This is a genomic window from Paenibacillus sp. GCM10023252 (genome assembly GCF_042653305.1).
GTDB lineage: Bacteria > Bacillota > Bacilli > Paenibacillales > Paenibacillaceae > Pristimantibacillus.
On sequence record NZ_JBHSHW010000010.1, the window covers coordinates 287,267 to 384,495 of the forward strand.

The 97,229-nt window shown below is 53.1% G+C and carries 76 protein-coding genes, 2 pseudogenes and 1 riboswitch (1 of these 79 cut by a window edge); of the genes and pseudogenes, 64 read left to right on the top strand and 14 right to left on the bottom strand.

Annotated elements, in window-relative coordinates:
- The 4 genes and pseudogenes from ACFO9Q_RS09445 to ACFO9Q_RS09460 all read left to right on the top strand — a co-directional run.
- Nucleotides 1-1,024, top strand: the 3' portion of a protein-coding gene (locus ACFO9Q_RS09445) for an aminotransferase class I/II-fold pyridoxal phosphate-dependent enzyme (RefSeq protein WP_379181136.1). It extends 206 nt beyond the left edge of the window; only the last 1,024 of its 1,230 coding nucleotides appear in the window; the start codon falls outside the window, past its left edge; the stop codon is at nucleotides 1,022-1,024.
- A 166-nt stretch (nucleotides 1,025-1,190) separates the two neighbouring features.
- Nucleotides 1,191-2,600 (top strand): threonine synthase, encoded by a 1,410-nt coding sequence (gene thrC / locus ACFO9Q_RS09450; RefSeq protein WP_379181138.1) that lies wholly within the window; start codon nucleotides 1,191-1,193, stop codon nucleotides 2,598-2,600.
- Between the two features lie 624 nt (nucleotides 2,601-3,224).
- Nucleotides 3,225-4,097 (top strand): annotated as a pseudogene (locus tag ACFO9Q_RS09455) (5'-3' exonuclease); the annotation flags it as partial.
- A 268-nt stretch (nucleotides 4,098-4,365) separates the two neighbouring features.
- Nucleotides 4,366-5,145 (top strand): alpha/beta hydrolase, encoded by a 780-nt coding sequence (locus ACFO9Q_RS09460; RefSeq protein WP_379181140.1) that lies wholly within the window; start codon nucleotides 4,366-4,368, stop codon nucleotides 5,143-5,145.
- 44 nt (nucleotides 5,146-5,189) lie between these two features.
- On the opposite strand, the gene ACFO9Q_RS09465 is transcribed toward ACFO9Q_RS09460, so the two are convergent.
- Together ACFO9Q_RS09465 and ACFO9Q_RS09470 are read right to left on the bottom strand one after the other, a co-directional pair.
- Nucleotides 5,190-6,092, bottom strand: coding sequence for an AraC family transcriptional regulator (locus tag ACFO9Q_RS09465; RefSeq protein ID WP_379181142.1), 903 nt, complete (start codon nucleotides 6,090-6,092; stop codon nucleotides 5,190-5,192).
- Between the two features lie 159 nt (nucleotides 6,093-6,251).
- Nucleotides 6,252-7,061, bottom strand: a complete 810-nt coding sequence (locus ACFO9Q_RS09470) for a sugar phosphate isomerase/epimerase family protein (protein WP_379181143.1) — start codon at nucleotides 7,059-7,061, stop codon at nucleotides 6,252-6,254.
- Between the two features lie 239 nt (nucleotides 7,062-7,300).
- Between ACFO9Q_RS09470 and ACFO9Q_RS09475 the strand changes: the two genes are divergently transcribed.
- From ACFO9Q_RS09475 to abc-f, 5 genes are all read left to right on the top strand, one after another.
- The gene (locus ACFO9Q_RS09475; RefSeq protein WP_379181144.1) at nucleotides 7,301-8,485 is read left to right on the top strand and encodes a Gfo/Idh/MocA family protein; all 1,185 of its coding nucleotides are present in this window, start codon (nucleotides 7,301-7,303) and stop codon (nucleotides 8,483-8,485) included.
- A 207-nt stretch (nucleotides 8,486-8,692) separates the two neighbouring features.
- A complete protein-coding gene (locus ACFO9Q_RS09480) occupies nucleotides 8,693-9,526 on the top strand; it encodes a helix-turn-helix domain-containing protein (protein WP_379181146.1) in 834 nt (277 codons plus the stop codon).
- A 57-nt stretch (nucleotides 9,527-9,583) separates the two neighbouring features.
- Nucleotides 9,584-10,429, top strand: a complete 846-nt coding sequence (locus ACFO9Q_RS09485; protein WP_379181148.1) for an FAD-dependent oxidoreductase — start codon at nucleotides 9,584-9,586, stop codon at nucleotides 10,427-10,429.
- The gene (locus ACFO9Q_RS09490; protein WP_379181150.1) at nucleotides 10,416-12,272 is read left to right on the top strand and encodes an FAD-dependent oxidoreductase; all 1,857 of its coding nucleotides are present in this window, start codon (nucleotides 10,416-10,418) and stop codon (nucleotides 12,270-12,272) included. The genes ACFO9Q_RS09485 and ACFO9Q_RS09490 overlap by 14 nt, the downstream gene beginning before the upstream one ends.
- A gap of 270 nt (nucleotides 12,273-12,542) precedes the next feature.
- A complete protein-coding gene (gene abc-f / locus ACFO9Q_RS09495; protein WP_379181152.1) occupies nucleotides 12,543-14,021 on the top strand; it encodes a ribosomal protection-like ABC-F family protein in 1,479 nt (492 codons plus the stop codon).
- Nucleotides 14,022-14,125: 104 nt separating this feature from the next.
- On the opposite strand, the gene ACFO9Q_RS09500 is transcribed toward abc-f, so the two are convergent.
- Nucleotides 14,126-14,914 (bottom strand): sugar phosphate isomerase/epimerase family protein, encoded by a 789-nt coding sequence (locus tag ACFO9Q_RS09500; RefSeq protein ID WP_379181154.1) that lies wholly within the window; start codon nucleotides 14,912-14,914, stop codon nucleotides 14,126-14,128.
- A 198-nt stretch (nucleotides 14,915-15,112) separates the two neighbouring features.
- Here ACFO9Q_RS09500 and ACFO9Q_RS09505 point away from each other — a divergent pair, with 198 nt between their 5' ends.
- The 5 genes from ACFO9Q_RS09505 (at nucleotide 15,113) to ACFO9Q_RS09525 (ending at nucleotide 20,081) form a co-directional block, all read left to right on the top strand.
- A complete protein-coding gene (locus tag ACFO9Q_RS09505) occupies nucleotides 15,113-15,892 on the top strand; it encodes a phytanoyl-CoA dioxygenase family protein (RefSeq protein ID WP_379181156.1) in 780 nt (259 codons plus the stop codon).
- 13 nt (nucleotides 15,893-15,905) lie between these two features.
- The gene (locus ACFO9Q_RS09510) at nucleotides 15,906-16,178 is read left to right on the top strand and encodes a hypothetical protein (protein ID WP_379181158.1); all 273 of its coding nucleotides are present in this window, start codon (nucleotides 15,906-15,908) and stop codon (nucleotides 16,176-16,178) included.
- Complete coding sequence (locus ACFO9Q_RS09515) at nucleotides 16,135-17,001, top strand: helix-turn-helix transcriptional regulator (protein ID WP_379181160.1); 867 nt, start codon at nucleotides 16,135-16,137, stop codon at nucleotides 16,999-17,001. The genes ACFO9Q_RS09510 and ACFO9Q_RS09515 overlap by 44 nt, the downstream gene beginning before the upstream one ends.
- A 225-nt stretch (nucleotides 17,002-17,226) precedes the next feature.
- Complete coding sequence (locus tag ACFO9Q_RS09520; RefSeq protein ID WP_379181162.1) at nucleotides 17,227-17,361, top strand: hypothetical protein; 135 nt, start codon at nucleotides 17,227-17,229, stop codon at nucleotides 17,359-17,361.
- A 182-nt stretch (nucleotides 17,362-17,543) separates the two neighbouring features.
- Nucleotides 17,544-20,081 carry a phosphodiester glycosidase family protein gene (locus ACFO9Q_RS09525; protein ID WP_379181164.1) on the top strand — a complete coding sequence of 846 codons (2,538 nt, stop codon included), beginning with the start codon at nucleotides 17,544-17,546 and terminating at the stop codon, nucleotides 20,079-20,081.
- Between the two features lie 904 nt (nucleotides 20,082-20,985).
- On the opposite strand, the gene ACFO9Q_RS09530 is transcribed toward ACFO9Q_RS09525, so the two are convergent.
- Together ACFO9Q_RS09530 and ACFO9Q_RS09535 are read right to left on the bottom strand one after the other, a co-directional pair.
- The gene (locus ACFO9Q_RS09530; RefSeq protein ID WP_379181166.1) at nucleotides 20,986-21,264 is read right to left on the bottom strand and encodes a hypothetical protein; all 279 of its coding nucleotides are present in this window, start codon (nucleotides 21,262-21,264) and stop codon (nucleotides 20,986-20,988) included.
- Between the two features lie 55 nt (nucleotides 21,265-21,319).
- Nucleotides 21,320-21,616 (bottom strand): DUF3055 domain-containing protein, encoded by a 297-nt coding sequence (locus ACFO9Q_RS09535; protein ID WP_379181168.1) that lies wholly within the window; start codon nucleotides 21,614-21,616, stop codon nucleotides 21,320-21,322.
- A gap of 205 nt (nucleotides 21,617-21,821) precedes the next feature.
- Here ACFO9Q_RS09535 and ACFO9Q_RS09540 point away from each other — a divergent pair, with 205 nt between their 5' ends.
- The 7 genes from ACFO9Q_RS09540 (at nucleotide 21,822) to ACFO9Q_RS09570 (ending at nucleotide 29,494) form a co-directional block, all read left to right on the top strand.
- Entirely contained in the window at nucleotides 21,822-22,811 is a 990-nt protein-coding gene (locus ACFO9Q_RS09540; RefSeq protein ID WP_379181170.1) for an HRDC domain-containing protein, read from the top strand.
- 294 nt (nucleotides 22,812-23,105) lie between these two features.
- The gene (locus tag ACFO9Q_RS09545; protein ID WP_379181172.1) at nucleotides 23,106-23,564 is read left to right on the top strand and encodes a chemotaxis protein CheX; all 459 of its coding nucleotides are present in this window, start codon (nucleotides 23,106-23,108) and stop codon (nucleotides 23,562-23,564) included.
- 137 nt (nucleotides 23,565-23,701) lie between these two features.
- Nucleotides 23,702-24,478 carry an SDR family NAD(P)-dependent oxidoreductase gene (locus ACFO9Q_RS09550; protein ID WP_379181297.1) on the top strand — a complete coding sequence of 259 codons (777 nt, stop codon included), beginning with the start codon at nucleotides 23,702-23,704 and terminating at the stop codon, nucleotides 24,476-24,478.
- 33 nt (nucleotides 24,479-24,511) lie between these two features.
- On the top strand, nucleotides 24,512-25,963 hold the full coding sequence (locus tag ACFO9Q_RS09555; protein WP_379181174.1) for a DEAD/DEAH box helicase: 1,452 nt from the start codon (nucleotides 24,512-24,514) through the stop codon (nucleotides 25,961-25,963).
- A gap of 114 nt (nucleotides 25,964-26,077) precedes the next feature.
- Nucleotides 26,078-27,247: an S-layer homology domain-containing protein gene (locus ACFO9Q_RS09560; protein WP_379181176.1), complete on the top strand. Its 1,170-nt coding sequence runs from the start codon at nucleotides 26,078-26,080 to the stop codon at nucleotides 27,245-27,247.
- A 137-nt stretch (nucleotides 27,248-27,384) separates the two neighbouring features.
- A complete protein-coding gene (locus ACFO9Q_RS09565) occupies nucleotides 27,385-28,257 on the top strand; it encodes an ABC transporter ATP-binding protein (protein ID WP_379181178.1) in 873 nt (290 codons plus the stop codon).
- A complete protein-coding gene (locus tag ACFO9Q_RS09570) occupies nucleotides 28,247-29,494 on the top strand; it encodes an ABC transporter permease (protein ID WP_379181180.1) in 1,248 nt (415 codons plus the stop codon). The genes ACFO9Q_RS09565 and ACFO9Q_RS09570 overlap by 11 nt, the downstream gene beginning before the upstream one ends.
- A 263-nt stretch (nucleotides 29,495-29,757) precedes the next feature.
- On the opposite strand, the gene ACFO9Q_RS09575 is transcribed toward ACFO9Q_RS09570, so the two are convergent.
- Nucleotides 29,758-30,048, bottom strand: a complete 291-nt coding sequence (locus ACFO9Q_RS09575; protein WP_379181182.1) for a DUF6509 family protein — start codon at nucleotides 30,046-30,048, stop codon at nucleotides 29,758-29,760.
- A 156-nt stretch (nucleotides 30,049-30,204) separates the two neighbouring features.
- Here ACFO9Q_RS09575 and ACFO9Q_RS09580 point away from each other — a divergent pair, with 156 nt between their 5' ends.
- The 6 genes from ACFO9Q_RS09580 to ACFO9Q_RS09605 all read left to right on the top strand — a co-directional run bounded on the left by ACFO9Q_RS09580 (nucleotide 30,205) and on the right by ACFO9Q_RS09605 (nucleotide 35,137).
- A complete protein-coding gene (locus ACFO9Q_RS09580) occupies nucleotides 30,205-30,858 on the top strand; it encodes an MOSC domain-containing protein (RefSeq protein WP_379181184.1) in 654 nt (217 codons plus the stop codon).
- A gap of 1 nt (nucleotide 30,859) precedes the next feature.
- Nucleotides 30,860-32,398, top strand: coding sequence for a sensor histidine kinase (locus ACFO9Q_RS09585; RefSeq protein WP_379181186.1), 1,539 nt, complete (start codon nucleotides 30,860-30,862; stop codon nucleotides 32,396-32,398).
- Complete coding sequence (locus ACFO9Q_RS09590; protein ID WP_379181188.1) at nucleotides 32,395-33,030, top strand: response regulator; 636 nt, start codon at nucleotides 32,395-32,397, stop codon at nucleotides 33,028-33,030. The genes ACFO9Q_RS09585 and ACFO9Q_RS09590 overlap by 4 nt, the downstream gene beginning before the upstream one ends.
- 110 nt (nucleotides 33,031-33,140) lie before the next feature.
- Nucleotides 33,141-33,566 (top strand): thiol-disulfide oxidoreductase DCC family protein, encoded by a 426-nt coding sequence (locus ACFO9Q_RS09595; protein ID WP_379181191.1) that lies wholly within the window; start codon nucleotides 33,141-33,143, stop codon nucleotides 33,564-33,566.
- Nucleotides 33,532-34,458: a DoxX-like family protein gene (locus ACFO9Q_RS09600; RefSeq protein WP_379181193.1), complete on the top strand. Its 927-nt coding sequence runs from the start codon at nucleotides 33,532-33,534 to the stop codon at nucleotides 34,456-34,458. The genes ACFO9Q_RS09595 and ACFO9Q_RS09600 overlap by 35 nt, the downstream gene beginning before the upstream one ends.
- A 1-nt stretch (nucleotide 34,459) precedes the next feature.
- Complete coding sequence (locus ACFO9Q_RS09605) at nucleotides 34,460-35,137, top strand: DUF4166 domain-containing protein (protein ID WP_379181195.1); 678 nt, start codon at nucleotides 34,460-34,462, stop codon at nucleotides 35,135-35,137.
- A 273-nt stretch (nucleotides 35,138-35,410) separates the two neighbouring features.
- Here the strand turns inward: ACFO9Q_RS09605 and ACFO9Q_RS09610 are convergent, their stop codons facing one another.
- Both ACFO9Q_RS09610 and ACFO9Q_RS09615 read right to left on the bottom strand, forming a co-directional pair.
- Entirely contained in the window at nucleotides 35,411-36,235 is an 825-nt protein-coding gene (locus ACFO9Q_RS09610) for a sugar phosphate isomerase/epimerase family protein (protein ID WP_379181197.1), read from the bottom strand.
- 14 nt (nucleotides 36,236-36,249) lie between these two features.
- A complete protein-coding gene (locus ACFO9Q_RS09615; protein WP_379181199.1) occupies nucleotides 36,250-37,443 on the bottom strand; it encodes a Gfo/Idh/MocA family protein in 1,194 nt (397 codons plus the stop codon).
- 147 nt (nucleotides 37,444-37,590) lie between these two features.
- Here ACFO9Q_RS09615 and ACFO9Q_RS09620 point away from each other — a divergent pair, with 147 nt between their 5' ends.
- The 3 genes from ACFO9Q_RS09620 (at nucleotide 37,591) to ACFO9Q_RS09630 (ending at nucleotide 41,157) form a co-directional block, all read left to right on the top strand.
- Complete coding sequence (locus tag ACFO9Q_RS09620) at nucleotides 37,591-38,430, top strand: AraC family transcriptional regulator (RefSeq protein ID WP_379181201.1); 840 nt, start codon at nucleotides 37,591-37,593, stop codon at nucleotides 38,428-38,430.
- A gap of 182 nt (nucleotides 38,431-38,612) precedes the next feature.
- Nucleotides 38,613-40,001 (top strand): heparin lyase I family protein, encoded by a 1,389-nt coding sequence (locus ACFO9Q_RS09625; RefSeq protein ID WP_379181203.1) that lies wholly within the window; start codon nucleotides 38,613-38,615, stop codon nucleotides 39,999-40,001.
- 79 nt (nucleotides 40,002-40,080) lie between these two features.
- Nucleotides 40,081-41,157, top strand: a complete 1,077-nt coding sequence (locus tag ACFO9Q_RS09630; RefSeq protein WP_379181299.1) for a lactonase family protein — start codon at nucleotides 40,081-40,083, stop codon at nucleotides 41,155-41,157.
- 130 nt (nucleotides 41,158-41,287) lie between these two features.
- Here the strand turns inward: ACFO9Q_RS09630 and ACFO9Q_RS09635 are convergent, their stop codons facing one another.
- Nucleotides 41,288-42,055 (bottom strand): AraC family transcriptional regulator, encoded by a 768-nt coding sequence (locus tag ACFO9Q_RS09635; RefSeq protein ID WP_379181205.1) that lies wholly within the window; start codon nucleotides 42,053-42,055, stop codon nucleotides 41,288-41,290.
- Between the two features lie 139 nt (nucleotides 42,056-42,194).
- Here ACFO9Q_RS09635 and ACFO9Q_RS09640 point away from each other — a divergent pair, with 139 nt between their 5' ends.
- Complete coding sequence (locus tag ACFO9Q_RS09640) at nucleotides 42,195-44,705, top strand: beta-mannosidase (RefSeq protein WP_379181207.1); 2,511 nt, start codon at nucleotides 42,195-42,197, stop codon at nucleotides 44,703-44,705.
- A 212-nt stretch (nucleotides 44,706-44,917) separates the two neighbouring features.
- Here the strand turns inward: ACFO9Q_RS09640 and ACFO9Q_RS09645 are convergent, their stop codons facing one another.
- On the bottom strand, nucleotides 44,918-46,222 hold the full coding sequence (locus ACFO9Q_RS09645) for an aminotransferase class I/II-fold pyridoxal phosphate-dependent enzyme (protein ID WP_379181209.1): 1,305 nt from the start codon (nucleotides 46,220-46,222) through the stop codon (nucleotides 44,918-44,920).
- A 205-nt stretch (nucleotides 46,223-46,427) separates the two neighbouring features.
- On the opposite strand from ACFO9Q_RS09645, the gene ACFO9Q_RS09650 reads away from it, so the two are divergent.
- Both ACFO9Q_RS09650 and ACFO9Q_RS09655 read left to right on the top strand, forming a co-directional pair.
- Nucleotides 46,428-47,213, top strand: coding sequence for a helix-turn-helix domain-containing protein (locus ACFO9Q_RS09650; protein WP_379181211.1), 786 nt, complete (start codon nucleotides 46,428-46,430; stop codon nucleotides 47,211-47,213).
- Between the two features lie 148 nt (nucleotides 47,214-47,361).
- Nucleotides 47,362-48,813: a CoA-acylating methylmalonate-semialdehyde dehydrogenase gene (locus ACFO9Q_RS09655; protein WP_379181213.1), complete on the top strand. Its 1,452-nt coding sequence runs from the start codon at nucleotides 47,362-47,364 to the stop codon at nucleotides 48,811-48,813.
- Nucleotides 48,814-49,762: 949 nt separating this feature from the next.
- On the opposite strand, the gene ACFO9Q_RS09660 is transcribed toward ACFO9Q_RS09655, so the two are convergent.
- On the bottom strand, nucleotides 49,763-50,380 hold the full coding sequence (locus ACFO9Q_RS09660; protein WP_379181301.1) for a pyridoxamine 5'-phosphate oxidase family protein: 618 nt from the start codon (nucleotides 50,378-50,380) through the stop codon (nucleotides 49,763-49,765).
- 197 nt (nucleotides 50,381-50,577) lie between these two features.
- Between ACFO9Q_RS09660 and ACFO9Q_RS09665 the strand changes: the two genes are divergently transcribed.
- Entirely contained in the window at nucleotides 50,578-52,071 is a 1,494-nt protein-coding gene (locus ACFO9Q_RS09665) for a PLP-dependent aminotransferase family protein (protein ID WP_379181215.1), read from the top strand.
- Nucleotides 52,072-52,279: 208 nt separating this feature from the next.
- Here the strand turns inward: ACFO9Q_RS09665 and asd are convergent, their stop codons facing one another.
- Together asd and ACFO9Q_RS09675 are read right to left on the bottom strand one after the other, a co-directional pair.
- The gene (asd, locus tag ACFO9Q_RS09670) at nucleotides 52,280-53,071 is read right to left on the bottom strand and encodes an archaetidylserine decarboxylase (RefSeq protein ID WP_379181303.1); all 792 of its coding nucleotides are present in this window, start codon (nucleotides 53,069-53,071) and stop codon (nucleotides 52,280-52,282) included.
- Between the two features lie 133 nt (nucleotides 53,072-53,204).
- The gene (locus ACFO9Q_RS09675; RefSeq protein WP_379181217.1) at nucleotides 53,205-53,987 is read right to left on the bottom strand and encodes a TspO/MBR family protein; all 783 of its coding nucleotides are present in this window, start codon (nucleotides 53,985-53,987) and stop codon (nucleotides 53,205-53,207) included.
- Nucleotides 53,988-54,133: 146 nt separating this feature from the next.
- On the opposite strand from ACFO9Q_RS09675, the gene ACFO9Q_RS09680 reads away from it, so the two are divergent.
- The 22 genes from ACFO9Q_RS09680 (at nucleotide 54,134) to ACFO9Q_RS09785 (ending at nucleotide 84,340) form a co-directional block, all read left to right on the top strand.
- Nucleotides 54,134-54,424, top strand: coding sequence for a transposase (locus tag ACFO9Q_RS09680; protein WP_379181219.1), 291 nt, complete (start codon nucleotides 54,134-54,136; stop codon nucleotides 54,422-54,424).
- 81 nt (nucleotides 54,425-54,505) lie between these two features.
- On the top strand, nucleotides 54,506-55,699 hold the full coding sequence (locus ACFO9Q_RS09685; protein WP_379181222.1) for a glycosyltransferase family 4 protein: 1,194 nt from the start codon (nucleotides 54,506-54,508) through the stop codon (nucleotides 55,697-55,699).
- Nucleotides 55,700-55,773: 74 nt separating this feature from the next.
- The gene (locus tag ACFO9Q_RS09690) at nucleotides 55,774-57,411 is read left to right on the top strand and encodes a response regulator (RefSeq protein ID WP_379181224.1); all 1,638 of its coding nucleotides are present in this window, start codon (nucleotides 55,774-55,776) and stop codon (nucleotides 57,409-57,411) included.
- A complete protein-coding gene (locus ACFO9Q_RS09695) occupies nucleotides 57,404-59,203 on the top strand; it encodes a cache domain-containing sensor histidine kinase (protein ID WP_379181226.1) in 1,800 nt (599 codons plus the stop codon). Before ACFO9Q_RS09690 ends, ACFO9Q_RS09695 begins: the two co-directional genes overlap by 8 nt.
- Nucleotides 59,204-59,429: 226 nt before the next feature.
- On the top strand, nucleotides 59,430-60,371 hold the full coding sequence (locus tag ACFO9Q_RS09700) for an ABC transporter permease (protein ID WP_379181228.1): 942 nt from the start codon (nucleotides 59,430-59,432) through the stop codon (nucleotides 60,369-60,371).
- A gap of 17 nt (nucleotides 60,372-60,388) precedes the next feature.
- Nucleotides 60,389-61,279: a carbohydrate ABC transporter permease gene (locus tag ACFO9Q_RS09705; protein ID WP_379181230.1), complete on the top strand. Its 891-nt coding sequence runs from the start codon at nucleotides 60,389-60,391 to the stop codon at nucleotides 61,277-61,279.
- Nucleotides 61,280-61,388: 109 nt separating this feature from the next.
- The gene (locus ACFO9Q_RS09710; protein WP_379181232.1) at nucleotides 61,389-62,957 is read left to right on the top strand and encodes an extracellular solute-binding protein; all 1,569 of its coding nucleotides are present in this window, start codon (nucleotides 61,389-61,391) and stop codon (nucleotides 62,955-62,957) included.
- Nucleotides 62,958-63,058: 101 nt separating this feature from the next.
- Nucleotides 63,059-65,779 (top strand): glycosyl hydrolase family 28-related protein, encoded by a 2,721-nt coding sequence (locus ACFO9Q_RS09715; RefSeq protein ID WP_379181234.1) that lies wholly within the window; start codon nucleotides 63,059-63,061, stop codon nucleotides 65,777-65,779.
- 937 nt (nucleotides 65,780-66,716) lie between these two features.
- Nucleotides 66,717-68,036 (top strand): ABC transporter substrate-binding protein, encoded by a 1,320-nt coding sequence (locus ACFO9Q_RS09720; protein ID WP_379181236.1) that lies wholly within the window; start codon nucleotides 66,717-66,719, stop codon nucleotides 68,034-68,036.
- Between the two features lie 98 nt (nucleotides 68,037-68,134).
- Complete coding sequence (locus tag ACFO9Q_RS09725) at nucleotides 68,135-68,869, top strand: N-acetylmannosamine-6-phosphate 2-epimerase (RefSeq protein WP_379181239.1); 735 nt, start codon at nucleotides 68,135-68,137, stop codon at nucleotides 68,867-68,869.
- Nucleotides 68,826-69,671, top strand: coding sequence for a MurR/RpiR family transcriptional regulator (locus tag ACFO9Q_RS09730; protein WP_379181241.1), 846 nt, complete (start codon nucleotides 68,826-68,828; stop codon nucleotides 69,669-69,671). Before ACFO9Q_RS09725 ends, ACFO9Q_RS09730 begins: the two co-directional genes overlap by 44 nt.
- A gap of 19 nt (nucleotides 69,672-69,690) precedes the next feature.
- Nucleotides 69,691-70,611, top strand: a complete 921-nt coding sequence (locus ACFO9Q_RS09735) for an ROK family protein (protein WP_379181243.1) — start codon at nucleotides 69,691-69,693, stop codon at nucleotides 70,609-70,611.
- Nucleotides 70,601-71,473 (top strand): carbohydrate ABC transporter permease, encoded by an 873-nt coding sequence (locus ACFO9Q_RS09740; RefSeq protein ID WP_379181245.1) that lies wholly within the window; start codon nucleotides 70,601-70,603, stop codon nucleotides 71,471-71,473. Before ACFO9Q_RS09735 ends, ACFO9Q_RS09740 begins: the two co-directional genes overlap by 11 nt.
- A gap of 14 nt (nucleotides 71,474-71,487) precedes the next feature.
- Nucleotides 71,488-72,378 carry a carbohydrate ABC transporter permease gene (locus ACFO9Q_RS09745; protein WP_379181247.1) on the top strand — a complete coding sequence of 297 codons (891 nt, stop codon included), beginning with the start codon at nucleotides 71,488-71,490 and terminating at the stop codon, nucleotides 72,376-72,378.
- On the top strand, nucleotides 72,375-75,140 hold the full coding sequence (locus ACFO9Q_RS09750; protein WP_379181249.1) for a glycoside hydrolase family 38 C-terminal domain-containing protein: 2,766 nt from the start codon (nucleotides 72,375-72,377) through the stop codon (nucleotides 75,138-75,140). The genes ACFO9Q_RS09745 and ACFO9Q_RS09750 overlap by 4 nt, the downstream gene beginning before the upstream one ends.
- A gap of 3 nt (nucleotides 75,141-75,143) precedes the next feature.
- Nucleotides 75,144-76,676, top strand: a complete 1,533-nt coding sequence (locus ACFO9Q_RS09755) for a DUF4127 family protein (RefSeq protein WP_379181251.1) — start codon at nucleotides 75,144-75,146, stop codon at nucleotides 76,674-76,676.
- An 11-nt stretch (nucleotides 76,677-76,687) separates the two neighbouring features.
- Nucleotides 76,688-78,262, top strand: a complete 1,575-nt coding sequence (locus ACFO9Q_RS09760) for an FAD-dependent oxidoreductase (RefSeq protein WP_379181253.1) — start codon at nucleotides 76,688-76,690, stop codon at nucleotides 78,260-78,262.
- Between the two features lie 153 nt (nucleotides 78,263-78,415).
- Nucleotides 78,416-80,812, top strand: a complete 2,397-nt coding sequence (locus ACFO9Q_RS09765; RefSeq protein ID WP_379181255.1) for a glycoside hydrolase family 10 protein — start codon at nucleotides 78,416-78,418, stop codon at nucleotides 80,810-80,812.
- Nucleotides 80,813-81,238: 426 nt separating this feature from the next.
- Nucleotides 81,239-81,529 (top strand): hypothetical protein, encoded by a 291-nt coding sequence (locus ACFO9Q_RS09770; protein WP_379181257.1) that lies wholly within the window; start codon nucleotides 81,239-81,241, stop codon nucleotides 81,527-81,529.
- Nucleotides 81,530-81,802: 273 nt separating this feature from the next.
- A complete protein-coding gene (locus ACFO9Q_RS09775; RefSeq protein ID WP_379181259.1) occupies nucleotides 81,803-82,744 on the top strand; it encodes a hypothetical protein in 942 nt (313 codons plus the stop codon).
- A 293-nt stretch (nucleotides 82,745-83,037) separates the two neighbouring features.
- On the top strand, nucleotides 83,038-83,421 hold the full coding sequence (locus ACFO9Q_RS09780) for a hypothetical protein (RefSeq protein ID WP_379181261.1): 384 nt from the start codon (nucleotides 83,038-83,040) through the stop codon (nucleotides 83,419-83,421).
- An 85-nt stretch (nucleotides 83,422-83,506) separates the two neighbouring features.
- Nucleotides 83,507-84,340, top strand: coding sequence for a hypothetical protein (locus ACFO9Q_RS09785; protein ID WP_379181263.1), 834 nt, complete (start codon nucleotides 83,507-83,509; stop codon nucleotides 84,338-84,340).
- Nucleotides 84,341-84,515: 175 nt separating this feature from the next.
- On the opposite strand, the gene ACFO9Q_RS09790 is transcribed toward ACFO9Q_RS09785, so the two are convergent.
- Nucleotides 84,516-85,265, bottom strand: coding sequence for an EcsC family protein (locus ACFO9Q_RS09790; protein ID WP_379181265.1), 750 nt, complete (start codon nucleotides 85,263-85,265; stop codon nucleotides 84,516-84,518).
- A gap of 385 nt (nucleotides 85,266-85,650) precedes the next feature.
- Nucleotides 85,651-85,756, top strand: a riboswitch (TPP riboswitch).
- 296 nt (nucleotides 85,757-86,052) lie between these two features.
- Between ACFO9Q_RS09790 and thiC the strand changes: the two genes are divergently transcribed.
- From thiC to ACFO9Q_RS09830, 8 genes and pseudogenes are all read left to right on the top strand, one after another.
- A complete protein-coding gene (thiC, locus tag ACFO9Q_RS09795) occupies nucleotides 86,053-87,819 on the top strand; it encodes a phosphomethylpyrimidine synthase ThiC (protein WP_379181267.1) in 1,767 nt (588 codons plus the stop codon).
- Nucleotides 87,812-89,059, top strand: coding sequence for a ThiF family adenylyltransferase (locus ACFO9Q_RS09800; RefSeq protein WP_379181269.1), 1,248 nt, complete (start codon nucleotides 87,812-87,814; stop codon nucleotides 89,057-89,059). Before thiC ends, ACFO9Q_RS09800 begins: the two co-directional genes overlap by 8 nt.
- A complete protein-coding gene (thiE, locus tag ACFO9Q_RS09805) occupies nucleotides 89,016-89,951 on the top strand; it encodes a thiamine phosphate synthase (protein WP_379181271.1) in 936 nt (311 codons plus the stop codon). The genes ACFO9Q_RS09800 and thiE overlap by 44 nt, the downstream gene beginning before the upstream one ends.
- 3 nt (nucleotides 89,952-89,954) lie before the next feature.
- Complete coding sequence (locus tag ACFO9Q_RS09810) at nucleotides 89,955-90,740, top strand: thiazole synthase (protein WP_379181273.1); 786 nt, start codon at nucleotides 89,955-89,957, stop codon at nucleotides 90,738-90,740.
- Nucleotides 90,730-90,855, top strand: coding sequence for a hypothetical protein (locus ACFO9Q_RS09815; RefSeq protein ID WP_379181275.1), 126 nt, complete (start codon nucleotides 90,730-90,732; stop codon nucleotides 90,853-90,855). The genes ACFO9Q_RS09810 and ACFO9Q_RS09815 overlap by 11 nt, the downstream gene beginning before the upstream one ends.
- Nucleotides 90,852-92,009, top strand: a complete 1,158-nt coding sequence (gene thiO / locus ACFO9Q_RS09820) for a glycine oxidase ThiO (RefSeq protein WP_379181277.1) — start codon at nucleotides 90,852-90,854, stop codon at nucleotides 92,007-92,009. The genes ACFO9Q_RS09815 and thiO overlap by 4 nt, the downstream gene beginning before the upstream one ends.
- Nucleotides 92,010-92,897 (top strand): bifunctional hydroxymethylpyrimidine kinase/phosphomethylpyrimidine kinase, encoded by an 888-nt coding sequence (gene thiD, locus ACFO9Q_RS09825; protein ID WP_379181279.1) that lies wholly within the window; start codon nucleotides 92,010-92,012, stop codon nucleotides 92,895-92,897.
- Between the two features lie 92 nt (nucleotides 92,898-92,989).
- Nucleotides 92,990-97,229, top strand: a pseudogene (locus ACFO9Q_RS09830) (hypothetical protein); the annotation flags it as partial.

The window sequence follows — 97,229 nt, forward strand, 5'->3', positions numbered from 1 at the left end:
GACAGACAAGTATGCCTATCCTGGTTCAAGAGGGAGCAGTGCGTTCCGGCAGACAGCAGCGGAATGGATGGCCTTCCGATTCGGCGTTCAGGTGGACCCAGAGCTCGAGATGTTATCGCTGATGGGCTCGCAGGACGGTCTCGCCCATCTCGCTATGGCCATCTGCAATCCTGGAGATGTGGCGCTCATTCCTGATCCCGGCTACCCTATCTATGCCGCCTCTCTGGCCTTGGCCGGAGTGGAGCCGTACTTGCTGCCTCTCACGGAGGGCAATGGCTACCTCCCCGATCTAGCAGCTGTGCCGGATTCGGTATGGCAGCGGGCGAAGTTCTTGCTGCTCAACTATCCGAGCAATCCGTTGTCTGCCACAGCTGATCTGCCCTTCTTCCAGAGCGCGGTGAACCTGGCACGGGAGCATGGTGTGCTGATAGTGAGCGATCTAGCCTATTCCGAGATGAGCTTCGACGGATATGAGCCGCCAAGCATTCTAAGTGTGCCCGGAGCGGTTGATACGGCTGTGGAATTCCATTCCTTATCGAAGAGCTTCAACATGGCGGGCTGCCGAATCGGCTTCTTGGCCGGTAACCGAGCAGCAATTGCCTCCCTGCGTGAGCTTAAGGCATCCATCGACTTCGGCGTGTTCAACGCAGTTCAGGATGCTGGTGTCGTTGCTCTTAAGGAAGCGATGTCGAGCACTGAACGGCCGAAGGTTGGACGATTATACGAAGAGAGGCGTAATATCTTCGTAGAGGCGCTGAGGGCTGAGGGCTGGAACGTGCCGCTTCCGAAGGCGACGATGTTCATCTGGGCACCGCTGCCGCCACTGCAGAGCAAGGAGTCTCGTTCGTGGAGCTCCAGACAGATTGCCCGGGCAATACTCGCAGCAACTGGCGTTGTCGTCATTCCTGGCAGCGCCTTCGGAGCACTTGGTGAAGGATATGTCCGAATAGCTATGGTTGAAGAGGCTGAACGTCTGGTAGAGGCTGCTAAGCGAATTGGTCGTTGGATGAGAGCGCTGCATTAGATAGCAAGATGAGCGGGCTGAACTAGAGTAATGCATAATAGCAATATATAAGGACTCTGAAGTCTAGGGATAGATTGTTCGAAAAAGTTGCTCAATTATAATCGCATCGATGTTATAATTCATATAGCTGTCATCAGATTATTCGCAAGCAGGAGGCTGTTGGATCATGAAATACATCAGTACAAGAGGGAATGTCGAGGGCATAGGATTCATTGATGCCTTCATGATGGGTCTTGGCAATGATGGTGGACTGCTCGTACCGCAGGAGATACCTGTCGTATCCGAGGAGATGTTGAAGGAGTGGCAGGAGCTTAGCTATCAAGAGCTTGTCCTAGCTATCTTCTCTCTCTATACGAATGGGGAGATTCCTGAGGGAGATCTGAAGGATCTCGTCTACGCAAGCTATTCTACCTTCCGTCATCCGGAAGTAACACCTGTACGCAAGCTGAAGGACGACCTGTATCTGCTCGAGTTGTTCCATGGTCCGACCTTCGCCTTCAAGGATATCGCCCTGCAGTTCATGGGCCAGCTGTACAGCTATGTAGCGTCCAAGCAGAATCGGAAGATTAACATACTAGGGGCAACCTCAGGCGACACCGGTGCTTCAGCCATTGAAGGCGTGAAGGGCAAGGAAGGCATTAAGATCTGTATTCTTCACCCGCATGGCAAGGTAAGCAAGGTGCAGGAGCTTCAGATGACGACAGTTGCGGAAGACAATGTGCTTAACCTGTCTGTGGACGGCAACTTCGATGATTGCCAGCGCATGATTAAGGACCTGTTCGCGGATCTTGACTTCAAGTCGACGAACCATCTAGCAGCTATTAATTCGATTAACTTCGTTCGAATTATGGCTCAGACGGTCTACTATTTCTACGCTTACTTCCAATTGGTTAAGCAGGCAGATGGGAAGCAAGCGGAGTTGAAGCAAGTGAACTTCAGCGTGCCAACGGGCAACTTCGGTGATATATTCGCAGGTTACTTGGCTAAGCGTATGGGATTGCCAGTCGGCAAGCTTATTCTAGCTACGAATGAGAACAATATTCTCGAGCGCTTCATCCTAGAAGGGGTATACAAGCCTGGTGACTTCCGGATTACGTACAGCCCATCGATGGACATCCAGGTGGCGAGCAACTTCGAGCGTTACTTGTATTATGTGCTGGGTGAGGATGCTGGGCAGATTCGTGTGCTGATGGAACAGTTCAAGCAAGAGGGTCAGATTGTGCTGACAGGTGACGCGTTAAGCCGTATTCAGGCGGAGTTCGGCGCGCATGGCGTGCAAGGACAGGAGTGCTTGAATACGATTAAGGAGTATGATGAGTCTGCCGGGTATCTGCTTGATCCTCACTCCGCATGCGGGGTAGCGGCTGCAGACAAGTATGCACAACGGGACGAGATTACGGTATCGCTCGCTACAGCTCATCCGGCTAAGTTCAACGAAGCGATTGAGCTGTGCGGCATTGAGCAGTCATTCCCGGAGCAGATCGAAGCTCTGTTCGACAAGCCGCAGCGCCAGACACGGGCAGACGGCTCAATCGAAGGAATCGTTCGCGAGCTAACGGCCTTCTATAACGGGTAGGCTGCGCTAGGCGCTGCAAGGGCGGCTCCCTCAGCGAAGCGCCGGCCAGCTCGGAGCGAAATAGAGGTAAAAAGTACCTCTAATCGAGCCGAGTTGCTGGTTTGGAGCGAAATAGAGGTAAAAAGTACCTCTAATTGAGCCGAGTTGGTGGTTTGGAGAGAAATAGAGGTAAAAAGTACCTCTAATTGAGCCGAGTTGGTGGTTCGGAGAGAAATAGAGGTAAAAAGTACCTCTAATCGAGCCGAGTTGGTGGTTCGGAGCGAAATAGAGGTAAAAAGTACCTCTAATTGAGCCGAGTTGGTGGTTTGGAGAGAAATAGAGGTAAAAAGTACCTCTAATCGAGCCGAGTTGGTGGTTCGGAGCGAAATAGAGGTAAAAAGTACCTCTAATCGAGCCGAGTTGGTGGTTCGGAGTGAAATAGAGGAAGGTTAGTCAGGAGGGAGCGAGCCGGATGCATCGGCTTAGCTCCCTTTTATTGATACTTCACAGTTACTAGTGCTGGAATAATCTGCAACACACCCGCCGCCGATTCATTTTGACAAATTTAAGAGTTGGAGACTGTGAGAGGATCATGATACGATGAATATCTAAGAAATTTTTAGTGTGAGAGTGGAGTGATTGCTAGTGAGTGAACGCAATAACCGGGTATTGCTGGTAGACGGAATGGCGCTGCTGTTCCGAGCCTTCTACGCAACTTCCTATTCGGGCTATATTCGCAAGACAAGTCAAGGCTTGCCTACTAACGCGGTCTATGGATTTATTCAATATTTTTTCGATGCGGTTAATGTGTTCAAGCCAACCCATGTGATCTGCTGCTGGGATATGGGAAGCAGTACATTCCGAACCGAGAGCTACGCGCTCTACAAGCAGAATCGGGCAGAAGCTCCGCTGGAGCTCATTCCTCAGTTCGACCTGGTGAAGGATGTCGTAGCTTCCATGGGGATTCCGAACGTCGGTCTTGCCGGTTACGAAGCAGATGATTGCATCGGCACCTTGTCCCACAAGCATCAGAGTGAATCTGAAGTGTACATTCTAACCGGTGACCATGACATGCTGCAGCTCATTACCGAGCAAGTCAAGGTCGTCATCATGAACAAGGGACGGTCCAACTATACGGTGTATGATCTCGATACTCTGCTGGCAGCGAAGCAGCTGACCCCCTTGCAGATTATTGATCTGAAGGCGTTCATGGGAGATACGTCCGATAATTATCCCGGTGTCAAAGGAATCGGCGAGAAGACCGCGCAGAAGCTGCTTGCCGAGTATGGTTCGATAGAAGGCTGTCTAGACGCAATTGAACAGCTTCCGAAGAGTGTGCGCAGCAAGATTGAGGCGAATCTGGATATGCTGCATCTGTCTAGAGACCTAGCGCGAATTCGGCTGGATGTGCCAATTGCGTGTGAGCTTGATCATAGTCTGTGGAACCTGCAGCGTGAATTAGCAAGGAATAAGTTCAATGAACTTGAATTCGGCGGTCTTGCTAAGCTGCTAGGGGAAGAAGAGACTGTGCAGCTAGAAATGCAGCCGTCCGTGCGGTCAGCGGCGCACCCAGGAGCGCAGCCGCCGGAACAGCCAGGAATAAAGCCGCCCTTGCAGCCAGCCGCACAGTCAGCTGTGCAGCAGGAGGAGTCGTTCTGGCTGCCTATGGCGGAGATTGCTGCGTCGGAGGAATAAGGTCCGAGCTATAGCAAGCAATAACAAGCAATAGCAATAGCCTGTGCTCCCTAGGAGCGCAGGCTGTTCATTCAGATAGGAGATGGCGCTCATGAAGAAGCTATTGAACCAACCCTACTCAAGCTATGACATGGCTGCTAGACTAGTCGACTTGTACATACCAGACTCTAATCCATCGCGTACCGCTCTGTTCTTCATTCACGGAGGAGGCTGGAGCAAGGGGAGCAAGGAGCAGTTCCGCGAGGTTGCAGAGTGGTTCTGTGAGAGAGGCTACTTCTGCACCTCGATGAGCTACCACTTCAGCCAAGACCGCCTATATCCGGGGGCACTTGAGGATGCTAGATTAGCTTACTCCTATGTACAGGGCCTTGCCGAGCAATATGGCTTCGATCCAGCCCGGATGGTCGTGTTAGGCTCATCGGCTGGAGGCTACTTGGCTGCGATGCTGGCTATGCTGAAGTCGGATGATTCAAAAGGCTATACTGATGAGCTTCAGGATGGCTATATTCTCCCCCTAGCCGCAGCGCTATATTGTCCGGTCACAACGCTTAGAACGGGCTCAAGCTTCGTCACCGCCTTCATGGGCGGGTCAGCTGAAGAGCTTCCCGAGCGGTATAGAGGGGCATCCCCAATTGAAGCGGTTCAAGGCGGCGAGCCGCCCTTCCTTATCATTAATGGAGGTGAGGATTCAATTACCCCGCTGTCCCAGATTGAGGCGTTCAGTAACAAGCTGAAGGAAGCAGGCGGACACGCTGAGCTGAAGGTGCTTCCTGGTGTCGGACATGGCTTCTGTTATGGCATAGCGACGCCTGCGCAGCAGCAATCATGCGAGATGGTCCTGCAGTTCATTGCTCAACTGAACGAGGTATAACACAGCAACGGGAGCAGCAATAATTGCTTCCGCCCCTATTCATTCTATTCCAGCTCAGATGCTGAGCATTGCTTGCGATACTCGGATGGGGTAATCCCTATTATTTTGCGGAACATGCGGTGGAAGTGGGTTAATTGATTGTAGCCCACCTGATACGCGATGTTCTCAATTCGCTCATCGGTCTCCTTGAGCAGTCGAAGCGCCTCCTGCAGCCTTGTATCGTTGACGAATTCGATGAAGGACTTGCCGACGATCAGCTTGAACATCGTACTGAAGTAGGAAGGTGACATGGCGGCGACTGCAGCTGCATCCTGCAGCTTGATCTCTTGATGGTAATTCTCTCTCACATAGTCAACCGCCTGGTCGAAGTATCGGCGATTCGTCTGGGCACGATGCCCCTCTGCCTTATGATCAAGGAAGTCGGCATATTCACGACCCGCTATTACGAGCAGCTTCTGCATGCTCGCCTTCACAATCAACGTATAACCATCTGCCTGACGCTTCAGCTCCTCCAGCATCTCAGTAATTAAGACTTCGACGGCGGCTTGTCCCGAGTGGGAGAGATTAAGCTTCGGGAGCATTCGATCATTCATCGCTGCGAAGGGCTGGATGAAGGCGAAGTTAATGAAGCTGTCCATGTTGGTCAGGCCATGCAGGCTGTGATCGAGCAAGTGGGGCATGAAGTCCATATGGACGATCTGAATCTCAGCCTCCTCCAGCAGCTCAACCCGATGCACATAGCCAGGCGGAATAGAGAAGAGGTCACCCTTCACTAATGTAACTGTGCTGTCGCTCACATGGTGGAGGCAGGTGCCGCGAAGCACATAGCAGATCTGGAAGTATTCATGAGCATGAGGTTCATTGCTCCTCAGCTTAGCCTGATCCTTCACCTCAACCTTGAAGGGGAATTCATCCTTCATGAACTCCTGATAACGATAGTAAGTCAAGTTGAGTCATCTCCTCGAGAGGGCTTGGCGGCCTATAGTCCTATTGTATAGTTCATTATAGCAGGATTCGTTCATACGTGACTCGTGCTCAAAGAGCCTGCCTCGCTGAATTTCTTCAGAGGCAGGCTCTTGCTCATGCGATCAATTACTACTTCATACCTACAGCAGACTTCTCATATAAGCGATGTATGCAGGCAGCGACACCTCTGGCTCTTCCAGATTATCAGGGAACCACTTCTTCTCGTATTCCAGGGACAACCAGCCGTCATAGCCTCCCTGCTTCATGAATTGCACAATAGCTGACACCGGAACACTCCCCTCTCCAATCAGAGTGAGCTGCTTGCTGCCTTGATCATCGATGCGAGCATCCTTCACATGGGTGTGCTTAATATAGGGGGATAGCTCTCTGTACGTTACCGCAGGGTCCTCCCCATGCGTGAAGGGATGCTCGAAGTCCCACAGCAAGCCAATTGAGGAGCTGCTCGTCAAGCTCAATATCTCCTGGATGACGCTATAATTGCTAATGTCCCCATGCGTCTCCAATAATACAGTGACCCCAGTTCCTTCAGCATATTGGCCAAGTTCGGTCAACCCAGCGGCGATCCGCCTTATAGTAGCGGCTGCTTCAGCGGGATCAGGAATAGCATCCCCGAATACACGAATATAAGGAACACCGAGCTTGCCAGCCAGGTCGATATAGGCCCTTCCCTCTGCAATAGCTGCATCATAGCGATCGGCATCGTGGAAGGCGGACGAAGTATCCAGGCAGCAGAGCTCCAGCTTCATCTGTCGAAGCTGCTGTATCGTACCCTCTATATGCTCAGGCAGGAAGGGCCGCGCCCGCGGCAGGAACATCTCACCCTCCACGCCCCTCAGCTCAATACCGTCATAGCCCATAGCTGCCGCCTGCTGGAGCGTCGTATCCCAATCCCAATTCGGACAAGCCAGTGTTTGAAAAGCAATCTTCATCTTCGTTCTCTCCCATCTCACTCGTTGTAAGCGTTTATGCCAACAAGCTTACCAACGGATAAGCTTGTTTCCCATCCATTATTTTTGGAACTATAGGCTCTATTTTTGGAAGAGAGCCAAGGTACGCAAAGATCATTAAATAGTCACTAATGATCAAAAAATAGTGCCTTGGGAATGACCGGAAGGACAAGTACAATCTAGATATGAATAATTATCAAAAGCTGAGGGGATGAGCTGAAGTGAGTGAGCAGCGCAAAATTAAAATTGGATTAATCGGACTTGGGGCCATTGGAGCGGGAACCTATATCCCTATTCTGAAGGATGCAGCGGGCGTGGAGGTCGTTGGGGTATGTGATGAAGTGAAGGAGAAGGCAGATACTCATGCGGCCGCTCTAGGTACAACCGCGTATTATCATTATAATGAATTACTGGATGGGTCCGGTCTGGAGGCGGTCATCATTGGCGTACCTCATTATGACCATCCGGCCATGGCCATCGAGGCGTTCGAGAGGGGAATTCATGTGCTGTGCGAGAAGCCGGTGGCCGTGCATGTCAATGATGCCATCGCGATGAATACCGCCTATGAGAAGGCTCGTGCCATCTATCCGGGCTTAATCTTCGGTCTTATGTTCCAAGAGAGAACACTCCCGTTCCATCGTAAGCTGAAGGAGATTGTCGAAGGAGGATCACTAGGCAAGCTAGTTCGAGCAACCTGGGTCAATACGAAGTGGTTCCGTTCACAGCTCTATTATGACAGTGGAGATTGGCGTGCGACGTGGGCAGGGGAGGGTGGCGGCATCCTGACGAATCAGTGTCCGCACAATATGGACCTGTATCAATGGCTGTTCGGAATGCCTGATCAGATAACGGGCTTCGCAAGCATCGGCAAGTACCATCACATTGAGGTGGAGGATGAAGTGACGGCGTACTTCCACCACAAGAACGGCATGATTGGCCACTTCATCGCTACGACGGCGGAGACGCCGGGCACGAATCGGATGGAGATTGTAGGTGAGCACGGCAAGCTCGTGTTCGAGAATAATAGCATTCAACTGCATCGTAACGCAGAGTCCATGCTGTCCTTCATTCATACCTCTCCTACAAAGTTCGGCAATGTAGAGTGTACGCTTGAAGAGATTGCCGTTGACACAGAAGCTCCGCATAATCATCCTTATGTATTCAATCAGTTCATTGAAGCTATTCATAGCGGAGAGGAGCATCTGGTGGCCCATGGCCTTGAGGGGATTAACGGACTGACTCTGGCGAATGCCATCATGCACTCCTCCTTCACGAAGAAGACCGTAGAGCTCCCGCTGGACGGAGACGCCTACGAGCAGGAGCTCCGTGAACGGATTAAGCAATCCAAGTATGTGAAGAACAAGACGGTGCAAGTGGAAGAGGATATGTCGAGTTCATTCAGTTAACGGTAACAGATGAGATGGAGCTGTCCATGGGGTGTGACCACACCTTATGGGCAGTTTTTATTTGTCCACCTGATGCAGGCAGACGATATTGAACAATTCACCATATATTCAGATCAATCATCCATTTACGAGAGATTCTATAAGGATATAATTAGGTGTAAGGGAAGATCAATTCTCCATATTCTGCAGAATAAGTGAGGGGATTATATGAATCAGGAATTCATGAACCGGTTCATCCCTAGAATTAACGGCATCTTCCTGCGAGATGAGCAGTTCTGGAACTGGAATGGTCATGAGGTGATTAGAGAGGTTACCCAGCTGTGCAATATAGGGTATGTCCTAAGCGGGGAAGGGACGATGGAGTTGAATGACACAAGCTATCCGCTGCGGAGTGGCTGCTGCTATCAATTCTCCCCTGCGGGCGTTCGTCTCCGGATGACGAGCAACCCCGCATCGCCTCTCGTCTATATGGCTATTCACTTCGACTATAAGCTGGCCACTTGGGAAGGAAGCTCGCTCTTCACCTCTGAGCCTCATGCCTCCATTCCGCTGCCGCACTGGCTAGAGCTGGACAATACGGCAAGGGCGGAGGAGCTGTTCCGCGGTCTCTATCAGATGTGGAATGAGCAGCAGCAAGGGTATGAGTGGCGTGCCAGACTTGGCCTCATTGCGCTGCTTGGCGAATTGGAGGAGCTGCAAGGGCGGCCTTCCCTATCTGAACGGCAGCTGGAGGAAGCTATTCGCGGTGCGATGCTGCATGTTCATCAGCACTATCGGAATCCAGCTCATCGTGAGGATATGGCGCGTCAGTGCTCGGTGTCGCTCAGCTACTTCTCTACCCTGTTCAAGCAGTATACAGGCTATAGCTATCTGCAATACATTCATAAGATTCGGCTGGAGAAGGCGAAGACGATGCTCCTCAGCAGCAGCTTGCCCATATCAGCTATTGCTGCGGAGGTTGGATACGAGGATCCGTTATACTTCTCCAAGCTATTCTCGCGTGAGGCTGGACTGTCTCCTCGGGAATATCGCAAGGAATAGCTTCATCACATCATAACAGGCAAGCAGATCATCGTTGAGAGGGTGAGAGGAACAGACATGACCAATAACCTAAGCCATTATCCCGTCGTTGTCATTGGAGCTACCTATACCGGATTAGGTCTGGCTAGTGCAGATCCAGAGCGGGTGCTAGTCATTGAACGTTCAGCCAGCATCGGCTACGAATATACAGCAGCATACCAGGCCAGACCGCTCAATGCTGATGCGAATTGGAGTGAGCCAGCCCAGCAATTAATCGCTTCATTCCGAGAGAGAGATACGATAAGTCCGGATGGACGCCTGCATCTGCCGGGAATGTCTCCCATTACCTTCAAGTGGGCGAAGGAGAGAGCGCTTCACCTGAACTTAATGACGGAGGTACTGGCCATTACACCGCAGTCAGGCGGGTTCAAGCTGGTCATCTATAACGCATCAGGCAGACAGGAGCTTACGGCTGAACAGGTCATTGATACGACGTCTACCTGCAGCAGCCGGCCCAGCTATGCTAAGGATTCAGGCTGCATAAGAGCGAAGTGGCTGCATGCCATGCTTCACCCGGGCAGCAGTGAAGCTCCCATTCCTGAGCTTGGTCAGGAGGATGCCAGCAGCATCATTAGGGGAAGGTTCGACAACGAGATGATATACAGATGTCAGCTTGAACTTCATGACAGCTGGCCTGCCGCTCGACAGAAGCTGTACGAAGCTTGGTCACAGCGCTCTGAGCAGTGGAGGGATTGGGGAATAGTCGCTATGGCCGATACATTCGTCTATGAAGTCGAACCAGGAAGATATCAGCTGGAGGATGGCTTGGTGTGGGTCCCGTCCTGTGGATATGATAATCTGCTGACGGCATTCGATACAGGGATTCGATATGGAGAGGAGCTGAAGCAGCATGCCATCCGCTAATCAATATGATGTCATCGTCGCAGGACTTGGAACAGCCGGAGCGATCGCAGCTATTATGGCAGCACGCAAGGGAATGCGTGTACTGGGCATTGACCGCATGCATGGGCTTGGTGGAACAGGGACGCTCGGAGGCGTGCTTGGGTATTATTTTGGCCAGAGGGGCGGATTGTTCGAAGAGGTAGACGATGAAGTGAAGCGCATGTTAGGGGAAGAGCACTTCCTGCCATGTACTTGGCTGCACGGAGACGTGAAGATGATGGTGCTTGAGAAGTATGCTCTGGAGACTGGTGTGGAGCTCGCGCTGGAGAGTACCGTCTTCGAAGTGTTGAGGGAAGGATCTCAAGTGGAAGGGATTCGCTATATTGGGCCAGATGGCATTCATACCGCGTATGCTAAGCTGGTCATTGATTGCACTGGTGATGCTGAGGTTAGCGTGATGGCAGGCAGCGCAGTAGAGAGAGGGCGGGCATCGGATGGGCAAGCGCAGCCGTTCTCCAATGTGGCGCTGACGCTGAAGGGTGGACGTGTCGAGTTCACTTATACCGACTGCGGCTATATCCAGCAAGAGAGCGGAGCGGATTACACAAGAGCAGTCGTTGACTCCTCTCTGATGCCCTTCCATCTGTGGGATACTTATACGGACCAGCCAAGACTGCTTAAGACGGCTCCGCTGCTCGGCATACGGGAAGGAAGATTCGTTCAGGGCGAAGAGAAGGTGACCTTCTCCAGTTATCTGAACGACGAATATACGAACCGGCCGTTATTCTACGCCTACTCGAACCTTGATAATCATAGCAAGGATGTTGCCTTCGAGAGCAGACTGCAGATTGAATGGTCGGTAGCGGCTAGTCTGTGGGGACTTAACTTCGCTGTCCCCATTCCAGCAGGTGCGCTCATTCCGAAGGGAGTAGATGGTCTGCTAGTTGCAGGCCGATGCTTATCCATTGATCATGATATGTCCCCTTGTGTTCGGATGAAGCGGGATATGCAGAAGTCCGGAGAGGCTGCGGGGCTGCTGGCTGCGGAGTCTATCCTTAGAGGTATTCATCCGCGTGAAGTGCCTTATGAAGTGCTGGAGCAGCAGCTGACCGAGAGCGGCTGTCTGGACCGCAACATCGCACAGTTCAAGGAAGCGGTCGGCCATGATGACAGCAAGAATACACCGAAGCAGTGGCTCACACATGCAGCTGAGATTAGGGCAGGGCTCAGTGGCGACAAGCCGGGGATTGCTATCTGGTCGGCGAGGAGGCTGGCAGCGCGGACTGAAGGCAATGGGCAGTCCGAGAGCATGTTGAACCGGTTGAAGGAGTGGGTGAATCAGCAGGAGGATGAACAGCTTAGACGCAATAGTGCCTTAGCGCTGGGGCTAGCGGGCAGCGAGGCTGCACTGCCGGTTCTGCGGCAGATGGTTCGAGAGCGGGATCCTTATATGCCGCGCACTTCGCGCAAGTACAACTCGGTCAGAGGATACGCGGCCTTGTACCTCCTGGGCAGCTTGAAGGACAAGGAGAGTGCAGCCATGATTATCGAGCTGCTGCAGGACCCGGCTTCCTTCGTGTTCGATTCGAAGGATGTGGAGTTCATCGCGAACAATGAGGAATATTACTTCCAATATGTATCAATGGGGGTTATCGCCCTTGAACAGATCGGCGATGCTCATCCGGACATTCGCCCTGTTATTACAGAGGGGCTGCGTCAATTGATAGGGCATCCTGAGTTCGAAGTGTCTGTTACGATGAAGGGCGGGAACAATCTCAAGTACTCCTTGACGGAGCGGGTTCAGAGCTATACGGGGCGTATATTGGAGGGCTGGGAGCATGAAGGGGCATGCGTCGTTAACTGACTAATTCGTTGATAAGGGACATCACTTATGTTATGATACCTGTACTTTAAGAAGAGGAGTTGAAAAGAATAATGTAATTTTTCTTGCTCAGTCGTAAAACAATAAAACGTACCTGTTTTATTTTTTATGGGCAAGAAGGTTACTATTCTTTTCTACTCAATGAATAGATTCCGTTCCAGCTTCAATAGGGAGCTGGATGAACTGTATTTATTTGAGCTGCGGGAAAGTAACTTTCTTGCAGCTCTTATTTGTGTACAGGGAGGACCTATCATGTCACTAATCAGTGTAAGCAATCTGACATTTGCCTATGAGGGCAGTTACGATAATATTTTCGAGAATGTCAGCTTTCAGATGGATACGGATTGGAAGCTCGGATTTACAGGAAGGAACGGCAGAGGGAAAACAACCTTTATGCAGCTGCTGCAAGGCAAACATGAATACAGCGGACATATTTTTGCTAATGTTACGTTTGATTATTTTCCGTATCACGTAGAGAACAAAGAGAATCACACCTTAGATGTCATCAGCAGCCTTCTTCCGGATCTGGTGCAGTGGGAATTGATGCGAGAGCTCTCTCTGCTTCAGGTGGCAGAGGATGTATTAGACCGTCCCTTCGCTTCTCTCTCCAATGGAGAGCAGACGAAGGTGCTGCTGGCCGCCTTGTTCCTGAAGGAAAATGCCTTCCTGTTGATCGATGAACCAACCAATCATCTCGACTTAGAGGCTAGAAAGCTGGTAAGCAGCTATCTGAGATCGAAGCGCGGGTTCATCCTCGTGTCGCATGACAGAGCATTCCTGGATCATTGTGTGGATCATATTCTATCTATCAACAAGACTAATATAGAGATTCAGCAAGGCAACTTCTCCAGCTGGTGGGAGAATAAGCATCGGCAGGACCAATATGAGCTGGCAGAGAATGAGAAGCTTAAGAAGGACATGAAGCGGCTCTCAGAGGCTGCCAGACGGACGGGCCGCTGGTCAGATGAAGTGGAGAGTACCAAGAACGGGACTAGGAATTCAGGCTCCAAGGTAGATAAGGGCTATATCGGTCACAAGGCTGCTAAAATGATGAAACGCTCGAAAGCCATTGAGCAGAGGCAGCAGACAGCAATGAGGGAGAAGTCCAAGCTTCTCAAAAATATCGAGAACAGCAGTCCCCTGGCCATCACTCAGTTAGACTATCATAAAAGCCACTTAGCGGAGCTGCATCATGTATCGATATACTACGGCGAGAAGATGGTGTGCAAGGATCTGAACATGACCATTGAGCGGGGCGATCGTATTGCCTTATCTGGACGCAACGGGTCTGGCAAATCAAGCCTCATGAAGCTGATCTGCGGTGAGGATATCCCTTACAAGGGAACCTTCATTAAGGATATCCAGCTGAGAATCTCCTATGTGCCCCAAGACACCTCCCATCTGCGAGGAGATTTATCCGACTATGCTGCGGAACAAGGCATTGATGAGAGCCTGTTCAAGGCTATACTAAGGAAACTTGATTTTTCCAGAACCCAATTGGATAAAGATATGTCCTCTTATAGCGGAGGGCAGAAGAAGAAGGTGCTCCTTGCCAAAAGTCTAAGTGAGAAAGCACATTTGCATGTATGGGATGAACCGCTTAATTTCATTGATATTATCTCTCGCATGCAGATTGAGGAGCTGCTGCTAGAGCATGAGCCAACCATCCTCTTCGTAGAGCATGACCGTGAATTCCGCACGAACATCGCTACCAAGATTATTGAACTGTAAGATAGAATGATTGTGTCATTCATTGAGGGACACCATAGAGGCTGCCATTCTGAACATCGAGGTTGACGTTCAGGCTGGCAACCTTGCTTCAAGCTGCTCGATTATTAAGACAATAGGAACGGCTTCATATACCCAATCGTATACTGAATGCCCTTCTGTCCGAGCTCGCCCTTCCACACCTGCGAGTGAGGCTCAATACTTAGACCGCCCTCATAGCCCGATCCATACAGGACGGCGATGAACGTTGGCCAATCCGTCTGATCAAGCCCGGCAGGGGGATCATCGAACCGCTTGCCGTCAATGATGACGGAGCCCTTGAGATGGACATGCAAGAAGCGGCTTCCCCAATCTCTTGCTTCCTTCAAGTAATCCTGACCGGCATAACGTGCATGCGAAGGATCATACTTGATGCCAAGCTTAGGCAGATGACCGTGAATGAGCGACCAGGCTTGATTGTCGACGACGAAGCTGTTCCAATGACAGTTATACGTTGCGATACGGACACCCTTCTGCTCCCCGTAAGCGATTAACAGGTTGAAAAAATGAATGGCGGAGGTTACGTTCTCATAATACGACCGTTCCTCCACATAATTGCAACCGCATACAAAAACCGGGCACTGCAGCTCCACGGCAGCATCAATTAATGCATAAGACATCTGAAGTTCCTCTTCAATAACCGTTCCATCCGCGGCGATCCGATCCGGCCCCCAACGGCCAATCGACCCTACAGCTACGCCAGTACGCTCGCTAGCCGCTCTGAGCTCCGGGATGCTGCTGAAGAATGGAGTTAGGTCATCGCTGACATTGCAGGTGAACTCTACGAACTGCAGACCTAGCTCCCGTGCTTCGTCGAAGCTCTCCGTCTGACGGGCGGCAATGATTCCAAGCTTCATAGTAATAAATAACCTCCTATGGGACGAGTCCCTATGGTATATTCTCAATAACTAGTAAACCATAGCTGAAGCTCAGCTGTATAGACAGCTCGGCAAATAGTGGAAATAACACAACAAACAAGTGTACTCTGCGGATCGTCTGTTCACTCTCCTTAATGCACAATGATTATAAGACATATGACTAAGGAGAGATGACAGATGTTGAACGGAGAGCAGCTGAAGCAGTATGAGGAGCAAGGATATATCGTATTCGAGAATCTGTTCAGCACAGAGGAGATTGATCAGGTAAGAGCTCGGATAGATGAGCTGGATAAGGAATCGGAGGAGCGGCTGAAGGCTTCAGGGGGGCACTCCTTCAACTCGCTGGCTAATCAGATCAACTTCACGTCGGGACTAAACTTCGCCCATCCAGAGATCCAGAAGTTCATTGCGGATGAGCGGTTCGTCGATATAACGACATCCATACTCGGCTCGGATATACGGCTGTACTGGGACCAATCGGTCTACAAGCGTCCGGAAGCGAGCAGGGACTTCCCTTGGCATCAGGACAATGGCTATGTGCCCACCGATCCGGTTCATTACTTGACCTGCTGGCTTGCCCTCGAGGACTCGACGATCGCGAACGGATGCATCTGGATTCAGCCTGGGACTCATCTGAAGGGGTATGTGGAGCATATTAAGACGGACATTGGCTGGATCTGCTACTATGGAGACATCGAAGGCATTCCTGTCGAGCTGAAGAAGGGGAGCATGGTCGCCTTCCACTCCTTGTTGTTCCATCGCAGCACGCCGAACAATAGCGATACGACCCGGAAGGGATATGTCATTCAATATTCGGTTGAAAATGCGAAAAACCCGCAGACGGGGCAGCTTTTCCGCAATGGGCCATTGATTGCTAAGGATGGCAAGCCAGCGTATACCGGCTTCGTAAGCCGAGAACAATGTGCAGCCGATGGGATAGCGTTAGCTGACAAGTAGAGGGGATGTAGTCATGGGAGTAACCTTGGACTGCTGTCTTCGTAATCTTCAGCAATTCCAATATGGGGAGCTGCTGGATAAGCTGGTGATGGACGGGTACTCGGTGAAGGCGTCCCCCTGCCTTAATCAGTGTATCGGCTGCAGGAAGCAGCATACGGCTGTCGTTGACGGATTGTGGACGGCATTCGATACAGAAGCAGCGATGGAACAATTCATAATAGACGTTGGTAAGAAGGGTGATCATGCGGAGGGATATGATGCATGCAGGCTCCCCGTTAAGGGATGACAGTTGGAGGGTCAAGACGTATGTCGCCAATGAAGCCGTCTATGATCAGATTAATCTGCAGAATGTTGTCTATACCAACTGGGTCTTCAGCTTCATAGCTGAAGGCCAAGTTGACGTATTGGATGGAAGTAAGGCCAGTCAAGCTTGTGCAGGCCAAGTGATGATCCATGCTCCTCATCTTCCGTTCGGCGAGCGAGCGAGTATCCCTGGCCGTCATCTATGGCTGCTTGCTGACATTCGGAACGGCATGGATGTCGAATTAATGAGGCTGTATCCAGTTGCTGAGGTTGTAACCTTAGCTGATGCTTCCAAGTATGAATATCTGTTCAGAGAGCTTGCTGCAGAGCTGAATTCGGGCAGGTCGGAGTTCGGTGAGATCAAGGTGACGGGCTTAGTCATGCAGCTTATGTTCGAGATTATGCGAAGCTGGGAGCTGGAGGGCCGAGTTCAGAGAAGCGAGACTGGCAAGCGAAGAGATATTCGTCTGGAACAGGTTATTGCTTACTTGAACTCCAGCCTGCATGAGAAGGTTACACGAGATCAACTGGCAGAGCTCGTTCATCTGAATGCGAATTATCTGGATCGAATCTTCGAGGAGACTTATGCCATGAAGCCGATGCAGCTGCTCAGAGAGCTGCGCATGAAGCGGGTGAAGCATGAGCTGGAGTATCATTCAGGGTCTCTGCAGGACATCGCGGAGAGATGCGGACTAGGCGATGCTTCTTACCTGACTCATCAGTTCATTAAGCGGTATGGAGTTAGCCCGGGCAAGTATCGGGAGCAAGCCAGGCTGGCTCGGCAATCCTATTACGAAGGAACTTAGTTAGTGCCTTAATCATTGACAGGGAGTGCAGGCGGGCCAGGATATTGTATCAATGGAGCTAGTCTATATAATGGACACATCTGATGGCGCAAGCTAGGTTGACGTTCCTCTTAGGCAGAGTATAATGGACGTTAACAGCCGTGGCGGAGCTAAGCTGACTGTTGCATGAGCACGTTTTTTTGCACAGGAAATGGTACATAGCCAGCATCTTGAGGAGGTCGACAGGTGGGAGTGCCAGTTGGGGTATGGATAGCGGCAGCCCTTATTATTGCCATCATCGTATGGATGACGATCTGGGTAACGAATAAGGCGTATTCCAAGCGTTGGGAAGACGAGGAAGATGAGCTGCACAAGAGGTAGTACAAGAGTTGGTTATTTGAGGATACAGGAGACCTGGTTAGAGCGTCGCTGCGGAGCGGTTCTTGGCTAGGTTTTTTTGGGGTTGGTTAGAAGAGGGGATGGGGCCATCCTTCAGCATTGTAACCTCGAGGTCGATATAAGTAAGATGACTAGAGATTACAAGATCTGGGGAGGGCTTATTGTTGTTGCCGTTACGTAGGAAATATCGAATTACCGCTGCTATGCTTGCAGTTATTCTTGCAGCAGGAGGAACGCCAGCTCTGCAGGACGCGCTCCTGCCGGCTGCTGCTGCAGCCGCTAAGGTACAGGCTGAGTCAGCTCAGCTGAAGATTACAAGTTACCCGTCGTTCCTGCCAGCAGCTGCTGAAGCCCATCAAGGGCCGAGGGGAGAGAAGGGGGCATACCCGTACATGGCTGCCGCTGTGGCAGCAGAAGTAGTTCGTAAGGTCGAAGTAGAGTATGCCCGGTTCACAGCTGACGGTAAGCTGCATGCACCTGTTCCTCTGCCGAATGGCAAGCTGATGGCGGTCACGGACAATGGCTGGGCGAACGTGATTGACGGAGACGGCAAGGCCGTCTGGAAGCAGAACCTGTATACGAAGCTGTCTGCGCCTGCTGTTGATGCAGCGGGTAATGTATGGTTCGGTGGAGAGAGTGCCAGGCTGTACCGCTTCAACGGAGCGGGTGTCGGCAGTATGCTTAAGATGTATCACTTCAGCGGTAAGAAGGATGGATTCTTAACGTCCGGTGTCGTCATTGATGAACTCGGAACGGCGTATATGGCGTATGAGCATGGCTTGGTGTCCATGGCGAAGGACGCCAAGACGAGCGCAGCCGCTGTCCTGCCAGCAGGAGTGAAGACGGCTGGTCTTGTTGCCGGCAAGCGCGGTGTGTATGCGCTAGGCAGCAATGCGACGCTATACGCGGCAGAGGGCGGAGCGATACGCTGGCAGGCGCGTCTGGATGACTCGCTTCGCGGAGCGAAGCTGGCGCCGGACGGACGCGGCGGGGTACTGCTGCTTGCGGGCAAGGCGCTCGCCGCCTACGATGCGGACGGCACGCTCCGCTATATGCGCGAGCTGTCCGCCGCCGCTCCCGCAGGCGGCTGGACGGCCCCGGCGGTTCTGCCCGGGGCCGGCGGGGTACTGGCTGCCGCGGAGCAGGGCGGCAGCCGCATTGCCGGGTTCCGCCTCGAGGACGGGGCGGAACTATGGCGCGTGAGCGCAGCGGGGGCGGGCGGCGGATTCGCCCCCGCGGCGCTGGCGCCGGACCGTGCTGCCGGCCTGTTCGTGGCCGGCTCCCGTTCCGGCGCCTTGTACGCGATCGCCCCGGGAGATGGGGCGACCGAGTATGTGTACGGCGGCGCCGCCGGCGGTGCGTTGCCCGCGTCCGGCGTTACGCCGCTCGGAGGCGGACGGATCGCGTACGCGTCCGCAGGCGTGCTTGCGCTTGCGGGGCCTAACCGGCCCGCAGCGATTACTTATGCGGCAGCAACGGTCAAGCTGCCGGTAGGCAGCCGGCTCCTGCTCTCGGACAAGCTGAAGCTGTCCGTTCCCGTCGCTGTCAGCTATCGCTCCGACAAGCCTGCCGTCGCGACAGTGAATGACATCGGCGTCTTGACGCCCATCGCCGCCGGCACAGCCACCATCACCATCGAGGCAGTGACCCCTGGATACAAGGGGCAGCTGAAGCTCCCGGTTCAGGTTACCCCTCCATCCTCAGCCCTCAAGGCGAGGACTGAGACGAAGAAGCTGCAGCTGAGCGGACGTACTTACACGGTGCAGACGATCACGATACCGAAGGGGCTTCCGGTCACAGCTGCCCTTGCCGGCCGCCGGATCGGAGCAGTTCAGCTGCTGCAGGACATCGCTAAGGGATATCGTGCGGAGGCAGCGATTAATGGAACCTTCTTCGAATCCTATGGCGGTATTCCTGAACCGTGGGGGACCGTAATTAGCGATGGCAGACTAGAGCATATCGGTAATCTCGGGACAGCTGCAGGCTTCACTTGGGACGGGACGGTGCTGATGGATACGCTCCGGGTCAGCATTCAAGGCGGAACCAATGGCTCCTACAGCTATCCGAATAATTGGTATGCTTACTTCGTCAATCGTACTCCTGCGGCGGGCGCTTCGGCAGCGATTCTATACACGCCTAAGCGAGGAGCGAAGCTTGGCTTCGCAAGGGGGCGTTCGGTTACCATTCGCGGCGGCAAGGTAACCGCCGTGCAGAAGAACGTTAACGCAGTTATTCCGGCTGATGGGTATGTACTTAACTTCACTGGGGCTGAAGAGAAGCTGGCGGATCGATTCAAGGTGGGTGTACAGGTAGATTACAAGACGGTCACAACGAACCTGGCGAAGCAGCCTGTGAACTGGTCCCGCGTCCATACGGCATTAGGCGCAGGTCCGAGATTGGTGAGGGACGGCAAGCTTGCGGTGGATCCGGTCAAGGAAGGATTCAACAGTCCTAAGATTACTCGGGATGCTGCAACGCGAAGCGCGCTGCTCGTGAAGAAGGACGGGACCATCATGCTTGCCACGGTGCCTAGCGCAACCATGAAGCAATGGGGGAGCCTGATGCTCCAGCTTGGCGCTTACCAAGCGATGAATATGGACGGCGGAGCCTCTTCAGGCCTCTACTTCCAAGGCAGAGTCATCACCGCACCAGGCCGCACACTCTCTAACCTGCTCGTCTTCGGAAGCAATCTGAAGTGGTAGTGAAGCTTGTCTCGCCTGCTGCACAATAACCTAATGCTTGCTCATCGTAACGATGCCGTGTAGAGCACGAGGTAGTCCCTGCTAGCTGGGAGGATGCCGGAGATAAATGCAGAAGTGCACCTAATCTCCCCGGCCAGCGGAGAGGGAGTCGGCAATAGGTGCAGGTGCAGAAGTGGTTATTACTTAGATACCTTTAGCACTCCATTGTCCACGGAGCGTTGAGTGGACAATTTAGTTTTTTTGTTTGGTTAGCGAGCGAGCTCATGCGAGTTCGGATAGGGTATAAACTGCACCTATCTGGTGACTGGCGAGCTCGTGCGAGTGCGGATAGGGTATAAAATGCACCTATCGGGTGACTGGCGAGGCCGTGCGAGTGCGGATAGGGTATAAACTGCACCTATCCGGTAACTGGCGAGGCCGTGCGAGTGCGGATAGGGTATAAACTGCACCTATCTGGTGACTGGCGAAGCCATGATAGCGTGGATAGGGCATAAAATGCACCTCCCTCTGTACGAATAGGATTACTCTCGAATGCTCGTAATCTCCCCCGCCAGCGGGGAGCATGCCAGTTATAGGTTCACCTCGTTGACCACAAGCGCAGGTCTTCCAGCTCCATAAGGAGCAAAAATGCACTTGATTGACCGCAAGCACGGGTCTTCCAGCTCCATAAGGAGCAAAAATGCACTTGATTGGTTCGCGAGCATGGATCGGCAAGCTCCTGTGACCCCGAGTGGGCAACTTGCCAGCGATAGTACCAGAACAGTAACTAATCCCTCAAGCAGCATACGAGGCCCCAACCGCCCTCCCCTCAAGCAGCAACCAACCAGCGACGCTGAAGCAATACAAGGAGGCAGCCCGCAAGCGAATATCCGCTTGCGGGCTGCCTCCTTCTACATCTAGCTATTCAAGGCTCGTCATGGACCTCGGGGAAGGGACTGCCTGTCCGGTCGTCGCCGGGATATTCCCGCTCTATTCCGTCATGCAGCTCCCGATTCTCATAGCCGAACCGATTCTGCGGGCGCTGATCCATCCGCCAAGGGGAGCTCTTGCCGAGCGATTCCGTTAATAGGGTTGCGCCGTAAGGCCCTTCCGGGAATTCCTCCGCTGTGAGGTCATTGCGCTGGGATTCCACCGTCGATACGTCCGTATACACCGTTCGATCTTCCTTGATGAAGCCGTCCATTCCAGATCGCCTCCTGCGTGGTTGATTGGCCGTACGGATGTATAGTGTACCCCAATCAGTCGGTAAAATTCACCGTTCCAACCACTAAGCTGAGAAATTGGCTTAATTCGGCAGCTTCCTCCTCCGTGAGCTTGAAGGTATGCTCGAGATAGCCTTCTTCCTCCAGATCATCCGCGCCAATAATAGCGGTTTTGCCCGATTGAAGCTCGGTAATCAGTTTTTTGCCGTAGAAGCGGCTAGTGTTGGTGATGGCAAGGTCGAATCTCTTCATACTTGGAACAATGAAGGTGACGAAGCGAGTCGTTGTGTCCTCGGTCGTATCGGACATGAAGTCATAATCAGGCAGCAGCATTCATTCGTTCCTCCTAACTTCTTGTAGTTCTCTTATTATACATGAATTATTTGCTTGTCAGGAAGGTTCTCGTATGATAGCATGAAGTCAATCGAATCTTTGAACGTGAGGAAGCACCTCTCTTGCCTATGCAGGAGGGGTGCTTTTTTTTGTGTCCATGCATGGTTCAAGGCATTCGCTACAACCAATAAGGAGTGTGTGCAAGATGCAAATCGTATTTCTGAACACGTTCGAGAAGCAAACCCCTGAGTTCGGAATCGCAAGCGCCCAGCTCTCTATATGCGAGCGGCATGGGGTATGGGAAGTGTTATGGGTTGAGGGGGAGGAAGGCACTCCAGTAACCTGGTTCGAAGGCACGTCCTGGGAGGAGATGATTGCCGCCTTCCGCCATGGAGCAGCGGTGAAGATGGGGGAGGGGTACAACCCGATCATTGACGGCATGCTGGATGAGCGGCGTACGCTAAGCGGCAGCTATCAGACGATGATGCAGTGCTACGGCGAGCTGAACCGGAATGATGAGCTGTTCGAGGCTCTCCGGGAATGGCGCCGGCTGCGGGCTATGTCGGAGAAGCGTTCCGCGTACCTTGTCGCAACGAACCGGATGCTGTGGATGATTAGCGCATTCATTCCGCACAAGGCAGAGGAGCTGCTGCAGATTCCAGGCTGGGGCGAGACGAAGCAAGCGGCGTATGCGGCTGAGCTGCTGGCGATTACTTGCACCTATGAGAGAGGGACGTCCTTCCCGCTCGATTGGGTATCGAACGCCCTCGATCCGAAGGAATACACCCAGTGGCTGTACCGGCAGAAGGAGACGAAGTTCAAGGGTCAGATGGACCGGCTTCAGGAGAAGCGGAAGATCCTCACCTCCATCCAAGCTGGTGAATCACTTGATCAGTTGATGCAAGAAATCAGCCTGCCTCGCAGAGAGCTCCTCGACCGAATTGAGCAGCTGGATTCGGAAGGGTATGATCTTGAGCCGCTCATTACGAGAGAGCTGTCCGATATGCCAGAGGCTGAGCAGCAGCTAGTATGGGATACGATGCAATCTGTCGGCGACCGCTACCTGAAGCCGGTGCTTCAGCAAGTGTATGGTGAGGAGGCGGGAGACAGCCGCTCAATGGACACGTTATACGGCAGGCTTAGACTGCTTCGTCTCCGCTTCAGGAGAAGCACTAAGCAAGAGGCCGTCTCTTAGTTCTAGCAGAGCCTCTTCTTCTCCCCACACGGGACAGGAAGAGGCACTTTTGTCGAATTATGAGGAGTTTAGTTGCACTAATGATGCAGGACTTTTGAATCATTCCCTCTAAAAGTAGTATACTTGTCCTAATCTTTCCGATATAATGGAAAAAGATTAGGACTCTTGTCGAATTTTGCAAGCGTAAACGATTTTCCGTCCTCTGGCGGAAAAAGTTTCGCGGTGAAATATAGGCGGAGTATAAGATTCAAATCTATACTTTCCTATATTTTCGAAAAGGAGCGCTACCTTTGTATGAAGGCAGAATACATTAATCCATTCCTTGAATCGGCTAAAATTGTGATCGAGCAGGTCATTCAGATTCGCCCTTCGACCGGTCAGCTCGGACTGAAAGACATCAAGTTTGTAGAAAATTATATTTGGATTCAAATAGGTCTGAACGGACAAATGAACGGCGATATCGTATTCGGATTAAGCGAAAGTGTAGCGCTGAAGATGGTATCGGCCATGATGGGCGGCTTCGCGATCTCTGAGATAGACGAGATCAGCCGCAGCGCGATATCCGAGCTCGGCAACATGATTAGCGGCAATGCGAGCACGATGCTTTTCAACCAAGGGGTTAAGGTGGATATTACGCCTCCTAAGGTCATTCATTCGGCACAGGCAGCAGGGTTCACCACACAGAAGGCACTTACGATTCCGCTTATAATGGAAGGTATAGGGGAATTGGATATACAAGTATTAGTAGCGTGAGGGAATGAAGAAGTCTCCTATGGGGGCTTTTTTTGCGTCTGATGGCAGGATCAAGTAAACTTGGAAGGTAGCGAGCCACCGCATAAGGCTGGTGACATCCGTTACACCGTTACACCGTTACAGCGTGGGGGGAGTTAATCGTGTTGCAGGGGAAAGTTGTGTTCATATCCGGTGCCTCCAGTGGAATCGGCGCCTTAACCGCTCAGAAGCTCGCGGCCAAGGGAGCGATTCCCATCCTGACGGGTCGAAGCGAAGAGAAGCTGCGTCAAGCAGCCGCGGGCATTGCCGGGCGCAAAGCGATCTACACCATGGATGTGAGAAATCTAGAGCAGGTTGAGCAAGCCGTGAGAGCGGCTGTAACGGAATTCGGCCGTATAGATATTGTCCTTAACAACGCAGGTTACGGGAAGTTCGATTACTTCGAGGATGCCCCGGTAAGGGACTTCGAAGAGATGATGGATACGAATTATATGGGAATCGTACGCTGCACCAAGGCCGTCATTCCATACATGCTGAAGCAGAGAAGCGGGCACATTGTCAATATCGCTTCCATGGCAGGCAAGCTGGGCACCTCGAAGTCAACTGGCTATTCGGCGACGAAGCATGCGGTGCTCGGCTTCACCAATGCGCTGCGAATGGAGCTGAAGGATAAGGGAATTATGGTGTCAGCCGTTAACCCGGGTCCCATTGACACCCCCTTCTTCGAGCTCGCAGACCCGCAGGGCACATACGTGAAGAACGTTCGCTGGTTCATGATGAAGCCGGAGTATGTCGCGGATCAGATTGTGCGTGTCATGGAGAGAAGGACGGCGGAGGTCGATCTGCCGAGGTCAGCCGGGATCGGCATCAAGCTGTATCAGCTGTTCCCGCGTCTGGCGGACCGGATATCGGGACGATTGTTGAATCGGAAGTAAGAGATTGTAGATTGTGAAAAGAGGATCAATAACATGAACGAAACCAAATGGTCACAACTAGGATTACAGCAAGCCTTATGTGAGAAGCTGCAGGCGAATGGCATCGTCGATCCGACGGACGTGCAGACAGAAGCGATTCCTGCACTGCTCGCCGGACGGGACGTAACCGCAAGATCTCAGACAGGTACGGGCAAGACACTCGCGTACCTGCTGCCTATCCTGCAGCGCATTGATGCCTCATCCCCTAAGATGCAGGCAATTGTCCTCGCTCCGACGCAGGAGCTGGGCATGCAGATTGTCCGCGTCGCAGAGAGCTATGCAGAGCCGATGGGCATCAAGGTTCAGCAGTTAATCGGCGGGGCTGCTCTGAAGCGCCAGGTAGAGAAGCTCAGGCTTCATCCACAGCTTGTCATCGGAACTCCAGGCCGTATCCATGAGCTGATGAAGATGAGGAAGATCAAGCTCCACGATATTAAGATAGCCGTCGTAGACGAGACCGACCAAGTATTCCAGCTCGGCTCCGTTCGCGAGGTGGAGATGCTCCTGAAGGCGATGACAGGCGGCAGGCAGCTGGCCTTCTTCTCCGCTACCCATCCGCAGCAGATGATTGATCTGGAGAGCCGGCTGATGACGGATCCGCTTCGCATTGAAGTGAAGCCGGAGCACCGGGTGTCGGAGACGATTGAGCACTTCTATATCGTGAGCGACAAGCGGGACAAGACGGATGCGGCACGTCGAATACTGCGCATGCTGGAGCCGAAGCAGGCCCTGCTCTTCATGAACGACACGGACAACATCTCGAATTGGCAGGCTAAGCTCGGATACGAAGGCTTCACGGTAGAAGCCCTGTTCGGAGATGCCGACAAGCAGCGCCGTGCGGCGACATTGAACCGATTCCGTGACGGCCAGTGCCAACTGCTGCTCGCTACGGATGTGGCAGCACGTGGTCTTGACATTGAAGGATTGCCGCTCGTCATTAATCTGGATCCGCCTCTTGATGCGGATCATTATGTACATCGCGCTGGAAGAACGGGAAGAATGGGCCGCAAGGGGACGGTCGTGTCCATCGTCACCCCGCAGGAGATCTTCATCATGGACAAGTTCCGCAAGACGCTGGGCATCCATCTTCCGCATAAGTCTCTGTACAAGGGTGAGTTGGTAGCTCCAAGTGAGGTTCCTTCGAAGAAGTCATTCGCAGCCAGACCTGGCGGGGACAAGCGCTCAGAGGCAACGAAGCCGGTTCATGATCCTTACTACCCGAAGAAGACTTCACCAGCGGAAGGTGCTGATGCATCCTCATCAGCGGCGGTTCAAGAGTTGATGAAGCCTCGCAAGGGTAAGCCGGCGGCGGTCAGTGGAGCAACCAAGCCGAAGCAGCCATCAGCAGCGGCAGCCAAGGCTCAGAAGAAGCGGGATAGCAAGAATAAGGGAGCGCCCAAGTGGCTGAAGGCCAAGCATGCCCAGGAGCCCTCGGATACACATTAAAATATTTTCAGACAAGCCACCCTCTTAAAACGATAACCTGCCCACGAAACTTATGGCGTAGGTAAAAAGCGGTAATCAACCGTAATCGCACATAAGGGAGAGTGGCTTTTTATTATGAATTCTAACTGGAAAAAATCAGCTATCGCTTCATTGGCACTGCTCATGCTGGCAGGCGGAACAACAACCGCATTCGCAGATCGCGGAAGCAAGGACAAGGACGATGACCACAAGGGCAAAGATAAAGATGAAATCAAGATCAATATAGACTTCGAGGACGAAGAGGAACTGAAGTGGGCACTGGAGCACATCATGCGTCTTGCTTCCAAGGGTGTGTTCAACGGATATTCCGATGGCACGTTCAAGCCTAACCAGAAAATCTCCCGCATCGAGACACTGACAGCGGCTGTTCGCCTGATGGGTCTGCGTGAGCAAGCGGAATCCGCCGCAGAGATGGGGGCGGAGCTGAACTTCCGTGATGCAGACAAGATCGAGAAGAAATACCCTTGGGCAGTAGGTTATGTATCTGTAGCGGTTAAGAACGATCTGTTCACCGAGACCGAGACAGATGTTCAGCCTGAGAAGGAAGCGACTCGTCTATGGGCAGCTACTATCCTCATTAAGGCTCTGAAGCTTGAGGACGAAGCGAAGGCGTTGAACGGAACGAAGCTGGACTTCAAGGATGCGAAGAATATCCCGGCAGGTTCTGTAGGTTACGTAGCGTTAGCCATTCAGAAGGGCATTATTACGGGATATGGGGACAAGACCTTCCGTCCTAACCAACCGGTTACCCGTGCTGAGCTCGCTGCCCTGCTTGACCGTACCGACAGCGAGATGCCGAACCATGATGCACATGCCATTGAAGGCAAGCTGAAGGCTGCTCCAGCAGCTGGCAAGATTACTGTGGTTAAGGCTGACAACACAGAAGTGACGCTGGATGTTGCTCCTAATGTATTTATTTTCAAAAACGACAAGAAATCTGCGCTGACTGATCTTGCAGCTAACGATCAAGTGCTGGTTCGCACGTATCAGAATAAAGTGGTGTTCATTGAAGTGACAGCTCCAGCACCAGTTGTGGTTGCCTTCACGGAGACGGGCGTGCTGAACGGCTTCACCTTGAACGCACAGAACAAGCTAAGCACGGTATCCATCCTTAAGGCTGGTCAAGCGACGGCTGTTGTGTACAACGTGGATGCTAATGCTACGATCAACGGCATTCCGGTACAAGGACAGAACGTTGAAGTGAAGGGCGAGAACAATATTGTGAAGTCCATCACCATTAAGTAAGAATTTGAATGTCTGTGAAGCAAGGCGCTCCGTTACGGGGTGCTTTGCTTCTTTTTTTTTGATTCCGGATGAGAAGTTGGTTATGCTTAGGGAATGTTGTTGACGATGAGAATATACGGGTTAAGGTGGGGAAAAAGATGAGTTCCATATTGCAAGTTAGCGGCTTAACGGGGGGATACAGCCCGCGCAGACCGGTGCTGCATAATCTCAGCTTCGAGGTGAAGGCCGGTGAGATGGTCGGCTTGATCGGACTGAACGGCGCTGGAAAAAGCACGACAATTAAGCATATTCTTGGTCTAATGAAGCCGATAGAGGGGAGCTCCACAGTTGGAGGCGTTACGCTGGAGGAGGACCCGGACCGCTATCGCTCGGCCTTCGCTTACGTGCCTGAGACACCTGTCCTGTTCGACGAACTGACGGTGGAGGAGCATATGCGGCTGACGGGGATGGCATACGGGATCGATGAGGACGCGTATGTGCATCGCAGTGAGCGGTTGCTGGAGGAGTTCCAGATGCTGCCGAAGCGCCGAGCATTCGCGTCCCATCTGTCGAAGGGCATGAAGCAGAAGGTTATGATTATGAATGCGCTGCTCTCGGAGCCGTCGCTATATATTATTGATGAGCCGTTCCTAGGACTAGATCCGCTAGGTATACGATCTCTGTTAGAGAGATTGGTGGCGGTTAAGCGCCAGGGAGCGGCCATCCTGATGAGCTCACATATTCTGGCTACGGTGGAGGCCTATTGCGACCGCTATATCGTGCTGCATCATGGTCGAATCGTTGCCCAGGGCACTCTGGCAGAGGTGCAGCAGGCTGCTGCACGGGTTGGCGGTGCAGGAGCGGGTGCAGGTGCCAGTGAAACCAGTGAAAGTGCCAGTGCCAGTGCCAGTGCCAGTGCGGATGGAGCTCATGGTGGAGCTGGCTCAGTGAGAGCTGGTGCTGCTGGGGGCGGTACGCTGGAGGAGGCCTTCTACCGCCTAGTGACTGGAGGGGACAGCAGTGGACGCTGATTCTCTTCGGAATATGCGGGGAGCTCGGGCCCGAGCTTGGCTCACGGAATCCAGACCTTACTTGCAGTACATGGCGCAGAGCGGGTTCACGGGCTTCGTCATTCTCTGCCTCATCATGGGGTCAATCGGGTATACGACGTTAATCCTGAACTTGCCAGACTCATTCCCAGTGACGGCGGTGGGAATTATCGCCTTGACTCCTGTGCTGGCATGGAGCCCTCTGCGAACGTATCTTGTTCATGCTGATATGGTGTTTCTCATGCCTCGCGAGGGGCAGATGGGCGAATATATGGGAGCTGGGCGGCGGAATCAAGCGGTATTCGTCGTGCTGCTGACCGTTGTCATAACTGCCTTGTACCTGCCTATCTATCGGCAAGGGGATGGCGAGGTGATTAGCTGGCAGCTGGCTGCCGTATTGCTGCTGCTGAGATGGGGGAACTTGCGGGGGTCATGGATAGAGCGGGAGCTTGCCTGGCCGAATAGGCGTATCGTGCTGCGGCTGCTCCGCTGGGCAGGAACGGGGGCGGTCGTTGCGGCTCTGCTGGAGGCCTCATTGTGGAAGGCCGGACTATTTGGCTTATTGGTTGCCGCACTGTTGGCTGTGCTGTATCGGCTGCCAAGCAGGCATGCTTTTCCATGGGAACGGTTGATGGAGGAAGAAGCTGGGACGCGCAGGCGTTATTATACGTTCTACGGCATGTTCATTGATGTGCCTACACTTCCTTCGCGCGCGGCGAAGAGGCCTTATCTGTCGTGGATGAACCGGCTTGTTCGGTATGGGAGCAGGCAGACGTTCCATTACCTGTACACGAGTACGCTGGTGAGGACAGAGATCGGCGGCATGCTGATTCGCCTATTGCTGCTTGGCATGCTGGTCATCTATTGGCTGGGGGATGCCGCTGCGCTGTCCGGCTGGGGAGCTGCTGCGGTACATGCCTTGTTCGTCATGATTGCAGGGCTGCAGCTAAGCGCACTTCGCCAGGTGCACCAGTACTCCGTGTGGCGGCATGTCTATCCGCTCCCTGAGAGCAGACGCCATGACTCGGTAGTGGAAGTCGATCGCTTCGCTATGTTGGTCTGTTCAGTGCTGCTGTGGCTGCCGCTTGGGTTGACCTTGCTGCTGGAAGGGGAATATATGGCGCCGGCAGTTGCGCTCGTCTGGCCGATCGTATACATCTGTCTAATCAGGCCGGGTCGCCTGCGGCGTAAGATGATGTTGGATCTGGACGAGGAGTAGAGGGTCCAGGGTGGGGGCGGTTTAACGCGGATATTCCTTGTTAAGTCGGTGCACCTAGCTGGTGCCGGACGGCTTAACGGGGATTTTCCGCGCTAAGTCGCGGTGAGCAGGTTAGTATAGAGCTCTTCGTAGGAGTTAACGCGGATATTCCTTGTTAAGTGGGTGCACCAAGCTGGTGCCGGACGGCTTAACGGGGATTATCCGCGTTAAGTCACATTGAGTAAGCGAGCTAGGCTCAGCACAATAAGCCCACTAAGGAGCGATTACTCCGCTTCCTTATAATGCTCCACGCAGAACGCCTCGATCATCGCTTCCTCTTCCTCTTCTACGCCGTAGTCGATATACTTATCCGTATTCCGCTCATAGATGTCACACTTCACGAGGCTTGTCCGCTCACCATCGACTAGGAAGATAACACGTACATACAGTCCTGCCGCGGTATACAGCTCATCATCCTCTGCAACCTCTACATCCAATGTGAATTCATAGCGCTTGCCTGACAGGATACCGTATGGGTCCTTAATCAGCTCCACGCTGTAATCGGTAATCTCCATTAGTTAACCATTCCTTCCTGCACCTTCATCTAGTTCATGCCTGAATGCCTGAATTCTTATTATACCTCAGCTTGGCCGATTTGCTATAATTGGGGAATCAGTCTGCCTTCGGAAGAAGCGCTGACTCACACTTCCACCCTGATGAAGGAGGACCAGATGAGCATAGGCATTCAAGCGAAGGTGCTGTCCATCAACATCGGCCGCAAGGCACCGGTTACTTATCAGAACAAGCAGCTGCTGACTGGCATCTACAAGCAACCGACAGAAGGTTCCATTAACTTAACTCTGCTTAACTTCGATGGCGATGAGCAGGCGGACTTGCAGTATCACGGCGGAAGAGACAAGGCGGTATGCGTCTATCCTTCCGAGCATTATGCCCATTGGAGCGAGGTGATTGGAGCAGAGCTGACGCCAGGGGCCTTCGGTGAAAATATCACAACCCAACATCTCCTCGAGCCTCATGTCTACATAGGAGATATCTATCGTCTCGGCAGCGCTCTCGTACAAGTGAGCCAGCCTCGGCAGCCTTGCTTCAAGCTGTCAGTGAAGTGGGGCCAGCCGAAGCTGCCGCTCTACGTCCAGACGACAGGCTATACCGGGTACTACTTCCGGGTGCTTCAAGAAGGCAGCGCAGCACAGGGAGATGAGCTCCATCTGCAGGAGCGGGTCCCGAACTCACTGTCTATTCAGGAAGCTAACCTCATTATGTATGACAAGGAGGCAGACGCAGCACGTATTCGCAGTCTGCTAGACGTACCCGCCTTATCAGACAGCTGGCGTTACACGCTGACGAAGCGGCTGGAGAAGTAATATGCTATATTACTTCTTCGCTATGCTAACGGCAGCCATGGTTGTGCTGCTAAGCAATATTCGCAGTCAGTCGAATCGGTGGGCAGCGTTCTTCTTGGCCGCTGCCTCTATCGGCGGGCTCGCAGACCCATTGGAGACAACTGGGCTGAGCCGACTAGCCGCTTGGGCAGAAGGCTTGAACCTTACGCTAACCCCTTATGGCGTTCTGCTGTTCAGCATCGTCTACTCCGGCCTAATGGCGGGCAGGAGGCAGGGGAGACGGCGCTCTAGCATAGGGCAGAACTTCAAGAAGAGCTTCCGCGAGCCCTCGAAGCCTGTGACGAAGCGAAGCTCCCCAATTGTCACGAACGAGCTAGCAGAGCAAGGCTCCGTGCTGCACGGCGAGCAAGCCGCTACGCGAAGAATATGGCGTCGCACGTGGCAGCGCCATGTGCCTCGCCAGCTATCGCGGACGGGCATGCTCCAGTGGCTGCTCCTGCTGCCGCCAGCACTGACTGTGCTGGTGCACCCTCCTGCCGCGGGCGAAGAGCCCCGTTATATGCTGCTGCTCCTATGGTCAGCGCCATACTATCTGGCTTCCTGCAGCCTTTTACTGTACTCCTTCGTCCGAGAGACCGATGAACGGAGGAGGAGAAGCAGAGGGATTACGTTCATTCTAATCGCTCCTACTATTTTAGCTGTACTCATTCTTATTAATATTGCGAGGGCGATGAACCCATCGTTTGATTTTTTCAAGTATGTCTCGCTGTTCATCGTCTATTCGCTGGCCGCGGGGCTGCTGTTCACCTTCCTGTACGGGGTGCTTGGAGTGAAGCTTCGCTTCGAGTCCGATCCGCTCGAGAGCGCGATGGAGGCGGCGGGTTCGGGAACGGCCCTGCTCAATCATACGATTAAGAACGAGATTGGCAAGATTGCCATATCTGCGGACAATATCAGGCATGAGCTGTCGACCGCCCATCCAGAGGCTATGTCTCATCTGGACATTATTGCGAATTCGTCCGAGCATATGCTCGCTATGGTCTCGCGCATTCATAGCCAGACGAGGGAGATCGTATGGACGGAAGAGGCGTGCACACTCTCGCAGATTGTCGATCAATCTCTAACGAAGCATGAACAGCTGCTCGCCGCTCGCCATATTACGCTAAGCCGCGGTCCGATGCAGGAAGCGGTCGTCCTGGCCGACCCGGTCCATCTGCTGGAGGCGATCAGCAACGTTATCGTCAATGCTTGTGAAGCGATGGAAGGCGGCGGCACTCTGTTGATCTCTCAGATCCTAAGCTCGGCAGGTGTCACCCTATCCATCGCCGATACGGGGACAGGTATCCCGCCAGCTATGATGCGCAAGGTGTTAGAGCCGTTCTACAGCACGAAGAATGGCAAGTATAATTACGGGCTTGGACTGTCCTATGTCTATAAGGTCATGAAGAAGGGCGGAGGAAGCGTCGAGCTGCATATGAGAGAGGGCGGCGGAACAAGCGTGGAGCTGACTTGGAAGAGGAGCAGACTAGTCCCTCATACTCCGGAGGAGGACAAGGCATGAACCAGATACGTGTACTTATCGTAGAGGACGACCCGGATTGGATCAAGGCAATCACCTCCTATCTAAGCCGGGAGGAGGATATCCTCGTGATAGGAGCGGCTACCGAAGCGGGGGAAGCCCTTCAGCTGGCTCGTACGCTGAGCTTCGACGTCGTATTGATGGATATCCAGCTGACGGCGAATGGGATGGAGGGTATCTCCACTGCGATGGAGCTGCATCGGATCCATCCAGCGAAGATCATCATGCTCACTTCCGTTCAGGATGAGCATACGATGACCTTGGCCTTCACAGCCGGAGCCATTCATTACCTACAGAAGTCGCAATTCAAGGAGCTGCCGGGCGTCATCCGCAGCTCCTATCACCATCCGACGGCGATGGAGGCGCTGCTGAAGGAATTCGCGAGGCTGAAGCGGGAGGAGCAGCTGAAGGAGCTGACTTATGCAGAGCGGGAAGTGTTCGAGCTAATCGAAGAGGGCTATACGCAGTCCCAGATTGAGAAGAAGCTGTTCAAGGCAGAGAGCACGCTCAAGAACCAAGTGAACAAGATGCTGAAGAAGCTCGGCGTTCGAAGCTCGAAGGAAGCGGTGGACAAGGTGAGTCGCCGCGGCATCGAGCCGGCTGAACGGGAATGAAGGGGGTACTACGACACGTAGTACCCCCTTCTCTATGCCTTCTACAATAGTTGGAACTTAGCAGCCCCTCCTGCACTTGGTAAGATAAGGGCAGAAGAGAGGGAAGACATATGACAATTATGCTCATAGATGGAGATTGTGAGTTATGTCATGGAGTAACTAGATTCGTTATTCTTCGTGATCGAAGAGAACGAATTCGATTCGGCACCTTACAATCGAAGGCAGGACAGCGGCTGCTAAGGGAAGGCGGAATGCCGCTGGATGACAGGAATACCTTCGTCATGATTCAAGATGGCGTCTATTACACAAAGTCGGAGGCAGCGATTCGGGCGCTGCGTATGCTGGACGGGCCATGGTCGGCGATTGCCCTTGCCGCGATCCTCGTTCCTCGATGTGTTCGTGAACGAATCTACGAAGGGATAGCTGCTCGGAGGTACGGATGGTTCGGGCAGAGAGAATCGTGCCTGCTAAGAGCAGAGGCAACTGTTGGGAGGTTCATCCATGACGAAGAGGAAGAGCAAGCCAATCTATGTTGAGATCGGGATGGCATCGGATATGGATACTCTCTGGTCTCATACGCAGAACCCCGATCTTCATGTGCAATGGGATCTCCGGTTCACAGATATTCTCTACTTGCCGCGGCGGGCTTCGGAGCCTGTTCAGCGATTCCTATACCGAACCCGAATCGGATTCGGTCTGGCCATCGCTGGGACAGGGGAGACGAAGGCTCACCAGCAGCTGGATGAACATACGCGACTCTCCACGCTGAAGTTCGGCTCAGAGCAGAGATTGTCGCTCATTCGGGAAGGCGGCGGGTACTGGCGATATGAAGCGGCTGAGGGCGGGGAGCTGACCTTCTCCACTCAGTACGATTATGAGACCCGCTTCGGAGCGCTTGGCACCTCGTTCGATCGGCTGATCTTCCGTCCTCTGTTCGGGTGGGCAACGGCTTGGAGCTTCGACCTGCTTCGCATCTGGCTGGAGGATCATCTTCCCCCTAAGGTGACGATACGGTTGGCGCTCGTTCACTATATAGCCGTCCTAGTGCTGGCTAGTCTGTGGCTGTACGAAGGCCTTGTTCCTAAGATGATCTGGCCCGAGGGTGGAGAGCTTGCGATGTTACAGGGGGTGTGGCCGGGTGCTGGCAAGTGGGTGCTGAGCTGTATTGGCGCAGGGGAGATGCTCGTTGGTGCGGCTGCGCTAGTATGGCACCGGAAGGCTTGGGTGTATGGGGGGCAGCTGGTTCTGCTTCTGCTGTTGACGTTATCCTCTGCTCCCCGAATAGAGGAGTGGATTGGTGCACCATTCAACCCGCTTACGCTCTGCCTTCCCATGTTGGGATTATGCCTAATTGCGAAGCTGACCATGGAACGCTTGCCTGACGCAAGACGCTGCAGACGAGCGGCACCGAAGAAGGGGAGGGATTAAGATGACGTCCATCTATCAGCTTGCACTAGGGGAGAGGTTCAATCAGCTGCATCCGAAGATTCAGGAGCGATTCGGCTTCAGCAGCATGGATGAGACGGCAGCGGTTGGGGAGGGGGTCATGCGTCGAATCTGGTTCTCGAAGCTCGTGGCGCTGCCTCTGCTTATCGGTGCTCAGAGGAATATCATGTTCCCAGAGGGAGGAGAGGAAGTACCCTTCACGATCGAAAATTACGCCTACCAAGACAGCTATGGCCGCGAGACGGTCACTTGGCTGCGCAAGTTCAGCTTCCCGGGCAAGCTTCGCCGCTTCGATGCGACCATGATCTACAGCCCCGGGCGGGGGCAGATTGTCGATTACCTCGGCAGCAAGCAGCATCTGGCCGTTGATCTGGAGGTGACCGCGGCGCCGAATGGGGGCATTCGAATTCGCTCCGGCGAGCAGCGATTCTATGAAGGGCTGCTGCAGTTCCGCTGGCCATCGTGGTTGACGGGTACGGCTGAGGTGTGTGAGTGGTATGACGAGGAGGCGGCATGCTTCCGAATTCAAGTTAGGGTAACCAGCCGCTGGCTGGGCCCGCTGTTCGGGTACGAGGGTGCCTTCCACAACCGGTTCATCCCGGCGGCAGCTGGAGACATTCCTCCTGGAGCGAGACCACTCCGAGAGGAGCCGAGGGAGTAAGGGCCGGCAGGCGTACAGACGTCATGAGCATAATTACAACAGAAGCAGCCGCCACTCGTCTATTGACGGGGGACGGCACAACAGAAGCAGCCGCCCCTCGTCTATTGACGGGGGACGGCTGCTTTAACTAAGAACATCATGTGATAGAGCCAGTTGATTAGCTTGCTAATAGCAGCAGCCATTGCATAGATGATGTCGACTTAAGGGCTTACAGATGGAAGCTGAGTAATGGCTTCAGCGAGAGAGTAATCAGGGGGCGCATATTGGGGCTGCCTATTGCCACGCAATCTGATGCTTGTCCAGTATGCCCTGCAGCGCTTGAATGGCAGTCTTGACTCGCTCCGGGTTGGTGGCGTCCGGAAGATACTTCGCTAGATGCGGCTCGACCGAGAGGAAGCCAGTGAAGTTCTTCTCATTCAGTGCAAGCAACAGCTCCTCAAGCTGCCCTTCGCCCTTGCCGGCAGGGACGAACAGACGGGGCTCCTTCGTAGCATCCTTCACATGCACATATTCAAGATATGGGGAGATCTTCGGATAGGCTTCGTCCATCGGCTTAACGCCCTCTATGACATAGTTGCCTGCATCGAATGCGGCACAGAGGCTGCTGGAATCACAATGGTTGAAGATCTCCACACATTCTTCAGGAGTGGTTCCGAAGAGACCGCTGTCATTCTCAAGAATGAGCACAACGCCGTTCTTCTCGGCTGTCTGCGCAAGCTGCTTCATCCGGTCTAACGCTTCCTTCAGAAGAATATTCCGGTCCTCGCCTTCCGGAATGAAGTAAGAGAAGATGCGGATATAGGCCGTCTCCAGCTTCTTGGCTGCAGCAACAGCTCTATCCATCGCTGTGAGCTGAGCTTCGAACGGCTCTGTGATCGGGTATTTTCCAATAGGGGATCCAATCGAAGATACCCGGAAGCCGCGTTCCTTCAGCATAGCTGAGATGCGTGAGAGCTCCTCATCAGTCAGGGCTAGAACATTTTTGCCCCATACATTACGAATCTCCAGGTGGGATACGCCCACTTCGGCCAGCACATCCAGCTGTTCAGTAAGCTCGGATGAGATCTCGTCTGCGAAGCATGTAATGGTCATTGTCATCTGTTGTCGTCTCCTTATAGGCTGCCGAATGACTTCGACAGATCTTCATTGGCAGCTGCGGCTGCCGATACATCCTTAACATAGGTGGACTGGCTTGCAAGCTCCTTCAGCTTGGCTTCATAGGCATCGGCATCGATTGGTACTTGAATGGTACGGTCCTGGAAGCTGGACAGCATAATACCGTTAGCCAGTACGAGGGAACGTTCGCCTTCCCAGCCTTCGGCAATGAGCTCATGGCTGTCGCCGTTCTGAATACGATGGAAGAAGGCCTCCGCTACAACCTGGTGACCGGCCGGAGCATCCTTGTCATAAGGCACGATAGACTTCTCAGCTGTCATCTGGCTGAATCTATGCGTTGTCTCCTGAGAGTACTTCAGCATGGACTCCGGATTCTTGTGAAGCGTAATCTCCCCTTCCTCCAGCACCAGCTTGCCATACTCGCCGATAATCTCAAGACGGTTGGTGCCTGGAATCTCGGCAGTCGTTGCGACCAGGTGGCCAATCATCCCGTTCTCATGCTCGAAGTAAGCCGTAACCTCATCCTCTACCTCTATGTTATGGTATTTGCCAATGTGTGCATGACCAGCAATGCGCGCTGGGAGTCCGAACAGCCACTGGTACATATCGAGTGTATGCGGACATTGATTGGTTAGTATGCCGCCGCCTTCTCCAGCCCAGGTTGCACGCCAGTCCCCGCTGTCATAATAGATCTGAGAGCGGAACCAGGCTGTATGAATCCAGGTTGCTCTTGTTAATCGGCCGAGCTGTCCGCTTGCCACGATCTCCTTGACCTTCCGATAGAATGGCAGCGTGCGCTCCTGGAACATGAGGCCGAATTGGAGCTTCGGATATTGCTTCCTGGCTTCCTCGTAAGCCTCTGTCATCATTCGAGCATCGTTCAGATGGACGGCAATCGGCTTCTCGCACAGGACGTGAATGCCTCGCTTGAAGGCTTCAACTGCAAGCTTAGGATGATCATAGTGAGGAACGGCCAGGATGACTACATCAAGGTCGGCCTTCTCATACAGCTCTTTGTAGTCATAGAAGGCTGTAGTGCGATATTGCTCTGCGATCTGATCTGCCTTCTCCTTAACCTGGTCACACACACCGGTCAGCTCTACGCTGGGCAGGTCGTCCAAGTACTTGACGTGCATGCCGGCTCCGATCGCTCCAAGGCCGATCAATCCCACCTTTAATCGTGTACTCATATAGAAGCGAATCCTCCTTGACAAAAAAATAAGTATGACTTCTTTTCCTTTTCATTGTATGCTGTGAGGATAAGCTATATCTTGGTGATTATTGCTGCATAACTTGCAAATCTTGCTGTTCATAAGCGGTCAATGGAGGTGGTACCCTTGCTTAGTCAGAGCCTGGAGCAGATTGATCAGAGCATAAAATATCTACATGCTACGAAATCCGTTCAAAAGATTGACTTTCACTTGCACGCGGGGTGCGAAATTTATTTTCTCATTCAGGGGGATGTACGCTATTTTGTTGAGAAGACGGCGTATTCGCTTCAATACGGGGATCTGATTCTGACCAATGAGCATGAGATTCATAAGCCGTCCTTCAACTCGGACGTAACCTATGAGCGGGTGACGATTGAATTCGATCCGCTGCTGTTCAAGCCATTTGTCACAGAGGGGATGGATCCGCTTGCCTGCTTCTACAACCGTCCGCTTGGCCAGAAGAATAAGCTCAAGCTCACCGTCAAGGAAACCTCGCAGGTCATGGAACTGTTCATGAAGTACGGAACCTTGATGCGCAGCGGCGCAAGCGGGACGGCCATCTTGAAGCTGAGCTGCATGCTGGAGCTGCTCGTCGCAATTAATCGAATCTATCTGAGCCAGAAGCCGATTGAACCTGCGCTTGCGCTGCATCACAAGCTTACGCCGATCCTCGATTATATTGATCTGCATATCCATGAGGACTTGTCGCTTGAGCTGCTGCAGAATCGCTTCTATGTCAACAAGTACCACCTGCTCAGACAATTCAAGGAGTATACGGGCAGCACGGTTCATGAATATATCATGACCAAGCGGATCTCGCTCGCTAAGAGGCATCTAGCAGAGGGAAGCAGCGTATTGGAAGCCTGTATGCGATGCGGCTTCAACGAATATACAAGCTTCCTGCGTATATTTAAGAAAAAAACCGGCATGCTGCCGAAGGAGTATCAGAAGGGAAATCGGCCATAGCAGGGGCATAATTGGCTAAGACCATCCAATCCTTCCCAAACATCCAAACATCCTCTAATGTTTGTCCAAACATTCTCTAAGAGTGCTTATAAAGGAAACATGTAAAATGGATGTGTAAGCGTATACAAAAATGGAGAAGAGGAGTTGAATTAATGAACGCTTTGACCAAAAGAGGTGCAAGCATGATGGTGCTACTGGCGTTGTCAGTCCTGTTAGCGAGCACAAGCCTTCAGCAAGGTGCGGTGAATGCTGCTGTGAGCTTGCCGTATTACGAGAGCTTCGAGGATAATACAGCGAACGAATTCTCTATTGTGACGGGGAGCTGGGGAATTCAGACAGAAGGAACCAAGGTGTACGATACAGCACCGACCGATTCATTATCCAGAGCGACAGTAGGAGAGAGCAGCTGGACGAACTATGCTGTGGAGTCCAAGGTCATGGTGAACGCATGGGGGGATAACACGTATAGAACCATTGGTCTGCTGGGCAGGTATCGGAATACCGATAATTATTATTTGGTCGGGTATGAATCGCCCGGAGAGCTTCGAATTAAGGTGAAGTCGGGAGGCACGATGGCTACCTTGGCGAGCAAGCCCTATACGATGAGCTCGAACAAGTGGTATTCCTTCCGATTAGAGATGAACGGAACGAATATAAAGTTGTTTGTAAACGGTTACCAGGAATTGTCTATTAATAATGGTGCGATAACTAGCGGCAAAGCTGGACTAATCTCGGTATACGGAGACAGCAAGTTCGATGATGTACGTGTGATGAGCTTAAGCGCAGGTCCCGGCACGATCATTGAGAGTGCATTGGACAATATCGGGACTTTCACCACCGTCTTACAGGGAAGTTCATCCATAACACCTGTTACCAATCTTGTCAGAGGAGGCACTCATTCGTTCCAGCATGTCACTTCCGGAAGCCCCAAGCGAGCTGAGATAGATGACAACAGCTGGAATCAATACGATGCGAAGACTAACAATTACTGGTACGGTATGTCTTACTATATCCCAAATGACGGAACTTACAGTAGTTCCTTATCCACCATTGTTGGGCAATGGAGGTTCAGCAATCTAGTGGTTCCGCCTTACACGAAAGCCAATTGCGAGATGTCGGGTTATGGTGGCTCTGGTCATCATCTCATGCTGGATAATGGATATTGGACGTATGAGCTTCAGCATCAGGATCCAGCCAAAGCATCCTGTGCCGGATTAATTAGCGATCGGATTCCGTTAATCCCGTTTACTCCAGGAGTGTGGACGGACGTCGTCATTCATGCCAAGTTCCGTCACACAACGGATGGGTTTATTAAAATCTGGATGGCTGAGAACGGCGGTGGGTATAAGCAAGTTCTTAACTATTATGGACGAACTTGGTTCGATATGTACCAAGTAGGGAGCAACAAGGAAGGCGATGAGGTGATGGCTCCCAACTTCACACTTGGTGCATACTGGAGCAACAGCACGACCCAGCGAACGATTCATACCGATCAGATCAGAGCGTATCAGATTGGTTCAGCCTCAGATGATTTCAATACAGGCTTCAATCGGGTAAGGCCGGAGCAGTAGAGAAGCAGGTGGACGCGCACCCTCCCCATTTGTCAAATGAAGCTGAACTTGATAAGCTAAGTGGGAATGAATGGAGGGAATGCAAGTGGGCAATCCAAAATTAATCGTATTCGCTGGCTCCTATGCGGAGCTGAATCAGAGTGGTGTATATTCCATTGCACTAGATGAAGAGACAGGCAAGTTGACGGTATTGAATGGGTATGAGGGGCTGCGCAATCCAACCTTCGTTAATGTAGATACAGACAACAGCAGGTTGTATGCGATCTCCGAGGGGCTGACCGCAGACGGGAAGAAAACAGGCGAAGCCGCTGCATACGAAATCGCTGAAGATGGCAAGCTGAAGCTCCTTGGGATAACCGGTACAGTGAATGGTCCTACTTGCCACATTCAGAGGGATACAGACAGCAAGTATATCATTGTAACCAGCTATCATGCCGGTATGGTTGGACTGTCTGAGCTGACTGCTGACGGCGAGATTGGCTCGCTGCTTGATGTACAGCAGCATGAAGGGAGCAGCGTGCATCCGAATCAAGATCGGCCGCATCCGCATTCCGCGTTCTTCAGTCCGGATGGCCGATATCTGCTCGTACAGGATCTTGGCTTGGACATTGTGCGCACCTACCGCATTGACAAGGAGCAGAACAAGCTCGTTCCTGTATCGGATGCTCGCGTAGCCGCTGGTGCAGGGCCGCGGCATCTCGTCTTCCACCCAAGCGGGCGATACGCTTATGTAATCAATGAATTGAATTCAACGGTGACCGCCTTCTCCTACGATGCTGCGGAAGGCAAGCTGTCAGAGCTTCAGACGCTGTCCACTCTGCCAGAGGGTTATCAAGGGGAGAACGGCACTGCGGAGATTACGATCTCCGAGGATGGGCGGTTCGTCTATGGCTCTAACCGCGGGCATGACAGCATCGTGGTGTATGCGGTAGAGGAGAGCTCGGGCAGACTGACGGTGATCCAGCATATATCTGTGGAGGGCAAGCATCCAAGGCACTTCGCCTTGACGCCGGGCGGACACTGGCTCCTAGCTGCTAACCGCGATACGAACAATATTACAACTTTCCGCGTAGACCGCGACTCGGGCAAGCTGACCTATACGGGTCATAGTCTTGAGGTGTCTAAGCCGGTATGTGTGAAGCCTGTGTACCTGTAAGCTCTAGGTTATATATTAGGAGCAACCTCTCTAAGGAATAGAGATCGACCATCTATGGAGCCGTCCTTCGAAGTAGAATCTACTTCTGGACGGCTCCATTGTGTTATGGGCTTAAGGAGATAATCTAAGCTTAATTGCGCAGCGAGGAAGGGGGCATACCTATCATACGCTTAAATACGCGATTGAAATACGAGGCGTCGCAATAGCCCAAATATTCAGCAATCGAAGCCATACTGCTGCTGGTGTTCAAGAGCAGCTCCCGTCCGTGGGCAATCCGGATCCCATGCAAGTAGTCCATCGGGGTGAGCCCGGTGACCTCACGAAACATTCTCACCAGGTGGCTGGGACTGCGCTCAGCCACTTGGGCAAGCTCTCTAATCGTTAGGGACGACCGATAATGCTCCTGAATATATTCCTGTACTCTCTGAACGGTCTTCAGCCGCTTAGTGGATTGGCCTTCGGTGTGAAGCTCCCGATGCACAAGCGCAAGCAGCTCCCACACGACCGCGCAAGTCAGCTCCACGTAATTCGGCAGCCTCCCGAACCAGTTCTGCACTAAGTAGCCGAAGCGATGGTGCAGATATTCATAGCTTCTGGTATGCAGCCTAATGTGGCTTGAAGAGGCAAGCAATGGGAACTGTTCTGCTGCATCGGCGGACATGTCAAATACGACGCTGTACTTCTGATGTGACTCATCCGGAAGACTATGACCCTCCCAGGGTGTAGCCTTGGGCAAGAAGAGCAGGTCCCCCTTCTTCAGCCGGATGGATTGCCCCTTCACAACAAATAAGCACTGTCCATGTGTGATAAGCAACAGAACATACAGATGGGAACTCAGACCGTTCCTCTCATGCCAATTAGGCCCGACATCGTGATAGGCTGATATTATTCGAAGCATTCTACTTCCCACCTTAACCGAAGATCTATTCATTTTATTACAAAATCAACATATTATCTATCTGTAGTTATCGTATCCATCGACTTCATATCTCCGATTGCTACAATGAAGGAATCAGGAGAAGAGGAGATGTTATGAGATGGAGCTAGTCAGTAACAGAGGAGGCAGCGTATGCCTCGATGGACAGGATTGGCAGCTGCGCTGGGCAGATGGACAACGCGGGGGGCGTGCCCATCATGCGTCCGAGTATTATGATGCGGTCAAGTGGATGCCGGCGACCGTACCGGGTGAGGTGCATCAGGAGCTGATCAAGCTGGGACTGCTGGAGGAGCCAACCATCGGCCTGAACAGTCTTCATGCACGCTGGGTGGAGGAATCGTTCTGGAGCTATCGGAGGGTGTTCACCCTTCCGGAGGAAGCAGCAGGACAGCGGGTCTGGCTCAGATTCGAGGGACTTGATTACGATGCGACCATATATGTGAACGGCAAGCTGGTTGGCAAGCATGCTAACTATTACTTGCCCTGTAGGCTGGAGGTTACTTCTGCCATTCAGGAGGGTGACAATGTACTAACGGTTACGCTAAGCAGCGGCTTGCATTCCGTCGCGGAGAAGCCGCTGGAGCCATACTACGTTACGGCTATGGAAGCGGAGCAGCTAACCAAGCGTATGTGGCTGCGCAAGCCGCAGAGCTCATTCAGCTGGGATTGGTCGCCAAGGCTGCTTAATGTAGGAATTCATCAGAGTGTATTCCTGGAATGGGCAGACCGGGTGATGATACACAATATAGCCATTCGCTCCGGAGTAAGTGAGGATTACAGCGAGGGATCTGTTACTGCCTCTATCCTTCTAAGTAACCTGCAAGAAGGGGAAGCGGATCTCGCCGTTCGAATTCATCTTGAAGATGGAGGGCTGCAATTCGAACGTGTCTTCCAGGTTGGCAGCGGTGAGCAGCGTGTGGAGCTGCAGGTGGAGGTTGCGAATCCTGAACTCTGGTGGCCTGTTGGGCAAGGAGAGCAGAGGTTATATAAGGTCAATGTCGAGGTATGGGCTGGTGGACAGCTGCTTAATAGCCGAGAGCAGCAGATTGGCTTCCGATCGATCCGGATCAATCAGTCAAAGCATCCACGCCGTGGGCGTTATTTTATTCTTGAGGTGAACGGTCGGGCGGTGTTTGCCAAGGGGGCTAACCTGGTTCCTGCTGACATTATTTTCACAAGAATTGACACGCCTCGTTATGAGAGATTGATCGAACTGGCGTTGGAGGCGGGGATGAATCTGCTTCGGGTATGGGGAGGCGGGTTGTATGAGAGTGATGAGTTCTACGCCTTGTGTGATCGCATGGGGATTCTTGTCTGGCAAGACTTCATGTTCGCTTGCGCTAATTATCCTGCCCAGGATGCCGCATTCCTGGCAAGTGTCAAGGAGGAGGTACGCTTCCAGATCCGGCGGCTTGCCGGTCATCCGAGCCTTGCCATGTGGTGCGGGAATAATGAAGTGGAGGCATTGACCTTCGGACGCGCAGAGGGGTTCATTGATACAGACTACGCATTATTTCACAAGGTCATTCCAGGTATTCTTCAGCAGGAGGATCCGGACAGGTATTATCATCCGACTAGCCCCTACTCGCCGGATAGCCCTAACCCTTGGGATTCACAGGAAGGGGATCAGCATCCATGGGGGGTCGGATTCCAGAATGTAGACTTCCGACAGTACCGAGATATGGAATGCCGCTTCCCGAATGAAGGAGGGCTGCTGGGCTCCACCAGTCTGCCGACCATGCACGCTTGCTTGACGGAAGGACAGCAGTATCCCGGCTCCTTCTCCTGGATCTATCATGATAACTCCGTGGAGCAATGGTATGAGCGGCCTTCGCCGGATCGGATTATCGAGGAATGGCTCGGTATAGATCCCCGCCGTATGACCGTTGAGCAGTTCTGTTATTATGCTGGTGCTCTGCAGGGGGAGGCATTGACCGCATACATCGACAACTTCCGCAGGAGAAAATATGATTGCGCTGCGGCGGTCTTCTGGATGTTCAATGATTGCTGGCCGGCTACGCGAAGCTGGACGGTGGTTGATTATTATCTGCGCAGGACACCTTCATTCTATCCCGTCAAGCGGGCGTTCGCGCCGATTCGTCTTGTCCTGACCTTGGAGCAGAGCCGGGTCGTCATCTACGGGGTGAACGATACGATGGAGCCTCTGCAGGGCAGCCTGTCCTACGGCATCATGACCTGGGATGGAGATCGACCTTACATGGAAGAGACGTCAGTCCTATTACAACCGAATGCCTCTACGATTCTTGCCTCCTTCGATGCTGCTGCCTGGGAGCAGGAGGGTGGATTAAGCAGTGCAGCTCATGCCACGCTCCTTAATGAAGGGACCATAGCAGCGAGGAATCGGTTGATCCTGCCGTTGTATCGCGAGCTCCAGTGGCCTTCCCCCAAGGTGGAGGTAACGCGTGAGGATGGCTTCATCAGCTTCACTAGCGATAACTTCGCTTGGGCTGTATGTATTGACCTGGATGGTGAAGAGGAGCTGCCTGACAACTTCTTCGACGTATGGCCAGGCATTCCGTACCGGATGGTATGGCCGGTGGAGCGGGAACTGCCTCAGATCCGTTACGTAGGTAACGCAGCTCCCCAGTAGTAAGGCAAGCTGTCTACGGCTTTACCACGAATCTCCGGAGCATTGGAGTGGAACCATATATTTTGAAGATTTATACTGGTGGAAAAAAGACATCACTACTCTTGCTCCTAGGAAATACACACCTTAGAATGGATAAGGTAATATTAACGCAAAAAGAAAAAGCCGCAAGAAGCTCATACGAAGCTTTTGCGGCTTTTACCTATTCCTTGATATTAACCAACCCTAGAACTAACCTCGTTAACCGCCTTGTAGATCGTGTCGAACAGCTCTTCGAGGTTCGCTTCTTCGATGCAGGAGAAGGCGACGCGCAGGTCGGTCTCGCCTAGGGCGATCGTGCCGATGCCGTACTCGTTCAGCAGGTGCGAGCGAACCGCCTCCGCGGATACTTCCTTCAGCTTCAAGCACATGAAGTAGCCGGAGTTGAACGGGTAGTAGCCCCATACATCGCCGTAGCGGCCGCTGTCGAGCAGCGACTTGACCAGCACGGCGCGAGCGCGCATGATCTCGTACTTCTCGGCCTTCTGCAGATCGAAGTCGGGCGATTGCAGAGCGCGGAGCACGAACGTCTGTGACGGATGCGGACCAGAGGAGATCGTGGCGCGAATGATGCCCAGCGTCTTCTGTTCCAGCACGTTCAGAGTAGAGGCGGATGACGATGCGTAGGTGATGAAGCCAACGCGGAAGCCCCAGACGTACTCTTCCTTCGTAGCACCGTCTACCTTCACAGCCAGCACGCGCGGGTGAAGGTCAGCCAGCTTGCCGAACAGCGATTCATAGAGAGAATCCTCGAAGAATAGTCCGAAGTAAGCATCGTCGGTTACTGCTACAACGTTGATACCAGCTTCCGCTGCATCGCGGATGGCGGCAACGATCTCATCGCCTTCCTTAGAAGTTGGCGTATAACCGGTCGGATTGTTCGGGAAGTTCAGCACAACGATCGCCTTGCCCTTGCCCTTCTGAGCGAGCAGCGCTTCGCGCAGGCCGGCACTGTTGAAGCGGGATTCCTCGTTGTAGAGCGGGTATTCCACGATCTCGGCTCCGCGGCGGACGCCGAAGGTCAGCTCGTAGTTCTCCCAGTTTTTGTCAGGAATGACAACCGCGTCTCCAGCATCTGCGAACAAGTCAGCCACGATGCTAAGGCCATGAGTCAGCGCATTGGTCACGACCGGATTGCTGAAGCTCTTGCCGGCGATCGACGGGTTCTCCTTAATCATCTTCTCGCGCCAAGCGGTGCGCAGCTCGGGCTTGCCCGCTGGCGGCGCATATTCATATAGATCCTTCGGATTGTAGGCGCTTAGAGTGTCTTGAATCACTTTGAGGTGCATCGGCTGCCCGCCCTCTGTCGCAATTCCGATTGTAGCATTGAACTTCTTCGCCTTCGCCTTCGCTTCAGCGGATTGGCTTAGAATGCCTTCCTTCGGAAAATAAATCGCTCTGCCCAGGTTGGACAACATCGCGTGGACGTTCGGGTTATCAGCTTCGAGCGTCTCATTTAACTGCTTGGCAAGTGGGTTCATAGACTTCATTCATCCTTCCGAGATCATTCGATTATATTTTGTTCATCAATGATGAGTAGGTTCGGGTGCTATTATAACATTTTTTTAACAAAGAAGACGATTCAGAATCAATTTTTTTCATGATACTTCGGCTCGTCTTGCTTGACTCTTAACAGGTGTTGTATGATGACGGCATATTGTTCATGCAAGGAAGGAGGAGCCGCCTATGCTGCACCTACCGCCAACCTCGCTGGAGCTGCTTCCGGCCTTCGCGAAGATCGTGTGCGAGCCTGCTTGGAAGTGGCAGAAGCGAGAGAAGCCGTTGGCCAATTATGATCTATTCTATGTATGGAGCGGAGAGGGCCAGCTGGAGCTGAATGGAGAGACATACTCCGTAGGCAAGGGAAGCTGCTTCTTGTTCCGGCCTGGGGACTTCACGAGCGCTACTCATCACCCGCAGAAGCCGCTCGTTCTGACTTATATTCATTTTGCAACGAGGGAGGAGGTTCATGAGGTTCCGAAGAGCTATCGGGTGCTGACCGACACCGTAGACTTCGAGTACTTGCTGTCGCGCTATGTGCGGCTGTTCCTCGTGCAGACGTATGCGGCGGAGGAAGAGGCACAGCTGGTGCTGAAGCAGCTGCTCATTCACCTGCTGAGGGAGGACAGGCAGGCTCCAGTCGAGCGGAAGGCCAGCAACCAGCTGACCGAGGCGATTCATGAAGTAGCGAACTTCGTCAGGCAGAATCCGAGCATCGCGCATCGGGTGGAGGACCTCGCCATGCGGGCGCAGCTGTCGCCGCGTTACTTCTCCATTAAGTTCAAGGAGCTGATCGGCATGTCGGTGCAGACGTATATGATTCGAACTCGAATCGAGCGCGCTCAGCATCTGCTCATGCATACCGGGATGAACGTGACGGAGGTGGCGGATGCGCTGGGCTACCGGGATATTTTCTTCTTCAGCCGTCAATTCAAGCAGTATACAGGGCGGAATCCGTCGGAGATTCGGTGATTGATATAGAGAAGCAGCTAGCAGATGATGGGGTCTGTTGGGTGCTTTTTTTTGCGCGAGGCGGAGGATTGGAATGGGGGTTCTGCGAATATAGTGGAAGACAACGTATATGGTGTGATTGTGTGTGTGAAAAAAGGAGCTGAGAGCGGTGGCCATTCCAGTATTGCGCAACTATATCGGCGGACAGTGGGCCCACGCAGGAGGGGACAGGCAGGATGAGGTGCCGAATCCCGCAACCGGGGAAGTGCTCGCGTACGTGCCGTATTCGACGGCGGAGGATGTGAAGGCGGCAGTCGCTGCGGCTGCTGAGGCTTATCATGAGTGGCGGGCTGTGCCGGTGCCCAGGCGGGCGCGGGTGTTATTCGCCTATCAGCAGCTGCTGGTTGAGCATTGGGAGGAGCTAGCCCGGCTCATTACGCGAGAGAACGGCAAGAGCTACACGGAAGCGCATGGGGAAGTGCTGCGGGGGATTGAATGCGTGGAGTTCGCGTGCGGGGCGCCGACGCTGCTCATGGGGAGCGTGCTGCCGGACATTGCTTCTGGGCTGGAGTCCGCTATGTACCGCTATCCGCTCGGGGTAGTGGCAGGCATTACACCGTTCAACTTCCCGATGATGGTGCCCTGCTGGATGTTCCCGCTCGCGATTGCTTGCGGCAATACGTTCATCCTGAAGCCTTCGGAGCGCACGCCGCTGCTGGCTCAGCGGCTGGCTGAGCTGCTGGAGGAAGCAGGATTGCCGGCAGGTGTACTGAATGTGGTACACGGCGCGCATGATGTCGTGAATGAACTGCTGGCGAACGAGGGGATTGCGGCGGTATCCTTCGTCGGGTCGCAGCCGGTGGCGGAGTATGTGTACAAGACGGCGGCGGCGAGCGGGAAGCGGGTGCAGGCATTAGGCGGGGCGAAGAACCATTCCATCGTTATGCCGGACGCCGATCTCGACCTAGCGGTGAAGGAGATTGTGAGCGCAGCGTTCGGTTCAGCAGGCGAGCGATGTATGGCCTGCGCTGTCGTCGTTGCGGTGGGCGATGTGGCTGATGAGCTGATTGCAAGGCTCCGCAGCCGGGCCGCGTCGCTGCAGATTGGAGATGGGCTTGAGGACGGAGTGGCGCTCGGACCGGTCATTCGGGGAGGGCATAAGGAACGGACGCTGGCGTATATTGACGCTGGTGTGGAGGAGGGAGCGAAGCTGGTGCTGGATGGGCGGCAGGTTGGTGCGTTGGAGCAGTCAGGGGGTTACTTCGTCGGGCCGACGATCTTCGACGGCGTGACATCTACGATGCGGATCTGGCGGGACGAGATCTTCGCTCCGGTGCTGTCTGTTGCTCGGGCGGACAGCTTGGAGGACGCTATTGCCCTCGCTAATGCTTCGGAGTTCGCGAACGGAGCCTGCATCTACACGAGAGATGCGGGGGTCATTCGGCGGTTCCGCGAGGAGATTGATGCCGGTATGATCGGCGTTAACCTAGGCGTGCCGGCGCCGATGGCCTTCTTCCCCTTCTCCGGGGCGAAGAAGTCATTCTACGGCGACCTCCATGCGAACGGCAGGGATGGCGTGGAGTTCTACACCCGGAAGAAGATGGTGACGGGGAGGTATTAAGGGGGCGGAGCGGGTAGAGGTGCGAACGCGACTCTACCCGCTCCGGACTAGCCTTATCTGGATTGGGCTGAGAGGCAATGCCCCTGAATTGCTCAGCGCTAATCCTCCGATGGTAGATAGAGGCTCAATTCTCTGGTAGGACCTATAGGTGCAATTTATACCCTATCTACGCCCGCATGAGCTCTCTAGGTGACCAATAAGTGCAATTTATACCCTATCTACGCTCGCATCACCTCGCTAGCTGACCAATAAGTGCAATTTATACCCTATCTACGCTCGCATCACCTCGCTAGCTGACCAATAAGTGCAATTTATACCCTATCTACGTCCGCATGAACTCTCTAGGTGACCAATAAGTGCAATTTATACCCTATCTACACTCGCATGAGCTCGCTCGCTAACCAATAAGTGCAATTTATACCCTATCTACGTTCGCATGAGCTCTCTAGCTGACCAATACGTGCAATTTATACCCTATCTACGCTCGCATCACCTCGCTAGCTGACCAATAGGTGCAATTTATACCTTATCTACGCCCGCATGAGCTCTCTAGGTGACCAATAAGTGCAATTTATACCCTATCTACACTCGCATCACCTCGCTAGCTGACCAATAGGTGCAATTTATACCTTATCTACGCTCGCATGAGCTCTCTAGGTGACCAATAAGTGCAATTTATACCCTATCTACGCTCGCATGAGCTCTCTAGCTGACCAATATCAAAATGTCCACTCAGCGCTTCGTAGACAATATAGGTCCTAAAGGTAACAAAGCAGTAACCAAAAATGCACCTAATTAGGTGCCAGCGAGTGCAGGCGAGCCGGTATAGGTGCAATGATACACGTAATTCAGTGCAAGCAAACGCAGATGAGCCGGCTTAGGTGCAAACATGTACCTAAGCCCGCCCGTACGCCCGCTCACCCGCCGCCTCTCCCCCCAAAAAAACTACCTACTCCTGGTGATGAGGACAATACCGCCGCATCAGCTCGGCAGTCTCCTCGTCATGTTCGCGTCCGCGCTGCAGGAGCTCGCTCTGAATGCTCTCCCTCATAGGCTCAGTCAGGTTCTGACCGAACTTGAACTTGGCTGACACTCGCTCTGCATCAATTCGAATGACTGCGACCCCCTTCAGCTGCCCTCGGTAATCACGGTCATCTGCCGTAATGGTCTTATAGCCACCTTCGGGCTGGAGCTTCCTCATCAGTCCTTCGAACGCAGCAGCCTTCTCCTCAAGATCCTCGACTACGACTGCATGGCCGTAGAATAGGACCGACTTGAAGTAGGCGGTGGCCGGGCAAGCAAGCAGCGGATCGGTGTAATACGACGGCAGAATGGCATATTCCTTCGCTACGGAGAAGGTCACGCGCCCATCTGCCGCGATCGTCCTCATCTTCTCCCCCGCGCGGCTGCCATGCAGATACACCTTCCCGCCTACATAGGCATAGTTCAGCGGGGTTAGCGTCGGCCAGCCATCCGCTCCGACAGCAGCTAGATGTCCGAATGACATCTCCTGCAGGAATTGCTCAATCTCCGCGGCATCCTCCACCTGGAATTCTGATCTGCGCATCATCATCATCTCTCTTCCTCTCACCAATGGTACGTCTCTCACTAGGATAAGGGGAAGAGTGGACTGTTCCAAGATCCACTTCTATTCATAATTAATAGTCCACTTCTAGATGGGCGAGTCGGAAGTCGGTATAATAGGAACCAGTCAACTGAGACTATTCTATAATCATCCATGTGAAAATAAAGCGAGGAACAACCATGAATCTCCAGCTTAGCTATGAGCAACGATTGGCTGAGGGCAGCAGTAAGGCAGACGCCTTGTACCTGACCTTACGCGAGGCTATACGGACAGGCAGCCTGAATGAGGGGGATAAGCTGCCTTCATCCAGGCAGCTCGCAGCGGAGTACAGCGTGTCGCGGGGATCCGTTACAGCGGCATTCGATATGCTCTATGCGGAAGGTTACGTTCGCATGGAGCGGGGGAGCGGCACATATGCCTCTTATCGGATGCCAGAGCTGCTTGCAGCAGATACAGTGCCAGAGCGACAGCGCAGCACGATGACCATCGATGACGAGAGCATCCCGCTCTCTTCATGGGCTAAGCGGCTGCCTGCTGCAGCTTCTCCACACCCGATCCCAAGGGGATTAGGACCAGCCGCTATCCTCGCTGACTTCCGGAGCGGACAGCTAGACCCTGAGGCCTTCCCTTCAGCAGATTGGAAGCGAGTGATGTATAACGAGATTCGCCGCCTGGTGGAACGGCAGTCTGAGGACGAGTACCAAGCCGAAGGTCACCTGCCTCTGCGTCAAGCGATTGCGCATGAGCTCAGACGGGAGAGAGGCATCGCAGCTCTGCCGGAGGATGTGGTCATTACGAGCGGCTCTAGCTCCGCCCTTGCTCTCCTCGCCATGCTGCTCATTGAGCCTGGCGATTCCGTTGTACTGGAGAACCCGTGCTATAGCGGGATGAAGCGATCTGTGCAGGCAGCGGGAGGAAAAATTGTTCCAGCAGCTATAGATGATGAAGGCATCATACCAGCCGATTGGAAGTCGAGGCTGCTGCTCGTCACGCCGAACCGGCAGTTCCCGACAGGTGTGCAGCTGTCCCATGCACGCCGAACCGAACTGTTAGAGTGGGCTTCCAGACAGCAAGCCTACATTATCGAGGATGATTATGACAGCGAGTTCCGCTGGGGAGGACGTCCGGCTGAGCCGCTGAAGTCGCTCGATGGAGAAGGGCGGGTCATCTATATCGGGACGTTCACCAAGACGATGTACGGCGACCTGCGAATTGGCTACAGCGTCGTGCCTGAGCGGCTGCGAGATTATATTCGCAGAGGGAAGCTCATGCTGGAGCCGCATCCCAGCTCCATTGCCGAGCAGAGAGCGTTAGCAGCCTTCATGGGCAGCGGTCAGTATGCGAAGCATATGAGGCGGTCGAGGAGGACCTTCGGCCGGCGCCTCAGCAGGTTCAAGGAAGAGGCGAGGAAGCATCTAACGGAACTGTTCCGATTCGCGCCATCGTCCGCAGGGCTGCATCAATATGCAACGTGGAGGCTAGATCGGCCTGCTTACGAGCAGCTAAGGGACGCTTGTGAGGAGGCGGGGGTGAGATGGAGCTCAGGTGACGGGTACTGGCTGACGGGAGAGTCGAGCCAAGCACCATCAGCCTTGTTCGGATTCTCCCATCTGGAGGAGGAGCAGATTAGGCGTGGAATTGAGGAGATCGCCAGGCAATGGGATAGGCTATAGCACGAACATGCCAAGAGAGAGCCATAGGCCGTCGCTGAATAATCCGACATGGCAGATCAGCCGCAGCTATGAACGGTAGAGAACAGCATAGCTTCATGTCCCAGCCAGCGCACCACACAAAAAGCAGCGCCCAGCAAGATGGAGGTCCATCCGCTGAAGGCGCTGCTTCATTTTTTTCTCAACGAGAAGTGGGTGATACTGCCTATCCTTAAGAGGAGCTCTTAACCGTCCCGAGCCATTCCCCCATACGAACCTTCGAGCCCACCTTCAGGTCAGGCCGCGGCAGGAATGTCTCATCCTCCATCAAGAGGACGACGGTTGAGCCGAATTCGAAGTAGGCAAGCTCGGCACCCTTAGCCACTTCATCCACGATGGGTTCCACATACTTGATGCTGCTCACATTCATCGCCCCAACCTTGACGACAGCCATCTCGCCGCTCTCGTGCTGAATGTAGCTAATGAGCCGCTCATTGCGGCTAAGGACGCGCTTCATCTTCCGAAGTCCGAACTCATTAACGGGATACACCTTGCCCACGAGATGCTCTCTCTCCACGATGTGTCCTGCAACCGGCACGTGAATGCGATGATAGTCCGTCGGACTAAGATAGAGCACCATATAGTAACCATTCCGATAGTTCTCGGTCCTCGGCGAGCCGCCAAGCAGCTCCAGCGTCGTGTAGTCCTGGCCCTTAATATTGAAGATCGTCCCGTCCTTAATCGGACCGAGACCCGTAATGAGCGCATCGACCGGGCTTGCCACCCCATCCGAATTCGTATCAATCTCACGCATACCAGGCTTCAACCTGCGGGTGAAAAACTCATTCAGCGTCCTATATTCATGGAGAAGCTTCTCGGCTTCCTCCACCTTAATTCCGTACATGCTTGCGAACCTGGGAATGAAACGCCTTGATGGAGCAGACTGGGCGAATCGTCCGGTCATTCTTGATATCCACTTGCGCGAGCTTAGCTCGGTCATGGAACGCAGCAGCCAGTCCTTCATACGTGCAGCCACACGTCCTTTCTCTCTCATTGCTGATCTATAGGTTGATTCCTAGCCATTAGTGTGACATATGGACTCCTATAAATCAATAGAGGAAGGGCTCGTGCCCCGTCCGCATGGCTGCCAGAATTCGCTATACTCTCGGCCTGCCTGCAGCAGTTGACTTCCGAATGCCAGTCATCCATACGGCTACAATCGCAATGGCCAGAATAATGGACGCACCAATCGCTGTGTTCGCAATCGTGCTCTCATCCCCCTGCTTCTGAGCAATGGCGATGAACGCCCACACGAACACGAGCATATAGGCCCCATCCTTGAATATCCACCCGATCAACAGCCCCAATACAGTCGCTACGACGAGCCCGATAACGGTCCATGTCACAGCGGACAAGCCGAGGTCATCCATGCCTGCCTTGGACAGTGCGATGGTGACATTGACAATTGTCGCCACGCTAATCCAGCCTAGATATAGACTGAAGGGCAACTGGACGAGCAGCTTCTCCCCCCAAGATGTCCGGCCCGCTGCTCCTTGAACTCGGGTATAGATCATGATCAGGGTGAGGAGGAGCCCCAGCATGATGAAGGCACTGGCGGTTACGAGCTCATAATGCCAAGCGAGTATCCATGCGATATTGAAGAGGCAGCTGACCAAGAACCATGGGCCGATGCTCTGCACCGCCTGGCTCTCTCGCCCGCTTGAGGTGAAGGAGTAGATCACGAAGCCGATTAGCAGCGCATAGATGACGCTCCAGATGGAGAAGGCATAGCCGGCAGGGGTGATGAGCACTGGATATTGATCAGACAGCTCTCCTGTTGTCTTCCCATTAATAGGAAGCAACGTGGCGAGAGCGTTAATGACGATTACAGCGATCACACCTAGCGCGTTAAGCCAGCGATAGCTAACGGATTGGTTCATTAGTAGGGCCTCCAATACAGGTTTATAGTTTTTTAGTGTGACAAGTATTTACCTTATGGTATATATTCACCAAGTCGTCCTTTCAGTAAACAAATCTCGTTTAGCTTGTCCATATTTTGCCTATGCTTGCTGGTAGAGGTGGTGAAATGATGTTGCTGCTCATAGGAATTGTAATTGCCGCTGCGTCGCTGGTAATGGGTTGGCTGGCCAGGAGGAGCGGGTCTGCACGCAAGTGGATAGATGGCGGAGGGATGCTTGCTCTGTTCGTGTTCATCGTTATAGCTGCATCGACGGTCATGAACGTCATTCTTCATCAGGAAGTATTCATGACTCAGGTTCATGAGGTGTTCCTCAATCCATTCTGGCTAATGAGCGGGGCTTATCTAAGTCCTTATCTGATCTCGCGGGCTGGCCTGCTCCTAGTAGATACGAAGTAGGCAGGCTTGTCACCGGGAACCGGGCAAGCCTCCTTGTGCATATGCTAACTTATCCGCATCCGCGAGGAGGCTTCTACCGCTATGACCTCACCCCCCAGAGTTGCCGTTATAACACCAGGATCCTTCCCCATTCCATCCCCGACCAGCTCTTCCGTGGAGCGGGTGGTGGAGCAGTTCGTTCCCCTGCTGAGGCCGTTCGCCGAGCCGCGAATCTATGGGCGGACAGCGCTGGGTCTGCCACGGGTCGGACAAGTGGCGGATGTCGTATGCGAACGCTTCCCCGCATCGAACAAGCTTCACTACATCGAGGAGGTCAGTCGAGCCATCCAGTCCTTCTCTCCGTCTATCATCCAAGTGGAGAATCGGCCGCAATATATGCTGAAGCTGCGTGAGAGACATCCTGCTGCCAAGCTGTGGCTGAACCTCCATTCCTCCACCTTCATTACTCCCTCAGCCATCGCGATTCCTCGGCTCCATCAGAGCCTGCAGGCTGCTGACCGAATACTGGTCAACTCTCAATACTTAAGGAGAATTATTGCAGCGAGAGCTCCGGAAGCTGCGGCGAAGCTCAGAGTGATCTATCCAGGCGTACAGACGGACCGATTCCTCTCCCAATATAGTGTGGAAGGAGAATCTCGAAGAGCAGCCATCCGTCAGGATAGAGGGCTCCAAGGCAGGAAGGTCATCCTGTTCATGGGCAGATTGCTTCCACTGAAGGGAGTACATCACTTGCTGCATATTGCCCCTGCTCTCATCGCGGAGCATCCGAATGTTAAGCTCGTCATAGTAGGAAGCCCGTTCTACGGCTCACATCGAACGACTGCGTATGCCCGGGAGCTGTTCCGCATCGGCGCCAAGTATCCTAGTCATATTGCCTTCATTCCTTATGTTCCCTACACGAAGGTGCCGGACTGGTTCCTTGCGGCTGATATAGCCGTGGTTCCATCGGGCAGCAGGGAGGCATTCGGCCTGGTCAATGTGGAAGCGATGGCAAGCGGAGTCCCCGTCGTTGCTACTCGCGCAGGAGGCATTAGAGAGATTATCCGCAATGGGCAGACGGGCTATCTCATCCGTCCTGAGAGCATCCAAGGGGATCTGCTCAGTCACCTCAGCATGCTGCTGAGGGATGACATCCTGCGGGAGCAGATGGGGAGAGCGAGCAGGGAGCGTGTGGAGCAGACCTTCACCTGGCGCAGAACCGCCGATCGCTGGCTTGACATTATGCGGGAGCCTTGGCAGCGGGAGGGGCGGAATGAATTCACTATGGGCGAATAGAGCAGGATTCGTTATGATAGAGAGCAAGACGACCTATGAGGCAACTGCTACAGGTTCTGCAGGAGGATGACAGGATGTACAAGGCACTAATCGTAGATGATGAGATTGAGATTCGTGAAGGGTTGAAGAGCCGATTCCCATGGAAGGAGCTTGGAGTATCTGAAGTAGCTACTGCAGAGAATGCCGAAGAAGCCTATCATACCGCATTGCGTATCAGACCGGACATCATCCTGACGGACATCTCCATGGGAAGAGTATCTGGCCTCGATTTTCTAGAGAGGCTCCAAGAGAGCGGGATGGACGCTGCTCGTACGATCGTCATTACGGGATATGATGACTTTCATTATGCTAAGCGTGCGATTCGTCTTGGCACGGTTGATTATTTGCTTAAGCCCGTGAATACGAATGAACTTAGATATGTAGTAACCAAGGCGCTCATGGAGATTGACCAGTCGCGCAATCAGACACGTCTTGTTCTTGAGCTGGACCGGGAGATGCCTCGGATGAGAGAGGAGTTCATTCAGGAGCTCATTCATTCGGAGTGGAATCCTTTCCTGGAATCCAAGACTATGCAGAGACTCCATTCGATAGGTCTTGACTGGATGACAAGAGGGACCTGCTCCTTGCTGTTATGCGAGGTTGATGATCTTAGAGTGATGGCTCAGAGGCCGAGAGTAGCGAATGAGAAGGAACTGGTGCTTTTTGCAACGGGGAACGTCATTCAGCAGTCTATGGAAGAAGGGCATATGGGCCACTTCGTGGTCGTCAGGGATGGGGAGGATCGATGGCTGATCGTGGTGCAATCCGAACAAGCAGGGGACGAGCAGGGGCAGCCTGTGGCCGCAGCAGAGATGGCTTCCTTGCTCATCAACAGGATTAATACCTATGTGAAGGTCAAGCTGTCGATTGGCTGCAGCTTCCCGGTGAGGGATCTCAGGCTAGTGAAGTCTGCCTATCAGCATGCTGAGCAGATGCTTCAGCAGAAGGGTCTGTTAGGTGGGAACCGCGTGTTCGCTGCCTCTGAGGAAGAGGAGCATGCGCCGCAGGCGGAGATTAAGCTGAATGATCCGGATGAGATGATGGACCTGCTGAAGTTCGGTACGCCGGAAGAGCTTGCTGAAGGGATGGACAAGTTCCCGGAGTTAGTCAGGCTGTGGGGGATGAAGTCGATTCGGGAGATTCGGCAGCAGACCTTCGAATGGCTTCATCAGCTGTTCAAGAGAGCGGAGGAAGCAGGCGCTCAGGATCGATGGTGGGATGGGCAGCTCATTCAGATATGGGAGGACCTGGATTCCTATGATACGGTAGAGTCTCTCCGCGCTGGCGCTGAAGCTTATCTGTCTAAGCTTGCAGAGACACCGGGTCTGCGCAAGAGCAGTCAGAATCAGCTGATGGCCGCGTCGGAGCAGTATATCCGCTCTAACTATGCACAGAACCTAACGCTGCAGTCTGTTGCTGAGCAGGTTCATGTGACGCAAGTGTGGCTTAGCAAGCTGTTCAAGAAGGAGCGGGACCAGACCTTCCTGGAATTCCTGACTGAAGTTCGAATGACACAGGCGAAGGAATTGCTGGCTGATGTGAAGTATCGGGTGTATCAGGTGTCGCAAGAGGTAGGCTACAAGGACCCAGTCTACTTCACTAAGCTGTTCAAGAAGAGCACTGGATATACCCCGAAGGAATATCGGAACTTGAAGGGGCTGTCCGATGAATAGCTTGAACAATAAGCGGGTTATGCTGCTGTCCATCCGCAGCCAGATTATATTGATGTTCTTCCTCGTCATCGTCACACCATTCGGATTGTTCTCCTACCAGTCTCACCTGAAGTCCGTTGATGCCATATCCGGAGTGAACGCGAACTATGCGATGGACTACCTCGTTCAATCTCGGGAGAGGATTGAGACCAGACTGGCAGAGACGAATGCTATGATGCATGAGGCAGTTGGCAGTGAGGTCATTCAGAGTCTCATGGTCAGGCCGTACCAGGATGCCGATGACATTCGGTACTTCATATCCGAGATGCTAAGCTATTCTTACACACAGAGGCTTGTTACAGAGGCGCTCCGTATCCGAATCTTCCCTGCAGAGCCTGATCGCTATCCGGAATACCTGTCAACCATTGACGTGAACTCCAATCTAGCGGATGAAGAATGGTTCAAGGAGGTTCGTGAGAGCGGGAAGCCGGCTTGGCACTTGTTCATCAAGGAGGACAATCCGATCCTGTATGCCAAGCCTAAGCTTGCATGGATTAAGCAATTCTCAGGGCTGTATGATAACGTGCCTCGCGGTGTCATCTCGGCCGAGATTGCCGAGGAGAGTCTACAGGAGGATATGGCTCCTCCGGAGACGGTCCAAGGTCAGAAGACGTACATGATTGATAATGATGGGGTCATTCTCTCTCATCCCGTTCAATCGCTTATTGGAAGCAAGCATGCGTCGGAGGCGCTTATGGACGAGGTTACGAGACGATCCGAGGGAAGCCTGCGGATGGAGCTGGATGGGCAGATGTCACTGGTAACGCATGTTAGGCTGACAGCCCAGCCTTGGACCATTATTCATACCGTACCGCTGGCGGAGCTGACGAAGCCGATGGATTCACTGAATACGCTTACTATCGGATTCGTACTGGTCTATCTTCTCTGCTGTATTCTGGTCGTTCTCTATATCACCCTGCAGTTCACGAATCCCATCGTCAAGCTCGTGCGCTCCATGCGTGTAATGGAGCAGGGACAGTTCCTGTTCCAGCTGCCCAAGCTGCGACGCAAGGATGAGATTGGCTGGCTGTATCAAGGCTTCGAGCGGCTATCAGGCCGTATTGAAGGGCTGATTGGAGAGGCGTATGAATCGGAGCGGACGAAGAAGGAGCTGGAGCTGCAGGTGCTCAGCCATCAGATTAACCCGCACTTCCTCTACAATACGCTCGAGTCCATACGCTGGAAGGCAGAGCAGCAGCATATGGATGAGATTGCAGGGATGGTGGAGTCGCTAGGCAATATGCTGCGGCTTAGTCTCAACCAAGGGAAGGAGCTGACTTCCGTTGGCCGTGAGCTGGAGCATGTGAAGGCTTATGCTCGCATCGAAGCTGCGCGGTTAGGCAAGCCTCTTCGCATCCTATACTTCATAGACGAGGGGATGCTCGAGCTGCCTTGCTTGCGATTGTTCCTGCAGCCGCTCGTCGAGAATGCTATTCATCATGGAGTGCGCAATCAACCGGAGCAAGGGAAGATTCTGCTGTCGGGCAAGCGGGACGGGAATGATATGCTCTTCGAGCTCAGTGATAACGGAGAGGGGATGCCGGAGGCGGTCATTCGCATGCTCCAGGACCCGAACTTCGTCCCGGACCCTTCCAGCCGCAGAGGGGTAGGGCTGTTCAATGTGAATGAACGGCTTAAGCTGTACTTCGGTGAAGCCTATGCCCTGACGATCCTCTCCAAGCCGGGAGAGGGAACCCGAATTATGATTCGACATCCAATGGTGCAGGACGATGAGGGTCACATACCTAGGTAAGTAGATAATTAAGCAGTCGTCTTATAGAGCCCGCTCTCCTATGCAGGAGGGCGGGCTTATTGCGTTTAATGGGCCTAATGCGTGCCTTAGCCAGACGATTCATAGACAGGTAGACAATCTTATACCTGTAAAGTTTAAGATTGACTGCTATTACTGAGGACCAATAACCAGTACGATTGAACTACATCAGAGAGAAGTGAATAACAACGGAAACGAGGGGGTACCCATGTCATCCAGATTACAGAGCAAGCGGACGGGATTCGGCAGAGAATGGACAGCGAACTGGAGCGTCTATATGATGTTCCTGCCGGTAGGCGTGCTGCTCCTTATGTTCAACTACCTGCCAATGGCCGGACTTATTATTGCATTCAAGAACTTCGACTTCTCTGAGGGCATATTCGGCAGCGGTTGGTCGACGCCGCTCCTGTCTAACTTCGACTACTTATTCCAATCTTCAGCCGCTGCGAGGGCCATTCGCAATACGATTATGCTGAATGCCTTGTTCATCGTCGTTGGCTTAATCTTCGAGATCGGACTTGCGATGCTGCTGAATGAGATTCGCAGCAAGTACTTCCAGCGGGCTGTACAGACCGTAACCTTGTTCCCATACTTCATCTCATGGGTAGTCGTAGGCGTATTCGTCTACAATCTGCTGACCGATGTGGGAATGGTGAATGCGATGCTGAAGTCATTCGGCATCGATCCGGTAGACTTCTACAACAGCTCAGGGCTGTGGCCGATCATTCTAACCTTCATCACGCGCTGGAAGCTGACTGGCTACGGATGTATTATCTATCTTGCAGCGATGGCCGGCATTAATCAGACTTACTATGAAGCGGCATCGATTGACGGCGCTTCGAGATGGAGGCAGATCTGGCATATTACACTTCCGCTGCTTCGTCCAACTGCCATTATACTAACCTTGCTCGCCGTAGGAAGAATTATGAATGCCGACTTCGGTATGTTCTGGGCGGTGCTTGGCGATGCCCCTTCCCTCTATGAGACAACGGATGTCATTGATACGTTCGTCTATCGAAGTCTTCGTGTGACAGGTGATATTGGAATGGCATCAGCAGCTGGATTCCTGCAGTCCACTATTGCATTCGTATTAGTATTCGCTAGTAATCTTGTCGCACGCCGAATTGATCGAGATTCTGCATTATTCTAACAGGGAGTTGGATTCATATGCCTACTTACAGCAAGAAGTTCCCGCTGTCTCAGATTATTATCTTGTTGGTCGCGGGACTATTCTCCTTGTTCTGCCTGCTTCCCTTCATCATGGTTGTGAGCGGATCGCTTAGCACAGAGTCGGATATCTACAAGTATGGATACGAGCTATGGCCGAGGAATCCGACCTTCTTGTCGTATGAGCTGCTCTTCCTTGGTTCAGCCAAGATATTCACCGCATACAAGATGAGCATTATCGTGACCGTAGTTGGAACGCTGCTCTCCCTGCTCGTGAACTTCCTGGGAGGCTACGCAATGGCCAGGAAGACGCTGCGTTATCGCAAGGCGCTGTCCATCTACGCGCTGCTGACCTTAATGTTCAACGGGGGATTAGTACCCTGGTACATCGTCTGTGTGAATATTCTGCACCTGAAGGATTCCATGTGGGCGTTAATCTTGCCAGCTCTGGCCCAAGGCTTCTACTTGTTCCTCATCCGCAACTTCTTAATGGCCATTCCGGAGGAGCTGTTCGAATCCGCTAAGGTAGACGGAGCAAGCGAGTTCCGCCTGTTGTTCCAGATTATTACGCCGCTGGCACAGCCGGTACTAGCAACGGTAGGCCTGTTCGTCGGGCTGAACTACTGGAATGATTGGTTCCTGGGCTTGATGTTCATTGATAATACAGATCTGCAGCCGCTGCAGCTCATCCTGAGGACGATCGTATCCAATGTCGACTTCCTCCGAACGTCAGGCAACGCAGCGCAGATGCAGCAGCTATCCGCACAGATTCCTTCAGAAGGAGTCAAGATGGCGACGACCATCATTACGATAGGCCCAATCGTGCTGCTCTATCCATTCCTGCAGCGCTACTTCGTGAAGGGCTTGATGGTTGGAGCGGTGAAGGGTTAATGAAGCCAGCTTAGGCTGAATCGGTCTGATGAGAGGACTGTCAATTGATGGCGCTAGTCTCATCAGAACCGTTTAGTATACACTACAAGAATATAGGGGGAGTAACAGGATGAATAACAAGGTATTCAAGCTGTTGACGCTATGTCTGCTAGTCTGTGTCTTATTGTCAGCTTGCAGCGGAGGCAATAATAGCGGTTCGAAGCAAGAGAATAACAATGGCGGTGCCGGTACTGAAGGAGCTTCAGAGGGCGAAGGCAAGACGGAAGAGGAAGAAGTAACCTTGAAGTTCTACTTCGGTGGAGATAAGAAGTCTGCTACAGACGAAGTATGGTCTGAGGTTAGCAAGTATGTCAAGGAGAAGGGCCTCAACGTCAAGTTCGAGATTAGCACCATTCCATTCGGCGATTACAAGCAGAAGATGATTGTGATGTCTGCATCAGGCGATGATTGGGATGCCAACTTCGACGGCGACTGGCTAGCTTACCAGCAGATGGCTGCTAAGGGTGCCTATATGCCTCTGAATGACCTGCTACCTGAGCATGCTCCGAACCTGTACAAGGTACTTCAAGAGCAAGGAACGTTGAAAGCGGCTACAGTAGGCGGCAATATCGTTGCTCTGCCATGGTCGATGAAGATGAATGCACGTCCATTCGTACGCTGGCGCTCTGATCTGACGGAGAAGGCTGGTCTGACGCAAGCGAAGGATTCCATTAAGACTGTGGAAGAGCTGGATGCCTTCGCTCAGAAGCTGAAGCAGGCCTATCCAGATACGAAGATTGGATTCCCGGCGAACAATACGGTACTGCTGAGCTTCTTCACGCTTCGTGACGAGCTGTACGATCTGCGCTCCCATGGTCTCCATGTATCCTTGCAGGATTCCACTTACAAGGTTACACCGATTGAGCAGACGCAGACTTACCGTGATGCGGTCACCTTCGCCAAGAAGTGGTTCGACAGCGGCATTATTAACAAGGATGTACTCGTAGACAAGCAAGATCCAGGCTCACTGTATATGAACGGCAAGATTCTGCTGGCTAATACGAGCCATGAATGGGCGAATGCGAACCAGCCATTCGCAGATGCGACTTGGAAGAACGAGACTTCTATGCTGTATCCGGACAAAAAATACGCGAACCGTACAGCACTTGCTAACGTATTCGCCATTAACAAAAACTCGAAGCATGCGGACCGTGTCCTTCGCTTCCTAGATATGCTTGAGACGGATGCGAAGCTGTATGATCTCGTTCAATATGGTATCGAAGGCAAGAACTATGTGCTCGATGGCAAGACAGCGAACTATCCGCAAGGCATGGATACTTCAACTAGCAACTACATGGAGTGGGGCGGTCAGTGGGCTCTATGGAAGCCGCAGTTCATGCGTCCGAACTCCACGTATTCCGAAGGATTCTGGGTTCGTGAAGCAGAATTCGCAAGCGAGTCTCAGAATGTGAATTCACCTCTAGACGGCTTGTTCATCACAGAGGATGCCATTAAGACGGAAGCGGCCGGCGTTGACCAAGTCTATGATGAGTTCGGCCGTTCGCTTGAAGTAGGCGCTGTGAAGAATGTTGACGAAGAGATTAATAAGTATATTGAGAAGCGCAAAAAAGCAGGTATCGACAAAGTCGCTGCTGAAGCGCAAAAACAGCTGAACGCATTTTTGGAAGCTTCCAAGTAAGAAAGTAGAAACGATGTAGGAATACAGCATGGTGGAGGGAGCACACGGGTCAGAACATCAGGCCTGTGTGCTCTTTATCATAAGAATAGAGAGAGGATGAAATGATGATGAAAAAAGTAAGGATATGGCTGTTGTTACTTGCAATATTAGGCTCTATACTATGGCCTGCGGGTCCGGATTCCAGCAAGGCTAGAGCTGCGGGGGGAACGTTCGACAGCGGGTTTGAAAGCGCTGACACTCCGTTGACCTGGAATGACACCGTTGACTGGAGCCAGAATGTAGGGGGATACTGCTGTGGGTTAACATCCATGGAGAGCTCTCCTAGAGCAGGTGAAATCTATCATAGCGGGACTTCGGCCCTCATGTACTCAGGCAACGACCTAAGCGCAAGCCAGTCCTATTCCTATAATAAAATGTACGATGTGCATATTCCAGTCAGCAGCAGCAGTCAACTGAGCTATTGGATTTATCCTGCTCAAGCGAATGGAAAGTTTGTTGCTCTTGATTTTATTTTCACCGATGGCAGTACACTACGTGATTCAGGCGCTAGAGATCAGCATGGTAATCCGCTCCACCCAGCGGCCCAGGGCGGCCAGCTGAATGTGAATGCCTGGAACGAGGTTCGCACCTCCTTCGGCTCTGTGCCAGGTATGGCGGGTAAGACGATTGATCGCATCTTGGTCGCTTATGATCAAGCTGGCAGCACCGGCTTGTACCGGGGATTCATAGATGATATTGCCATTACCGAGGGTACGGTTAGTCCCGTCCAGAGAGATTCTAAGATTGTAAGTACGGTCTATGCGACGGAGGATATCGTCATGTCTGATTACAATGTGACTTCCTTCGGGGCAGATTCAACAGGGGCGGCAGATTCAACCTTAGCTATTCAGAATACAATTGACACCGCTTACAATGAAGGGGGCGGCACGGTGTGGATGCCTGCGGGAACCTATAAGGTAACGGGCACCATTAATGTGAAGGCATTCGTAACCCTGCGAGGAGACTATCGGGATCCAGATTCGGGCAGCGGAAGCTATGGCACGGTCATTCGTGCAGAGCTGGCGAGCGGTGACAATGGACCTTCCTTGTTCCGTGTCGGGGGCAGCGCAGGAGTGGTCGGACTGACGACATATTACCCTAATCAGTCTGCAGCGAATCCTGTTCCCTATAATTACACCTTCGAGGTTCCTGGCCGTGCCTGGGTTGGAGATGAGAACTATATGATGGCTACCATTATGAATGTGACGATGCTTAATTCCTATCGCGGAATCGGCATCAGCACGATGGCTAACGATCAGGGAGCCGGGGCTACGAACGGGCAAGTCCATGAATCATCCACGGTTAAGAATGTGAAGGGAACGGTTCTGTATAGAGGAGTAGTTGCGTACAACGGTGCAGACGTGGGGACCTGGAGCCAGATCCAGCTGTCCAATTCGTACTGGGCTAACGCAGGAAGTGCCTATCAAGCGCCTGCCTTAAGCACATTGAACAGCTGGACTCGAGCGAATGGTGTCGGCTTCACGCTAGGTGATCTGGAGTGGGATCAATTCATCGGTATCTCGTGCTCGAACTATCAGATTGGCATTCATATTGTGAGCGGGCAGAGAATTCAGTTCGCTGGGCAATTCATGTGGGCGAGTATTACGAGCACTGACATTGCCGTGAAGGTAGACAGTATCGACAACCGCTGGGGGATGTCCTTCCTTCGCAGCGAGCTGACGGGGAGTGTGGCAGCTGTTCAGAATAATACAGGAGGTTATGTGAAGGTAACGGATTCGACGCTGCAGGGAGGAACGAGCGGAAGTGTCATCGTGGCTTCACCTGGAACGAGTCCTGCTGCGGCTCCGGGAGGTTCGCCTGTGAAGGTGACTCGCGCTGTCCTGTATGACGTGAGCAAGGCTCCCTACCTGGCTCCTTCCGTGTCGTCAGTCGGCTCGGTCATGCCTGCTGCTGATGCGACTGGAGTCATTCAGCAAGCATTGAACGATGCGGGCAATGCCGGGGGAGGAGTCGTGTATGCTCCTGCAGGCTGGTACCGCTTGAACGGTACGTTATCCGTTCCAGCGAATGTTGAGCTGCGCGGAGCATCATCCGTCCCTAACCGGGATCAGACCGGGAGGAGCGGCGGTACGGTATTCATGACGTATCATGGCCGGAACTCCGCATCATCCGATACTGCTGCTGCGTTCGTTACATTGAACGGAAGCGGTGCAGGGGCCAGAGGCTTCCGAGTGTTCTATCCGGAGAACAATCCGCAGAGCGGGATTGTGCCGTATCCATTCGCCATTCGGGGCAAGGGGGCGAACCTGTCGGTGGTCAATGTCGGGCTGGTCAATGCCTACAATGCGGTAGATTTTGAAGAGTCGCCGAACACGGATAATCATTACATCGAGAGTGTGGTTGGGACGATTATCAACCATGGGATTATAGTCGGGCCAAGCAGCAGCGGGATGGTAAGAGGCGTATTGACCAATGGCAATGCGGTCTGCCGAGTAGGCTTCCCTATAGCAGGATGGGTGAATGAAGCGGATGTGTTCACGAAGGTTATTAATCCTTATACGAGGCAGCAAGAGCGGCTCATCGTAGTTGTTGGAGCGTCCAATGAGACGCTGCTGAACAACTTCGCCTACGGTGCATATCTCGGACTGCATGTCGTGTCGGGCAACGTCAAGTCGTATAACCTAGGCGCGGACAATCTGAGCAGCAGCGGGTACAGTGTGAAGGTGGACAGCGGCAATGTGCAGGCGATGAATGTGATGAGATACAACGGCAGCACGCTATCGGGGAACGCCACCATCTACAATGAGATGGTGTTGAATTAGAGCGACAGATTGTTGGGGCAGCGGAGTGAGGTGGTGAGGGGAGGGAGATAAGTACGAGGAAGGAAGCGAGGGATGGGGCCCAGAGGGGGTTAGGAACCGAGGAATCGCTGTAGTTGGCGGTTCCTCTTTTTGTTGCAGTGTGTGGAGGAGGCGAGTTTGATGCAATAGCGCAAGAATGTGGCGTTGCAGCGCCGGGAGGAGGCTAGTTGGGCGCAATAGCGCCAAAATCTGGCGTTGCAGCGTGTGGAGGAGGCTGGTTGGGTGCAATAGCGCCAGAATGTGGCGTTGCAGCGTGTGGAGGAGGGAAGTTTGGTGCAATAGCGCCAGAATGTGGCGTTGCAGCGTGTGGAGGAGGGAAGTTTGGTGCAATAGCGCCAGAATGTGGCGTTGCAGCAGTTGGAGGAGGCAAGTTGGAGGCAGTAGCGCCAGAATGTGGCGTTGCAGCAGCTGGAGGAGGCTGGTTGGGTGCAATAGCTCCAGAATGTGGCGTTGCAGCAATGGGGGGAGACGGATGGAGGTAGAGAGAGGTACGGTGAGTGGTTCGTGGTGGAGACGGATGGAGGTAGAAAGAGGTATGGAGGGTGGTTGGTGGTAGAGAGATGGATGAAGGCGATTGGAGGTATAGAGGTGTATAGAGATGGGTAGAGATAGTGGAGGTATGTGAGATGGGCAGAGATGAATGAAGGCGGATGGACATGGATGGAGTTGGATGCAGTTAAATGCAGTAGAACGCAGATAGATAGAGCTGGAATGGAGGTGAATGGTGGAGGAGATATCAACACGAACGCCGTACCCTTTTCATTTTGGAGGAAATATCCGCTTTATTAAAATATTTTGGAGGATATATTTACTTAGGGTAAAGACCATGCTACAATCAGTCTTGTGAACGGTTACACAGTATCATCATTTTTCAAGTGAAGAAGGGGAGATTGAAGTCATGACAAGAAACAAAATGATGCTCGCTCTTGTACTGATGGTTGCCATGATCGTAACGGCAGCATGCGGTGGAGCAAACTCGAACACGAAGTCAGATGCAAACAACAATGCCGCTGCAACCGATGCGCCGAAGGATCCCGTAACTATCGAGTTCTGGACGATGCAGCTATCACCAACATTCGATGATTATATTAAGAACGTAATCTCCAACTTCGAAAAAGAAAACGCAGACATCAAAGTAAAATGGGTAGACATCCCATGGGGCGATATGGAGAAGAAAATTCTGGCTTCCGTCGCTTCCAAGACTGCTCCAGACGTAGCCAACCTGAATCCGCAGTTCGCCTCCAAGCTGGCTGAGCTGGATGCACTGGTGAACATGGATGAGATGGTCGACAAGGCAACCATCGATACTTACTTCGAAGGCGTATGGAAGTCCAACACCTTCAACGGCAAGACATTCGGTATCCCTTGGTACCTGTCATCTGAGATTACGATGTATAATACGGATATTTTCAAGGCGGCTGGTCTAGATCCGGAGAAAGCTCCTGCGACCTATGAAGAGCTGGCACAAGTGGCCAAGACCATTAAGGAGAAAACAGGCAAGTACGCTTGGTTCCCGAACATGGACGGCAGCAAGGTGCTGGAAGGCATGGTATCCGACGGCATTCAGCTGACTGACGCAGACATGAAGAAATCCGCGTTCAACACGCCGGAAGCAGTAGCCTTCTTCCAATATTACACCGATCTGTATAAGCAAGACCTGATTCCGCGTGAAGTGGTGACTGAAGGCCACAGCAAGGCAATCGACATGTATCAAGCAGGAAGCCTGGCTATCCTGGCATCCGGCCCGCAATTCCTGAACAAGGTCCAAGAGAATGCGCCAGACGTGCTGAAGGCGACGAAGTCCGCTCCTTCCGTTGCCGGCAAGACGGGCAAGAAGAACGTAGCTGCGATGAACCTTGTCGTGCCGAAGCAGAGCAAGCATCAAGAAGCGGCTGTGAAGTTCTCGGTGTATATGACGAATGCGGAGAACCAGGTTACCTTCGACAAGATCGTACCGATCCTTCCTTCCATCGAGACTGCGCTGGAGGATCCGTACTTCAACACGCTGCCTGAGAGCCCGACTCCGATTGACCGTGCACGTATCGTATCTGCTGCACAACTGAAGGACAGCGAAGTACTGGTACCGCCAATGAAGAACTATGACGAGATTAAGAAGGCCATTGTAGAAGAGCTTCAAGCTGCGATGCTTGGCAAGAAGTCCGCTGAAGATGCCGTGAAGCAAGCTGCGGCACGTGTAGATGCAGAGCTGGCTAAATAATTCATTCCACTAACTAGAGGAGGGGAGAGAGAAGAGAAGTCATCTTCCTCCTCTCCTCGTTCATTACAGAAGTGCTAGACACATAGGAGAGAACCAATATGAATCCAATACTGAACCTTATAAAAGGCGAGCTAGTCGTATCCTGCCAGGCGCTTGAGCATGAACCGCTGCACGGTGCAGCGAACATGGCGCTCATGGCTAGAGCGGCGAAGGAAGGCGGGGCGAAGGCCATTCGCGCCAACGGCGCAGCTGATATTCGTGCCATCAAGCAGGAGACCGGCCTTCCCGTCATCGGGCTCATCAAGAGAGATTACGATGACAGTGAGGTGTACATCACCCCTACGAAGAGAGAGCTTGACGAGCTGCTGGAGGCTGGTGCGGATATGATAGCACTGGATGCTACTCGCAGAGCCCGTCCCGGCGGAGAGACCTTAGAGCAATTAATAGCTTACATGCAGGAGAAGGGCACCTGTATAATGGCAGATATATCTACAATAGAGGAAGCCTTGTATGCAGCGGAGCTGGGTGTGGATGTTATCTCTACGACACTATCCGGATATACCCCTCACTCCAGACAAGAGAAGGGACCAGACTTCGAGCTGATGCAGCAGGCGGTTGCACAGTGCGGCATTCCTGTCGTAGCAGAGGGCAAGATCTTCGCTCCAGGAGAAGCACGCAGAGCGATGGAGCTGGGCTGCTATGCTGTAGTCGTAGGATCAGCGATTACAAGACCGCAGATTATTACCTCTAATTATGTAGATGCCATTACGAATCTGGGAGCTGAGCGTGATGTCAAGTCGGATACTGAGTTCAAGTGTAGTAGCAGCTATTGAGAGTCATTACCCTACGCTAACGAAGTCTGAGCAGAAGGTTGCGGGAGTTGTCCTGCAGCGTACCGAAGAGGTCATCTACTTCTCCGTTACCGATCTAGCTGATACGGCGGAAGTAGGAGATACGACCGTTCTTCGATTCTGCCGCACTATCGGCTTCAAGAGTTATCAGGAGTTCAAGCTGGCGCTGGCGAAGGAAGCTTCGAGGCCATCGGAGGATCCCGCGAGGAGCAGACAGAGCGGATTCGTAGAGCAGATCTATGCGAACAGCTTGCAAGTGATTGAGAAGAGCCGCTCCTTGCTCGATACGGAGACGCTGCATGAAGTCATTCACAGATTCTCTGAAGGGAAGAGCATTCACTTCTTCGGAGCCGGTTCGTCCGGAGTATCCGCCCTGGAAGCGAAGGCCAGATTCCTGCGCATTGGCCGGAGAGTAGAGTCAGGCGGCGATACGCACTTCCAGGCGATGAATGCAGCCACGTTAACCGAGCATGATATCGCGATTGGCATTAGCGTATCTGGCAGTACGAAGGATACCATTGACTGCTGCCAGACAGCGAAGAGCAATGGCGCAACCGTCATTGCCATTACGAACTACGCTAGATCGCCTCTGGCGAAGCTCGCGGATTATGTGCTGCTGACCGGCGGGATGGAAGCTCCGCTCGAGGGCGGATCGCTGGGAGCCAAGATCTCTCAACTGCTCCTCATTGACATGATCTGCACAGGTGTAGCCCTTAAGGATCAAGAGCATTCCGTCACGATGAAGGAGAAGACAGCCAGATCTGTTCTTAATAAAATCTACTAAGCAAACGTGGTGACTTCAGGTGAAAGCGATAGGCATAGATATAGGGGGCACTCGGATTAAGGGAATATTCATGGATGCAGACGGCACCGCCTATTCCCGTACCGAGGAGCTGACCCAAGCAGAATTAGGGAGAGAAGCCATTCTGGGAGCGCTCTATCACGTCATTGACCGCTTGCTGGTGGGAACAACGAAGGTCGAGGGCATAGGTGTCGGCACCGCGGGCAGAGTGAATACGTCCACGGGGCAAGTCATCTACGCCACCGACAATCTTCCAGGCTGGCATGGGCTGCAGCTTCAGCAGCTGCTGGAGAGCAGGTATAAGCTGCCCGTCAGCGTAGACAATGATGCGAACACCGCCCTTCTCGGCGAGCATTGGCTAGGCCTTGAGAAGAGGGTGGATGATCTGTGCATGCTCACGCTCGGCACGGGCGTCGGCGGAGCGAATATGATTCAAGGTCAGCTGCAGCGCGGCCATTATTATCAAGGCGGAGAGTGGGGACATCTGCTGCTTGCAGCGGGAGGCAGGCCATGCAATTGCGGCTTGCACGGCTGCATCGAGCAATACCTCTCCGGCACAGCGCTTGTGAGAGACGCAAGAGAACGTACGGGAGAGCCCTACACCCATGGCCAAGAAGTGTTCGAAGCGGCTAGCGGTGGAGATGCTAAGGCGAGGGAGGTCGTCACGCAGTATGTCGACTGGCTGGCTCTAGCCATTCATCAGGTTGCCGTCTCGGTTAATCCGGAGCTTGTCCTAATCGGCGGAGGCGTTATTCATTCCAAGCATCTCTGGTGGCAGCAGCTGCTCGAGCGGTTAGAGCATTATCGAATTCCTGTGGGGGTAGGCGCAGCTCAGCTTGGCAATCAAGCGGGCAGCATCGGCGCTGCACGGCTTATATTCAATGAACTTACGAGAAGGGGGGAGCAACAGCATGCTAACTAGACGATATACCCCATATCTATTCCTAATCCCGGCTTGCATCATATTGGGAGCGTTTATTTTCTACCCGATGCTTAATGCCATCTACCTCAGTCTGACCGACTACAACATGGTGACCGAGGAGAACTTCGTAGGAGCAGCTAATTACAAGGAGCTATTCGGTTCCGATTACTTCTGGAAGACCTTAGTCAATACGTTCCTGTACCTGATTGTTGTCGTGCCTTCCCTGGTGTTCCTGCCCATCTTCATGGCGATTCTAGTGAATCAGCCGTTGAAGGGAATTGGCATCTTCCGTTCCGCCTACTATATTCCGGTTGTTACTTCCATGGTCGTAGTAGGGATTATCTGGAAGTGGGTGTACGCGGATCAAGGGATTCTGAACTACATGCTTCAGGAGCTTAATATCATCAATGGTCCCGTGCACTGGCTGACGTCCACCTCGACAGCGATCTACGCGGTCATGGCGGTTACGGTATGGAAGGGTCTAGGCTATTACATGGTCATCTACTTGGCCGGCCTGCAGTCCATTCCAGCTGATCTGTATGAGGCCGCTACGGTGGATGGGGCGAGCAAGTGGAAGCAGATCTTCCACATTACGATTCCTATGCTCTATCCGTCCATTGTCCTCGTATCGATCATGTCGTCCATCTCCGCAATGAAGGTGTTCGAGGAGATCTACGTCATGACGGCTGGCGGACCGCTTAACAGCACGAAGACCATCGTATTCTATATCTATGAGGAAGCATTCGACAATCTGAACATGGGTCTGGCAAGCGCGGCTGGAGTTGTCTTGTTCCTCATCACACTTGTCCTGTCCATTATTAATATCCGAGTGATGAATAAGCGCGAGAGCAGCATGATGTAAGAAGGAGGCGCACCATGAATTCAACACAGCATAACGCAACATACAACTCTAACAAGCCACGTATCCTCCGTCGGAAAAACATCGTAAAAACGATACGCTACACGGCTGCCTATATCCTCCTGCTGCTAGTGGCGCTAACGATGGTCGGGCCATTCCTGTGGCTCTTGTCCACCGCGATGAAGTCCGGCGGCGAGAATATATTCGCGTATCCACCTAAGCTGCTGCCGCAGGATCCGACGCTTGCCAACTTCGGCAAGGTGATGGACGCCTTCCCGTTCTGGAGATATCTGTGGAACAGTACCGTTGTATCCGTCCTCACGGTCGCGAGCAATCTGCTGTTCTGCTCCTTGGCCGCGTTCCCGCTTGCCCGTATGGCATTCCGCGGGAAGCAGGTTATTTTCATCCTGATTCTGAGTACCATGATGATTCCGTTCCAGCTGCTCATGATTCCAATCTACCTGCTGGCGCTGGATATGGGGCTTCAGAACACCCACCTGGGACTAGTTCTTCCGCATGCGGCGACGGCCTTCGGTATCTTCCTCATGCGACAAGCTTATCTATCCATTCCTTATGCGCTGGATGAATCCGCCTATATGGATGGAGCAACCTCCCTGCAGGTCTGGTGGAAAATCTTAATGCCGCTCGTTCGCCCATCCATAGTCACACTCGCCATCTTCACGTTCATGATGGCCTGGGGCGACTTCCTGTGGCCGCTTATCCTGGCAAGCGATACGTCGATGTACACGCTGCCGCTTGGCGTTAACGCACTTGCAGGCAGCTTCTCATCCGACTGGCGGATGATTGCAGCAGGCTCGATTATCTCCATCCTGCCGATTGTCGTCCTCTTCATCCTGCTTCAGCGTTACTTCATCTCTGGAGCAACGAATGGAGCGATTAAGGGATGATGGAGGAAGCTGGACAGAAGTTGACATGCTCCGTCGTGCTGCAGACGCATTGGGACCGGGAGTGGTACCTCACGCTGGAGCAATTCCGCTATCGTCTGCTGCAGGTGATGGAGCGTGTCGTCAGCGGACTGGAAGACGGAACGATTGAGCAGTTCGTATTGGACGGCCAGGTCGCTGCGCTCGAGGATCTTCTCGAGGTGGCGGAAGAGGGGCTGGCTGAACGGGTGCTGGGCTACATTAGAAGCGGGAAAATTATTATCGGCCCGTGGTATGTACTCGCCGATGAATTCCTCGTGAGCGGCGAATCGCTGCTGCGCAATCTGGAGCTGGGCATCCAGCTCACGAAGGCGATGGGGACGGAGCCGCAGCAGGTAGGTTATCTGCCCGACACGTTCGGGCATGTCGGACAGATGCCTCAGCTGCTGCGCGGCTTCGGCATCGATAATGCCATCCTGTGGAGAGGACTGAAGACAGAGACGTCAGAGCTTCGGTGGCAATCACCGGACGGCTCTGAGGTTCTGACCGTCTTCCTGCCGGAAGGGTATTATCAGCCGATCGTCGATCAGCCCGAGTATGAGAAGGGAATGGCAGGCTACATCGACAAGGTGAAGGGCTATGCGACAACGTCGCAGCTGCTGCTGACCAATGGCGGCGATCATCTCATGCCGGCTCATGTGGATCTGAAGGCGAGACTGCTGCAGCTCGAAGAGTCTGTCGGTGTTACATTCGTCCAGTCCTCTTATGAGGAATATCTGGACAGGCTGCGCCGTGAGCTTCGTATGGATGAGCTTCATGTGTATGCCGGAGAGATGCGGGACAACCGTCATATCTATGTGCTGCCGAATGTGCTGAGCGCACGGAACTACCTGAAGGAACAGAATGGCCGCATGGAGGATGAGCTGACCGGCTATACCGAGCCGCTCTGGGCGCTCGTCTATGCGGATAAGGGCAAGTACCCTGCGAAGTATATGCAGCAGGCTTGGAAGTCGCTGCTGCATAATCATCCACATGACAGCATCTGCGGCTGCAGCATCGATGAGGTTCATCGCGAGATGGAAGTGCGGACAGCGAAGCTGGGCCAGCAGCTCGAAGCGCTGCAGAAGGGTGCGCTGCATGATCTGGGCATCGCAGATGCCTCGATGTCAGGCTTAGGATGTCGTCATCCGTTCGATGACGACAGCGAGTTCACGGTGTTCAACCCGCATCCGTATCGCTATGAAGGACGGGTAGAGGGAACGATCTGGCTGGCGAAGGATCATCCTTACCGTGCTGGATTCCTGCTGGAGGACGCGAGCGGTAATCAGCTTCCGGTGACGGTCGTGTCTATTCGCGAAGGGCGTAAGTTCGAGTCGCCGCTCGATGCGTTCCCGGAGTTCAAGGACGGAGTCTATTACGATATCGCCTTCGAAGCGAAGCTTCCTGGCGTGTCGCTGCAGAGCTTCAAGCTGGCGGCGGCAGGAGGGAAGTCGGAGCTTGAGGTCGAGGTGCAGACTGAGCTGCTGGCAGAGGCCAGCTCGAAGCCGCAGACTCAAGATGACTCTCAGCTGCGGACGTATTCCGGATTGCAGTCGCTGGTACAAGCGCAGCCGCAGCGTATCGTGACAGAGAGCGACGCCTGGTCAATCGGCCATGGTCAGCTTCGAGTCGAGCTGCAGGGTGACGGAACGCTAACACTGCATGACTTGGCAGCAGCAGTAACCTATACCGGACTGGCAGCTGTATACAGCTCGCTGGATGCAGGGGATGAATACAACTATTCACCACCTGTTCATGACGTAATGACTTACGGCAAGCTCGCGGGAGCTCCGCAGGTGACGAAGGCAGGAGGCATGCAGAGGCTGGAGTATACGCTCGAGCTGAACCAGCCTGCTGGTGTTAGCCCGTGCCGTTCTCGCGCTGCTGAGGAGAAGGTCGTATCCACGGTGGAGATTAGCTTAACAATGTGGGATGGCAGCTCCACGCTCGATGTCCGGATGAAGGTGGACAATAAGGCGAAGGATCAGCGTCTTCGACTGCGTATGCCGCTCGGCCGCGAGCTGGAGCATACGTACAGCGACAGCGCCTTCGAGCTGGTGAAGCGTCCCGTTCAGCGAGTGGAACAGTTCGATGCGGAGAAGCAGAAGGAAGTGCCGGTTGTCGTGGAGCCTTCGCATTCCATGATTGCAGCGGAGAAGGATGGAGCGGGTCTGGTCATCTACCAGCGCGGTCTGCAGGAATATCAAGTCACTTCCAGCACTATTGAGGAAGTCACGGAGGATGTGCTGGAGCTTACGCTGCTCAGAAGCGTAGGCTGGCTGTCGCGCGATGATCTCCGTACACGCGGCGGAGGTGCGGGTCCGAATATGGAGACACCGGATGCCCAATGTGTAGGAGAGTACGACATTGACTTCGCGATTGCCCCTGCTAACAAGGAGAAGACGCTGGCAGCGCACTTGACAGAGGCTCGCCAATTCCGGCTGCCGCCTCGTATCTATACCGGCCGCGGAGCGAATCAGCAGCTGGTCGAGATTACGAATCCGAATGTGCAGTGGAGCGCCATCCGAGCTTCACAAGGAAGGCTGGAGCTGCGCTTGTGGAATCCGAGTGAGGGGCAGATGAGCTTCGCTTGGGTGAATGGGGAGCGATATGCAAGGATTGAGAGATGCGGGCTGGATGGCCGTCCGGATGGTGGCGCCGATCTACGATTGGAGCCTGCTATCGTCCTGGAAGCTGGCCAGATTCAGACGTATATCATAACGAAGCACGCGGAAGGGAGGGGCTGACCGATGAATCATACGATATTACTGCTGCCTGTAGATGCCCGTCCAGTGACACGCGAGCTTCCTTGCCAGATCGCTCATATTGGTGGCTGGTCGGTACAGGTGCCGGAGGAGCGCAAGCTTGGATTCTTGAAAAGTCCGGGCGATGTGGAGTGGCTGCATGCCTGGCTGAAGAGCGAAGCGGAGAAGGCGGAGGGCCTTGTGCTCTCCATCGACATGCTGCTCTACGGAGGGCTGGTCCCTTCCAGAGTCAACACCGATTCGCTTGAGGCTGTCTCTGCACGGCTTGCTATCATTAGAGAACTGAAGCGTCTCTATCCGGCTAAGTCGATCATGGCCTTCAGCTCGACGATGAGAATCTCCAATAACTATGTGAATGAAGAAGAGAAGGAATACTGGTCCTCCTACGGAGAAGAGCTGTGGAGCTATTCCTACTATACGCACCATTATGAACGGACAGGCGATGTGCAGTCCCAGCAGCAGGTTGAGCGGCTGCTCGCCCTCATTCCGGAAGCGATTCTCGCTGACTATCTGGCAACGAGAGAACGGAACTACCTGATTAATCAGGAGCTGCTCGCTTATGTGGAGGATGGCAGTCTGGAGCTGCTCGTCTTCCCGCAGGATGACACAGCCGAGTACGGCTTGAACATCCGCGAGCAGCAACTGCTGGAGGATGAGGTAAGCAAGCGCGGACTATATGAGCAGGTGCTGATCTATCCAGGAGCGGACGAGGTAGCGGGGACGCTTGTCTCCCGCATGATTATCGGGCTGGAAGGCGTGCCGTTCCCGACGTTCTACCCGCTGTACAGCGGAGAGAAGGGGGCGCTCGTTCCTGCGATGTACGAGGACCGTCCGCTCGCGGAATCCGCGAAGGGACAGATCTTCGCTCTAGGCGGCTGTACAGTCGAGACTGCAGCCGAAGCAGATCTGGTGCTGGCGCTGAACGTGCCCGGCAAGCGTCAGGGAGATCTTGCCCTGCAGAAGTATCTTGGCGAAGTGAACACGGCTGATCGGAACATTGGAGAGTGGCTGAACCGAATTAAGCGGTATATCGGCCTGGGTTACAAGGTAGCCATCGCCGATGTCGCCTATGCGAATGGAGCGGATGAGAAGCTTGTGCCAAGGTTGCTGAAGGTAATCCCTGTGAAGCAGCTGTCCGGCTTCGCCGCTTGGAACACAGCCGGCAATACGCTCGGCACGGTCGTCGCTCAAGCTGCGATGGTATACCTGCAGAGCATCAAGCCATCTGTAGAAGAGCAGGAAGTGCGCAGGAGACTGCAGGAGCAGCTGGTTCTGCGGCTGCTTGAGGATTATGTGTACCAGTCTCAGGTTAGGCAGCAGGTTCGAGCGCTTGGGGTGGAGGGAGAAGCTTCCGCTGAGGAGCTGCTTCGAGTCGTTCAGGATGCTTTTGAACCCGAGGCGAAGCGCTTCATGAATGATTATGCACCTGATGCGCATTGCGAATTCGAGCAGATCTTCCTCCCGTGGAACCGCACCTTCGAGATTGGACTTCGAACATCGCTAACTCTAGTGAAATGAGGATAACAACTATGACAGAGCAGCTTCAAGCAGATATCGTCATCATCGGCGGCAGCATCGGAGGATGTCTGGCTGCTCTAGCAGCAGCCAAGTCCGGCAAGCAGGTGCTGTGGACCGAGGAGACCGAATGGATTGGCGGGCAATTCACCTCGCAGGCGGTACCGCCGGATGAGCATAAGTGGATCGAGCAGTTCGGCTGTACAAGGACTTACCGCGAATTCCGTGATCAGGTAAGGGAGTATTACCGTCGTCATTATCCTCTAACTGCTGAGGCGGCTAAGCAGCCAAGGCTGAATCCAGGTGTGGCCAGCGTGAGCCGGCTGTCCCATGAGCCAAGAGTGGCGCTGAAGGTGCTGCAGGATATGCTCGCTCCCTATATGAGCAATGGCAGTATCAAGCTGCTGCAGCCCTATCGTCCAGTCGATGCGGTGACCGAGGGTGATCACGTGCAATCGGTCACCGTGCAGCATGCTGCCACGGGCAAGCGGATAACGCTAAAGGGAGCTTACTTCCTCGATGCCACCGAATGCGGCGATCTGCTTCCGTTTACCGGTACGGAGTACGTAACGGGTGCGGAATCGAGAGCGGATACCGGTGAAGCGCACGCTCCTGAGACCGCCGACCCGCAGGATATGCAGCCGGTGACCCATGTCGCTGCGCTTGATTACGTCGAAGGCGGCAGCTTCATTATCGACAAGCCCCAGCAGTATGAGGAGTGGAGAGCCTACAACGTTCCCTTCGCGGATGGGCACAAGCAGCTCAGTTGGTACGGTCCGGACTCCACGACGATGAAGTCGAAGCCCTTCGCCATGTTCGATCATGAGCGGACAGGCTTATTCTCCCTCTGGGACTATCGCCGTGTCATTGCGGCCGACCAGTTCCAGGAAGGCTTCTATGCGGGAGACATCTCCCTCATTAACTGGCCGCAGAACGACTACTCGAACGGCAATGTGTTCGAGCTGAGCGAGGAAGAGCGGGCGAAGCATCTGGAGGGAGCCAGGCAGCTGACGCTGTCGTTCATCTACTGGCTGCAGACCGAGGCGCCTCGTCCAGACGGAGGAACCGGCTATCCCGGACTTCGCCTGCGGGGTGATGTCGTAGGGACCGAGGATGGTCTTGCGATGTATCCGTACATTCGCGAATCCCGCCGCATTCGGGCGGAGTTCACGGTCGTGGAGGAGCATATTAATGCGGAGCTGAGTGCGGAGCGTCCTCGCTTCGAGGATACGATTGGGGTCGGCTGCTATCATATGGACCTGCATGCGACGACACGTACGAAGACCTTCTTCTACACGTCCAGCTTCCCGTTCGAGATTCCGCTCGGCTCGCTGATTCCGGTTCGGATGAAGAATCTGATCCCAGCTTGCAAAAACATCGGAACGACCCATCTCACGAACGGCTGCTTCCGACTGCATCCGGTAGAGTGGAACATTGGCGAAGCCGCAGGTTACTTAGCCGCCTTCGCAATGGACCGCGGCTTGACACCATCCGAGGTTCGCAGCGACAAGAACGCCTTACTCGAGTTCCAAGCTCTCATTCAGGGTGAAGGAATCGAGATTCATTGGCCTGAGGTGGAAGCGATCTAGATTAAGTCTGAACATCGGCATTGTGGTTCCTCCTGTAACCATCAGGAAGCAGGAGGATATGCCTCTAGAAATGGTGGATCTATCCGCTAATATTAACGATGTTGGCGGATATTTTTACATAGATCAATTGAACTCATATGGGAGGAATTAATCATGAGAAAAGCAATGACCCGTGTCGTCCTGGCTGGTACGCTGGCCGCCGCAACTATCATTACCCCTGCAACGGTAATGCCCTTCGCTTCACACGTCTCGTATGCTGATGCTTCGGTCTTAACTGTAACCGCTGTCAATGGGAAGTCCGCACCAATATCGGGTGTCAACATGACTAGAGGAGCAGGCATGCTCGTCCTGTACAATCCAATCTGGGGCTACAAGACGGCTCAGAATGCATTTGGAGCAGAAGTGATTCTGGTAGAGACCGGAACAGCTGGCCAGTACAAGGTAACCGGCGTGAACTCCGCTTTCACAGACCTGGCGAACAGCGGCAACAGCGAGATTCCGGAGAATGGACTGGTGCTGTCTGCTGGACCTGGAGGCACACCGGATACGCGAAGGTTCCTCGTAGATAACTTCAAGGTTGGCGACACGGTGAAGCTTGACGAGCCGATTGTCCAATCGGCGACGAACACGGCAGTGGCTGTTGACCCAACACCTCAGTCCAACCCGGCTGGAGCGCCGTTTGACGGCTATCGCGGGGAGAATCAGCTGCTCGTGTATACGAAGGCGTTCGGTCCTTCGACGAAGACGAATCAATACGGCTACGAGATTACCGTAACCGATGGTGTTGTTACAGCGGCAGGGGGAGCGAATTCTGCGATTCCGGAGAACGGCTTCGTCGTCAGCGGCCACGGAACGGCAGCCGCTTGGCTCTCCTCCGCGTCTATGATTGGCGCGAAGGTGACGGTTAGCGGTACTTCCGTGACGATTACGAAGGATGCGGGGAGTTATGTTTTCCAGGCGGAGCAGGCTCTTGGGGAAGCCGTGACGAGCATCGAGTCTGGGCTGGCTAACTATGTGAATGCCCCATTCGATAAGGCTCGTGAGGATGTGAAGCGTGCTGAGGCGCTTATCGAGCAGGCCAGGGGACTTGCGAATTCGAACCTTGCTCAGAGTGTCTATCTGTCGAAGCAGGCGATTAGCGCTGCTCGTGATGGCTATTACCACTCGCTGCCTAGCCGCACGGCTGAGGCGCGCGGCGTATGGTACCGTCCGATGGAGAAGTCACCGCAGGAGGTCATCAAGACGCTGGACCGGATGCAGGCAGCCGGCTTCAATGAGCTGTATCTCGAGACGTGGTTCGGCGGTTACACCATCTACCCAAGTGAAGTGGCTGCGGCCAGCGGCGTAGAGAAGCAGACACCGTCCTTCGTTGGCTGGGACCCTCTGGAAGTATTCACAACCGAAGCGAAGAAGCGGGGCATTGAGGTGCATGCTTGGCTCGATGGCTTCATGGTAGGCATCGATAAGACCGGCGGACCGGTGCTTCGTGCTCATCCGGAATGGTCAGCGCTGGCTCGCAATCAGGTTGGAGCAGGCAAGCCGATGCCGCAGGCGGGGAACGGGTACTTCTGGCTGGATATTACGAATGACCATGCGCGCAAGTATCTGATGGACATTACGAAGGAGATGGTGACCAAGTACGATCTAGCCGGTGTGGATCTAGACTATATGCGGTTCCCTCATGCATCCAGCTGGCAGAGCAGCTATAACTTCAGCGACTTCTCCCGCGCAGCGTTCCAAGCCGAGCACGGGGTAGATCCGTATACAATCGACGCGACTACGCAGAAGGAACTATGGAACACGTGGACGGAGTGGCTGACGGAGAAGGAGAACAGCTTCGTTGCGAGCATGTACACGGAGATGAAGGCGATCTCCTCGCAAGTCATCGTGTCCGCAACCCCTGAGCCGGGTGCAGAGGCAGAGAAGATCGGCAGTTGGTCCGAGCATGTCGATGTCGTCATCCCGCAAGCGTATTCCTATAGCACGGACAGTGTGCGCGAGTCGGTTGTTCAGCATAAGGGAGAGCTTCGCCCAGGCAACCTCGTCTATTCCGGAATCTATCCGATGTACGTCCACATGGGTCCTTACGAGACCGTACAGCAGGTGCTAGCCGCTCAAGATATCGACCACGGGACAACCGTCTTCGCCTTCGGCCAAGCGAGCCCGCTTGCGGTGCGTGCGCTCAAGGAAGGTCCTTGGAGAGAGGCAGCCGTATCCCCAGGACGTCATCCGGTCGATGCTATCAGAGCACTAGTCGGTTCCATTGAGAAGGATATGGAGCAGGTGTATGTCCCTCGCGGTGCGGTTAGTGAGAAGTCTGCCAAGGCACTGGGCAACGAGCTGGAGCAAGTGCTGGAGGAGTTGGGCAAGGCGGGTTCGTGGTCGGAGATGGCCAAGATTGAGAAGCGTCTTGATCAAGCAAGGGCTGATGTTAGCATGTCCGCAGGCAAGAAGGACGGCATCCAGCAAGTTGTAGCCGATCGCCTGCAGAAGCAGCTTGACTACGCGTCAGATATTCTGCTGTATGCGGTGACTAAGCAGGTGAAATAAGATCTATTTATAAGAACCGTCCTGTGAGGTGCTAGATGCGCCTTGCAGGGCGGTTTTTGTATGAATGTAGAGATGATTTTTAGTTAGTCAGATATCTGAAAAAAGAGAATCTTTGATTTGTCATGTAGTCGTCTTATCCGCAAGGTAATACCACCCGAACCGAGGAATAATGCGATAGAATCGGAAATCAAACATTAAAAAGAGTTTGAATTTCATACCCTTATGATGGGGATTAAGACCAATTATGTAATTATTAACACTCCACATTATACCAGTATACACACATTTACCTCGATTGCTATAATTTACTGGTGATAATCTAAGTCCTTGCAGCCAAGAACTGGGGAAGGTAATCCAGAAGAGGTAAGTATGATTAAATGTCTCGTTTTTACAATGGCTATTGTCATTTGTTTAGGGGGTTGCAGCATGGAAACTGATAAAAAATTTTACTCTGATTCAGTCAAAATGGTTAATATATTTGAGAGTGTTATAGATGAAAAGCGTCACTTTAAACGATCAGAAATGAATGCATTGAATTCTTATGATAACAAATATAAAAAAGTGAATGGGCCCATTTATTCTAAATTAATTGATTTCTATGTTAGTTTATTATTTGATATGAAAGCTGTTAATACTGAGGATGATGTTTATAGTTTGGTAAACTTCTATAAAACTAGATTAGAAGAAATTAAAAAAAACATGAATATTGAAGAATAAGCCTGTAGTAATATAGAAAAGCTCTTAAATGTGTAATGTGTATACTTTCCGGATCTTTCTTTGATGCCAATTATGCCGTCAATCCTACTCTCGTAATGCAGAGAAAATCCACTTTTTCTAGATGCTGGGTTTCTCTTTATATTAAGGGGTGCGCTAGAATCACGAACGAGGCCTTTCATTGTCTATATAATTCATCGTACCTTTCGGAATACGAATGTCAAGGATTCAAGAGGTTAGCAAGGGTTAACTATTAGAGTGAAGGAGGTTTAAAGGATGGAAACCTTAATAGAGGTTTACTTTAAGGACAACCATAAGACAAAAGAAGTCATGTTAGACTGGTTTAATCAACCCTTTGATTTGGAGTATGTAGATATGTCTTTCACCTACTGCACTAGAGATAGGTCTGTGAAATACAACAGGGAGAGATTTATAAAGTATCTTGATGAAGAACTTTCATATAACGGTACTTCCTCCATTACACTCACTAGTAAGGATGGCATGATAAATTCTGTTCGGAGAGAAAGAGACTATTTTGATTGTAATATTAATTTAAAAGTCTCAGAACCAAACGAGGTGGCAAACCGAATTGCTGAGTTTTTTGATCAGCATGATGGTGTCATTGGGTTTATGTGTGCTAGCAACGATTACATCTGGCAGAACGAGCGGGACTTAGATACCTATAACTGGCAAGGGAGACCAACTGAAGGTTTAATAATTATTGATAACCCATTATTTAAAGGGGAAAAGATGGTTAGTCTAGAATCATTGCCTGGTTACGCCCACTATGTGAATGGTCTGTGGCTCGGTTCATGCTGGAAGATGTGGTTCGGCGAAGAAATGTTTAAATTCATACCCAAAACAAGGTTTAATTCAGTTGATGCTAAATGGGCATTAAAAACATTGTCTAATCATGCAATAGAAATAACCTTACATGAGAATATGATGGATTTTGACAAACCGGATAACCGGAAGAGGCAATGGGAATTTAGAAAACAAGTTGGGGTAGATGCTGTTGCTGAATGGTTAGAAGATATGAAGTCCACAGGTGATCCTGCTGTTGAAATACGGACAATTCAAGGTGGTGAAGGCAGAGCTATTACTAACTATTATAATGATGAAAAGCAAAATGTGCCTAAGTCTCAGGCAACAACTGCTGTTTATTATGAAATTAATTCAGCTGGTGACGTCACGAAAGAGGAAATTAAAAAAATCTAATTAAGTTGAATACAGGAAAATCTTTCGTTAACAGATGCCCCGAAAGTCTCTATGGCTTCTCGGGGCTTCTTTAGCAAGGATTAGAGGTGCAAATTAGTACGAGTCCTAAATGACATATCACTTCGTATCATATGGAGAATTGTTATAGTTAAGTTGACCTTCATTATAGAGCAGGAATGGATTATCTTCGAAGGAATGCAGGAAGATAGGGCTCTAAGTATAAAGTAAGAGTTGGAGAAGTATTTGAAGTTATATAAACGATGACGGAAATGGGAAATTGGGAGGGGCAATAAGTGAATACATTCTTTAGCTCTTTGAACTACTCAGAAGAACTGGTGTTTGCTTTCGGGTCAGGAGCTGCAATATTTATTTTTTCAATATTAATAAAGAGATTCAGTAAGATGATTGCGTACGGATTGTTAGTTTTAAGTCTTTCTAGCATTGGCATGGGTTCCACTAGAGTGCTAGCTGAAAAAAACATAATAGAGCATGATAGTCTTTTGCGTTTATCTCCAGCTGTCGGGGTTTTCATTTTTTTTCACTTATTCTATGTAGGAAGCTTGCGTTTGACAGAAGGAAATAACGAACTCAGAAAACGATTGCATGTTGGATACTTCTCCACCTTGTTTTTTTCTATTTTGTTAATGACGGTATTGGTTTTCGCACATCTCAATTAGTTTAATATGAGTGGTTAAATTTCAATGATGATATAAACAGCTTCTTCATTCGCATGGGTAAAGTTGATTAAGGGAGGTTAATCCCGTGAGAAGGAAAAAAAGAATAGATATTAATTATAAGGAAAAAGATGAATTAATTTTGAGGAACTTGAAGAGTGCTTTATCTCTAAACCATGTAAACTTTAAAGACTTTCCCGATCTTTTGATTATTCCGCAACTATATTCGGATACAAAATTGTATGAAGATATACTAACGTTAATCAGGAATCTAGAGTTTAAACAATTTGAGGTGCGTGAATATACATCAGGTGAATTAAACAAATCCTCCTATTTTGATGCTGTTTTTTATTATCCATGGGAACACGATGACTATGATCCGAAGGAGAATCGAACTCTGTATGACAATAGGAACCGTTGCCCAGTATGTGGAAGAGTTGAATATCAACTTACAGAGCTGCTTCTCAACGCAACTAAAATGGCTAAACATCATATTGTTTATAATTATCCAGATATACTAGTTACATCATTTACAAAGGAAATTATTGAAGATCAGCAACTAACAGGTTGTTCTTTTAGGAAAGTAACTGACTGTAGTAAGCATGAAAAAAAAGACATTTATCAGCTAATAATCAACAATTATTTAGATAAGATGGACATGGAAAAGACAGCTACTGATAAACATCAGTATTGTGAAAAGTGTTTAAGAGGGGCCGTTCTTAGATCTGAAATCTTCTACGATATAGACTCTTTAAAAAATGCTACGGATTTTAATTATTCTAAAGAGTACTTTGGGTTTGGTGTTTATTGTTCACCGAGAGTTATTGTAAGCTCCAAAGTCAGAAACATTTTTAAAGAAAAAGGTATAAGGGTTCAGAGCTATAAGCCCATTACAATAGTAAACTATTGTAATGAGGAGTAAGTTCAACCGATTGAGTATAAATATTGTTCTTTACAACATCAGGGCTCTGGTACTTCGGATAACTTTTTCTCTCCTTTAGCTCACTATCCCCTTCGTTCAGGAACCGAAAAAAAAGGCCATTCGTCCTGATTCCTGAGCAAAGGGGATAGTGAGGCAAAGAGCGTAAAAAGCCGCATCACTCCTGGAAAGACCCTTTGTCCTGAAGCCGTCTCATCCGATAAGCGTTCATACCGGTTTGGCCCAACTCATCAAGCAGACCGTAGTTGGCCCAAGCGCCTACAACGGCTCCGATCCCTGGAATCATTTGCAGCATTTTGCGAAAATCGATCGTGTCTCTGTACTCTTGCTGAAGCTGGCGCCAATCGACTTGATTCGATTCAGAAGGAAGTGTACTTGCCTTCTCCTCCCAGGATCTAACGATGTTAAGGAGCCCTAACTTCTTACTCTGGCTGGAGAACCCCAACTGGAATACGTATAGGATGAACAATCGCTCGCGGTAATTGGTCGTCGTATAGCCATAAGCATGGGCAAGCTCGAACAGGAATTTGATCTTGATGCCGATGAGCACCGGGAAATCCACGAGACCTAGCATAATTCCGCCAGCACCCGTCCCGGCGCCTTCTGCGGCGGCTATTTTTTTGTAGAGGGAGAGCAGCTCCTCCGCCCGTATATCGCTGTCTGCTAGGGAAGCTCCATGCAAAGGTTCATTCTTCGGAATGTAATCCATGGTGAACAGACTCGTCTGTACAATCCCCTTCACTGCTGTCGTTAAGGCTTGATGAACCTTATCTGGGATAATGGAATTGATTCGAGATGAGATGGACTTTGAGGCTTTCTCCAGCATGCCTGGCGACTTCAACAGTTCCTTCTCCCACAGAAGCAGCTTCTTGGCCGTCTGCTCTTCATACAAGGTGTAGTTGGTCATTACGTAGCTCTCCTTTATTTCTTCTGCAGTTTTGTTTTTAATACGTTACAATTTCTTAGATGTAGCATATAAAATGGGATCTGCTTTACTTACAAATTTATATGCTAGTAGGAATTCTATACTTTTATGTGATAGGTATGTATAGTTAGTAGTATTCAACTTATGCTTCACATTTCTTTTATTTTAATTAGGATAGGAGTTTTATCACTTATGAATAAAATTAAGCCTTCAAAATTCTTTCTTGTAGTTCTAGTCATCTTCATACTAACTGTGATTATTGTTGAATATCTTGGAAATAAGTAATGTGTTGCCTATCCTATACTGACGGGAGCTTATTACAAGCTAGAGTTGACACATTCTCCCTCCCAAGGTATAGTCAAACCAAGAAATCCACTAGGGGCGCCCTCCGCGGGCTGAGATTAAGCGTTAGCTTAGGTCCCTTCGTACCTGATCTGGGTCATGCCAGCGTAGGAAAGTGGGAATGCGTGATAAGCTTCAGCGGGAGCAGGATTCACACACACCGAGCCCAACCGGGTCGGTCGATGAGTCTCCTAGGTGAATGGAGCAGGCTAAGCAACTCAGCCTGAGTCATTCGAACCCAACTGCTGACGACTTCTAACACATTTCAGCCGCTCCCTCGCAGGGGGCGGCTTATTTTATTGCCAGCCCCTCTGCGTTAGAAGGAGCCGCGTCTGTTGATGCGGTGTGCGGCTTTACCTTTTTCCGAGTATACGCCTAAGATGGCCTCCTAGTGGAATCTACTATTCTATCTGGGAGGTTATTCGTTATGTCCATTATTCTGCCCCCGCTGCCGGGAAGCCGCAAGGTGTATGTGAGAGGATCGCGTGAAGATATACAGGTGCCGATGAGGGAGATTGCGCTGGAAGCAAGCCGCGGGCGCGACGGATCGGAGCAGCCGAATGAGCCGCTGCGCGTGTACGATGCAAGCGGGGTATACACCGATACGGACTACAGCGTCGATATTCGCAAGGGTCTGCCGTCTGTTAGAGAGGGCTGGATTACGAGCCGGAGCGACGTAGAGACGTACATAGGGCGGGAGGTCCGTCCCGAGGACAACGGCTTCGCCACGCAGGAGAAGGCGGAGGAGAAGGGAGCGGAGCTGTTCCCCGAGGTGAGCCGCAGGCAGCCGCTGCGAGCGAGACCTGGCCGCAATGTGACGCAGCTGCATTATGCCAAGCAAGGCCTCATTACCCCGGAGATGGAATACATTGCGATTCGGGAAGGGATGGAGCCGGAGTTTGTGCGCGGCGAGGTCGCAGCGGGGAGGGCCATTATTCCTGCGAACATTAATCATCCGGAGAGCGAGCCGATGATTATTGGACGGCATTTTCACGTGAAAATCAACGCAAATATCGGAAACTCCGCCGTCGCCTCCTCTATCGAGGAGGAAGTAGAGAAGATGACGTGGGCGACCCGGTGGGGCGCGGACACGATTATGGACCTGTCGACCGGACGTAACATCCATACAACACGGGAATGGATTATTCGGAACTCGCCGGTTCCCGTCGGGACGGTGCCGATCTATCAAGCGCTGGAGAAGGTGAACGGCAAGGCGGAGGATCTGAGCTGGGAAGTGTTCCGCGATACGCTCATTGAGCAGGCGGAGCAGGGCGTAGACTACTTCACCATTCATGCGGGCGTGCTGCTGCGCTACATTCCGCTGACGGCGAAGCGGGTGACGGGCATCGTATCACGGGGCGGTTCAATCATGGCTGCATGGTGTCTGGCGCATCACAAGGAGAACTTCCTGTACACCCACTTCGAGGAGATCTGCGAGATTATGAAGGCGTATGATGTCTCCTTCTCACTGGGCGACGGACTGCGTCCCGGCTCAATTGCCGATGCGAATGATGAAGCTCAGTTCGCTGAGCTGGATACGCTCGGTGAGCTGACGAAGCGGGCTTGGAAGCATGATGTGCAGGTGATGGTAGAGGGTCCCGGCCATGTGCCGATGCATCTCATTAAGGAGAATATGGACCGTCAGCTGGCGGTGTGTGATGAGGCTCCATTCTACACGCTCGGACCGCTGACGACGGATATTGCACCGGGCTATGACCACATTACATCAGCCATCGGAGCAGCGATGATTGGCTGGTTCGGAACGGCGATGCTGTGCTATGTGACGCCGAAGGAGCATCTGGGGCTGCCGAACAAGGAGGATGTGAAGGAAGGCGTCATCACGTACAAAATCGCCGCCCACGCCGCAGACCTCGCCAAAGGCCATCCGAGAGCGAAGCAGAGAGACAACGCTCTATCGAAGGCTCGCTTCGAGTTCCGCTGGCGGGATCAGTTCCATCTCTCGCTCGATCCGGAGCGAGCGATGTCCTATCATGATGAGACGCTGCCGGCTGAGGCGGCGAAGTCGGCTCACTTCTGCTCCATGTGCGGACCGAAGTTCTGCTCCATGCGCATTACGCAGGACATTCGCGAATACGCGGAGCAGAACGGAATGGAGACAACGGAAGCGATTGAAGCCGGCATGAAGGAGAAGTCGGATGCCTTCAAGGCTTCAGGGAGCAGTATCTATGCCTGATTGGCCTGATCGGTACTCGAGACAGGTAAGGTTCGCAGGTATTGGCGAGGAAGGGCAGGCTAAGCTGAAGGCTTCACGTGTGCTAGTCGCTGGGCTGGGGGCGCTTGGCGCCTCCCTTGCCCAGCATATGGTGCGGGCAGGTGTCGGCAAGGTCGTCATCGTCGACCGGGACTATGTCGAGCCAAGCAATCTGCAGCGGCAGATGCTCTATGACGAAGAGGATGCGCTGACCTCATTGCCGAAGGCGGAAGCCGCGGCGCGTAAGCTGAGGCGGATGAACAGCGAGATTGAAGTAGTAGCCCATGTGTTGGATATTAATGAGTGGAATGCGGCAGAGCTTGTTGGCGGGGTCGATCTCGTGCTCGATGGCACGGATAATGCAGAGACTCGATTGCTGCTGAGTGACAGCTGCTATGAGCTGGGCATTCCCTTCCTATACGGTGGGGTGACGGGTGCGCAAGGGATGACGGCTGTGCTGATTCCAGGCGAGACCGCCTGCTTGCGCTGCCTGATTGGAGGGGATGAGCCGAAGGAGGATGGGGATACCTGCGATACCGTAGGCGTAATCTCGCCGGCGGTTGAACTCGTGGCTTCGCTTCAGGCGGCGGAGGCGTTGAAGCTGCTGTGCGGAAGGGACGGGGAATTGCGGCGCACTTGGCTCTCGATAGAGCTCTGGCCGTTCCGTATGCGAGAGATGGGGATGCCCGTTGGCAATCCAAGCTGCGAGTACTGCGGCAGGTCGGCAGAGGAGAGGCAGAGAGGCAGCCTGGCAGGCGGCAGGGAACGTGCAGAGAGGCAGTATGTCGGTCAGGCAGCCAGCAGGGGTGACGCGAGGGTCAATCTGAGTGACAGCTCTGCAGTCACGGCGAGCAATCGAAGCGGCGGTCAAGCTGACACAGGCAGCAGAACATGGTCCGAAGGCAGAGGCGGTGCAGACACCGTTATCCTCTGCGGCAGAGACAGCGTGCAGGTGACGCTGCCCGGTGCGCTGAATTTGGCGGAGTTAGGCAGCCGACTGGAGAAGCTAGGGCTCCCGATGACGATTAACCCTTACCTTGTAAGGGTGGAGCTGGCTGCGGGGGAGCGGTTGGTTTGTTTTGCCGAGGGCAGGGTGTTGGTGCAAGGGACGACGGATCGACAGCTCGCTTGGGAGCTGTGTGAGCGGTGGTTGATGATGGAGGAAGGAGAGAGCGGCAATGAGCGATTGGCGAGACTGGGAGCTGTACGTGATTACGGGTGAGAATTATCATCCTGGGCGCGAGCTGCTGGCGGTGATGGAGCAGACGCTTCAGGGCGGGGCACGTATGGTACAGCTTAGAGATAAGTGGGCGAGCAAGGAGGAGCTGCTTCAGAAGGGGCATGCTCTGCGGGCTCTGACAAGGAAGTATAACGTTCCGCTCATCATTAATGATTATGTGGATATTGCACTGGAAGTGGAGGCAGACGGTGTCCATCTGGGACAGGAGGATGGGGGTCTGGAGGAAGCGAGGCGCTTATTAGGGCCAGACCGAATCATCGGCATCTCTACTCACAAGATTGAGCAGGCCAGAGCGGCCGAGCGTGGAGGGGCTGACTATATTGGAGTTGGTCCCGTGTATCCGACAGGCACGAAGCCGGGGAGAGAAGCGGTCACCCCTTCGTACGTGCGGCAAGTAGCTACGGAGATTCGCATTCCGTTCGTTGCAATCGGAGGAATAACACTGAGCAATGTAGATGAGGTTCTGCAAGCAGGGGCAACCCGAGTCTGCGCGGTATCTGCTATCGTGGGAAGTGCTGATCCGGCGGATGCATGCAGGCAGTTCCTGAGCAAGGTGCAAGAGGCAGCTGCTGCTAAGGCTGCCGTAAGCATTGGTGCTGATGCAAGGGCCAGTCGAGGCATCTATGCAGCTGCAGGGGCTAGCGCTGGCACTGGCACTCGCGGTGAGAGGCTGGTCAAGCGGATTATCGTGAACGGGCTGGAGCAAGCGACGAGAGCAGACAGTCTGGCTGACCTTGTGCTGGAGCTTGGGCAGCAGAATAGACGGATGATTGCCGAGCTTGATGGTACTGTCGTGGACCGAAGCCGCTGGCATGACACTACGATCGAACATGGTGCGGTCCTAGAGCTCGTTCACTTCGTAGGAGGCGGTTAACCTATGTGGCATGGAGATGAACTCATCATCGGGGGGCAGAGGCTGACCTCCAGATTGCTGCTAGGAACCGGGAGATTCCCGAGCCCAGCCATCCTGCAGCAGGCGATTGGTGCCTCAGGTTCGGAGGTGCTCACCTTCGCGGTGAGGCGGGTAGATCTCGACAGCACCGAAGATGACTCCTTGCTGCAGCACCTGCCGGAGGGGCGCTTCACTTATCTGCCGAACACCTCTGGAGCAAGCACCGCGTCGGAAGCTGTTCGATTAGCCAAGTTGGCGCGTGCCGCTGGACTAGGCAGCTGGATTAAGGTGGAGATTAGTGGAAGCGCTCGAACATTGCTTCCAGATCCTATTGAGACGCTGAGGGCAACCGAGCAGCTCGTACGAGAAGGCTTCACCGTTCTGCCCTATACCTCGGATGACCCCATACTATGCAAGCGGCTGGAGGAAGCAGGGGCAGCTGCCGTCATGCCGGGAGGCTCGCCGATCGGGACGGGTCTCGGATTGCTGAACACGTATAATCTGGGACTTATTATAGAAGAGGCGAATGTACCCATTATCGTGGATGCTGGGATAGGCTCTCCCAAGGATGCTGCAGAAGCGATGGAGCTGGGGGCAGGGGGCATTCTCGTGAATACGCCTGTAGCGAAGGCGAACCATCCCGTACAGATGGCGCAGGCGATGAAGCTCGCGGTGGAGGCCGGCCGGCTTGCGTACTTGGCTGGGCGTATTCCGAGGAAGAGGTATGCGTCTGCCAGCAGTACGCTAGAGGGCAGCTTGTATGGATCATGAGGCGCGTCTGCCAGCAGCACGCTGGAGGCCAGCTTGTATGCATCATGAGGCGAGGACGGTGCTGCTGTTCGAAGTCAATCTGGCAGCGCATGACCTTGGGGAGGTGTGGTTGTGAGGAGACATAGTCAGGTGGTTGTGCTGGGTGGCGGAATCATTGGCTTGTCCTGTGCCTTGGAGGCGTCTCTTAGAGGCTTCCAGGTGACCTTAATTGAGCCGGGCAAGCTAGGTGGCCAGGCTTCGGGCGCAGCGGCTGGCATGCTCGCCCCTTACTCGGAGAATACGGAGCAGCCGGATGCCTTCTTCGAACTGAGCTTGGCTAGCCTGCGTAGATACCCCGAGTGGATTCGACTCGTGGAGGAGCTCTCCGGCAGGCATACGGAGTGGGTTCGGAGCGGCAGCCTAGGCGTGTGCTATCATGAGGCCGATATTCAGCCTATGACGTCACGATTGGAATGGCAGAATGCGTGGGGAGCCAGGGCAGAGCTGCTCGACAATAAGGCCTTGCAAGGATTGGAACCGGCTCTGACGGATCAAGCGGTATGCGCGGTCTACTACCCGGAGGAGAGCCATGTTCATGCGCCTCTCCTCGTCTCTGCGGTGGAAGAAGCTTGCCGCAGGCAAGGGGTCCAGCTCGTTGCACAAGCTGGTGAAGCAGCGGTGCTGGATACGCACAGCGAGAGCGGCGCAGCTGTGCAGACTGCATCTGCAGGCCGCTATAGTGCGGACCGGCTCATGGTGTGCGCTGGAGCCTGGTCGGGAGCATACGAGCGATGGCTGGGAATTCCCGTCCCGATTCATCCTATTCGCGGCCAGATCTGCAGCTATGATGTGCCATATGGGGAGGTAGGTCATATGATCATGACTAGCCAAGCCTACTGGGTAGGCAAGCAGAATAATCAGCTCGTATGCGGAGCATCCGAGGATGTTGCCGGGTTCGACGCAACGGTAACGGAGCGCGGAATTGGACGGCTAATCCGGAGCACGCAGCGAGCGCTGCCCTTCCTGGCCGGGAGGGAACCGACAGTCCGCTGGGCAGGGCTGAGGCCGGCAACGCCGGACGGACTTCCGCTGCTGGGAGTCGTTCCTGACAAGCCTGAGGTCATCGTCGCTGCTGGCCATTATCGCAACGGCATTCTGCTCTGTCCGATTACAGCGGCAGTCACAGGCGCCTTGCTGCAAGGCAAGCTAACCGATGATCTAGCCGCTCTCCGGATTGAAGCCTGTGCGCCTCATCGGTTCAGGACAGGTCATGACAGGAGGTATGGTTAGATGAATGTGGCTAATGCGAAGAGCAGCCGTCCTCGTGTGCTTACTATTGCCGGATCGGATTCGGGAGGCGGCGCCGGCATTCAAGCGGATCTGAAGACTTGGCAGGAGCTCGAAGTATTCGGAATGTCTGCTATTACAGCCGTTACCGCACAGAACAGCCTAGGTGTGCAAGACGTTCATGCCATACCCGTACCCATCATAACTTCACAGCTTGAGGCTGTTCTGTCCGATATCGGAGCGGACGCGGTGAAGACGGGCATGCTCCACTCTGCCGAGGCCGCAGCTGCAGCTGCAGCTGCCATGCGGAAGTACAAGGTGGAGCAGCTCGTGCTGGATCCTGTGCTGACTGCGAAGAATGGCCATCGGCTGCTGGCGGAGGAAGCGCTGCAAGCGCTCAAGGGGGAGCTCATCCCGCTAGCTCAGGTCATGACGCCTAACATTCCGGAAGCCTGTGTACTGTTGAATATTCGTGAAGAAGAGATACGCACAACGAATGATATGGTGGACGCAGCACGCTGCTTGCTCGCTATCGGCTCACGCTGGGTACTGCTTAAGGGAGGCCACCTGCCGCAGCGAACGGGAGGAGAAGAAGAGGCTGTTGATGTGCTGCTGGCCAGCACTCCGCACGCGGAGCCCATTCTGCTGCGTTCCCCGCGAATCCCTACGCGGCACACGCATGGTACCGGCTGTACGCTTGCCGCAGCGATTGCTGCTTATCTCGCCAGAGGCTGCAGTGTGCCGGAAGCGGCTGGCGCGGCTAAGCTTTTTACCCTGAGAGCTATTGAACAATCCTTCGCTCTAGGAGCGGGTATCGGTCCCTTATGGCACGCCGCTCACCGAGCATCGAACGATGCTTCTAATCTGCATGCAGCCCCTCGTCCAAGTTGACGGGTGGGCTGTTTTTTCGCGGAACGAGTGACACGCCTATAGGTAGGAGCATATATTGTCTATGACATTTCTGCTGGAAGAAGGAGAGGGCAATGGCTAATAACAGAAAAGGGAAGAGCCCCAAGGGGCGAAAGCCGCTTTTTTATGTCGATAATCCGAATGCTTCCGAGTTACAATGGCTGGATGACTTGAACAGCAAGAAGAGTACGATCACGGGACCAAGTGCAGGCAGCAAGACGAACCGCAAGCCTGCCGGAGACAATAAATCAGAAAAAAACGCGAGTATTAGCGGATATGCCCCGGCCCCACCTGCAGCTCCTGCTCCTATTGCAGATAACGAACCTGTGAGTCAGGAGCCAGCGGTAGAGTGGACGGCTAGCTTGCAGTCTGCGGCACAGCCTCCTGCGCCTGCCATCATCGCTTCAACTGCTGATCAGACCTCGCTTCGTGCAGAAGCTCCTGTATTAGAAGAGAGGCTTGCCCAGGAAGAAGCACCGGTTGCAGAGGAAGAGAGTAAGCAGGAGGAAGAGCAGCCCGAGACGATTCAGCTGACCGTAGAAGAGCGGCTGGAGAGAGTAGAGGAGATTCGCAACCCTGAGCGTCCACTCGCCTTCATCTACACGGATGATCTTGCCGACCATTCCATCACGACCGAGAAGCTTGCTCTAGGCTCAGTGAATCATTCCAAGCTCCAGACTGGCAGTGTAACGAGCGATATTATTGCCGATTATGCGGTGGGAAGTCTACAGATTGCTGACGGAGCAGTGACTGGACAGAAGCTGGCTTCGGATTCCATTACAGGTGAGCACCTAGCGAAGAATGCCATATCCGGCAGCAAGATTCGCGACCGCTCCGTGACGGGTGACAAGCTGAAGGATGGGAGCGTCTCTTCCGAGAAGCTGGCAGACCGAACCATCTCCTCTGACAAAATCGCTGAAGGCTCCATTACTGCGAAGCACCTCAGCCCCTTCCTTATTACATCTGAGCTGATAGGCGAGCAGGCTGTATCCGCAAGCAACATTCGCAGCGGGGCCATCACTTCGGATCATCTAGCTAGTGAATCCATCACAACCTCCAAGCTGCTCGATGGTGCAGTCACCCACTCGAAGGTTCGTGATGGCGCGATAACTGGGGATAAGATTGCAGCAGAAGCGATAGATTCTACTCATCTTAAGCCTAATCTGCTGCTGGCAGAGCACGTTGCGGTTGGTATCGTCCAGGGAAAGCATATCGCCCCGGGCGCAATCGACTCGGAGCAGGTAGCCGAAGGGGCAATAGGATCAAGAGAGCTGAAGGACGGCGCAGTGGACTCCTCAAGTCTCGCAGAGGGGAGCATAGCCTCCTTACATCTGCAGCCAGGAGTGATCCTAAGCCAGCACATAGCAGCCGCTCAGATCGGCTCCGAGCATCTCGTTGACCTATCGGTAACGTCTGCGAAGATCTCTGATCAGACGATCTCTACGATCAAGCTCGTCGATCATGCCGTAACGGTCTCCAAGCTCGCGGATCAGAGTGTTACCGCTCAGAAGCTAATGGAAGATACGGTGCAGACGAGGCATCTCGGGCAGAACAGCGTGACCGGCGACAAGCTTGCAGAAGGATCGGTTGAGAACCGTCATCTAACGGCAGGCGCAGTGTCGGAGCAGCAGCTTAGGGCGGGAGCGGTATCCCGCATCCACCTGCAGAACGGTGCTGTAGATGAAGAGAAGCTGGCTCCGCTGGCGGTTAGGGAAGAGCATATTGGTTACGCCGCTGTAGGGATGTCGCAGCTGGCTGACCAGTCCGTCTCGGAGAGCAAGCTGGCGGAGGGGGCTGTATCTTCATCCCGATTAGCGGATGGAGCTGTGCTTGGCAGACATCTCACCGATGAAGGAGTCACCTTCGATAAGATTGCGCCGGACAGCATTCGTGCCTACCATCTCTCCGAAGGGTCTGTCACTTCAGAGGTCATAGCAACGAATACGGTAACTAGTGATCATATACAGCCTGCGGTTATCACATCCACTCACTTGGCTAAGCAAGCGGTCAGCGGGCAGGCGCTGCAGAATACCTCGGTCAGCAGCAATCACCTGACTCAAGGTGCCGTAACGGAGAAGCATATCGGGACAGGAGTCATCTACTCCCACCATCTTGCGGACTACGCCGTCAATTCCCTGAAGCTGTCACCTGAGTCCGTATCCACCGATAAGCTGGCAGACTTCTCCGTTAACTCGGCTAAGCTCGCGGACCATAGCATCACCACCCGCAAGATTGCTCCTCGTCAGATTACCGGTGAGCTCATTGAGGAGAGCTCCATCAGCAGTGACCACCTAGCTCCAGGTGCTATCCTGGCTCAGCATCTAGAGCTCGGCTCGGTTACAGCAGAGCATCTAAGGGAAGGCGCAGTTGATGCTGCAGTCTTGCAAGATGGCGCTGTTACTAGCGGCAAGCTGGCCGAAGCATCCGTCGAGACCAGGCATCTAACGGAAGAGTCCGTTCAGAGCCGGCATCTCGCGAACCAGTCTGTGCTAGGCATTCATCTTGCCGATGACAGCATTCGGGAGAGTCATATTCATGATGGAAGCATTAGCTCGTCTAAGCTAGCTCAAGGAAGTATAGGAGCGGAGCATCTGCAGCCGGATATTGTGGGAGCTTCTGAGCTGCAGCATGGTGTGGTCGGTTCAGAGCATCTAGCTGCTGGAGCGGTAGAGGCTCATCACCTCTCAGCCCACTCCATACAATCCAAGCACCTGCAAGCAAGGTCCGTCTCTGCGGAGCATCTGACTGCTGAATCGGTTGGAGCCTCTGCCCTGCAGAATGATGCCGTTACAGCCGACAAGCTGGCTCCTGGGTCAGTAACGGGCGAACACTTGACACTGGAGACGATTGCCGGGAAGCATCTGAAGGCTGAGACGGTTCAAGGCTATCATATTCGCAAGGGCTCCATCACACTCGTTCATCTAGCAGCTGAGACTCTGTCGCTTGACAAGGCGGCGGACCATTCCATACCAGGCAGCAAGATTCGCAAGGGCTCTATAACCGCTTCCCTCCTGGAGCCAGGCAGTGTGGGCTCGTCTCAGCTGGCAACAGGATCAATAACCGAGGCACATCTCTCTTCAGGATGTGTGACAGGGGAAGCCATAGCCGAACAGACCATTACTGGCGGCCATATGATGCTCGGCTCCATCTCCAGTGCTCAACTGGCTGAGCAGTCAATAGCGGATAGACATCTGGCTAATGGCGCGGTTACCCGAAGCAAGCTCGCTCCCTATGCCGTAGGAGTGGAACAGGTTCAAGATGGTTCAATTCACTCTAGCAAGCTGGCTGATGGGGCGGTAACGTCTGGCAAAATCGCGGAGAGCAGCATCACTTCAGCACACATTGCGGAACGTTCCATTGTAGGCGTTCATATCGGCACGCAGAGCATTGGGGTCGGTGAACTCGCCGACCATAGCGTAACGGCAGAGAAGATTGCAGCGGGAACGATAGCGTCGGAGCACCTAAGTGCGGGTGCCGTCTCATCCGTGCATCTCGCGCCGAAGTCAGTGACGGGGACTCACCTGTCGGATGGATCGGTTGGCAGCGCCAAGCTAGTGGATGGGTGTATTACCGGTGAGAAGCTGGCTGTAAGCAGTATTACCACGGAGAAGCTTGCTCCTGGCAGCATCACCGATGATAAGCTAGCCGCAGGGAGCGTCACAGCGGATAAGGTGCCCGATGGCAGCCTGAATTCGGAGAAGCTGGCCGCGGACAGCGTCACCTCGGAGAAGGTGGCCGCAGGCAGTATCACTGGAGAGAAGCTGGCGGCAGGCAGCGTCACGGAAGATAAGCTGGCGGATGGCTGCGTCACCGCGAGCAAGCTGTCCCTGGACAGCGTCACCTCGGAGAAGGTGGCCGCAGGCAGTATCACTGGAGAGAAGCTGTCGTCAGGAAGCGTCACGGAAGATAAGCTGGCGGAGGGCTGCATCACCGCGAGCAAGCTGTCCCTGGACAGCGTCACCTCGGAGAAGGTGGCTGCAGGCAGTATCACTGGAGAGAAGCTGTCGTCAGGCAGCGTCACTGAAGATAAGCTGGCGGAGGGCTGCATCACCGCGAGCAAGCTGTCAGTGGACAGCGTCACCTCGAAGAATGTGGCCGCAGGCAGTATCACTGGAGAGAAGCTATCGTCAGGCAGCGTCACTGAAGATAAGCTGGCGGAGGGCTGCATCACTGCGAGCAAGCTGTCCCTGGACAGCGTCACCTCGGATAAGGTGGCCGCAGGCAGTATCACTGAAGAGAAGCTGTCATCAGGCAGCGTCACTGAAGATAAGCTGGCGGAGGGCTGCATCACCGCGAGCAAGCTGTCAGTGGACA

What these genes read in the sequence shown, in the direction of transcription:
- thrC (WP_379181138.1), top strand. Translation starts at nt 1,191, where the DNA reads ATGAAATACATCAGTACAAGAGGGAATGTCGAGGGCATAGGATTCATT.
- ACFO9Q_RS09460 (WP_379181140.1), top strand. Translation starts at nt 4,366, where the DNA reads ATGAAGAAGCTATTGAACCAACCCTACTCAAGCTATGACATGGCTGCT.
- ACFO9Q_RS09470 (WP_379181143.1), bottom strand. Translation starts at nt 7,061, where the DNA reads ATGAAGATTGCTTTTCAAACACTGGCTTGTCCGAATTGGGATTGGGAT.
- ACFO9Q_RS09480 (WP_379181146.1), top strand. Translation starts at nt 8,693, where the DNA reads ATGAATCAGGAATTCATGAACCGGTTCATCCCTAGAATTAACGGCATC.
- ACFO9Q_RS09485 (WP_379181148.1), top strand. Translation starts at nt 9,584, where the DNA reads ATGACCAATAACCTAAGCCATTATCCCGTCGTTGTCATTGGAGCTACC.
- ACFO9Q_RS09490 (WP_379181150.1), top strand. Translation starts at nt 10,416, where the DNA reads ATGCCATCCGCTAATCAATATGATGTCATCGTCGCAGGACTTGGAACA.
- abc-f (WP_379181152.1), top strand. Translation starts at nt 12,543, where the DNA reads ATGTCACTAATCAGTGTAAGCAATCTGACATTTGCCTATGAGGGCAGT.
- ACFO9Q_RS09500 (WP_379181154.1), bottom strand. Translation starts at nt 14,914, where the DNA reads ATGAAGCTTGGAATCATTGCCGCCCGTCAGACGGAGAGCTTCGACGAA.
- ACFO9Q_RS09505 (WP_379181156.1), top strand. Translation starts at nt 15,113, where the DNA reads ATGTTGAACGGAGAGCAGCTGAAGCAGTATGAGGAGCAAGGATATATC.
- ACFO9Q_RS09510 (WP_379181158.1), top strand. Translation starts at nt 15,906, where the DNA reads ATGGGAGTAACCTTGGACTGCTGTCTTCGTAATCTTCAGCAATTCCAA.
- ACFO9Q_RS09515 (WP_379181160.1), top strand. Translation starts at nt 16,135, where the DNA reads ATGCGGAGGGATATGATGCATGCAGGCTCCCCGTTAAGGGATGACAGT.
- ACFO9Q_RS09530 (WP_379181166.1), bottom strand. Translation starts at nt 21,264, where the DNA reads ATGGACGGCTTCATCAAGGAAGATCGAACGGTGTATACGGACGTATCG.
- ACFO9Q_RS09535 (WP_379181168.1), bottom strand. Translation starts at nt 21,616, where the DNA reads ATGCTGCTGCCTGATTATGACTTCATGTCCGATACGACCGAGGACACA.
- ACFO9Q_RS09540 (WP_379181170.1), top strand. Translation starts at nt 21,822, where the DNA reads ATGCAAATCGTATTTCTGAACACGTTCGAGAAGCAAACCCCTGAGTTC.
- ACFO9Q_RS09545 (WP_379181172.1), top strand. Translation starts at nt 23,106, where the DNA reads ATGAAGGCAGAATACATTAATCCATTCCTTGAATCGGCTAAAATTGTG.
- ACFO9Q_RS09555 (WP_379181174.1), top strand. Translation starts at nt 24,512, where the DNA reads ATGAACGAAACCAAATGGTCACAACTAGGATTACAGCAAGCCTTATGT.
- ACFO9Q_RS09560 (WP_379181176.1), top strand. Translation starts at nt 26,078, where the DNA reads ATGAATTCTAACTGGAAAAAATCAGCTATCGCTTCATTGGCACTGCTC.
- ACFO9Q_RS09565 (WP_379181178.1), top strand. Translation starts at nt 27,385, where the DNA reads ATGAGTTCCATATTGCAAGTTAGCGGCTTAACGGGGGGATACAGCCCG.
- ACFO9Q_RS09575 (WP_379181182.1), bottom strand. Translation starts at nt 30,048, where the DNA reads ATGGAGATTACCGATTACAGCGTGGAGCTGATTAAGGACCCATACGGT.
- ACFO9Q_RS09580 (WP_379181184.1), top strand. Translation starts at nt 30,205, where the DNA reads ATGAGCATAGGCATTCAAGCGAAGGTGCTGTCCATCAACATCGGCCGC.
- ACFO9Q_RS09585 (WP_379181186.1), top strand. Translation starts at nt 30,860, where the DNA reads ATGCTATATTACTTCTTCGCTATGCTAACGGCAGCCATGGTTGTGCTG.
- ACFO9Q_RS09590 (WP_379181188.1), top strand. Translation starts at nt 32,395, where the DNA reads ATGAACCAGATACGTGTACTTATCGTAGAGGACGACCCGGATTGGATC.
- ACFO9Q_RS09595 (WP_379181191.1), top strand. Translation starts at nt 33,141, where the DNA reads ATGACAATTATGCTCATAGATGGAGATTGTGAGTTATGTCATGGAGTA.
- ACFO9Q_RS09600 (WP_379181193.1), top strand. Translation starts at nt 33,532, where the DNA reads ATGACGAAGAGGAAGAGCAAGCCAATCTATGTTGAGATCGGGATGGCA.
- ACFO9Q_RS09605 (WP_379181195.1), top strand. Translation starts at nt 34,460, where the DNA reads ATGACGTCCATCTATCAGCTTGCACTAGGGGAGAGGTTCAATCAGCTG.
- ACFO9Q_RS09610 (WP_379181197.1), bottom strand. Translation starts at nt 36,235, where the DNA reads ATGACAATGACCATTACATGCTTCGCAGACGAGATCTCATCCGAGCTT.
- ACFO9Q_RS09615 (WP_379181199.1), bottom strand. Translation starts at nt 37,443, where the DNA reads ATGAGTACACGATTAAAGGTGGGATTGATCGGCCTTGGAGCGATCGGA.
- ACFO9Q_RS09625 (WP_379181203.1), top strand. Translation starts at nt 38,613, where the DNA reads ATGATGGTGCTACTGGCGTTGTCAGTCCTGTTAGCGAGCACAAGCCTT.
- ACFO9Q_RS09630 (WP_379181299.1), top strand. Translation starts at nt 40,081, where the DNA reads ATGCAAGTGGGCAATCCAAAATTAATCGTATTCGCTGGCTCCTATGCG.
- ACFO9Q_RS09635 (WP_379181205.1), bottom strand. Translation starts at nt 42,055, where the DNA reads ATGCTTCGAATAATATCAGCCTATCACGATGTCGGGCCTAATTGGCAT.
- ACFO9Q_RS09640 (WP_379181207.1), top strand. Translation starts at nt 42,195, where the DNA reads ATGGAGCTAGTCAGTAACAGAGGAGGCAGCGTATGCCTCGATGGACAG.
- ACFO9Q_RS09645 (WP_379181209.1), bottom strand. Translation starts at nt 46,222, where the DNA reads ATGAACCCACTTGCCAAGCAGTTAAATGAGACGCTCGAAGCTGATAAC.
- ACFO9Q_RS09650 (WP_379181211.1), top strand. Translation starts at nt 46,428, where the DNA reads ATGCTGCACCTACCGCCAACCTCGCTGGAGCTGCTTCCGGCCTTCGCG.
- ACFO9Q_RS09660 (WP_379181301.1), bottom strand. Translation starts at nt 50,380, where the DNA reads ATGCGCAGATCAGAATTCCAGGTGGAGGATGCCGCGGAGATTGAGCAA.
- ACFO9Q_RS09665 (WP_379181215.1), top strand. Translation starts at nt 50,578, where the DNA reads ATGAATCTCCAGCTTAGCTATGAGCAACGATTGGCTGAGGGCAGCAGT.
- asd (WP_379181303.1), bottom strand. Translation starts at nt 53,071, where the DNA reads ATGAAGGACTGGCTGCTGCGTTCCATGACCGAGCTAAGCTCGCGCAAG.
- ACFO9Q_RS09675 (WP_379181217.1), bottom strand. Translation starts at nt 53,987, where the DNA reads ATGAACCAATCCGTTAGCTATCGCTGGCTTAACGCGCTAGGTGTGATC.
- ACFO9Q_RS09680 (WP_379181219.1), top strand. Translation starts at nt 54,134, where the DNA reads ATGATGTTGCTGCTCATAGGAATTGTAATTGCCGCTGCGTCGCTGGTA.
- ACFO9Q_RS09685 (WP_379181222.1), top strand. Translation starts at nt 54,506, where the DNA reads ATGACCTCACCCCCCAGAGTTGCCGTTATAACACCAGGATCCTTCCCC.
- ACFO9Q_RS09690 (WP_379181224.1), top strand. Translation starts at nt 55,774, where the DNA reads ATGTACAAGGCACTAATCGTAGATGATGAGATTGAGATTCGTGAAGGG.
- ACFO9Q_RS09695 (WP_379181226.1), top strand. Translation starts at nt 57,404, where the DNA reads ATGAATAGCTTGAACAATAAGCGGGTTATGCTGCTGTCCATCCGCAGC.
- ACFO9Q_RS09700 (WP_379181228.1), top strand. Translation starts at nt 59,430, where the DNA reads ATGTCATCCAGATTACAGAGCAAGCGGACGGGATTCGGCAGAGAATGG.
- ACFO9Q_RS09705 (WP_379181230.1), top strand. Translation starts at nt 60,389, where the DNA reads ATGCCTACTTACAGCAAGAAGTTCCCGCTGTCTCAGATTATTATCTTG.
- ACFO9Q_RS09710 (WP_379181232.1), top strand. Translation starts at nt 61,389, where the DNA reads ATGAATAACAAGGTATTCAAGCTGTTGACGCTATGTCTGCTAGTCTGT.
- ACFO9Q_RS09715 (WP_379181234.1), top strand. Translation starts at nt 63,059, where the DNA reads ATGATGATGAAAAAAGTAAGGATATGGCTGTTGTTACTTGCAATATTA.
- ACFO9Q_RS09720 (WP_379181236.1), top strand. Translation starts at nt 66,717, where the DNA reads ATGACAAGAAACAAAATGATGCTCGCTCTTGTACTGATGGTTGCCATG.
- ACFO9Q_RS09725 (WP_379181239.1), top strand. Translation starts at nt 68,135, where the DNA reads ATGAATCCAATACTGAACCTTATAAAAGGCGAGCTAGTCGTATCCTGC.
- ACFO9Q_RS09730 (WP_379181241.1), top strand. Translation starts at nt 68,826, where the DNA reads ATGTCAAGTCGGATACTGAGTTCAAGTGTAGTAGCAGCTATTGAGAGT.
- ACFO9Q_RS09740 (WP_379181245.1), top strand. Translation starts at nt 70,601, where the DNA reads ATGCTAACTAGACGATATACCCCATATCTATTCCTAATCCCGGCTTGC.
- ACFO9Q_RS09745 (WP_379181247.1), top strand. Translation starts at nt 71,488, where the DNA reads ATGAATTCAACACAGCATAACGCAACATACAACTCTAACAAGCCACGT.
- ACFO9Q_RS09750 (WP_379181249.1), top strand. Translation starts at nt 72,375, where the DNA reads ATGATGGAGGAAGCTGGACAGAAGTTGACATGCTCCGTCGTGCTGCAG.
- ACFO9Q_RS09755 (WP_379181251.1), top strand. Translation starts at nt 75,144, where the DNA reads ATGAATCATACGATATTACTGCTGCCTGTAGATGCCCGTCCAGTGACA.
- ACFO9Q_RS09760 (WP_379181253.1), top strand. Translation starts at nt 76,688, where the DNA reads ATGACAGAGCAGCTTCAAGCAGATATCGTCATCATCGGCGGCAGCATC.
- ACFO9Q_RS09765 (WP_379181255.1), top strand. Translation starts at nt 78,416, where the DNA reads ATGAGAAAAGCAATGACCCGTGTCGTCCTGGCTGGTACGCTGGCCGCC.
- ACFO9Q_RS09770 (WP_379181257.1), top strand. Translation starts at nt 81,239, where the DNA reads ATGGAAACTGATAAAAAATTTTACTCTGATTCAGTCAAAATGGTTAAT.
- ACFO9Q_RS09775 (WP_379181259.1), top strand. Translation starts at nt 81,803, where the DNA reads ATGGAAACCTTAATAGAGGTTTACTTTAAGGACAACCATAAGACAAAA.
- ACFO9Q_RS09790 (WP_379181265.1), bottom strand. Translation starts at nt 85,265, where the DNA reads ATGACCAACTACACCTTGTATGAAGAGCAGACGGCCAAGAAGCTGCTT.
- thiC (WP_379181267.1), top strand. Translation starts at nt 86,053, where the DNA reads ATGTCCATTATTCTGCCCCCGCTGCCGGGAAGCCGCAAGGTGTATGTG.
- ACFO9Q_RS09800 (WP_379181269.1), top strand. Translation starts at nt 87,812, where the DNA reads ATGCCTGATTGGCCTGATCGGTACTCGAGACAGGTAAGGTTCGCAGGT.
- thiE (WP_379181271.1), top strand. Translation starts at nt 89,016, where the DNA reads ATGAGCGATTGGCGAGACTGGGAGCTGTACGTGATTACGGGTGAGAAT.
- ACFO9Q_RS09810 (WP_379181273.1), top strand. Translation starts at nt 89,955, where the DNA reads ATGTGGCATGGAGATGAACTCATCATCGGGGGGCAGAGGCTGACCTCC.
- ACFO9Q_RS09815 (WP_379181275.1), top strand. Translation starts at nt 90,730, where the DNA reads ATGGATCATGAGGCGCGTCTGCCAGCAGCACGCTGGAGGCCAGCTTGT.
- thiD (WP_379181279.1), top strand. Translation starts at nt 92,010, where the DNA reads ATGAATGTGGCTAATGCGAAGAGCAGCCGTCCTCGTGTGCTTACTATT.